Origin of the sequence: Affinundibacterium seohonense (genome assembly GCF_014284305.1) — a bacterium.
GTDB classification, from domain to species: Bacteria; Pseudomonadota; Gammaproteobacteria; order Burkholderiales; family Burkholderiaceae_D; genus Undibacterium; species Undibacterium seohonense.
In genome coordinates, this window is sequence record NZ_JACOFW010000018.1 from 1 (window position 1) to 104891 (window position 104891).

Genomic DNA, 104891 nt, shown 5'->3' on the forward strand with positions numbered 1-104891 from the left:
GATATCCTTGGCAAGCTCTTTTGCCAAAGCTTTCAGTTTTTCTCTATCCATTAAAATGTCCATCGGTAATTCCTCGCTCGAGAGGTTAATAGACCGTGGACATTTACACAAATTTATTCACAGGCTCAACAGTCGGGATTAAATATTTTTATAGGTCCTGTTTTTGTACTACATCATTGGTGTTTTTTATCTTGTTTTGATGCAAATCAAAGGTGTAGTGTATTGTCGCTTTTTTATGTCACATGGAAATGTTGTTGTTCAATAAAACAGAAAAACAGTTCATACTCGCCGGATTTAAATTGTTGTGAACTCTTGATTATGTTAATTAGTCGATTTCGATTTTTGTGCACTTGCTTGACGATTATTATGTTCACAACTTCGATTCATGTGTCGAAGGCTGAGACAGTTAAACACGTTGATCTCTACTACCCGGAAAATTTAGATGCTAAAGGCAGGCAAGTTCCGTTAACCTCGGAATTACAAAATGTCTTTGCTAATATTGAACGCCAATCGGGGTTGAAGTTTACGATCGTGATATTGCCGTGGAAGCGCGCGCAAATAGAGGTGGCACGGGGTAGAGGAATTATTTATGGATTATCGAAGTCAATCGAGCGCTTGGAAATTTATCGATTTTCTGCGCCTGTCTTGACGTTGCCGGTATGGGCGATTTCCTATGGACCAGAAAATGCGAATATCGCCGAATTGATGGATCTAAAAGGAAAGATCGTCGCGACAAGCGTTGGTGTTACACATGGCGTCGAATTTGAACGAGCTAGAAAAAATTTTTTTGTGGTCGAAGAAGATTATTTGCCTTTTCAAGAGCGGCTTAAGAAGTTGATTACAAAACGTAGCGATGTGATTTTCGTTCCCTTCAGTTTTCAATTAAAGCGCGAGGAGATTGAGTACCGATTTCATCGCATATTGGTTGATGGTTTTAACGATCCAGAGCTCAATGGTCGTCGTTTTAATGTTTCCTTGAATCCCATTTTTTTAGACTCGATACATTTCGCAAGTTCGAAGCGCAATTTGCAGGATGTCATCGATAGAATTGATATTGCTCTTGCACGCGGATCAAAAGATGGTAGTTTATTAAAATTGCTAAACAATTACTAAGCGATGTAAATTTGCTCAAGTTTTTTTGAAATTGTTTGCCAATAGATAGATCGGGCGTTGAGTGAGTTTTTTGTTATGCTAAAGAAATTGCCCACTTCTTCACGTATAATCAAAGGTTAAATTCACTTTTTGCATGGCCTTTGCCTCTATATAAACTATGAACTCGTCAGAAATTCGCGAAAAATTCCTCAAATTCTTTGAATCTAAAGGACATAGCATCGTCCGTTCTTCCAGTCTGATTCCGGGCAATGACCCAACTTTGTTGTTCACCAACTCAGGCATGGTGCAATTCAAAGACGTGTTTTTAGGTCAAGATAAGCGCAATTACACGCGTGCAACTACAGCACAACGTAGCGTACGCGCAGGTGGCAAACATAATGATTTGGAAAACGTCGGCTACACAGCACGTCACCATACTTTCTTTGAAATGCTGGGTAACTTCTCGTTTGGCGATTATTTCAAACGCGATGCAATTAACTATGCTTGGGAATTGCTGACAGTCACTTATGGCTTGCCAAAAGAGAAGCTGACTGTGACCGTCTATCAGGAAGATGACGAAGCCTACAATATTTGGAAAGATGAAATCGGTGTACCTGCTGAGCGCATCATCCGTATCGGCGACAATAAGGGCGCACGTTACGCATCAGATAATTTCTGGCAGATGGCAGATACTGGCCCTTGCGGTCCTTGCAGTGAAATTTTCTATGATCACGGCGCTGAAATTTTTGGTGGTCCTCCAGGTTCGCCTGACGAAAATGGCGACCGCTTTATTGAAGTATGGAACTTGGTCTTCATGCAATTCAATAAAGATGAGCAAGGTGTCTTGCACCCATTGCCAAAACCATGCGTTGATACCGGCATGGGCTTGGAGCGTATTGCGGCGGTTTTGCAGCACGTGCACTCCAACTACGAAATTGATACTTTCCAAGCTTTGATCAAAGCAGCAGCGCGCGAAACTGGCTGTGCAGATTTGAACAACAACTCGCTGAAAGTCATCGCCGACCATATTCGTTGCGCAGGCTTTCTGATTGTCGATGGCATCATCCCAGGTAATGAAGGTCGCGGTTATGTATTGCGTCGTATTACGCGCCGTGCTTTGCGTCATGGTCATAAACTCGGACAAACCAAACCATTCTTCTTCAAATTGGTCGCTGATCTGGTGAAAGAGATGGGCGTTGCTTATCCAGAATTGGCTGAGGCAGGTGAGCGCGTTGCACAAGTCTTGAAGCAAGAAGAAGAACGATTCGGCGAAACGCTGGAACACGGCATGAAGATTCTCGAAGCAGCGCTGGCCAAAGATAGCAAAAATCTGGATGGCAATACTGCCTTCACTTTGTACGATACCTATGGCTTCCCACTCGATTTAACAGCGGATATTTGCCGCGAACGCAATGTGGTCTTGGACGAAGCCGGTTTTGATGCAGCGATGGCGAATCAAAAACAAATGGCGCGTGCTGCTGGTAAGTTCAAAATGAACACCGCGATTGAATATAACGGTGAGAAATCGAAATTCGTCGGATACGAGCAGTTGAGCTACGATAGTAAAGTCATCGCTTTGTATGTCGATGGTGCAGCGGTGCAAAAAGTTGAAGCAGGTCAGGCAGCGATTGTGGTGTTAGATGTAACACCGTTCTACGCTGAGTCAGGTGGTCAATGCGGTGATGCTGGTGTGTTGCAAGCCGCTAATGGCGTCGCTTTTGACGTTACCGATACACAGAAAATTCAAGCAGATGTATTCGGTCATCACGGCGTATTGAGCGCTGGTAGTTTGGCTGTGGGCGATGCTGTCAGTGCCCAGGTCGATAAAGTCTTGCGTGGACACACGATCCGCAATCACTCTGCAACCCACTTGATGCACAAAGCATTGCGCGAAGTCCTAGGCGCACACGTTGCGCAAAAAGGTTCTTTGGTCGATGCGGAAAAAACGCGTTTCGATTTCAGTCACAATGCACCGATGACCGCCGAAGAAATTCGTCAGGTAGAAATCATCGTCAACCGTGAAATTTTAGCGAACGTCGCGACACAAGCGCAATTGATGTCATTCGACGATGCAGTGAAGCATGGCGCAATGGCCTTGTTCGGTGAAAAGTATGGCGATGAAGTTCGCGTCTTAGACATCGGTACGTCACGTGAATTATGCGGTGGTGTACACGTTCATCGTACCGGCGACATTGGTTTGTTCAAGATTGTGGGCGAGGGCGGTATTGCTGCTGGTATTCGTCGTGTTGAAGCGGTGACTGGCGAAGTGGCGTTTAGTTTGGTGCAAGATATGGATGCGCGTATCAGTCAAGTTGCTGCGACCATGAAAGTGCAGCCAGAAGATATCGGTGCTCGTCTAAATCAATGGCAAGATCAAATGAAGTCATTGGAAAAAGAAGTTGCTGCCTTGAAATCCAAATTAGCTGCGAATCAAGCGGACGCGATGTTGTCACAAGCGACAGAGATCAATGGTGTGAAAGTCTTGGTTGCGAGCTTGGATGGTGCTGATGCGAATGCACTTCGTGATTCAGTCACGCGTCTAAAAGATCAGTTAAAAACAGCGGTGGTTGTATTGGCTTCTGTGATTGATGGCAAGGTGAGTTTGACAGCTGGCGTGAGTGCGGACTGCACAAGCAAAGTTAAAGCCGGTGATCTGGTGAATTTTGTGGCGCAACAAGTTGGCGGTAAAGGTGGCGGTCGTCCAGACATGGCCCAAGCGGGTGGTACGAATCCAGAAGGCTTGCCAGCGGCATTGGCGGCAGTTCCTGCTTGGCTGGCGGCGAAACTGTAATTGAACGAGTAAAAGTGAAAATCAACGAAGGATTGCGCTTAGAAAAGCGAGCTCCTTCGTTGCAGTATGGTAAGTGTTGATTTTTCCTTGTATAAAATTCTTTTGAACCGTTAATCGACGAAAGAAAAAGTGATTTTGCGTGTTGCGTTGCACAAAATCTTTGAATATACGGTAAAATCCTTTGCACAATGTTTCAGCAGGCCGAGTCGATTCTGTTTGTTGGTTTTAGAGTTTTAAATCATTTTCTTGCTTCAAGGAAAATCATGCAATTCAATAAAGAACTGGATGCCCGTGGATTAAGTTGCCCGCTTCCTATCTTAAAAGCAAAAAAAGCTTTAGCCGAAATGATCACGGGCGAAGTCTTGCGCGTGATTGCGACCGATCCCGGTTCTGTGCGTGATTTCAAAGCTTTTTCTAAGCAAACTGGCAATGAGCTTTTGTCGCATATCGAAGTCAGCAATGAATTCGAATATTTTTTGAAGCGCAAATAGATATCGCAAGCCGCGCAAATTAGATGTTTAACATCGAGTTTGATATAAGCTCATAATGACAAGATCTTAAAAAACCACAAATATTTTTGTGGTTTTTTTTTATCAAAATCGTGAAATTTCATAGAGTAATTCATCGGTTTTCATAAAAAAGAACGAACGTACTAAAAATACAGACTCGTTTCCTGTTAACATCTATAATCATCTGCTTTACGTTTACGTCAATTAGAAACGGTTAATTCCACTTTAGCGTAAGCTTGCAACAGAATTCTTTGGTTTTATTATTCGTTTTTTATCTTACTTATTTTTATCTTAGTACCGCACAGTAAAGGCAAAACTATGAAAGTCTTAGTACCAGTTAAGCGCGTGGTTGACTATAACGTTAAAGTCCGCGTCAAATCCGATGGTTCTGGCGTTGATGTTGCAAACGTCAAAATGTCGATGAACCCATTTGATGAAATCGCTGTAGAAGAAGCAACCCGCCTTAAAGAAGCAGGAGTTGTAACTGAAGTGGTTGCAGTTTCTTGTGGCGTATTGCAGTGTCAGGAAACCTTGCGTACTGCGATGGCAATTGGTGCTGATCGCGGTATTCTGGTTGAAACTGACGAAGAGTTACAACCATTGGCTGTTGCGAAACTATTGAAAGCTTTGGCTGACAAAGAGCAACCACAATTGATCATCTTGGGTAAGCAAGCGATTGATGATGATTGCAATCAAACAGGTCAAATGTTGGCTGCCTTGTTGGGCTGGCCACAAGCGACATTCGCTTCTAAGGTTGTGGTCGCGGATGGCAAAGCAATGGTCACACGTGAAGTAGACGGCGGCTTGGAAACCTTGAGCCTGACTTTGCCAGCAATCATCACGACTGACTTGCGTTTGAACGAACCACGTTATGTGACGCTGCCTAACATCATGAAAGCGAAGAAAAAGACTTTGGATAACGTCAAGCCAGCTGATTTGGGTGTGGATGTGACTTCTCGCATTAAGACTTTGAAAGTCGCGGAACCAGCAAAACGCTCTGCCGGTATTATCGTTCCTGACGTCGCGACTCTGGTCAGTAAGTTGAAAAACGAAGCCAAAGTGATTGGCTAATTTCTCGTTTTTGATCTTTTTCGAAATTCATTTCAATCAAATTTTTAAGCAAATTCATTTTTGAATTTGCGGAAACAAGTGGAAAACATCATGACTACACTCGTCATCGCTGAACACGATAATACTTCCTTGAAGGGAAGTACATTGAACACTGTTACTGCCGCTGCTAAATGCGGTGGTGACGTACACCTATTGGTTGCTGGTCACAATGCTGGTGCTGTAGCTCAAGCCGCAGCACAAATCGCTGGCGTTAGCAAAGTCTTGCACGTAGATGCAGCTTACTTCGCCGAAGGCTTGGCGGAAAACGTCGCGGAACAAGTCTTGACGATCGCTTCTGGCTACACACATATCTTGGCACCAGCAACCGCATACGGCAAAAACATTTTGCCACGCGTTGCAGCCAAACTCGACGTCGCGCAAATTTCAGAAATCACCAAAGTGGAATCTGCTGATACATTCGAACGTCCAATCTACGCTGGTAACGCCATCGCGACTGTACAATCAACCGACTCCATTAAAGTCATCACCGTTCGTACAACGGGTTTTGATGCAGCTGCAACTGGTGGTTCTGCAGCAGTCGAATCTGTTTCTGCGGTCGCTGATAGCGGCAAGTCTGCATTCGTTTCTCGCGAAGTAGCGAAATCTGATCGCCCAGAATTGACAGCAGCGAAGGTCATCGTTTCCGGTGGCCGTGGTATGGGCTCTGCGGAAGCATTCAAAGTATTGGAACCATTGGCAGACAAACTCGGTGCGGCGATGGGTGCATCTCGTGCTGCGGTGGATGCAGGTTATGTTCCAAACGATTGGCAAGTCGGTCAAACAGGTAAGATCGTTGCGCCAACTTTGTACATCGCGGTAGGTATCTCCGGCGCGATCCAACATTTGGCTGGTATGAAAGATTCCAAAACCATCGTAGCGATCAATAAAGATCCAGAAGCGCCGATTTTCTCTGTAGCAGATTACGGTATCGTTGGTGATTTGTTTGAAATCGTGCCACAGTTGGTGACAGAGTTAGGCTAAGCGCTAGCTACAATTAGATGTTGTGATTTTCGACTAACGAGAATCATCGATCGTAGAGGGCGTAGAGAAATCATCAGAATTCTCTGCGCCCTTTGGTTATCTGAGCACAAGAATGAATTGAGACATTGGGAGACTGTATGAGTTATGTAGCGCCGATCAAAGATATGCTATTCGTCATGAACGAATTGGCTGGCCTGACTGAAGTAAATGGATTGCCAGGCTGCGAAGATGCTACGCCTGAAACCGTAGAAGCAGTGCTCGAAGAAAACGCACGCTTCACGAGTGAAGTGATTGCGCCTTTGAACTGGGCTGGCGATCAAGAGCCAAGTTATTGGAAAGACGGCCAAGTCTTCACCACCAAAGGCTTTAAAGAAGCCTTCAAGATGTTCGCCGAAGCAGGCTGGCAGGGTGTGCAACACCCAACAGAATTCGGTGGTCAAGGCCTGCCAAAATTAGTGGCAACGCCTTGTATCGAAATGCTGCACGCAGCGAATTTGTCTTTTGCATTGTGCCCATTATTGAGCGATGGCGCGATCGAAGCCTTGTTGACCGCAGGTAGCGATGCTGACAAAGCGACTTACCTTGAGAATTTGGTGTCAGGTAAGTGGACAGGTACGATGAATTTGACTGAGCCACAGGCTGGTTCGGATTTGGCGATGGTGCGTACTCGCGCTGTGCCGCAAGATGATGGTACATACAAAGTGTTTGGCACTAAGATTTTCATCACTTATGGTGAGCATGATATGGCGGAAAATATCGTGCATCTGGTGTTGGCGCGCACGCCTGATGCACCAGAAGGTGTAAAGGGTATTTCCCTGTTTATCGTGCCTAAATTCCTTGTGAATGCCGATGGTAGTCTAGGTGCTCGCAATGATGCACATTGCGTGTCGATTGAGCATAAACTCGGTATCAAAGCGAGTCCAACTTGTGTATTGCAATTCGGTGATAACGGTGGCGCGATTGGTACTTTGGTCGGCGAAGAAAACCGTGGTTTGGAATACATGTTCATTATGATGAACGCCGCACGATTTGGTGTTGGTATGCAAGGTGTAGCTGTTGCTGAACGCGCGTATCAAAAAGCGGTTCAGTATGCGAAAGATCGCTTGCAGTCTCGTGATCTGGCTGGCTCACCAGGTCCGGTAAGCATTATTCATCATCCTGACGTGCGTCGCATGTTGATGTCTATGCGCGCGCAGATTGAAGGTTCACGTGCTTTGGCGTATGTGGCTGCTGCGATGAGCGATAAGGCGCATCATCACGCAGATGCAGAAGTGCGCAAACAAAATCAGGCAGCGTATGAATTTTTAGTACCGATCGTTAAAGGCTGGTCTACTGAGTTGTCTTTAGACGTCACTTCAACTGGCGTGCAAGTGCATGGCGGTATGGGTTTTATCGAAGAAACTGGTGCGGCTCAGTATTATCGTGATGCGCAAATTTTGACGATCTATGAAGGTACTACAGCGATTCAGGCAAATGATCTGGTGGGACGTAAAACCTATCGTGATGCTGGCGCTGTCGCGAAACATTTCATCGCGCAAGTGCGCGCGACAGAAGCGGAATTGCTCGCGACTGGCGATGCGAATTTGAAGGCGATTGCGGTGCAATTGGCAATCGGTGCGCAGGCGATGGAAGAGGTGGTTGACTTTGTTGTTGCAAACTTCAAGGCTGATATCAAAGCCGTATTCTCTGGTAGCGTGCCGTATTTGAAGTTATCCGGTGTGGTGTTGGGTGGCTGGCAAATGGCGCGTGCAGCGCTGATCGCGCAGGCGAAATTGCAATCAGGTGAGGGCGATGCTAGTTTCAATCAAGCGAAAGTCGCGACCGCGCGTTTCTTTGCTGATCACGTTTTGAGTGCTGCCCAGGGATTGCGTACCTCGATTGTGGATGGCAGTGCTGGTGTCATGGCTTTGGCGGAAGAGCAATTTTAAGATTTAGCTTTAATATTGCATTTAAGAAAATGGCGCGAAGTTTTTGACTTCGCGCCATTTTCATTTTTAACGATAGTCTTTTGTTTAGCCGTACGCGCCACCTGTGTAAAGCAAATCAAATCCGCGAGCCATCACGAACAATAACGAGATCGCGCCAAGGCCAACACTGAAAACTAGCATGATTGCTAATGGCCAAGACGAGGAACTCTGTTTTCCCGAGTTCGCATTAAATTGGGCATCCCAATGTTCATCTGATTTGAGACCTAGTACCAAGCACATTAATATGCTGATTAAAAACGACAGCATCCAAGGCGCAAAAGTTACAAAAAAATTCAAATTGAAGTACAGCTTTGAAAGCATAAAAGATAGCGGTAGGCTGATGAAGTGCAACCACGCGAAATTGTCGCGTTTGCCGTATAGATAAAAACGGTGTCCACCAAGGCTGCCAAAAAGCAAGCAAATTAGAACGGCGAGAGTCTTATTCTTATGTGAGTTTGTTGTCATAATGAAATTTTTAATGCCTTTAGGTAAATTGTGATTTTATCGGATTTGCCGTCATACGTCGTAACTCATTCTTGTCGGCGCTGGAAATGCGCTGGCATTGAAAATTCTTTGTTCGAAGCTATAAACAGTCAGTAAAAATCAGGTAAAATGCTTGGTTTTACAAAGCCACCATTGAATAGTCCTTGCGAAGTTACTGCTTTGCAGGCTATAATTTGCGGCTTTTTCCGTCCTTTGACAATTTTTTGGAAATATTATGGTCGTTATTCGTTTAGCTCGTGGTGGTGCAAAAAAGCGCCCTTTCTACAATATCGTTGCAGCTGATTCACGCAATCGTCGTGATGGTCGTTTCATCGAACGTATCGGTTTTTACAATCCAGTAGCAACTGGCAATGCTGAAGAAGTTCGCGTTGCTGCAGATCGTTTGGCTTACTGGCAAGGCGTAGGTGCACAATTGTCACCAGCTGTTGCTCGTTTGGTTGCTCAAGTAGCAAAAAAAGCAGCTTAATTGTCTGCTTTAACTGAAGTAGGGCAGGCAGTGCAAGTATCTGCAAATCAATCTGCTCCTGATGATTTAGTTATAGTTGGCTATGTCTCAGGGGCATTTGGTCTTCAAGGGTGGGTGAAAATTCGTCCTTATTCGACTACCGCGGATGCCTTGTTGGAAGCGCCCCTGTTCTGGTTGGAAAGTGCAGCGCAAGCTGGTGTTGCTCCGAATCTGCGTGAAGTGAAGCGTCTAAGCTCTAAGATACATGGCGAAGATGTGGTCGCGAGATTGGATGAAGTACCAGATCGCACGGCGGCAGAAGCCTTAAAGGGCACTGTAGTCAAAGTCTCGCGTCAGGCCTTTCCTGCGCTTGAACAAGACGAGTTTTACTGGGTCGACTTAATCGGCTTAGCAGTACAGAATCTACAAGGTGAAGACCTTGGCGTTGTCCGCGCTATGATGGACAACGGTGCGCAGTCAATTTTGCGGGTCGCGGCTAGCGATGTGCCTGAAACAGAATTGATGAAGCATGAACGCTTAATTCCTTTTGTCGATCATTTCGTTAAAGAAGTCGATCGTGAAGCGAAAAAGATCGTGGTTGACTGGGGCAGTGATTATTAAGTCCCAGTTTGTAAAGAATCGTGGTTGTTTGCATTGTGGAGCGTGATGGATGCAATTTGACGTCATTACGCTGTTCCCAGAAATGTTTGCTGCGATTACTGAATCTGGTGTGACGCGACGGGCATTTGAGCAAAAAAAATGCGCATTGCAGTTTTGGAATCCACGTGATTTCACGACAGATAAGCATCGCACTGTGGACGACAGGCCTTATGGCGGTGGTCCTGGTATGGTGATGATGGGCAAACCTTTACAGCTGGCCTTGCATGCAGCGAAAGCGCGACAGCAAGATCTAGGATTTGCAAAGCCTAAAGTGCTGTATCTCTCGCCACAAGGCAAACCTATGAATCACACCCGTGTGATGGAGTGGGCAAAGCAAGATGGTTTGGTTTTGTTGTGTGGTCGTTACGAAGCAGTTGATCAGCGATTGCTTGATCGAGAAGTCGATGAAGAAATCAGCCTCGGTGATTTTGTGTTATCCGGTGGTGAGTTGCCGGCTATGGCTTTGATGGATGCAGTGATTCGTCAATTGCCTGGCGTCTTGCATGATGAAGCATCGGCAGTCGAAGATAGTTTCGTGAATGGTTTGCTGGATTGTCCGCATTTCACCAGACCAGAAGTTTTTGAAGATCAATCTGTGCCGACGGTCTTGATGGGTGGCAATCACGCAGAGATCGCAAAATGGCGACGTCAGCAATCCTTGTTGGTGAGTTGGCAGAAACGCCCAGAATTAATTGAGCAAGCACGCAAGTCGGGTTTGCTAACTAAAGCGGATGAACAATTTTTAAAATCGCTGAATCCGATCTGATCGATTTCTTCGATTTTGTCGCTTAGGCCTTAGTAAAGAATTCGTTACTTTTGTACGAATAGAACATGCAAAATTTTTGCATGTGTTTAGAGTGAACTCAAAGTAGCAATGAGCTCACATGTTTAACCCCATCCTCTACTGAGCAAAGTTTTATAGGCGTCAGCAAGATGGTATTTGGAGTGATAAAAATGGATTTGATCCAAACATTAGAGCAAGAAGAAATTGCTCGCTTAGGTAAGAATATCCCTGCGTTCGCGCCTGGTGATACAGTCGTTGTTAACGTTAATGTCGTTGAAGGCACACGTAAGCGTGCACAGGCGTACGAAGGCGTTGTTATTTCCCGTCGTAACCGTGGCTTGAATTCGAACTTCATCGTTCGTAAAATTTCCTCCGGTGAAGGCGTTGAGCGTACATTCCAATTGTACTCACCATTGATCGCTTCTATCGAAGTGAAACGTCGTGGTGATGTACGTCGCGCTAAGTTGTACTACTTGCGTGAACGTTCAGGTAAATCTGCTCGTATTAAAGAGAAATTACCAAACCGCAAAGCAGCTGCTGTTTAATCATAGCAATGTCTGTTTTGTGAGTCTTAAAGAAGGGGTGCCAGTGGCATCCCTTTTTTGTTTTTATTCACCTTGAATATTTGAAATTATCGTGACCACTAGCTTTGATCCACAGTCGTTAGCGATTCATTCCTACGCCGATGAGCCGGCTTTGCCATTGACTAGTATCTCCTTGGATTTTTTGCGGCATCGTTTTCTTCAAGATATTCTCTGGTCGCCTGAAAATACTGAAGAATCAAGTTTATTTAAAGGCGGTGAATTCAGGCCTGCGTCGGTGCTCATGCCTATCATCGCGCGCGAGCATGGGTTGCAAGTCTTGCTGACGCAAAGGGCGGCACATTTGCATCACCATGGCGGTCAGATCAGCTTTCCTGGTGGTCGGGTTGATGCGACAGATACTTCTGCGGAGCACACAGCTTTGCGTGAGGCGCAAGAGGAGATCGGCTTGGCTGAGAGTCAGGTCGAAGTGTTGGGGCGTTTGCCGCAATACTATACAGGTACCGGATTTTCGGTGACGCCGGTGGTGGCGCTGGTGCATCCGCCTTACGAGTTTATTTCTGATCCTTTTGAAGTCGCATCAATTTTTGAGGTACCTTTGAGTTTTCTGATGGATCCGCGTAATCACCAGCGTCGCCAGATTGATTTTCCAGATGGGAGTGGATCGCGCAGCTTTTACGCGATGCCTTACCAGGATTATTTTATATGGGGAGCTACCGCAGGCATGCTGCGTAACTTATTCCATTTTTTACGTGTTGATCTGCCTGAATGAGGGCTTGATCTACTTCATAAACAGCGCAAATCAGTTTACACTGGTGTTCTTTTCTAAGTCAGCCCTCAACCGGGAAGTTTGAAGACCCAATATGACATTTCTCTCCATACTCTTCGCGCTCTTGATTGAGCAACTCAAGCCACTGAGAGTGGATAATCCTGTATATACCCAAGTTCAACAATTCGCCGCCAAAGTAGAAGCCTGGTGTAATGCTGGTAAGGCACATCATGGACGTACTGGTTGGTTTGTCGTGGTTGGTGCACTAACACTGCCGACTGCATTGGTATATTGGTTGTGTTTGCGATTGAATCCGTTTGCGGCCTTTATATGGAATGTCATCATCGTTTATTTGACTTTGGGCTTTCGTCGCTACAGCCATTACTTTACCTCGATACAAGTTGCATTAAATTCTGGTGACGACGATGCTGCTCGCAAATATTTGTCAGATTGGACGAATAAAGATTGTTCGGCTATGGATGCGACCGACGTTGCCCGAGGTGCTGTTGAGCGTTCTTTGATTGCTTCGCATCGTAACGTATTCGGAGTGTTTTTCTGGTTTTTGATGCCAGTCGGCCCAGCTTGTGCGGTGATGTATCGTATGTCGGAATTCTTATCGCGTGAATGGTGTGAGCCAGAGCATATGCAGAATGAAGAGTTTGGGCAATTCGCGAAAAAAGTGTTTTACTGGATTGACTGGGTGCCAGCACATTTGACGGCAATCGCATTTGCGGTCGTCGGTAATTTTGAAGATGCCATTTATTCTTGGCGAAATTATGCGAGTCGCTGGACTGATGAATTGCTTGGAATTATTTTATCTGCAGGTGGTGGCGCGATCGGTGTGCGTTTAGGTGAGCCTGAAACTAAAGCATTAGTGGTTTTGAATGCCGATTCTAGTGCTGTTGATGTAGATAGTTTGGAGCTTGAAAGTCAGCCAGGAGTGGAAGCGAGTCCGCGTGCTTTGCAAAGTGCGGTCGGTCTAGTCTGGCGTGCTTTATTGCTATGGATGCTATTGCTCTTGTTGTTGTCGTTCGCAGTCTGGCTGTAAATGTCTTGAATTCTATAAAAAACCCACTCCTTACTTGAGTGGGTTTTTTTTGTATTTTAGATACTTGATTTATGCACTGGTGTTGATTGTTCCGCCAGTGACTTCACCGCGTGTATTGACTACAGGAGCCGGTTTAGCTTCTTGCACAGGTTTTGCTGCTTGCTTGGATTCTTGTGCATCGCGCGCCGCTTTGGTTTCTACTGTTCTATTGACATCATCTTTTGCTTTGACGGTTTCCGTGTCACTGACTTTGTTTTTTGGGGCAAATGATTTTAATTCTTCGTTTCTGTTTGCGAAGACTTGGTCTCTAGCGGCTGTCGAGGTGATGGGAGCTGTTGCCATGATATTTCCTGTTGAAAATGGATTTCTTAGTTGATGACTGTAATCAAGAATAGGTGAGATTGCCGAATTCTTCAAGACGGATTTTAAATACCTGCTGCTCTCGCAAAGCTATCGTTAAACTTAGTGCAAGTTATGTTTTGGACGAAAAAAAACGCTGTTCGGTTAAACAGCGTTCTTTATGAAACTTAGTGCAATTAGTTACGAACTACGCGCTTATATTCATTTGTGCGTGTATCGATTTCGATAACGTCATCTTGGCTAACGAATAATGGAACTTGCACAGTATGGCAATGTGCTTCAATTGCATTCTCGATTTTCGCTTCTTTCAAAACGTTACCGGAAGTATTGCCCTTAACAGCCGGCTCAGAGTAGATCACCAAGCGAGCGATTGTTGTTGGCAATTCTACAGAGATTGCTTTGCCATCATAGAAAACGGCTTCGCATTCCATGCCGTCTTTGAGGTAATACAAGGCATCGCCCAAGTTCTCTTCTTCGATTTCGTATTGGTTGTATTCTGTGTCCATGAATACATATAAAGGATCTGCGAAGTAAGAGTAAGTTACTGGCTTTTTATCCAATACAACTACGTCAAACTTGTCGTCGCCACGGAATACGTTTTCCAATGGGCTGTTTGTTAACAAGTTTTTCATTTTCCACTTGTAAGTGAAGCCAGTGCGGCTGGAACCGTTAACGTCAGAGCGCAGAACGATCATTGGCTTGCTGTCGACCATAATAATGTTGCCGACGCGAATTTCTTTTGCAGGTTTCATAGTAATTGATATAAAAAGTAGGTTGCTTAAAAATCATCTGTTGCCTACTGGAATATTAAAAATATTGCCCTGCAAGCTCAGCATTGATTGAATCGAAAAATACATTAAAAATTAACCGCACATTTTAACCTATTTTTCTGGGGCTTTTATCGTTTCCCGTTGATGAAGCGTAATAAATTCGATGTCATGTCGCCTATATCTTGCATTTGGCGCTGCCAGAGAATGCTTTGGATGTGTGTCTCTGGCAATTCATGACGCAAGTCTTTCCATAAGTTAAGCCAATCTGGTGCACCTGATGCATCGTTCCACGCAAGAGAGAACGCTTGGTTGGCTCTGCTTGACGCGGTATGACGCCCCAAAAATGCACGCAATTTTTTATGATGCAAGTTTTCATCTTGAGGGTAAATGTGCCAGATGAATTCTTTTTGTGCCCATTGTGCACGTACAAAAGAATCCTCACCCCTGACAAAATTTAGATCGCAGCTCCATAGTAATTTGTCGTAGTCCTGTTGCGGCACGAATGGAATGACACGTACATTTAAATTACCTCGTTTCACTTGTGTACCCGGCGTCGCTTCCTTTTGCAAAAAATTTTCTACGGCTTTTTTTGCTACGCCAACAGGTACCAAGCAACTAATCGCTTCTGTACCATTTTCCCACACATGAAATAGCTGTTCGACGGGTGCATGGGGATAGCAGAATAGCGAAATAGTGAGTGCTTCTGACTCCTCCACACTTACGCCTAAACTGCCTAAGAACGCACTTCGATTTTGTGTTGCTTGATTAAATTGTTCGTATTCGTGAATTAAATTTTTTTCGAGCAAAAGTCCACCTGTTTTTTGCGTAAATCCAGGAAAGAAAAAATATTTCGTCAGGGAGTACTGAGGATGTGAGGAGGGTAAGGTGTGGCAACCTTCAACCCATTCTTCTGCGCTCAAACCTTCAAGATTGATCCAAACCGGAGGCGGTTGGCATAGCGCCATACTAGCAATGTAGGCAGGTGGAATATCACAGCCAAAAAATTCAATAACGATATTCGCTATGTCGCTAGCCGCAAATTGATTATCTTGGTTGCGCCAGTGGCGAATGGCAATATTCTGGATGTATTGTTGCCCAGCGTTGGTGTCTAATTCAGGACAGAGTTTCTTGAAGCTGATTAAATCATCGACCCATAAGGTGACTGCTATCTGATGTTCTTGTTCGAGTTGTCGCGCAAGGCGCCAGCAAATGCCAATATCGCCGAAATTATCAACAACTTTACAAAAAAGTGCGAGGCTCGTTGGTTTGTGTAGATGACTCATAGAGGAGAAAAGCCGATTGAAAAACCGACTGTCAATTCAGTCGGCAAATAAGAGGAAAAATAGACTGATATGATTAACGGAAATTATTCTTCCATTCGCGCAAAGCCCCAAAGTTTGCTGCTTCGTCTTGTCCGGCTGCGACCTTATTTGTGCTCACCAATCGTTCTATCACTGCGGAGACTCTTGTACGCAAGAAAGGATTAGTTTGAACCTCTAATCCTACAGTCGTGGGTACAGTAGGGATATTGCTGGATCGTTTTTCTTGCTCACGCAATACACGTTCTTGCAGTGCCGTGTTTTCAGGTTCGACTTCGAGTGCAAATTTCAAATTGGATAGCGTATATTCATGGGCGCAGTAAACGGCTGTAGTTTCAGGTAAAGCTGCTAAGCGATCGAGTGAGTCGAGCATTTGCGCTGGCGTGCCTTCAAATAGGCGTCCGCACCCGCCTGCAAAAAGCGTATCACCACAAAAGACCGCAGCCATTGTTTCTGAATAATAGGCAATATGTCCAAACGTGTGGCCAGGTACGGCGATAACAGAGAAGCCTAAGTTTAGGTTATCAATGCGTATGTTGTCGCCATCATCCAGCGGGATGGTCACCGCCTCAATGCCATCATGTGCCGGCCCATATACAGGAATTGGGTAGTGCGTGAGCAGTTCCGCAACACCGCCTATATGATCACTGTGGTGGTGGGTCAATAAGATCGCGGTCAGACGCAAGCCGTGTTGCTCAAGAGCCTGTAAAATGACTGTGGCATCGCCAGGATCAACGACGATGGCATCGCTGCCATTGTGAATCAGCCATAGATAGTTGTCGTCAAAGGCTGGCACAGTCAATATACTGAGAGTTTGCTTAGTGACCTGGTTAATCATAGTGGGCTTGTCCTGATTTTAGAGAAGTGAATGAAGTGAACGCATCAAATTCTACGCAAGCTGCCATTATAGACTTAGGTGATTGGCTGATGCAGCCAGCCGGTAGTTATATCTGCGCATGGGAGCAAGCACAGTTTGATTTGTTGACGGCGGATATCTTTGGTTTCCACGCTTTGCAAATTGGTTTGCCACAATTGCCTGCTTTGACGGCCAGCCGCATGCCACATCAATGGCAGACCGCGCAGCAAGTGCCGCAGATGAATGCAATGCTGCGTCAACAAGTGGTATTAGTGCATGATTTTGCTGAATTACCTTTCGATTCCCAGAGCATCGATTTGGTTATCTTGCCGCACGTGCTTGAGTTTGCTAAAGAACCGCATCAGATTTTGCGCGAAGTCGATAGGATTTTAATTCCTGAAGGTCGGGTTATCATCAGTGGTTTAAATCGACGTAGTTTGTGGGGCGCGCGGCAAATGGTGGGGAAATTGGCACGCAGACCATTTTTGCCCGAGGAAGGTGAATTTATTAGTGCGCATCGGTTGAAGGATTGGTTGAAATTGCTGAGTATGGAAGTGAGTGAAACGTATTTTGGTTGTTATGCTCTGCCTGTGGATAATACGCAGTGGCTAGAAAATTCTAGCTTGATGGAAAATTTGGGACAGCGATGGTGGCCGCGCTTTGGTGCGGTTTACATGATTGAAGCTGTTAAAAGGGTGAGAGGAATGCATTTAGTTGGGCCGGCCCTAACCCAAAAAAGAGTAAGGCGAACGAGTGCCGTTCCCGTAGCAAATAAGATGAAAGAACATGGATAAAATTAAGATTTACACTGATGGTGCCTGTAAAGGAAATCCTGGTAAAGGTGGCTGGGGGGCACTACTGATTGCGGGACATCGGGAGAAAGAGTTATTCGGCGGAGAAGCTGAAACGACAAATAACCGCATGGAATTAATGGCAGTTATTCAGGCCTTAGGCGCACTGAAACGCCCCTGTGAAATTGCGATGCATACTGATAGTCAGTATGTTTTAAAGGGGATCACAGAATGGATTGACGGGTGGAAAGCAAAAGGCTGGAAAACTGCTTCGAAATCCCCCGTAAAAAATGTCGATTTGTGGCAGCAATTGGATCTAGCGCGCAATATGCACAAGATAGAATGGATCTGGGTTCGCGGACATGCCGGCGATGTAGGAAATGAACGAGCAGATCAGTTGGCAAATCGTGGTGTTGAGACCGTGATTTGACGGGTGTAAAAAAGTCCGTACTCCGCGCACTTTTGTTTTGATTAGTGATTATCTTTTTCTGAAATTTAACAAACGCGAGACAATAAGGAAACAGCATGTCATATGCGGATGTATCTCTAGAGACAGATTTATCAATGTCGAACAAACGTACCAGCAGGCTTGTTTGTTGATTCAGGGGATTGACGCAAAAAATGAATTTGTTTTGACCTCGTTAAAGTGCAACTTGATCTCTGCCACGTTCTTTCGCGCGATAAAGTGCGGCATCTGCAGCAGCGATGATCGCTAGTCCATCTTGACCACTGCATAGCGTGGCCAATCCTAAGGAGGCCGTGATATGCGGTAATGCTTTGATGTCGTTTTTGAAAATTTCTACATGGCGTATCCTGTCACACAAACGTTCCGCGACCACCAACGCTGATTCCCTACTGGTATTGGGAAGAATAATGATCATTTCTTCCCCGCCATAACGTGCGGCAAAATCACTCGGGCGCAGGCCAGAACTAATTATTTTTGCTGCAGCCTGCAGAGCTTCGTCACCCATCACATGACCGTAATTGTCATTGAATTTTTTAAAGTGATCGAGATCCAACATGATAATACCGAGCTCGGTTTGAGTCGCATGAGCATTGTCAATTAAGCCGGGCAATTGGGTGTTGAGCCAAGAGCGATTGTGTAAGCCCGTTAGTCCATCGACCATCGACAACTGTCGATAAAATTCTCCGACTTTTTGGCGATTGCGTAATTGTGCATTGGCGGCACGAATGCGAAACGAGAGTAGCTGTAAGAGATTGCGCGCTACACCGTTGGACTCATCAATCAGGTGCCACATGATTGGCGCATCAATCAACAATAGTTCGGCATCGGTCATCGCTGCTATGGTTGCGGTACTTGCCTCTTCATCTAATACTGAAATTTCGCCCACACATTCACCGGCAAAATATTGGGTGCTGGCGTTCTCTAATTGACGACGTGAAGTATTGGAAGCCTGTGCCAATATTCCTGATAAGACGACGTAGAGACATGCGCCTGAGCTCTGGCTGTCAAGAATGATGTCGCCCGACTTAGCCTGTACAACAGGGCAGGAGTCCAACTTATTTTTTACAATTATCAAGTCATCTTTATTGATGTTCTTGAAAAGTTGGATGTCACTTACTTTGAAATCTGTATCCCGAAAATGCTTCAAATGTTCCAAAGTATCCTCAAATTTAATGTAGGCAAATTATTGACAAGTTTATGATGCTATTTTATTCGTAAATTTGCGTAGTTAGTGAAGGAATCTGAGGTCTTGTCTTTAACTTAGAGCTTCAAATTACATCTATGCTGGTGGTGTGACCCACCTAATGCAGAATCTGATTCATGGCTTCAAAGCGTAATTCCGTTTCATGAAAAATCGAAATATAGGCTTCTTCGTTAAGCCCTAAATTATCCCAAGCAAATTGTGAAATGGGTGGAACTAGTTCATCTTCAACTTCACTTAAATCAAGTGCATGTACGATGGAATTTGCAACATGTACGATGGATGCTAGAGAGTTGAGATCTTTGTCCTCGGGAGAGTGATGACCGCGAATGGCATCTTGAATGGCATCGGAAAAATTCCATTGCAAAGCCAAAATTAGTCCTACTGCGACATGATCAACACCAAGTACGGCACGTTCTGCATCAAGCAAGGAGCAGTCGCTTTCCTTCGCACATGTAATAACTTGTTCGTATTTTTTGGGGAATTTCATGACCAAAACCAAGCGACCAATGTCATGCAATAGGCCAGCGGTAAACGCGAAATCGTGCTTCATATGAAGCGTACGCGAAATTAATTCAGCACAAATTGCTGTCGCGATATTGTGACGCCAGTAAGCTTTACTATCAAATCCACGGCATTGTGCATGCGGTAAGTGATTGGTGAATATCGTGGTACGAATCAAATTTTTCAAATGTTCAGTGCCGAGCAAAGACACTGCCTGTTGAATTGTGACGACTTTTGAATTGGCACCATAGTAGGAAGTATTCGCGAGTTTGAGGACTTTTGCTGCTAGCGCTTGATCCATTGACACTTTTTCTATCAAACTATCTAGGCTGATGTCCTCGTTGTTTAAATCGTTGAGCATCTCTGTGGTGATTTCAGGCAAGCTTGGTAGGTCATTAAGTTTGTTAATGACTTCCTCGAGCGAAATTTGATCGTCGTTGTGATCGGTGATTGACGGTATCATGATGTCTCGTTCCTTCGATAGCGTTCAATGTAAGTTCTCAGTGTTTCGGTCGGTTTTTCGTACGGTGCGTGACGGAAAATTTTTTCTAAACGTTGTAATTGATGTGCTTTATTCTCCGCATCGGCATGCACTTCATCTTCGCTTTGATCATGATCAATCGTGATCGAAAGGTGGTGTATGTTGTGGTTCGCAACCGCTTTGAGTATGGCTGGCGTGAGTGAAGTCCCGGCAGGGAGTAGCACATGGCCGAGTTTATCTAATAACTCGTCGGCCAAGACTGTTCCTGGAATAATTTGTTCTAGTGGAACATATCGGTGTTTCTTATTCATGGGGAAAATCTCCTGTTACGCTAGTGTAATGATTTTCTAGTTGAAATATGAAACATTGTTGTAATTTAGCGAGCATACTCGTTTGTTTGGTTTTCGGAGCAAAACAGGAAAACCTGAGTGGCGACTGACGAGGGATCGCCAGAGGACAACTCGTCGGTGTGCAATGTCACTTGGCGCGTATAGTAAGAAGAATATCAGTTTTTTCTTGATAGTTGCTTGCAGAGAACTTAAGTGTGAAAAATAAATTATGAAGAAATTTTTTCGAGATGTCATCGCGCATCGGTCACGATTCCTGTTCACATTTTTGTTAGGCGTGATGAGTTTTTTTATCCTTCCGGATGATTGGAGTGTGATTAGTCGTGCATTACTTTGCTGGAACTTAGCAACGTGGACTTATCTCATACTTTTAACTTCACTATTTTTCGGCTCAAGTCATCAGAGTGTTATCAAGGTAGCACAACGTGAAGATAGTAGTGCTTTAGCTGTTTTGTTGATTTTGGTGACATCAGCGACCGTTAGTTTGCTGGCCATCATTTTTGAGTTAAGCCACTTGCGTGAATTGACCGCAGAGATGAAGTTGCTGAAGTATTTGTTTGCCGGTATGACGGTGTTAGGAGCATGGTTTTTATTGGGAACGATTTTTACGTTTCATTATGCGGTCTTATATTATCGTTCACCAAAAGACCTGCGTGCACTCAGTTTTCCGAATCATGACGACACGCCGGACTATTGGGATTTTCTCTATTTCTCATTCACAATCTCAGTCGCGATGCAGACTTCGGATATTGTGGTGGTCACTCGTCAAATGCGCCGTACGGTACTGGCGCATTCGATCTTGAGCTTTATGTTTAATGCTGCAATTTTGGGCTTTTCGATCAATATCGCAGCAGGAATAGTAGGCAATTAATTATTCAAGCTCACCAAGCTTGGTACTCATGTCTGCCTTGGTGGTGTCGACGGTGATGCGGATGTCGATATTCACGAATGACATAGTTGGGGCGGGGATGACGAGCTTCTATATAACGGTGCTCATAGTAGGGCTCAGAATGTCTCAACAAAATCGGGATACCACCGATTTGTACATTGATCCCATGAGGTCTACGATAGCTAGATCGCCAATAAGATCCTTCTAGCCAAAACCAGGTTTTTGAGTGTGGCGCAAAGTAGGCACGATATTTGGGATAGTAAATGTGTTGTGAGCCGTGATATTGAGTTTCACGGTGACGAGGTTGATTCCATTCATCGCGGCTGTTTGCATGACCATACAAACTGATACTGGTAAGGCAGAGGCAAATAAGGCCAGACATTATTCGTTTGAAATTGAGAATATTCATTATTGGTCCCCCAAATTTAGTTCGTAGCTCAATAACGCCAGAGTCATGATTAGGTGCACAAGTTATTGTTCGTGAATTTGCAACAAGATGTATCACGCAAAGAACTGGCAAAACATTGTTCATGGCACGACTTCGCATTCGACGTGACCACGCCCTGGCTGAGTGCTTTACTTTGAGGTTTCAATACCTCTCGCGCAGCATCGTGCGGGAATTTTTTTATATTGGCCTGCCAGCATTAGTCTTTCAAATGCACCTGTGATCGATGCCGCACCCTATCTAATTTTGCGAAATTGGCACAAGTCTTGTTATGATGTTTGCTTTCTCCTTTTGCAGATATACAAGAATCTCTATGTTTGAATTTCTCTCTAAATTGGTTTCGCGTCGCTCATCCAACAAACTTGACGAACAAGTAATGGCACAAAGTTTGCAAAAAATACATAACGAGGAAGTCAAACAAAAAAACAAAGAACAAGAGCGACTAGAATACCGACAAAAAATCGACGCATGCGCCAAGAATGAAGAAGATACATTGGCGCTTTTGCTGAATTGTGATTTCGCAGATGGTCGCTACGCGGCGGCACAGAATCTTTATTCAGTTGCTTGTCTTGAGCAGGCTCTGCAAGCGACACGGAATACGGATAAACGTGTGGCCAAGTTAATGCAGACGCGTCTGGAAAAAATCGCGGAACATGCGCGAATCATCACGGCAGCGCAAGCCTGTTTGCAACAAGCAGACCAATTGTTGTCACAAGATATCGTGTTGGCAAATCAACTAATTGAATTAGACAAACAGGTAGCGCAGTTAACGCCATTTCCAGCCGAGTTCTCTCCACTTCTGGATGAGCGACGAGTTACTTTGCAATCGCGACTAAATTCGCAAATGGAATTGCAGAGAAAACTTTTGCAAGTGCAGCAAGAAGTGGCTCAAGCTCAGGATTTAGCTGAGGGCGATGTTGCCTCCCAACTGACGCAATGGAAAGAAGTCGTTTCTACATGTGCGAGTAGTTCACTTGTTGCGGCGTTGCCTAAAAATTTACTGAGCGATGTTCAGAACAAAATCGCGATGTTTGAGCGAGCTGGGCAAGACAAAACTGTGCAGACACAAGATCAAAGTCATGGTTTGAACACAGAAGTCAATTCGGCAGCAGAGCCGAAAGTTATCAAACCCACTGAAGTTGTCGTCAAACGACCAAAAAATTCTGAACTCGTTATCAATTTAAGCTTGGCCCAGATCGAAGAATTGGTATCGCAATTTGAGGAGGCTTTGGAGCAGGGCAGCATTCAATCCGCACGTCAAATCGAAAAGAAATTACAAGAGATCGACACCAAACAGAACTATCGTCAGTTTCAGATGAGTGCGGCGCTGAAAGAGCGTTTGAATAGTGCCCGCAAAGAGTTATCGAATTTGATGTCTTGGGCAAAGTGGAGCGGCAATGTATCGCGTGATGAACTCATCAGCACCGCAGAAAAATTGACGACACTGAGCTTGACGCCGAAAGAGATCGTCGAGACCGTTTCTGCTCTCCGTGAGCAATGGAAACAGATGGAAACGAAAGGCGGCGGTGCGCCGAAAGAGTTGTGGTTACGTTTTGACGCTGCTTGCAATCTGGTTTATGCACCTGCAGCCTTACATTTTCAAAACCAAGCAGATGTCCGCAAATCAAACTTACACAAAGCAGAGGAGTTACTTGCACGGCTTTCGGCAGAGGCGGTGCAGTATTTGAATGATTTTCAGGATTGGAAATTATTGCGTGCCAAAATATTGGAAATGCAGCAGGAGTGGAAGAAGCTCGGTCCTGTTGATCGTAAAGACAAAGCGCGTTTAGAAACAGCGTTTGAAGATTTATTGTCCTCCTTGGAGGCACCTTTAGAGCAAAGACAAAAAGAAGAAATTTTGTCGCGTGAGAAAATGATTGCCGAAGTTGAGTCACTCGATGCTACACAAAAATCATCGATCAATCAGTTAAGAAGTCTACAGCAGCGTTGGCAATTGCAGGCGGCAATGGTGCCTTTACAGCGTAGAGATGAACAGAAATTATGGGAGCGTTTCCGCGCGGCTTGTGATGGCGTTTTTGAAAAAAAGCGTAAAGTTGCAGAATCAGCGGATCAACAACGTCAGCAAAATTTGGAAGCTAAACTAGCCATTTGTCAGCAATTGGCATTAGAAGAAACGACAGACCAAGCAAGTATTCGTCGCGTGATCGAAAAAGCGAATACAGAATGGCGTGCAATCGGTCACGTACCTCGCGCCCAAGAGCAACAAATTGATAAAGACTTTCAGGGACAAATTCAGCGCTTGCAGGATGCGATTGAACAATTGCAGTCCCAGGTACGTCAGCAAAAATTGCAGCAATTTTTGGACGGACTCAGTTTCTGCCAACAACTGGAATCGGCTGTAGAGGCTGAACACAATTGGAGTGAGCAAGTCGCTTCAGTTGTGAAACAGTGGGAAGAATTAGCGCTTGGAAGCGCAAAATTGAATAATGTATTGAAGACACGCTTTCAGTTTGTCGCCAAGATCAGTACGGAAAGCATTGATCAATGTCGCCAGCAGTTGCAAGACAATGGAAAACAATGGGATGCGATGTGTCTGCATCTAGAAATCTTGCTTGGTGTTGATAGTCCGGCAGCTTTGAGTGAAGAGCGTTTGCAAAAGCAAATTGAGGTACTACAACAAGCACTGCGAAGCGGCGGGGATAAGCAACAAGTGCAGGAGCTAATCTTTAAATTAATTGGTTTGTCCGTAAGTCAAAATGACAGCCGTGTTCACCGTCTGCAAAGTCTCATCGCAAAACTGGATACCAGTTTATTCGCTTAGTACGCATGTAAATAATTAAAGGGAAGAATATGCAGTTATACGGTTATTTTCGTAGTTCCGCGTCCTATCGGGTACGTATTGCACTGAATTTGAAGGGTGTGAGTTACGAACAGATTCCTGTACATTTGGTGAGGAATGGTGGCGAGCAGTTTTCGGAATTGTTCAAAGCCGTGAATCCAGAGTCCTTGGTGCCAGCTTTGGTTGATGAGTATGAAGGGCGTCAATTGGCCTTAAGTCAGTCATTGGCAATCATCGAATACTTGGAGGAGAAATATCCAGAAACGCCTTTGTTACCGAAGGCAATTGATGATCGTGCCTATGTTCGTTCTTTGTCTTTAGCTGTGGCATGCGACATTCATCCCGTCAATAATCTGCGGATTTTGAAGTATTTGACGGCAAATTTTGGTGCTAGCGATGATCAAAAAAATGCCTGGTATCGCCATTGGTGCGAACTGGGTTTGCAAGCAATCGAGCAACGCTTGGCTAGTGATCCGCGACGTGGTTTGTTTTGTTTTGGTGATCAACCGGGGATGGCGGATTGTTGTTTGATTCCGCAAATTTTTAATGCGCAAAGATTTCAATCTGACTTAAGTAATATGCCGGTGATTCTGGAAATTAATGATCGCTGCTTAGCGCTAGATGCATTTAAAAACGCTGCTCCTGCAAATCAAGCAGACGCTGAATAAAGAAGAATTTGGTTTTGAAAAAGCCCCCGTAAGAAAATTTCACGGGGGCTTCTTTTATTTTCGAGTCTTACATTGCTATCGTTTTTTCTGCTTGGAAGACAAAATTAGCTGTATTAGCTGTATTAGCTGTATTAGCTGTATTAGCTGCATTAGCTGTATTAGCTGTATTAGCTGGATTAGCGCATCCCTGCAATGATCGCCTCTAATTTGATCGTATCGGCGCAAAACAGACGAATACCTTCTGCCAATTTTTCAGTCGCCATCGCATCTTCGTTGAGCATGAAACGGAAGGATTGTTCATTGATGTCGAGCTTTTCCAGATCCGATGCCAAAGCCGCTTCTGGATTCAATTTCGGCGCGACCTTTGTTTCGGTATCGTTGAGCTTCTGCAAAAGATCTGGGCTGATCGTAAGCAGGTCACAGCCCGCCAATTCTAAAATTTGTGAAGTGTTACGGAAGCTGGCACCCATGATCTCTGTTTTGTAGCCAAATTTACGATAGTAATTGTAGATACGCTTTACTGATAAAACGCCTGGATCTTCAGCACCAAAAATTTCCTGACCTGTTTGCTTTTTAAACCAATCGTAAATACGTCCAACGAAAGGGGAGATCAATTGTGCGCCAGCTTCGGCACAGGCCGCTGCTTGTGCCAAGGAGAACAGTAAGGTCATATTGCAGCGTATGCCTTCCTTCTCAAGAATTTCCGCCGCACGGATTCCTTCCCAAGTTGACGCTATCTTGATCAAAATACGCTCACGTGGAATACCTGCCGCTTCATATAAGGCGATCAATTGACGGCCTTTGGCGACTGTCGCTTGCGTATCGAATGAAAGACGAGCATCAGTTTCAGTGGAGACTCGACCTGGTACGATTTCTAGAATCTTGACACCGAAACTGATGAGCAATTGATCGATAATCGCATCGGTTGATTTAACAGCATTTTGGGTTACCGCTTGTGCTAGCAATGGTTGATATTCGGGCTTTTGCACTGCCTTCAAAATGAGTGAAGGATTGGTGGTGGCATCGCGCGGTGTGTAAGCCTGCATGGATTGAAAATCACCAGTGTCTGCGACGACGGTTGTGTATTGTTTGAGTTGTTCTAATTGATTCATGATAGAAGTCGATATTGGGTTCGGAAAATAAATTATTTGATGTGCACTTGTGGGGTACCAGCGACAATTTCGCCGATGACTGCGGCATCTTGAAAATCATTCTTATGAAATAATTCCAAGACTAATTCAACTGTTTCAGGGGAGCAGGCAACTAGTAAGCCGCCCGATGTTTGCGGGTCGCTCAATAATGCTTGCATGATCGCATCAGTTTCATTGAGGACGACATCTGCACCGTAAGCGGCAAAATTTCTTGCCGAGGCGCCAGTGATGCAACCTGCCATCGCCAAGTCTTTGACTTGCGGTAGGAGCGGAATGTCAGCTACGTTGATGTGCGCTGCCACTTGCGCGCCGCGACAAATTTCTAGTAAATGACCCAGTAAGCCAAAGCCTGTCACATCAGTCATCGCGTGCACGCCGTCTAACTGCGAAAGTCCTTGTCCAGGCTTATTGAGCTTGGTCGTGTTTGCGATCATGCTGATATAGCCTGCTTCATCCAGTTTTTGTTTTTTGAGTGCCGCAGACAGGATACCAACGCCTAGCGGTTTACTGAGAATGAGTTTGTCGCCGACCCGAGCGTTTGAATTACGTTTAACTTTAGAAGGGTGAATTAATCCCATGACCACTAAACCATAAATCGGCTCCACCGAATCGATGCTGTGACCGCCAGCAATAGGAATTCCAGCTTCACGACAAATGCTTTCACCACCTTGGATGATTTTACCAATGACATCAAGTGGTATCTGATTGATGGGCATGCCAACCAAGGCCAGCGCCATGATCGGTGTACCACCCATAGCGAAAACATCCGAAATCGCATTAGTGGCGGCGATGCGACCAAAATCATAAGGATCATCGACAATCGGCATGAAGAAATCGGTAGTAGCGATCAATGCTTGCTCGTCATTGAGTCGATAAACTGCAGCATCATCCGAGGTTTCGATGCCGACCATTAAGGCTTCTGGAAGGGGAAAGCCAGATGAATTTTTTAGAATTTCTGCCAAAACTCCGGGTGCAATTTTGCAACCACAGCCACCGCCATGTGAAAATGAAGTGAGACGTATCGGTTCTGTGCTCATGAATTTGACGCTGACATTAGAGAATGGAGTGTTGATTATAGGGGAGAGCACGAGCAAAGTCGAAAAAACTCAGCGTAGATTTGTTACATATAAAAAAAGCGACCTCGCAGAGATCGCTTTTTTCGTTTTGCTAAATTCGCCTACGCTATGTTTGTGCGTGGCTAATCGTCAATTAACGGTCGCCAAAAGTACGGCGGTTAGCATCGCCGAAACGTGATTTAGCGCCACCACCAAAACCGCCACCTTCACTACGTGGTGCTGCGTTTGGCTTGCTAAAACTACGTTGTGCTGGCTTAGCGCTATTGCCAAAACTATTGCCAGTTGTGCGCTTGTCACCTGGTTTCCATCCACTTGCTTTGCGTGCTGGTGCACGTGCTGCCATGGCAGCTTTTTTCGGTTCAAAACCTTCGATGACATCGACAGGAATCAATTGTTTAGTGAAACGCTCGATCCGTTTGACGTTCATGCTTTCTGCATGATTGACCAGAGAAATTGCCAAACCTTTACGTCCAGCGCGGCCAGTACGACCAATACGATGTACATAATCTTCTGGGAATTTAGGTAAATCGTAGTTGAATACGTGCGTAATGCCAGGAACGTCAATACCGCGTGCGGCAACATCAGTTGCTACCAGAACACGAACTTGGCCGCGACGCAAAGAATCTAATGTACGGTTACGCGCACCTTGGTGCATGTCGCCATGTAAAGCAGCAGCAGCGAAACCAGCGATATTCAAACGATCAGCAATCGTATCTGCATCACGTTTTGTTGCGGTAAATACGACGGCTTGATCCAAGGATTCATCACGTAACAAATGATCGAGCAAACGATTTTTGTGGGACAAGTCATCAACGAAATGCACTTTTTGTTGAATGTTTTCGTGCTTCGTTGCAGAGCCAGCGATTTGAATAATCATTGGATCTTTGGTAATGCGACGAGCCATATTGCCAACGACGCCATCTAAAGTTGCGGAGAACAACATGGTTTGACGTGTTTCTGGAGTTGCTGCAACGATTTTTTCGATATCGTCGATAAAGCCCATGTCCAACATGCGATCCGCTTCGTCTAGAACCAAAATTTCTAATTCTGAAAAATCAATCTTGCCTGATTCCATATGGTCGATCAAACGGCCAGGTGTCGCCACCAAAATTTCTGGATTACGTGACAAAAGTTGCATTTGTTTTGGGTAAGGCATGCCGCCCAGAATTGAAACAGCTTTCACACGACGTGAATACGCGCTGTATTTGTCTGTTGCCGTCGTGACTTGGAGAGCTAATTCACGTGTTGGTGTCAATACCAACATTTTTGGTTTAGCTGCTTGGAAACGTGGACGCTCGCCACGTGAACGTGCTGCTTGACGTTCTTGATTTGGTGTTTTGTTCGCAGATGGCGTTAAATCATCCGCTGCGGCTGCAAATTTATGCAAAGCTGGCAGCATAAAGGCGGCAGTTTTGCCTGAGCCAGTTTGTGAGGATACCAATAAATCACGACCAGCAATCGCAGCAGGAACGGCTTGTTCTTGTACTGCTGTTGGCGTGGTATAGCCTGTATCAGCAATAGCGCGCAGGATGGACGTGTGGAGGCCTAGTGTTTCAAAAGTCATTGTGTTCTTCTTCCGTTATTAATCTGCGCAGGGCAAAAACCAAGCGCGCAAAAAAGCAGCGTCAACCAATCGAAATGAACAAAGAAAACCAGTACCGAAAACGGTACAAATAAGGAATACGATGAAATTTCGGCACAAAAGCTTTGCGCCGGGACGATGTCTATGTGTGAAACCAGACATACAGGGCGGGAGGGCTTTACATGGCAGTATCAATAATTCACGATACGCAAGGGCTACGGTGCTACCTACTACAAAGATCGCAAGGCAATTTATATTGCAGTGCAAAAACGAGACTATACAGCATTTTCAATCTTCACGCATCTAAAAACTTACGGCTCTTTAAATTGCTCAAGAAAAATCAATCTGGATTTGATTATTTAATTCGTTGTGTTTGTCACTCAAAGAAATGAGCGAAAATACGCGCTGCTTCGATTATTTAAGTGAAATCGCTAAGATTATGAAATGTAATATTCGTGTGAGTAATGTTTGTATGCGCGATGTGAAACTGCTATCTATCAGTTTCGCTTTGAGCTTTTTTAGTATGGGTTTTAGTAAAGCCGATACCTTGAGTGTGGCTGTTGCTGCCAATGTGCAATTTGCATTTGATGATTTAAAAGAGGAATTTAAAAAGCAAACTGGTCATGAATTAAAAGGTATTTTTAATTCTTCAGGTAAATTTGTAAGTCAAATTACGAATGGTGCGCCATTTGATGTGTTCATGTCGGCCGATATGGATTACCCAAATGTACTATATCAGCAAGGTTTTAGTAGCGCAGCACCGAAGATTTACGCTTATGGTTCTCTGGTGTTATGGACGAACAAGAATATAGATTTACAGTCATGGCAAGTCTTATTGGAAAACGAAAAAATTCAAAAGATCGCGATTGCGAATCCAAAGACTGCACCCTATGGAAGGGAGACCATGCGAGCACTGAAATTTTATAAATTAGACGCTGCAGTAGAATCGCGTCTTGTTTATGCAGAGAGCATTTCACAAACGAATCAGTACATTTACTCAGGCCTAGTTGATGTCGGTTTTACAGCCAAATCTGTCGTGGTGTCAGCGGAGATGCGCGGCAAGGGGCAATGGATAGAATTACCTGTAAATAGTTATACGCCGATAGCGCAGGGCGTGATTATTCTTAAACATGGGCGCGAAAATGCTCCTCAGATGAGTCAGCAGTTTTATGAATTTTTATCGAGCGCCAAGGCCAAAGCAATCTTGCAGAAAAATGGATATGCTGCACCGTGAATAAATTACCCGGAAAAATAATTGGTATCGAGTCCGAAGGCAGTATCGCTATGATTGAAGTCGCGGTCGGTGACTTGCATTTAAGTGCGAGCTTACTTGGTACTGCAGAAGAATTTTCATCTTGGAAATTGAATCAAGATGTCAACCTGATTTTTAATGAAATGGAAGTTGCGATTGCTAAAAATCTGCAAGGCCAAATCAGCCTCAGGAATCGTTTTCCAGGAAAAATTGTTGGCTTGGAAATTGGAAAGGTTCTGACACGTGTCGTCTTTGTCATCGCAGGCTCTTATCTGATCAATTCGGTGATTACCAGCCGATCTGCACATAAATTAGCGCTGAGTTTGGGAGATGATATTGAGGGTTTGGTGAAGTCGAACGAAATGAATCTGTTGCGGACGAACGCGCTATGAGTCTAGCGTCCTTTGATTGGCAACCGCTGTGGCTTAGCTTTCAACTTGCTTTGATGACGACTTCGATTCTATTTTTTATTGGATTGCCGATTGCCTATGTCTTGGCATTTTCTACGAGTCGTATGAAACCCGTCTGGGAATCGCTCATCAGCATGCCTTTGGTTTTGCCACCCTCGGTATTAGGGTTCTATTTGTTATTGGCTTTTAATCCTCAAGCTGGCGTTGGCGCATGGCTAGTTACCCATTTTGATTTGCGTTTGAGTTTTAGCTTTGCAGGGATTCTAATAGGATCAATCATCTTTAGTTTGCCATTTATGGTTCAGGCATTACAGGCGGGCTTGCAGAATTTGCCGCCAGACTTGCGCGATGCCGCATACACGCTAGGTCAAACGAAAACACAAACTTTGTGGAAGGTTTTATTGCCAAATATGAAGTCGTCGATTTTGAGTGGCGTAGTCTTAAGTTTTGCCCATACCATAGGTGAATTCGGTGTCGTGTTGATGATCGGTGGGAATATTCCAGGCGTCACCAAGGTCGCTTCCATCGCGATTTATGATGAGGTGGAAAGCTTGCAATATGCGTCCGCTCATTTCTATTCATCAGTGCTGGTCTTGTTGAGTTTCTTCATTCTACTAATTGTGTATGTGTCTAAGCGACGATTCCCGGAAAAATTCTAATGTCTACAAAGTCGTTTTTAAACGTCCAAATTCAAAAAAAATTGAGTGGTTCGCAAGGAAATTTTGAATTGGATCTGGCGTTCCAAACAGATAGAGCGGAAGCCTTAGCCTTGTATGGGCAATCTGGTGTAGGCAAGACAAGCGTACTGCGGATCTTAGCCGGGCTAGCAGCTCCAGACCATGGACGCATTGTATTTGATGATGAAGTCTGGTTTGATTCATTGCTCGGAGTTAATGTACCAACCCACGCACGTTCTATCGGCATGGTGTTTCAAAACTATGCCTTATTTCCCCATTTAAATGTACGAGACAATATCGCATTTGCTGCAGGTAAGGATGCTCGTGACTGGGTAGATCAATTGCTGGAAATGAGTGATTTACAAAATTTAGGATTTCAGTCGATCGACCAATTGTCTGGTGGGCAAAAACAACGGGTTGCCTTGGCACGGGCGCTTGCCCGTAAACCTAAGTTATTGTTATTGGATGAACCTTTGTCCGCGTTGGATCAGCATGTTCGCCTGCAAATGCAAGATCATTTATTCAAGATGCATCAAGAATTTGGATTCAATATGATTTTGGTTAGCCACGACATGGCCGAGGTGTTCAAGTTGACTCAAAAAGTCTTGCAGTTAAAAAATGGTCTTGTCGTACGTCGTGGTAGTCCGCATCAGGTTTTTTTGCTGCAAGCAGCTCATGGGAAGTTGCATTTACATGCGCAAGTATTGGCAATCCGTTCGGAAGAGATTGTCCATATTCTCTCGCTTTTAGTAGGGCAAGAAATTATCGAGATTATTGCTGCTTATGAAGATGTAAAAAGACTGAAAGTTGGTGACAAGATCGCAATCTCCACCAAAGCTTTCAGTCCACAAATTACACGACTACATTGAGCTGATTTGCTATTTGATTAGTCAGGAGTCAGACCCATGACGTGAGAGAATCCCCCGTCGACATAAGTGATTTCGCCAGTGATGCCGCTTGCTAACGGTGATAACAGAAAGGCTGCAGTATTGCCGACTTCTTCAATCGTCACGTTGCGTCGTAGTGGTGCATGTTCTGCAACAAAACCTAGTAAGGTGCCGAAATCTTTAATTCCACTCGCGGCCAACGTCTTGATTGGGCCGGCAGAAATACCATTTACGCGAATACCTTTTTTGCCTAAATTCTCAGCCAGATAACGGACACTTGCTTCCAAAGAGGCTTTTGCTAGGCCCATCGTATTGTAGTAAGGAATTGCGCGGATCGCGCCTAGGTAAGACAGGGTAAGCAGGGAGGAATTTTCATTCATCATAGGCAATGCGGCCTTTGCTAATGCTGGGAAGCTATAGGCAGAAATATCATGCGCAATGCGGAATGCCTCGCGTGAGAAGCCGTCTAGGAAATCGCCTGCAATGGCTTCGCGCGGGGCAAAACCAATAGCATGTACCACGCCATCCAATTTTTCCCAAGATTTCGCTAAGTCTGTAAATACAGCGTTTATCTGGTCGTCGCTGCTGACATCGCAATCGAAGACTAATTCACTATTGAATTCCTTCGCGAAATCAGTAATGCGATCTTTAAAGCGTTCTCCTACGTAGGTAAAGGCTAGCTCCGCGCCTTCGCGGTGGCAAGCCTGTGCGATGCCATAGGCGATAGAACGGTTTGATAATAAACCAGTAATGAGAATTTTCTTGCCTTGCAAAAATGCCATATCAACTCCAGGTGTTAGCGTATATTTAATGCTTTTCTTTTATGTAAAAGAAAGGGCGGGTATCTTGCCGCATCATGATTTCGCTAAGGTTTTTAGACGAATGTTACTGCGCTGATGAGCATGAACCTCTATCTTGAAATGGCATTGCATAGCATTGATTTTGAATACTTCAAAATTGCGTAACACATATGTAATCCAAGCAAACAATTCAAATCTTGTTCAGGCGCAGAATTTACTGACAGGTCGGAATTGTAGTTGCTCAGGAGAGTTAGGGCAAATAATAACGAAATCGAGAGTACACAAAATTTAATGACTGAACGCAAATTGCTTGAGTATTTGCTAGTATTATCCAGATGCATTCGCATTTGAAGTATGTGTGATTGTTTTTGCTGTGTTTCAGGATGGTTTGTTTTGCCCTGCAGCAGCATTAATTTACACATTTTAAGTATTTCCTATTAGAATCATCGCCTCAGTGGCCGAAGTTAATATATCGGTCGATGACTTGGCTATTGTTGTAATTGAAATCACTTTACAATTTATTGTTGTAGATTTGTTTCTAAACTGAGCCTAAATTAATGCTGCGAAAAAGAAGGTGTTTGTTTTTAAGGTAATTTAATGTTGCATAGCAGCATAGAAGCAACTTCCATTCACGGCTTCACTTGTGTCAAAATAGGCGCTGTTTTTCGCAAAGATTTTAAAAAAACAATGTTTTGTTGATAGTTATTTAAAGAAGTATGTTTGAATGACTTAGATAAAACAGCCGCTTCAATTTTTGGTATATCTTCTAGATATGTTTAAATTTGGCGATTGTAGTACTAGTAAGCAATGCAGTCGTCTCATGGTGACTAAACGATTTGTAAGTAAATAGTAATACCCACATGAGTATGTTAAAACCGAGGTTCTGACAGTTCAGCGTGTGTATGGGGGCGCAAACGGTGAGTCAATAGAAGTTTATTGATGAGCGAATTGCTTGTTGTTTAAATGGGTTGATGTTGATAGTTTTCAAGACTATCGAATAAATCAATTTGAAGCTAAAGTTTCGCGCGTTTGAACCTAATTGAAATTGTTGTGGTATTGGAGGAGTAGGTATGGATTTTTCAGGACGCCAACAGGAACCGGGAAAGAAATTTTTTGGTTTAGGTTTGGTAATTGTTTTTCACATTATTTTGGGCTGGGCGTTAATGAACGGCTTAGGTAGTAAGATCGCTAAGTTTATTCAGAAACCGATGGAAGCTGTGGTAGAACCACCGAAACCACCGCCACCGCCACCACCAGATACACCACCACCGCCGCCGCCAAAATTGATGACGCCGCCGCCGCCGTTTATTCCTCCTCCAGAGGTGCAGGTTGCGCAGCAAACGCCATCACCAAACGCGATTTCGACGGTATCTAACGTTAAGCCAGACACAAATACGTTGACAAAAACAGTAGCTCCTGTAGCTGAAGCACCGAAGCCGTCTGCAGGTCCAGTTGTTATTCCGGGTCGTGTTGATTTTAACCAGTCCGGTTGTACACCAGAATATCCTCGCGCTTCATTGCGTAACGAAGAGACTGGCGTAACAAGGTTGACAGTTACTATTGGTGCAGATGGAACAGTCACTGATGTAGCAATCGCAAAGTCTAGTGGTTTCAGGGGGCTAGATAATGCAGTACGCGCTCAATTGTTATCAGGCTCGTGCAAAAACAAACCTGGAACAGTGGACGGCAAGCCGCAGGCTACCACGACTCAAGTTGAATACGTTTGGAAGCTTGATTAAAACAGAGCCAACAAGTAACAAGAGTCATAAAAAAGTATCGTTTTACTCACAACCAACGTAAGTATTAAATTTTTTTAAAGGAAGTATCTACATGAAAACCCGCGCTAAAGTAAGCACATTCCTGGCGGCAATTTTGTTCGCATTGACAGCAACAATGGCAACCGCTCCTGTATTCGCTCAAGAAGCTTCTGCATCTGCTACAACAGAGGCTGCAGCATCTGCACCAGCTGAGGCAACTGCCGCACCAGCACCAGCTGCTGATGTTGCTGTACCTGCTGCTGAAGCGAAACCTGAAGTTGTTGATCAATATAGTTTGGCACACTTGATCAAAGAAGGTACTTTGGTCGATCAGGCAACATTAGCAATCATGTTGATCATGTCTATGTTCAGCTGGTACATCTTGATCACAAAGATCATTGATTTGTCAAAATTGAGCGGTCAAGCAAAAGAAGCACGCAAGTTCTGGAAAGCAGCGAACGTTGCGGCCGGTTTGTCGACTTTGAAAGAAGGCAGCCCATACCGTTTTATCGCGGATTCAGGTATCAGTGCTAGCGAACACCACGAAGGTGCTTTGTTGGAACAAATCGATTTGAATTCATGGGTAACAATGTCCATCCAACGCTCTGTAGATAAAGTACAAAGCCGTTTGGGCGAAGGTTTGACATTCTTGGCTACTGTAGGTTCTACAGCACCGTTTATTGGTTTGTTCGGTACAGTTATGGGTATTTACCACGCTCTGGTCGCGATCGGTTCTACAGGTAACTCTTCGATCGATAAAGTTGCGGGTCCAGTTGGTTCTGCTTTGATCATGACGGCGATTGGTTTGGGCGTTGCGGTTCCAGCTGTTTTGGGCTACAACTACTTGTTGCGTCGTAATAAGTCTGCAATGGAAGACATCAATGCATTCGGCGCTGATTTGCACTCTGTTGTATTGTCCGGCGCAATGAGCAAAGCTAACTCAAATAAGTAATCTGAGTAATAAGAAGCAAGTTGTTTTTATTACGAAAGTTCTTTCGCTTCAAATAGATTCAGATCGAATCTATTTGGAGTTAAGCGACAAGAATTCACTAAAGAGAAAATATTATGGGAATGCAAATCGGCGGTGACAGTGGTGAAGACCAAGTCAATAGCACCATCAATACCACGCCACTTGTGGATATTATGTTGGTTTTGTTGATCATCTTCATCATCACGTCACCAGTAGTTTTAGACTTGACCAAAGTTCAGCTTCCAGCTGAGAAAAACGAAGATTATCACCCTGATGCGAAAAACGTCATTATTACTGTAAGTAAAGACGGTGATATTTATTTTGGAGGTATGCGTACACCGGTAACTTCAGAAGATGCTTTGTTTGAACTGATGGCGAAGGAAGCGGTTAAAGTTCCACAGCCTGAAGTACATATTCGTGGCGATCAAAATGCGCGTTACGAAGCAATCGGTAAAACGATGTTGACTGTACAGCGTGCAGGTATTGCAAAAGTTGGTTTTGTACTTGAACCACCACCAAAAGGCTAAAAGGAGAATCGCATGGGCATGAATATGAGCTCCGGTTCTGGTGGTGATCCAGAACCAATGATGGAAATGAATATGACACCGATGATCGACGTTATGTTGGTGTTGATTATTATGTTTATTACGACGCTTCCAATTGCAAATCACGCGGTGAATTTAAATATGCCGCAGCAAAACAATGCGCCACCACCAGACGTTCCACCGACTGTGATCAAAATTGACGTGGATTTTGATGGTACTATGACTTGGAATGGCGAAGTAGTTAGTCGTCCTCAGTTAGAAGCTAAGTTGTCCGAAGCAGCAGCGATGAATCCGCAACCTGAGATTCATTTGCAGCCAAATCGTTTGGTTTCTTATAAATCTGTAGCTGCAGTTATGGCATCAGCGCAAAGCCGTGGCATCACGAAATTGGGCATGATCGGTAACGAGCAGTTTATGAAGTAAGTCCGTTGGTTTGAATTGATTTACGTAGTTGACATGAGTTCAAACAATTGTTAAACGAGAGAGGGCAGGGGTTTCCCTGCCTTTTTTTGTATAGTGAGTTATGCTTTGTCAGGCTAAGATAAACAGCGAAATGACACTGTTTCCTATAGTTTGTTAGGCTCAAAGTTTATTAATTTTATTGATTTTTATTGATTGAGAGATCAAATATGAAGCACCTACGCTTATCACAACTAGCTATTCTGATCGCCGCCATGGGTTGTGCGACTATCCCTGAATTAACCGGTGTTGCAGGTAATACAGCAATTGCACAAGAAGCGATGCGTGCTGAGGTCGGTAAAATTGTTCAGCAGGCTGGTGAACTATACAAATCGAAGAAATTCCGTGACGCCTTGGTCAAGTTACAAGAAACTGATCGCATTAGCAATAAATCCGTGAACGAGACGTTTACGATTGAGCGTATGCGCCTTTCAGTCGCTTCTGCGGCAGGTGATAATGATGCGGTGATTCGTTCCGGCGAGTTGATTGTCGCTGCAAATAAGTTACCAAGCAAAGATCAATTGCAATTAATTCAGGTTTTGGCAAATGCTTACTTTAAAGCGAATAATTACGCCAAAGCGACCAAAATGTATGAGCGTTATTTCAGTGAAGGTGGTACTGATAGCTCTTCCCGCCAATACATGATTCAAGCGAAATCAATGAGTGGTGATAGTGCTGGTGCTTTGAAGGAAACCCGTGCTGAAATTCAGGCCGCAGAAAAAGCTGGTCGCGTACCTAGTCAAACAACTCTCGAGAGCTACGCTTATGCCGTACAAAAGAGTGGTGATAAAGCAGCTTACTTAGCGACTTTGGAAAAACTTGTGATGCACTACGGCAAGAAAGAATATTGGGTTAACTTACTCAACAGCATAGAGCGTAAGCCAGATTTTTCTTCCCGTTTGTCTATGGATTTGTATCGTTTGAAATTGGCGGTCGGCCAGATTTCTAAGACTGGCGATTTCATGGAAATGTCGCAAATGGCGATTCAAGATGGAAATTCAATGGAAGCACTGAAGATTATTGATCAAGGATACAAATCAGGTGTTTTGGGGACAGGTCCTGAGGCAGCCCGTCACGGACGTTTAAAAGATTTGGCAACGAAACGTGCCGCTGAAGCGAAGTCAGGATTGGCGGCAGCAGAAGCGGAAGCACAGAAATCTGCTGATGGCACGGCTTTAGTTAATATTGGATTTTCATTGGCCACTGGTGGTGAATACGATAAAGGTATCAGCTTGATGGAGCAGGGCATCAAGAAGGATAGTTTAAAGCATCCAGATGACGCAAATTTACATCTGGGGATGGCGTATTTGTTGGCCGGTAAGAAATCTGCAGGTTTAAAAGTTTTGAAAACAGTACAAGGTAAAGACGGTACTGGGGATCTTGCCCGTTATTGGATAATTTACGCCAATCAGTCGAAATAACATGAATTGATTTTGTATGTAAAAAAGGCAGCTATGATGGCTGCCTTTTTTTACGCCCCTGCTTTTTGTTTCAGGCAGGAATTTCAACGTGATTTGTGAAGGTCTATGCTAGGTCAGCTACGGGTCTTTTTCTTGCTGTTACTTGCGAGAACTTTCTTTGATGTCTTTGTACTTAATTGACCTGATTTGCGTGCAGTTATGCGCTTTGCCAACTGACTTTTACTATTTACAGTTTTCTGTTTGACGATGCGTGTATTAGTTGATGCTTTGGGAATATGAAGAACCAGTTTCTGTCCAAATGTGAGCTGATCTTTGCGTAAATTATTCCAAGATTTAATATCGTCAGAAGTGAGCTTGTAGCGTTTGGCGATACTCGCCAAATTATCCTTCCGACTAACTTTGATTTGTATTTTTCGGGTGCTGCCGCCAGCTTTTTCAATACTTAATTGTGCTTGTTCGGCAATTTGTACGGGGATATTCTCATCCGGTGACTTCGCGGATTTAGGAACTAAAATAGTCGAGCCAGCCTTGACTATCATCTTGGCTGGAATCGCATTGACCTCTCTTAGTATTTCGGGTTTGTAGCCGAAGCGATTCGCCAGGGTTTCAACGCGCTCAGATTTGTTAATGCTTAAGGTTGTCCAGGAAGAATAAGAGCCTTTCCAACTCAGAAAATTACTTTCAAAAATGCTGGCATTTTCGACTGGCAATAAAATACTACTGCTATTGCCACCAGTTATGACAGGGCGATTAAACTGTGGGTTCAGTGCCTTGAATTCACTTAATGGCAGCTCAGCTAATTTGGCAGCAAGATGTACATCAATATCTTTACCATTTTTTATACTGGTGAAATAGGGCTCATTATCCAGTCTTGGCAAGACAATATTGTATTGTTCTGGGTGACCGATGATATTTTTTACTGCCTGTAATTTGGGGACATAATTTTTTGTCTCATTCGGCATCAGTGCAGACAGACTATCAAAGTCGATCGGCAGTCCCATTGCTTGCTGGCGTTTGATGGCGCGTTGCACAGATCCTTCGCCCCAATTATAGGCAGCCAGAGCCAATTGCCAGTCACCAAAAAGATTGTATAAACGTTGTAGATAATCGAGTGCGGCTTCGGTCGAGTCCAATACCCCACGCCGGTCATCTTTGAAAATGGTTTGGCGTAAATTGAAATCACGTCCAGTGGCTGGCATGAATTGCCACATGCCAGATGCCTTCGCCGTTGAAATCGCATTTGGATTAAATGCCGACTCTATAAATGGCAGTAAGGCCAAATCGGTTGGCATACCACGTTTATCTAAGGCATCGACGACGTGATACAAGTAACGTGAACCACGTTGAATTATCCTAAGCAAATAATCGATGCGGGAGCTGTACCAGTTTGTCTGATAAGTGACTAGTTGGTTTTCTAAATTGGGAATGGCATAACCATGACGAATCCGGTTCCAAAGATCAGATTCGGTAAATATTAGTACTTCATCTCCAGGGTTCTTTTCTATATCCGATGTTGTTTCAAATTCAGAATGTGACTCAATACGGGGATCACTTAATTTTTTACTGAGTTTTAGCGTATCTTCGGTGCTAGCATTTGCGTAATGCGGCATTGAGCAAATGAGGCTTACGCAAAAAAAATACAGACCGTGGTTAAATCGTTTCATGGGAACTTGAAGAAAATCGAAGAGATCGACTGCTAGATGGGTAACAGTGGAGTGTACGCAAATGCCTATTTCAAGGTCAAGAGAAATAGCAACCAAAAAGCTAGAAAATGCGCTAAAGTTTTCATTGGGCAAGTGGTTTGCATTTTGGTGCCAATTCTCTATTTAATTGAAGCACTTTGTAACTGCCAATTAAGGTCTGATCGTAAAATTAATCGCATTAATCTTTACTTGAATATTTAGGAGACAAGCATGACAAGAAAAAATAATTTACGTTTGACCGCATTGAATTTGATGCTACTAAGCGCGTTTAGCTGGCAGGCGCATGCAGATACCTTATTTGTGCATGCAAATGCATACACCTTAAATGCCAAACAGCAACTGCAAAAATTTGATGCCATGTTGGTCGACGACAAAGGAAGAGTCCTGGCGACTGGATTGCAAAAAAGTTTACAAAAGAAAAATCCACAGGCCAAGTTAGTTGATTTGGGAGGCAAGACGGTATTACCTGGCCTAATCGATGCCCACGGCCACGTGTTCGGTTTAGGGACAGCTGCGAGTCAACTTAGTTTAAGGGCAACCAATAATTTAACTGAGGCGCTAGCGGCGATTAGTCTTTACGCCAAACAGGCAACACAGCAACAATGGATCTTGGGTGGAGAATGGAATCAAGCGATCTGGAAACTGGATCGTTTTCCAAACGCAAAGGAGTTGGATTCCGTTGTCGCCGATAAACCAGTGTGGCTGCGTCGGGTCGATGGGCATGCGGGCTGGGCTAACTCTAAGGCGTTAGCCTTGGCGGGCATTACAAAATCTACGCCTGATCCTGCCGGTGGGAAGATCGAACGTGATGAACAAGGTGAGGCATCCGGCATCTTAGTCGATTCTGCAATGGATATACTTGAAAAAGTCATCCCGCCACAAAATGACGCAGAGTTGAGAGTCGCATTGGATGCTGCACTTAAACAATTGCGTAGCGTTGGTTTGACCACCGTACATGACGCTGGTGTTGATGCCCAATCCGATAAACTGTTCCGCGAATATGCTACACAGGGGAGATTAACAACGCGCGTTTATGGAATGATAGGTGGTGTCGACCAATTCTTTGATGTGGTTTCTGCCGCTGGCCCCTTAAAAAATTTGGCAGATGATCGTTACGCGTTGCGGGCTGTGAAATTGTATTCCGATGGAGCATTGGGAAGCCGCGGCGCAGCTTTGTTAGCGCCATACAGTGATGCGCCTCACACCAAAGGACTTTTGTTTGTGCAAGATAAACAGATGCAAAGTATGGTGCAAAAGGCTGCTGCGAAGGGATATCAGGTGAATGTCCATGCTATTGGCGATGCCGGCAATCGACAGGTGATTGATGCTTTAGCCTCAATCCCAAAGCAACATGACGCGAAAATTTTGCGCCATCGAATTGAACATGCACAGGTATTGGAACTAAGCGATATTCCGCGCGTGGCTAAGGCAAATATTATTCCATCGATGCAGCCGACACATGCAACATCAGATATGAATATGGCTGAAGACAGAGTTGGTAAAGACAGAATTAAAGGTGCCTATGCATGGCGGAGTTTCTTGAAGCAAGGATCGAAGATTCCTTGTGGTTCGGATTTTCCTATTGAAAATCCGAATCCATTTTGGGGCATCTACTCAGCAGTAACGCGCCAGGATCATCAGCAGATGCCTGTCAAAGGCTGGTATCCAGAACAAGCAATGACGGTGCAGGAAGCATTTCGATGCTTCACTTTAGATGCGGCTTACGCCGGACACCAAGAGAAAATTGTCGGTAGTTTGGAAAAGGGGAAGTGGGCTGATTTTATCGTGATTGATCAAGATATCTTTACCATCCCAAGTAAAGATATCTACAAAACAGTGGTTCTGCAGACCTGGCAGGCCGGTAAGCAAGTTTATACGAAGTAACCAAAGCGGATACTTTGTTTTGGAAAGTAAAAAGCACTTCGGAAAAAATTCTGAAGTGCTTTTCTATGTATCGAGCTAATACAAATGAACCGATTTTAATCAGGTCCAAACGAACAAAAAATCAGACTTGATGGAACTGTAGAGAGGCGAGATGCGCATAGACGCCACCATGTGCGATCAATTCAGCGTGGTTGCCAGTCTCCACGATGCGACCATGTTCCAGTACAATAATTTTATCGGCACGTTTCACGGTCGCTAAGCGATGGGCGATGATCAATGTCGTTCGTCCTTGCATTGCTGATTCTAATGCTTGTTGAACCAAACGCTCAGATTCCGCATCCAAGGCGCTCGTTGCCTCATCCAATAGCATCAGACGTGGATTTTTCAAGATAGCTCGAGCGATCGCTATTCTCTGTTTCTGTCCACCGGATAAGCGTACACCTCGTTCACCTAAAAAAGCTTGATAGCCTTCAGGTAGTCGTTCAATAAATTCATGTGCTGCTGCTAGCTTGGCAGCTTGAATGACTTCTTCGTCACTGGCGTCAACGCGTCCATAGCGTATATTTTCCAATGCGTTCGCTGAAAAAATCACCGTATCTTGCGGCACGATACCGATGGTGTCGCGCAAGGTATGTAAATCTAAGTCTTTGATATTCACGCCATCAATACAGACATGACCTTGCTGCGGATCATAAAAGCGCAATAGAAGTTGAAACAGCGTAGTCTTGCCTGCACCCGACGCGCCCACTAAAGCAATGGTCTCGCCAGCTTTAATCGATAACTCAATGTTGGAAAGTGCCGCAGCATCAGGTCGTGAAGGATAATGAAATACGACTTGGTGGAAGTCGACGGTCGCGCCATGCGTATCTTGTCCCTGTAATGAGGGGGGCATAGCAAGTGGCAGTGCTGGATTCGTGATGGATGATTGCACTGACATTAATTCTAATAGCCGTTCGGTCGCTCCCGCTGCTCGTTGTGCTTCGCCCATCACTTCAGATAAAGCACCAATAGCGCCAGCGACTATCGAGGCATATAAGATGAATTGCCCCAATTTGCCACCGCTCATTTCTCCTTGCATCACCGAATGTGCGCCTAGCCATAAGACGAACACAATGGCGCCGAAGATCAATAAAATGGCGATCATGGTCAACAGCGATCTGGCACGAATACGCCGCATGGCGGTGCTAAAAGCGTGTTCGACCGAAGCAGAAAAGCGTTTGGCCTCAATATATTCATGGGTATAGGCCTGCACCGTTGGCATGGCATTTAAGATTTCACCAGCAACGGCGGAGGCATCGGCGATACGATCTTGTGAATCACGTGATAACTGCCGCACGCGTCGGCCAAACATGATGATCGGTAAGATGACCAAGACCAACATGACTATGATGATAGAAGACAGCATGGGACTAGTGACAAATAACATCACTAAGCCGCCGGCAAATAACAATAAATTCCGTAAAGCCAAACTGATGCTGGTGCCAACCACCGCTTGAATAAGTGTCGTATCCGTGGTTAAGCGAGATAATACCTCACCTGTTTGTGTGGTTTCAAAAAACTCAGGGCTTTGCGTGACCACGTGGGCATACACCGCATTACGAATGTCGGCAGTCACGCGTTCACCTATCCACGACACCATATAAAAGCGCGCCGCAGTAGCGATGCCTAAAATGACTGCGACACCGAATAAGGCCAAAAAGGTCAGATTCACATGGTCGATACCTTGCGTGCCACCTTCGCCAATTTTGCTAAAACCCATGTCTATCATCTGACGGAAGGCATAGGGAATCGTGAGTGTCGCACCTGCTGCAATCACCAAGGCAATCGCAGCGAGGATGAATTGACGGCGGTAAGGTCGAAGAAAAGGTAGTAGGCCACTGAGGGTTGCAATGCTACTGCGGTTTTTGCTTGGGTCGGCGCTTGAGCTTGATGAAGTGTTTGACATGGTCGCTACTGTAAATGAGATGGGGTATATTGTGGCAGCTTTTTGTGAGGCACGTAGAACAGACGATTTACAATAGTTCACATTCTTGTCAACACGAGTGCCGCTCAGTCGTTATTGGTTTTACTTCATCTACGTTTAACTACATCATGTCGATATTACCCCTTCCTTTTTATATGAGAAATTTTCTTATCATTTGTATCCTTGCGATCGGCTTGAGTGGATGTCAGTCAACGATGCGGCAAATTAAAGATTGTAAGCAAGGTGATTGGAGTGTGATCGGCAATAAAGATGGTGCCAAAGGTTTGCCCGCTAATTTTGAAGAGCGACGTTCATTTTGTGCTGGTGTTGACGGAGACAAAATTAAAGCAGAATCGGCAGGTTTTTACCAAACCGGATGGGCTAGCGGTAATACGCAATTCTGGCAAAAACTAGGCGAAGCGGATGGGCGTTTTCCAAGACCAGCTAGTTATTATCAAACGCAAACGCGGTCTGAAAGCGTGATCGACAATAAAACCCCGCTCAATTCGACCGCCTATGACCTAGGCTGGCGACAAGGTAACGCCGATTATTGGAGTGCGATAGGCGATCAGGATGGTGTTGCCGGCTTGGCGGCGTCGATAGAGACTCAGAGAGCGGCAAATGCAGCAGACATCCCGTTTAATGCGATTGCTTTTCAAACGGGTTGGCAGCGAGGTAATCAAGCTTATTGGACACGTCTAGGCTACGAAGACGCGCGTCAAGGTGTGTCCGACAAGATGCTGCAGCAGCATGTAAAGTCCGCCAAGGAGCGTCAGGTCTTAGTTCGTAATGATGCTTATCAGATCGCCTGGGACACCGAAATTGTTGAGTATTGGAAACGTACTGCGTGGGACGATGCGACCAATGGCTGGGATCGATATATGCGTCGAGTGGATGCAAAAAAGCGTGATTTGAAATTTGTCGAAGAAGCGTATCAGGCGATGTGGGAAAATCGTTTACAAGCGTATTGGCGCGATGCGGGCAAAGATGACGGCTTTGGTAGGCCACAAAGAATCGAAGAGCGTATTGCCAATGCACGTAAAGACAAAGTATTTGTCATCGAGCAGAGCAAAGATATTTACTTGCAAGCTTGGCATGCTGAAAACATGCGTTATTGCAGTCCCGAAAACGCGTTTGGTTTTGGCCGTCAATCAGCGTATTTTGAACTGAGTGTTTGTCACTTGACAGTGCAAGCGAGGGTAAAGCATGCCTATGATAATGGACAAAAATATGAAATAACTTGGCGTGAAAAAGAGCGAGTAGAGCGAGATATCCGCTATGCAATTGACCGTCGCAGCGACGCGGATTATCGAATCCGTCAATTAGATAAAGATTCTCGCAAGGATCAGGACATTATCAAAAATAGTAAAGATCAGAACGCGGTAAAAGAAGCGAGCGATCGCGAAAAACGTCGCGATCAGCAAATGCATGACATTCGTCGCACTATTCGTGATCTCAATCGTAGTTTGGATGATTTAGACGCCTGGCGCTTACGTCATGAAGAGCGTATGGAGCAACTGCAACGAAGTATTTAATCGAAGAGACCTTTACTTAATCTACTACGCGGCCGAATGTTGAATTTCCGGTGCTCGTTTTTCTCTAGCACAGGTCTGCTCCTCAATTCAAACTTCGATCGCTCGCTACGGTTGTGCAGAGGTCTCGCGAAGTGAATACCGTTAAGTAAAAAAGGACGCGAGTTATTTGCGTCCTTTTTTACTCTAGTTTGGAAAATTACTTTGCCCTACCTAAGTGCTGCAAGAAAAAGCTTTCATATTTTTTGTGCCAGGCTTTTGGCTTGACGGCACCACCCATACCGTGCTCGCCATCTGGATCAAGGAATAAATCCACTAGACTTTCTTTGCCGTTTTCCAATAAAGCACGATAGACATTGACAGTATCTTGATACAGGACATTCGGGTCTTGCATGCCATGGACCAGCATCAATGGCTTTTTAAGGCCAGCAGTCAGCGGCAACAGTGAGTAGCGGCGTAAGTTTGGCTTGCTACGATCCACTTTGCCGATCGTGCGGCCGCTATACCAGCTGTTATAGTTTTCCCATTCGGTCGGACCTGCACCTGCGATACCTGCAGCGAAGACATCTGGACTGGTGTACATCGTATATTGCGTTTGAAATCCGCCAAAACTCCAACCGTTTAATCCTATACGTTTACCATCGACACCCAGTTTCTTTTGCATGTATTTGGCAAGGTCTTCGAGATCCTCGGTTTGCGGTTTACCAACCTGTTCCCAATTGGCGTCGCTGAATTTTCGTCCATAATTTGAGTGTCCGCGTGGGTCTACCGCAACTGTCACGTAACCATGTTTCGCAGCCATATACATGCCAAATAAATAGGCAGTTGGTTGGAAGCTATCGGTCTCGATGATGTGACGATCACCTAGTGGACCGCCATAGGTGTAGACGATAGCAGGGCGATTATCGCTACTGCTCCAGTTTTGCGGTTTGAAAACATAGGCTTCTATCGTATCGCCGTGACGATTGCGAAAATTGAAGCGTTCAGCTTGTAGTAAATGGATAGCATTCCATTGCGGGTCATGGCTATCTGTCAGCGTTTTGACGGCAGTTTTATTACTCGTTAAATCGAATAACTTTAATTCTGGACGGCTAGACCATTGTCCTGCCATTGAGGCTAGTCGTTGACCATTTTCGGCGACTTCCGTGGCACGATGGAAATCGCCAGCCTGACCTACTGCGGTCATTTCACCAGTTACTAGCTTGACTTTGAACACATTCATCGCGGCGAAGTCATCCTTATTGGCGAGTACGAACATGTCTTGACTATCAGCGGTAAAACCGAGGATACGATGGGCTTCAAAATTTCCTTTTAGTATCGGTGTCGCACTAGCATTATTCGTCTGAATCACATAGGGTTGGCGGTAGCCGAGTTCATCGAGAACAGCGATTAACTGCTTGCCGTCAGGGGTGAACTGCGGTGACACGACATCAACCACTTCATGACCGACATTGCCACGGCGTTCAAGCACGATTTTTGGTTTGCTATTGTCATTCGTCGTGCCCAGATAAATACGCAGCAATTCTTTTTCTCGCTCCCATGTTGAGAAACTATATTGGCTGCCATCTTTCGAGAAAGCGACTTTACTCATTTCAAACCACACATCGCCACCTTCGTTCGTAAAAACAGGGGTGGGTCGACGCATTGATTCGTCAGTGACTTTACGTATATAAAGGGCGGTCGCAGGGACTGTCCGTTTGTCATCTGAGACTTCACGGTTGACCTTCTTTGCAGTTGCGAATCGCTCGTTGTAATTCATGATCTCCACCTGGCGACCGGGCGGGGTTTTACCTGGTTCGCCGACAGTCGCACTAGCACTGATGGCCATCCATTGTTTGTCTTCGCTTAGGATTGTGCTATTGAGACTGTATTTTTTTTCTACGTCGTCTGCATGAATCAATTCGGGATTGAGTTGACGTAACTTACCATGGCTAAAACTTGCCGCATAAATACGCTTATCATCCATGTACAAATAGCCGCTATCGTCTGCGGTATATGCAAGGATACGTTCCACTTTATCAGTTTTAGTCAGTCTCTCGATATGCCCGGTTTTGGCTTGCAAACGGAATAGATCACCACGGTATTGGAAGATTAATTCTTGTGCTGCATTTGCCCAAATGAGGTTTTCTACACCAGGATAGAGGTCGGTGTTTTTGAGCTTTTCTTTGGCGAGTTTCTTTTTGAGTTCATCGCGCAGCTCCCATAGTTCTTTATCGACGTCACTCTTTTTTGCGTTGTCGAGTTGCGCGGACTTGTTGTCAGCCTTATTGTCGGTCTTGTTGTTGGCTTGATCGTCGGACTGATTGTCAGTCTTAGCATCGTTGCCGTTGGCTTTGCTGACTTTGGTCGCTGCGACGGCGGCTTTTTCTTTCGCTGCTTCTGCATCTTTTTCTGATTTCTTTACCGCATCGCGGGTTTTCTTCTCAGCTAGTTCTCGCTTGATGTCTTCAATTGCCGCACGTTCCCACTGCAATAAATCCACTTTTTCACCACGTAAGTAGGCCGCCTGTGCTTCGGCTTTGGCTTGACGCTCATTCAGTTCTTTTTCTTTTTGTAGTAGTTTCTTTTCGAAGCGATCCCAATCTTCAGGAGCATCATAGGTTTTCATCAGCGTTGGTGATGTGATGCGTGTTGTTTGACCACTCTCGGTATCATGAAGATACAGGTCATTGCCTTCTTCTCCATAGGGATTCCAAGCATAAGCAAGGAAGCGTGCATCTTCACTAAACTTTAATTGACTAGCGGCTTTACCCGCATAAGATTTACTGCGATAAAGTTGTTCCAGTGTGAGTTCCGAGGCTCTAATTTTTTGGATTTTAACGTCATTGGATTTGCTGTCGGCATGTGCCAACGGACTACTTAGACAGCTCAAACTTGTATATATCAAGCTAATACTGAGGGCGATGGCCTTCTTTTTCATATTGACTCCCTTGAGGTGTTCATTTGTTATTTTGTGAAATGTACTTTAATAGCGTATTTCAACTATTTGCCAGTATATTTTTAAGTGTGGATAGACTGGCTTTTGAAGTGAAAGTTCATACATTTCTTCGTGATGGTGATTGTTGTTTCATTTCACCAGACAGATTTGCTAGAAGAGTGCTGCTTTGTACAGTAGAATTTTGCTTTCGTTTCGCGATTGCCTTGTTCTAACGCTTTAGCGATTTCCTTTTTTAATCTACAGAAAGTTTTTATGCCAGGTGCTAGCCTTTTAACCCTACTCGACGATATTGCGACAGTTTTGGATGACGTAGCTTTGATGACTAAAGTCGCAGCCAAAAAAACGGCAGGTGTGTTAGGCGACGATTTGGCTTTGAATGCTGAACAAGTTAGTGGTGTACGGGCTGAACGTGAATTGCCCGTGGTGTGGGCTGTGGCGAAAGGATCCTTGATGAATAAAGTGATTCTTGTGCCATTAGCTTTATTGTTGAGTGCTATTGCGCCATGGGCGATCATGCCATTGTTGATGGTTGGTGGAGCCTATTTGTGCTTTGAAGGATTTGAAAAATTAGCCCATAAGTTTTTGCATAATGAAGCCGAGGATGAAGCGCATCACCGGGAATTAGTTGAAGCGATTTCGCATGAAGACGTCGATATGGTGCAGTTTGAAAAGGATAAGATCAAAGGAGCGATACGTACAGATTTCGTGCTCAGTGGTGAGATCATCATTATTACTTTAGGTACCGTGGCGGAATCGTTGTTTGCTACGCGTGTCGCTGTTCTGGTTGGTGTTAGTTTGATTATGACGGTGGGTGTTTACGGTTTTGTTGCCTTGATTGTGAAACTGGATGATATGGGATTTTATCTGCAGAGAAATCAGGAGCAATCTTGGTTGAGAAATATGCAGCGACGCTTGGGTGACGGCTTAGTGGCGTTCGCGCCGCGTTTAATGAAGGCATTAACCGTGATCGGCACCGCAGCGATGTTCTTGGTTGGTGGTGGGATTTTGTCTCACGGTATTCATGCCGTCAGCGAGTTTTCAAATCAGCTTGCGCATAGTGTGAGTGCAATGGCTTGGATTGGTGGCGTTTTGCAATTTGTTATCCCTAGTTTGATTGATGCCGCGTTTGGTATTCTCGCTGGCGCGTTGGTGTTGTTAGGTGTGACTGGCTTTCAAAAAGTCCTTAAGAAGTAGGCTTTAACATTATTTAGTTTGGTAAAGGCGAAGGGTGCGGGCATCTTTCGCCTTTTTCATTGTTAAAAACGGGTATGTCATAACAAGTTATTCGTACTTCGTCGCTTTCCGTTTTTCGTACTTCATTCTTATCTTTATATTGTGCAGGTATGACAGTTTTTCATAAAAACGAGTATGAATATGAGATTGAGAATTCAGTTAATTGAAGACACAAAGTTTTAAGAGAGGTTAGCAATGATAAGTATAGAAGTTGATCGGGTTGAGAAAACATATAGCACCGTACAGGCGGTACAAGCGCTCAGTTTTAAGGTCGAGGCTGGAACTATTTTTGCTTTGTTAGGGCCAAATGGTGCGGGTAAATCGTCCTTGATTCGGATGTTGGTTGGCTTGACGATGGCCGATGCGGGAGAAATCCGAATTTTTGAAAATGGCGAAAGGATAGGCAAAATTCCGGAAACGAGTTTTGCTTACCTACCGGAAGATCGTGGTTTATACCCTGATAAAACGGTCACCGACAATCTCACTTACATTGGTAAATTGCGTGGCTTAAGTCAAACGCAAATCAGTGAGCAGCTTGCGATCTGGCTGCCGCGTTTTGATCTGATGGATAAAGTTAAAGATAATCTGAGCAAGTTATCCAAGGGCAATCAGCAAAAAGTGCAATTGATTAGTTGCTTGATACATCGGCCGCAATTATTGATTTTGGATGAGCCGTTTTCAGGATTGGATCCGATTAATCAAGAGCATGTGTTGAGCATACTGAATGAGCTCAAGCAAAGCGGCACCACTATCATCCTGAGTGCACATCAAATGGCATTGGTCGAGCGTCTGGCCGATGGCATGCTACTACTGAACAAAGGCCAACAAGTTGCGCTTGGTAGTTTGTCAGAAGTGATCGCGCAATTAAGCCCGGAAAAGTATTACCAACTGAATTTTGCACAAGCGATCGCGGGCGACGCGATTGCCGCCTGTGCCGCTGTGAAAACAGTCGAGATTACGAGCTCCACGCAATTCATTGTGCAAATGCATGAAGGCGCCAGCGTCAATCAGCTCCTGCAACAGGTGATGGCGCTTGGTGAATTGTTAGATTTTGGTCGAATTCAAGCCAACCTTCACGAACTATATTTAACCGCGGTGCAAGCACATAATGCGCAGCATCCTTTGCAGGGGCTCAGTAACAAAGGAGACCTGACATGACGACATGGAATATCGCGGTGTTTGAATTCAAACGCTATTTCAAATGGAAGCAAGAAATTATTTCTATTGTCCTGATGCTCGTAGGTATGGGCTTTTCATTTGTCTGGCCGCATGTCAAAGGATTCTTAGACAAAGACTATCAAGTCGCTGTGATCGGCGTGAGCCATTTACCTAAACTGGAGGGTTTTCAATTCAGTGAAATTAGTCCCGACACGAAAAGCCAGGTAATGAAAAATATAGGAGACAGCTGGCATGCCGTGATTGAAATCGATAACGGACAAGTACAACTTACCTTAAAGGAAAAAGCCAGTTGGCAAGCCAAGTTAAAAGCCAACTTACAAAGCTGGCAGCAAGAACGCCAAATTGCGCAGTTGCCTTTGACTGCACAACAACGGCAGCAAATCACTCAGCTTCCAGAGATCAAAACGGTAATGTTGACGCCAGAAAAGGATGATAAGGATGAGAAAGGTCGTGCTTTATTGAGTGGCGCTCTGCTTTTTCTTTTGATCATGGGAATTTTTTCTGGGTTCGGCTATCTTTTTACTGGTATCACCAGCGAAAAGCAAAATCGCGTGACCGAACAATTGTTAACCTTGATTACACCTTCACAATGGATACAGGGAAAAATTCTGGGCATTTCTTTGTTCTGTTTAAAGACCATGCTGACCTACGGCATTTTGTTTTTTGCCGTGATTCAAGGCGCAGCCGTGATCGCTGGTAAGCCAGATGTCAGTATTCCTGTGACGGCTTTTCAGCTGTTGAGTACGCTCTTATTTGTCATTTTAGGATTGTTGTTGGTGAATAGTTTTATGGCAGCTTTTGCTGCGACGATCGATGATCCTAACCACTCTAGTCGTAGCATCATGATGTTTTTGCCCGCATTGCCGGTTGGGCTCGCTTACAGCGGCATTGATAATGCAGAAGGCATGATGATGCAAGTCTTGAGTGTGTTTCCGTTGACTTCGTTTGCCGCGATGCCGTTACGGATGGCGCACACTGAAGTACCGATGTGGCAGTGGTTGTTAGCAGTTAGCTTGTTGCTCGCCTGTTTGTGGTGGTTCAAGTCTGCGGCAACGCGGGTCTTTACATTGGGAATACGTATGTATGGTAAAGAGCCTAGTTGGAAACAACTGTTGGAGACTTTCTTGTTCCCGGTAAAGCACTAGTGTTTTACTTTTTCTAGAACAAACGGCACCTGATTTGTCCGGTGCCATTCTTTTTAGAGCTGCCTATGTTCGATTTTTGCTCTTAGTCTTTGCGTGTAAATTGCTGATCAATTTGCATAACCGCTTTCTGTAAAAAAGCGATGCAGGCATCAAAGAACTTGGGATTGATTTTGTCAAAAGTATCGGTCGGCTTGTGATAATCGGCATGATCTTCGACACCAAAGTATAAATGTGGGATTCCGGCTTGAAAAAAGGCGTAGTGATCGGATTGCGGTGTCCAGTCATTGCTGCCTTGCTCTGGGCGGTCGTGGTCAAACAATACCTTGATGTCATCGCTCGTATTCAGGGTTTGCAGTATAGGTTTGAGGGTCGGGTTTTGATAGGTTCCACTGACAAATAATTCTTTTTTATCGCCGCGCGCGATCATGTCGAAATTCAAATTCGCTGCGATGTCTTTGCGTGGAATGATGCCTTCCTTCACGAAGGCATGCGCGCCTAAAAGTCCACGTTCTTCACCATCAAAAAATGCGTAAACGATATGATGTTTGGTTGATGAATCTTTCAAATTTTGTGCGACTGCCAGCACCCCAGCTACGCCAGAAGCATTGTCGTCTGCACCGTAATAGATCTTGTTATTATTGACTCCGATATGGTCATAATGCGCAGACACGACTAGATATTTGGCTGCCGGATTTTGTTTTGCGTACTGGCAGGCTAAGATATTTTTTCCTTGTGTCGCTTGTTTCAGCTTATTGACTTTGAATTCGTGGACATAGTTTCCACCGCAAGGCTTAAGCCCTAATTCTGTGATTCGCTTAATGATGTACTCACGCGCCAAGGCATTGCCTGCGCTGCCAATTTCTCGACCTTGCATCGCTTCGCTAGCCAAGTACTGTACGTCTTGCATGGCTTGCGAAGAGTTTGATTGTGCCAAACTAGTAGCGCTTACCAGTAATGCGCACAAACTGAAGATAAATCGAACTGAGAGATGGTTACGCATAATGAACTGGAGAGTGAATGGAATAGAGCTTAGTGGCGACGATACAGATTAAGTTCCCGACGAATAAAAAAGCCTGCGAGGCTGTTTGACCTCGCAGGCTTTGATGAAGCGAATTTTATTATGCGAAATTAGCTGCAGCAAAATCCCAGTTCACTAAGGCCCAGAATGCTTCCAAATACTTTGGACGTGCATTGCGGTAATCGATGTAGTAAGCATGTTCCCACAAATCACAAGTAACCAAAGGCTTGTCTGTCGTTGTCAGTGGTGTTGCAGCATTCGATGTGTTGACGATGTCTAAGCTACCGTCAGCTTTTTTTACTAACCATGTCCAGCTGGAACCGAAGTTGCCGACGCAGGATTTGGTGAAGGCGTCTTTGAATGCGTCAAAAGAACCCCATTTTGCATTGATGGCATCTGCTAATGCGCCACTTGGTGTGCCGCCGCCGTTTGGTTTTAAACCATTCCAGTAGAAAGTGTGATTCCAAATTTGCGCAGCATTATTGAAAACACCGCCAGAAGATTTCTGGACGATTTCTTCCAATGTGGAATTTTCAAACTCGGTACCTTTGATCAGATTGTTCAAATTGGTTACATAAGTTTGGTGATGCTTACCATAATGGTATTCCAATGTTTCTTGAGAAATGTGTGGAGCCAAAGCGTCGATGGCGTATGGTAAAGCTGGCAAAGTATGTTCCATGGCAGATCCTTTTAGATTGTCGAAATGATGCAAAAGAGTAGTGCAAAAGCCTCATCCTGTTTTGAAAAAACAGTAGCGAGAAAAGCAGCATTGTAAGCTTTTGTCTGAATGCTTGCAGCTAATCTACAGATTTCTGCTTTTTTACAGTTGCAATTTTTAGTTCGCCCACATCCTGTGCTGTGCGTAAGTGCAGGACATCACCAGTATCAATTTGTTCGACACTGCGGATAAATTGACCGTCGGCTTGTTGCAAAATTACGTAACCCCGCTCTAAGGTGCGCTGCGGATTGAGCATGTCGAGTTTGTCTTGCAGACTAGCCAAACTGGCCTGATGCAGCTGTAATCGATGCCGCATGCCGGTGCGCAATTGCATCTGTTTATACTCAAGTTGTCTTTGACGATCTTGGATATTTGGTCGTTTCTGGGTTAGCCTTGTCTCTAACTGCAACAGCCGATTTTGCGCTGCCTGCAACGGCCTGAGTACGGCAAAGCGCAAACTTTGCGCACATTGATTTATTTGCTGGCGCTTCGATGTTAATGCGGAACTTGGGCTTTGCAGGCGATGGCTTAGCCAGTCTAGATTTTGCGCTTGGCTATCAAGCTGACGACGCATCTGCCGTTGCATTACATTTTGCCATTGGTTTAGGTTGGCGATCCAGTCTGTGCGTGGTGTTGCCGCCATTTCTGCCGCTGCAGTTGGCGTTGGCGCGCGTAAATCTGCAACAAAGTCTGCGATAGTGAAATCCGTCTCATGCCCGACGCCACTGATGATCGGCAATTCGCAATGGGCAATGGTGCGCGCCAGAATCTCTTCATTGAACGCCCACAAATCTTCGATGCTGCCACCACCACGGCAAACGATCAGCAATTCACATCGGTTGTCAGCATCCGCCTGCGCGACCATTTGTGCAATTTTTGCAGCCGCACCTTCACCCTGTACTGGGCAAGGATAAATGATCAACTCAATGTGTGGTGCACGTCTTTGTAAAGCTGTGATGACATCGCGTAAAGCTGCCGCATTCGGACTGGTGATGATGCCTATGCGTCTGACAAAACTTGGAATTGGCTTTTTTCGTTCTTGGTCAAATAAACCTTCTGCGGCGAGTTTGGCTTTTAGTTGTAAAAAAGCCTCGTATAAATTCCCAACGCCAGCACGCCTGATCGCTTCTACGTTAATTTGATAGTCGCCACGTGGCGCATACAGACCAACTAGCGCACGCACTTCAACTTTGTCGCCTTCGCGTGGCGTGAAGCTAGCGTATTGCGCTCGACCACGAAACATGACAGCCCTTACTTGTGCAGCGCTATCTTTGAGCGTGAAGTACCAATGTCCAGATGCGGCGCGGGTGAAATTGGAAATTTCACCAGAAACCCACGTCAATGGGAAGTTTCGTTCCAATAATTGCGCGACAGCTTGGTTTAGGGCCGAAACTGGTATGACAGACTCGGATTTTTGCGGGATTTGAGGTGGAAAAGTTGATGCCATAAGCCTAGTAACAAGAAAGCTGTCCACAGATCGTGAAAAGTAGGCGCAAGCATGTCATGCGCCTTGCCTCCTGTCAAAAATAATTTAGAAGGTCTTTGTAAGTAATTGATTTTTAAGTGTTTAATTACATTAAGTTTTATCTTTAAATCTTTAGTTAGCAGATTTTGCTACGAAAAATGAAGGCGAGAATAGGAAATTTTTGTGCTTATGCACAAAGTTATCCACAGGAAATTAGATGCCTCGATGAAAAAGTGCTTGAGTGAAATAAAGTAGGGCCCTGCCTTTTTTTGTGGCAGGGTAACAATATTCTTTAAAATCATGGGCTTAGCATCATGTGCCCGGTTTGTTCACAAAGATATCCACATTTTGTGTGCAGAACTACGGCTTTATTCACAGCGATTGGTAAATTTGTAGGATATAACTAGGCAAAAATATCATTAAATAGCAATTAGTTGCTTTTGGTAATGCTTTGCTTAAAATTCTTGCAGGGGTATTTTTTCTATAGTAATCAAAGACTTAAGATGATGTGAAGAGTTTGTTCACAAAGTTCTCCACAGTTTGTGTGCAGAACTTTTGGACTTATTCACAGTCGTGAAATTTTCAATGATTCGTCTCCAAAATTCGCATTTTTAGGGCCTGCTCAATTTAACAGCTTGCCTATCATTGTATTTAAAATCAAACACTTAGAATTTAGCCCCAAGGATATCCACAATCTTGCGCACAGATTCTGTGCACAACTTTGACCATATGTTTTTACCTAGTATTAGTCTTACCTCTATTCATGTGAGCCGACCTGATGAAAAATATTCCTGTGCATCTACTTGCCCAGTGCTTAACAACACGATACATTGCGGGCTGAGTGTTTATTCGTAGTCGCTACGACTTATTAAGATTTTTCTGGCAAGGAGTTTCATTTGTTCGCAATTATTCAGGCGGCTGGTTGGCCGATTTATTTTTTGTTGGTGGCATCGATTGTCGCTTTGGCCTTGATTATCGAACGGACGTTGTCATTGAGACGGCAAAGGATCTTGCCTAGGACTCTGCTCGAAGAAGTGATCAGGGTCTATCAAAGCGGCAAGATCAAACAAGAGGTGATCGATCAGTTGGCGATTAACTCACCTCTTGGTCGCGTGTTGGCAGCTGGCTTGCGCAACGTCAATGCGCCACGTGAAGTCATGAAAGAATCGATTGAAGAAGCGGGTAGTGCGGTCGCTCACGAATTAGAAAAATTTCTCACGACGCTGGGGACGATCGCGTCTTTAGCGCCGTTGATGGGTTTGTTTGGTACGGTCGTCGGTATGATAGAAATTTTCGGTTCGCAAAATGCAGCGGGTGCGAATCCGGCGCAACTAGCGCATGGTATTTCGGTTGCACTGTATAACACTGGTTTTGGTTTGCTAATTGCAATGCCAGCGATGATTTTCTATCGACATTTTCGTGCCCTCGCTGATGGCTTCGTGGTTGAGATGGAGCAGCAAGCGGTGAAGTTTGTCGATATCGTTCACAGCACGAGAAAGTAGTCGTATGAATTTTCGTAAAGGACGGGGCAAAGAAGATCCAGAGATCAATTTGATACCCTTTATTGACGTCTTATTGGTCATTTTGATTTTCTTGATGGTAACAACGACGTATAGCCGATTCACCGAGTTGCAAATTACCTTGCCAACCGCAGACGCAGAAAAGGCGCAAGACAAACCAAGTCAGATTGAGATTGGTATCGATGCGCAGGGGCGCTATAAAATTAATAGCGAGGCGGTTAGTTTTCTTGACGCAGCGACGCTGGCGAATGATTTGAAGAAAGCCGCAGAAAGCCTAAGTGCTGGCAAAGCTGGTAATGCTGATCCAGTCGTTATTATCAATGCTGATCGGGCGACGAGCCATCAGTCGGTAATCGATGTGTTAGAGGCTGCACGTCTAGCCGGATTAGCGAAAGTGACGTTTGCGGCTCAAGCAACTTCTAACGCGAAATAGCGATTATTCATTTGTATTGCCTGTTTCAAAAAGAGAGTGGCAGCACTCTCTTTTTTCTTGCTAACGATCTTTAAATCAATTCGCAGATCGCCTTTTTTGCTGAGGAGTAGTCGTTGCGCACCAGTCTCGAATCCTTTTTTATTCAAGCATGGTCAAAGCGTGGCATTGTCGCTGGCTTGTTATGGCCGATCTCCAAATTATTTGGGTTGCTACTGAATTTTCGCTTTGGCCTGTTAGTACTCGGCTATCGTCCGCAAACGCAGCTCAAAGTGCCCGTGATCATCGTTGGAAATATTTACATCGGAGGCACCGGAAAAACGCCGATGGTAATTTGGTTGGTGGAGGCCCTGCGTCAGGCAGGTTGGAATCCAGGTGTTATTTCACGCGGCTATGGCGCGCATGTTGAACGTATTCAAGAAGTTGGTGAGGATTCTCTAGCGGTTGAAGTCGGTGACGAGCCATTGTTGATCGTGCAGCGTACAGGCTGTGCTATGACAGTTGGGCGTAATCGCGTTGCTAGTGCCCAACAATTGTTAGCTCAACATCCAACAATCGATGTGATCATTTCGGATGATGGCTTGCAGCACTATGCCTTAGGACGTGATATCGAAATTTTGATGTTCGATCAACGAGGTGTTGGCAATGGTTGGTTATTGCCAGCCGGGCCATTACGTGAACCGTCAAGTCGCCGCCGCGATTTTACGATTTTAAATTCCGCGAAACCTGAGCAATTAACTGGTTTGGGTACTGACTTGGGTACTGACGTCTTTTCTATGCGTTTGCAAATGACTGAATTAATCAGTTTGAGTCAGCCTGCATTGCGCCAGCCACTATCCACCGTGCGCGATAAGAAAATACTCGCAGCTGCTGGCATCGGAAATCCTCAGCGGTTTTTTACGATGCTAAGTTCCCAAGAGCTGATTTTCAAAGCCATGCCACTCCCTGATCATTTCGCTTTCTCAGCACAATTATTTCAGCAAGAAGATGCGGAAATCATCCTTATCACAGAGAAGGATGCAGTAAAATGTCGGCAAATTGCGGGTCTCTGTGACGATCCGCGTATCTGGGTGGTACCGGTTGCTGCAGAGCTCGACGCAGAGTTTACGAACCAGCTATTCCAGTTGCTCAAGTTAACCTCGGAGAAAAAACATGGATGCTCGTCTACTTGACGTTCTGGTTTGCCCTTTATGTAAAGGGCCATTGGTCTACGATAAAGCTGCGCAAGAATTGATTTGCAAAGCAGATCGTTTAGCATTTCCGATTCGTGATGGCATTCCAATTATGTGGGAAGACCAAGCGCGTTCCATCCCTGTTGATCATCCTTAAATAAGTCCATCATGAGCTTTATCGCGATAGTGCCAGCGCGTCTGGCCTCGACTCGTTTGCCCAATAAACCTTTGGCCGACATTGGTGGCAAGCCCATGGTGGTTCGTACTGCAGAGCGTGCAATGTTGTCTGGCGCCGCGCAGGTCGTAGTCGCTACTGATCATGCAGATATCTTTTCAGCTTGCCGTGAACATGGTGTTGAAGTGCAGATGACGCGCTCTGATCATCCTTCTGGCACGGACAGAATCGCTGAAGTTGCTGCCGCGATGGGTTTGTCCGCAAATGCGGTAGTGGTAAATGTACAAGGTGATGAACCTTTGATTGATCCGGCATTAATTGCTGCCACGGCCGCTTTGGTTAACTCCCAGACGCCGATGGCAACAGCAGCACACGCGATCCACGAGGTACGAGATTTGTTCAATCCTAATGTGGTCAAAGTCGTGCTGGATAAAATGAGTCGTGCTTTGTATTTTTCACGTGCAACGATGCCTTGGGCGCGTGACGCTTTCGCGCAAGATCAACAAACGATACCGAGTGGATATCAAGCCTTACGCCACATTGGTTTGTATGCATATCAAAATCAATTCTTGCAAGCCTATCCGAATTTACCAATGTCGCCGCTTGAGCAAATTGAGGCACTTGAGCAATTACGTGTGTTATGGAATGGCATTGCCATCGCAGTACATGTAACAGACCAGAGTCCGGCAGCCGGGGTTGATACACAGGAGGATTTGCAACGCGTCAGAACATTTTTTTGAACTTCTGATAAAAATCCATGGGCTAGCTCGTGGAAAGCGTTTCAAGCGGAAAAAACTGTGGTAAATTTCGTAAAGAACAAAATAAATGATGGTGACTTCTCGTCGTCCTCAATAAAAATAATCAGTCTTATCTCAAGAATTACCAGGTCTTGCCGAGCGTGAAATGCAAGACTTACAGAATATTAAACTCGTCTAGGAAATAAAAATGCGTCTTATTTTGTTGGGAGCCCCCGGAGCTGGCAAGGGCACGCAAGCCAATTACATTAAGGAAAAATTTGGTATTCCACAAATCTCTACTGGAGACATGTTGCGTGCGGCGGTGAAAGCAGGAACACCGTTAGGCGTGGAAGCAAAAAAAGTGATGGATGCTGGTGGATTGGTATCCGATGACATCATCATTGGCTTGGTCAAAGAGCGATTGAAACAGGATGACTGTGCGAATGGTTATTTGTTCGATGGGTTTCCAAGAACGACGCCGCAAGCTGATGCGATGAAAGACGCAGGGGTTACTATTGATTATGTTTTAGAGATTGATGTCCCAGACAGCGCAATCATCGAGCGTATGAGTGGCCGCCGTGTACATCCAGGTTCAGGTCGTACTTATCATGTAAAATTTAACCCTCCCAAAGTCGACGGCAAAGACGATGAAACGGGTGAAGATTTAGTACAACGTGATGACGATAAAGAAGAGACTGTGCAGAAGCGTTTGTCTGTCTACCATAATCAAACTGAAGTCTTAGTGAGCTACTATGGCGATTGGGCAAAATCTGGAAAGCCAGGCGCGCCTAAGTACCGCAAGATAGCAGGTGTCGGGGCGGTTGATACCATACGTGACGCGGCATTCGCGGCATTGTCAGAATAAAGGAAGCGGACTTTGTGTCCGCTTTTTTTTCGCCTACGGAGTTTACTTTTAAATTCCAATCGGTAAATAGGTTTTTTCTTATTTTCTATTTCTTTACTTTTTGTAGGAGGTTCTTGATTCGTTAATGTCAGTAAATTTCTGTGTAGTTTTTTTGTGTCCCAATACCAGATTCAGTTTTAAAAACAAAAATGTCTGTTGTTCTATTTCGCTTATTTCTATAAACGGTTTGATGCGTAACAAGTCAAAAGCTGAACGCAATCAACACCAACAAAAATTGGAGGCGTCAACATGGTATTAAGTCTTTGGATTGTCGTAGCGTGTGGAGTACTCGCAGTACTTTACGGTCTCGTCACAAGAAGTTGGATTTTGAAACAGGATGCGGGAAACGCCCGTATGCAGGAAATTGCGACAGCGATTCAACAAGGTGCAGCAGCTTATCTGGCACGTCAATACAAAACGATCGCGATGGTCGGTGTGGTCTTGTTTATCGCCATTGCCGTTTTACCCGGATTGGGCCCGATTACCGCTTTCGGTTTTTTAATCGGTGCGGTGTTGTCAGGGGCCTGTGGTTTTATTGGAATGAATGTCTCAGTGCGCGCTAACGTACGTACAGCACAGGCAGCGACTAAAGGTATGAATCAAGCTTTAGATGTGGCATTTAAAGGTGGTGCCATTACCGGTATGTTGGTCGCTGGTTTGGGCTTACTCGGCGTCGCCTTGTTCTATATTTACTTGAGCAGTGGTTCTGCCAGCGGCCTGTCTCAGCACGATGTGATTAAGCCTTTAATCGGCTTGGCTTTCGGTGCATCTTTGATTTCTATTTTTGCCCGTCTTGGTGGCGGTATTTTTACCAAAGGTGCAGATGTCGGTGCTGATTTGGTCGGTAAAGTCGAGGCTGGTATTCCTGAGGATGACCCACGTAACCCGGCCGTTATTGCTGATAATGTTGGCGACAACGTTGGTGATTGCGCTGGTATGGCGGCCGATTTATTTGAGACCTATGTTGTGACTTTGATTGCGACCATGTTGCTCGGCGCTTTGATGGTGACGACTGCTGTGACAGAGGCGATTGTGTATCCGCTGATGTTGGGTGCAGTATCGATTCCAGCCTCTATCGTTGGCTGTTCGCTCGTAAAGCACACTCCCGGTAAAAAAATTATGTCAGCCTTGTATAAAGGCTTGTGGTGGGCGGCTGGATTGTCTTTGATTGGTTTTGTGGCTGTCACGTATATGTTATTCAAAGACGATGTGATGCGTCAGCAAATGCTAGTTTCTGCAGTCGTCGGTATCGTATTGACTGGCTTAATGGTCTACATCACTGAGTATTACACTGGTACCGATTTCAAGCCAGTACGTCATATTGCTGAAGCTTCGACCACGGGCCACGGCACAAATATTATCGCTGGCCTCGGTGTGTCGATGAAGTCGACGGCGTATCCCGTACTGGCAGTTTGTGTGGCGATTTTAGTGTCTTACAAATTTGGTGGTGGCTTGTACGGTATCGCGGTGGCTGCGACATCGATGTTGTCAATGGCCGGTATCATCGTCGCGCTCGATGCCTACGGCCCGATTACCGATAACGCTGGTGGTATTGCGGAAATGTCCGGCATGGATGAATCTGTACGTGCGATTACTGACCCACTTGATGCTGTCGGCAATACGACCAAAGCGGTGACGAAAGGTTACGCAATCGGTTCGGCTGGTTTGGCTGCCTTGGTATTGTTCGCCGACTACACGCATGCCTTGAGTTCAGTTGGCTTAGATGTGAAATTTGATTTATCTGACCCACAAGTGATCGTTGGTTTATTTATCGGTGGTTTGATCCCCTATTTGTTCGGTGCGATGGCGATGGAAGCCGTAGGGCGTGCCGCTGGTGCTGTCGTGGTGGAAGTCCGTCGTCAATTCCGTGATATCAAAGGCATCATGGATGGCACCGGTAAACCTGAATACGACAAAGCTGTCGATATGCTGACGGCTTCTGCGATTAAAGAAATGATTTTGCCATCATTGCTGCCAGTCGCCGTGCCGATTTTAGTTGGCCTGACTTTAGGCCCAGCAGCCTTAGGTGGTATGCTGATGGGGACGATTATTACAGGTTTGTTTGTGGCAATTTCTATGACCACCGGTGGTGGTGCTTGGGACAATGCGAAGAAATATATTGAAGACGGTCATTTCGGTGGTAAAGGTTCTGAAGCGCATAAAGCCGCAGTAACTGGCGACACTGTTGGTGATCCTTACAAGGATACAGCAGGTCCTGCGGTGAATCCTTTAATCAAAATTATCAATATCGTCGCCTTGTTATTGGTGCCCCTGTTTCCTTTAGTGCCATGGCTGAAAGCGCCAGCACAACCTGCACCAGTGATTTCACATAAAGCAGACGTGTTACCTCAGATCGAAGCGCCTGTTGGTTTAGATGTTGTTAAAGTGAAAGCGGCTTCAGCGAGTGATACAGCAACCAAATGAGGTTCGCTTACCCATTAGCTCTTAGCTGATTGTTGAAAAAAGTGTTTTTTTGTGGAGGCAGTGATTGTGATGCAATCGCTGCCTTTTTTATTGTTTGTGTATTTTTTACTTTCTACAAATAGCGAAAAGCGAGATAATTGACGTTTACGTTAACGTCATAGCGCCAGTATTTATAAAGAGCTTTTGGCGAATTTCTTATTCAACTTATTTATTCCAATTTAGAGCAGAGGGAAGTATGCAAATTCAAAACAATGTATTCATCATCACTGGCGGCGCTTCGGGTTTGGGCGAAGCAACGGCACGCATGATTACTGCCAATGGCGGTAAAGTGGTGATCGCGGACGTGCAGGTCGAGGCCGGTCAAAAATTGGCCGCAGAATTGAATGCGACTTTCGTGAAGTGCGATGTGACACAAGAAGCTGATGGTCAAGCAGTTGTTGCTGCTGCGACCACGGCTGGCACGCTGCGTGGTTTGATCAATTGCGCTGGTGTGGCGCCAGCTGTTAAAACAGTCGGCAAAGAGGGGGCACATCCTTTAGAACTATTCCAACGCGTCGTGAATATTAATTTGGTCGGTACTTTTAACATGGCGCGTCTGGCAGCAGAAGCGATGAGTAAAACAGAAGCAATCCAAGACGAACGCGGCATTATTATTAACACCGCATCTGTCGCCGCCTTCGATGGTCAAATGGGACAGGCTGCATATGCTTCCTCAAAAGCTGCGGTAGTTGGTTTGACTTTGCCAATGGCACGCGATTTATCGCGTAATGGCATTCGCGTGATGACCATTGCGCCAGGTATTTTTGAAACGCCGATGCTGTTGGGTATGCCGCAAGAAGTGCAAGATGCTTTGGGTAAAATGGTACCGTTCCCATCTCGCTTGGGTAAGCCAAATGAATATGCGCAATTGGCAAAATCGATCATTGAAAACATGATGTTGAATGGTGAAACGATCCGTTTGGATGGCGCGATTCGTATGCAACCAAAATAAGTTCCCATTTTTTGCTCCAAAAATCACACTTTCTTGCTTTCTTACAGACATTTATCTTGTACGCGAATACACTAGATGGATAAGAAAAGTTTGCTTTTTGGAGTCGAATAGGAATGAATAGTAATGCCACAACTGGCTTAATTCTGACCGGAGGCGGTGCACGCGCTGCCTACCAGGTTGGCGTGCTTAAAGCAATCTCTGATATCTTGCTGGAGCAAGGTTGGGACGCCAAAAAAAATCCCTTTGGCATCATTTGTGGCACATCCGCTGGTGCAATTAATGCCACTGCATTGGCCTCTCGCGCCGATCACTTCCAAGAATCTGTGAATAGTATTTTGCATGTCTGGAGCCATTTCGAAGCGGCTCAAGTTTATCGTGCCGATTCTCTGGGTGTCATTCGTTCGGGTGCGCGCTGGTTGTCAATCATGTCTTTTGGTTGGTTGTTGAACAAATGGCGTAAGTCGCCACCAACCTCTTTGCTAGATAATTCTCCTTTGGCTGGTTTGTTACACCGTATGCTGGACATGGAGCGCCTTGATCAATCTTTCGCGACAGGTGATCTGCAAGCTTTGGCGGTGACTGCGTCGTCTTATACCACGGGACATCACTTAACTTTTTATCAGACTTTGAATGATATTCAGCCGTGGGTTCGCAGTCAGCGATTGGCGCAGCGGGATTTTATCGGCGTTCAGCATTTATTGGCTTCATCGGCAATTCCCTTTATTTTTCCTTCTATACCCTTAAATTGGGGCGGGCATCTTGAATATTGCGGTGACGGATCCATGCGTCAGTTAGCGCCGATTTCTCCTGCGATTCATTTAGGTGCAAACAAGGTGTTGATCGTCGGTGCAGGACGATTGTCTGAGCCGCCACGGCAAAATTTTGAATTGGCGACTTACCCTAGTCTGGCGCAGATTGCAGGCCATGCGATGTCGAGTATTTTTTTGGATAGCTTAGCGGTAGACATTGAGCGCTTAACACGTATCAATAAAACTTTATCGATGTTGCCGCCGGATTTGTTAGAGAAAACACCCTTGAAGCCAGTTGACTTATTGGTGATCGCACCATCTGAGCGCTTGGATGAGATTGCCAGTCGACACACCCAAAGTTTACCGCTGCCAGTGAGAACCATGCTTGGAGGTATCGGCGCAACTGATGTGCGTGGCGCAGCCTTAGCTTCTTATTTGCTATTTGAGTCAAGTTACACGCAGGAGTTGATCGCTCTCGGGGTAAAGGATACGCTGGCGATGAAAGAAGAGGTCATTCACTTTTTTCAGCCGCAATCAGTCGCAAAACATCATGCTTCAATCATGGAGGCGGTTCCAGCGTAAGCCACAATTGATTGCCAAATTGTTTGTGGACTATTATGCTACTTCATCTTAAATTTAATTTGTCTTTCATAATGAAATTGTATCTACGACAGTTTTTCGTCATATTGTTGTTTAGCCTTGGCTTAGCGTCCAATGTTGTCGCGCAAGAGTTAGGTTCAATCAGCATTCAGGAATTGCCGCGAGAAGCACAGCAAACTTTGAAGTTGATTCAACAAGGTGGCCCATTTCCTTACGATAAAGATGGATCTGTCTTTGGAAATTACGAACGTCAATTGCCTAAGCGAGCTCGTGGTTATTACCATGAATACACTGTAAAGACACCGTACGCTAGAAACCGTGGAGCCAGACGAATAGTTGCAGGTGGTGTGCGCTTGTCTTACTCCGAGTTTTATTACACGGCAGATCATTACAAAAGCTTTATGCGGATTAAAAATTAAAAATTAAAAATTAGAAAAATATCGTTGCATGAACCAAAAATGAGGGTGAAATGAGTTTGTTAAGTACAGTTAGTCCAAATGCAGTGCAATCTATTCGTGCCTTTAGAAGTCTTGAGTTGCAGGCAGAGGCAACTTTGACAGGGCAGCATTTTTTATATGTGCATTGTGGTGAAGCGAAGGATAAGCAAGACGTGCTCAGCATGATTGCAAATAGTTTCGGTTTTCCTGATTACTTTGGACATAATTTTGATGCTTTATATGATTGCCTGACAGATTTGGTACATAAAGCAGGACAGCAAAATGGATTCGTCATTGTGATAGAGCATTTACCAAATACAGAACATTTCGATAAGGAATTGCGAGAAACTTTGTTAGATGTGTTTCGTGATGCGGCGGAATATTGGGCAAAAAAGAAAATTCCATTTAGAGTCTTCTATTCCTTCGAATAATTAGTTTAAATGCATTGAAAAAGCCTGAATTGATGCAAATTCAGGCTTTTTACTTGGGCTTAGACCACGACAGAGGTACAATGCCGCAATGAAAAAAATCGTCATCCTTATTTCTGGACGTGGTAGCAATATGCAAGCGATCGTCCAAGCCTCACAATCCCAACAATGGCCAGCACAAATCGCAGCAGTAATCAGTAATAAACCTGATGCTGCCGGTTTGGCGTATGCTGCAAGTCAAGGCATTCCTACTTTGGTGGTAGAAAGTAAAACTTTTCCAAATCGAGAGAGTTTTGATGCGGCTTTGCAGCAAGCAATCGATGGCTTTCAAGCAGATTTGGTTGTACTCGCTGGCTTTATGCGAATCTTGACGCCGCAATTCGTGCAGCATTATGAAAACCGGATTATGAATATCCACCCATCTTTGCTGCCTAGTTTTGTTGGCTTGCATACGCATCAGCAGGCTTTGGATGCAGGAGTGAAGTTCCATGGTGCGACTGTTCATTTTGTAACGGCAGAGTTAGACCATGGTCCTATCATTGATCAGGCTTGTGTGCGCATTGAACATGGCGATACAGAAGACACACTGGCGCAGAAATTACTGGTCAAAGAACATCAAATTTATCCACGCGCCGTGCGTTTATTCGTTGAGGGCAAATTAGTGGTTGAAGGCAATCGCGTGATTGTTAATGGATCAGAAGCAGACACCTGCCCGATCTAAGCAAATTTACAGAGGAAAAACATGAGATTACCACCAGCCATAATTGGTCATACTGAAGCCGTTTTGCGTGAGGTTTTGCGCTTTACCGGTCCTGCTGACGGCACTTTATCGCGCTATTTCAGAGAGAATCCACGACTGGGCGGGCGTGAGCGCGGTGTGATCGCTGAAGCGATTTACGGTTTGTTGAGGAATAAAAGTGTGTACACCAGTTTCTCTGAGTCAGGCACTGGTTCCGCGATGCGTCGTATTACGCTTTTGGGCTTAGCGGATGCGGTCGGTATTGATTCCCTCGGTGGATTGAGCGAAGAGGAAGATGTTTGGCTGCGTCGCGTGATGGAAATTGATCGCAGCCATTTGCCGCTGGCATTGAAATCGAATATGCCAGAGTGGTTGTGGCAAAAATTATCGACTAAATTCGGTGACGAAGAAGCGATGAAGTTGGCGAGTGCATTAAACACACCTGCCTCATTGGATTTGCGTGTGAACGCATTGAAATCGAATCGTGAAGATGTGATTGCTTCTTTGGCGCAAGCGCCGATTCTGGCAGAAGCGACACCATTCTCTGCACTGGGTTTGCGCATCATTAAAAAACCATCGATACAAAATCTGCCTTTATTTAAAGATGGAACGATAGAAGTGCAAGACGAAGGTAGCCAGGTTTTGGCGCAATTGTTAGGTGCGAAACGTGGTGAGATGGTCGCCGATTTCTGTGCTGGGGCAGGTGGTAAAACCCTGGCGCTGGGTGCTTCAATGCGTAACACGGGTCGTTTATATGCGTTTGATATTTCTGAAAAACGATTGGCAAAATTGAAGCCACGCTTGGCACGTAGTGGTTTGTCGAACGTACATCCGGTCGTGATTGCACATGAACGTGACGCCAAGATTAAACGCTTGGCTGGCAAATTAGATCGCGTTTTAGTTGATGCGCCATGTAGTGGATTGGGAACCTTGCGTCGTAATCCTGATGTGAAATGGCGTCAGACTCAGGTTGGTGTCGCAGAATTAAACGTTAAACAAGCATCGATCCTTGATAGCGCCGCACGTCTTGTTAAAGGTGGTGGTCGATTAGTGTACGCGACTTGTAGTATTCTCGATGAAGAAAATGAAGGCATCGTTGAGCAATTTTTAACGACGCATCCAGACTTTACTTTACTGCCAGTTTCTCAAGTGTTGGAAGAGCAGAAAATCGAATTAGAGATGGGTGACTATTTGAAGCTCTATCCACACATACACAATACGGATGGCTTCTTTGCTGCGGTATTTCAGCGCAATAAAGTTGTCGCGAAAATCGCTGTGAAAGACTCTTCGGAAGCAGATGAAGTTGCGGAATGAGTTGCAGAATAATTGATTGAATTTGGGTTTGAGTTTTGTTTAAAGATTTCCCCGCAGTTACCTCCATATCCATGATGGAAACACATTCATTGTCACGATTGATCACTGAAATATCGGCAGACTTGGGCAACCCAAGTCTGCTATTTCAATTGGTCGCTTTAATGAGCTGTTTTTTGCTGGCATGGCTTTTATCACGCACTATCCAGCGATACTTTGCAACTGTTGATCAAAGCTCAGGTGTATTTAAGATCGGTGTTGAGAGTTTTTCACGCGTCTTGTGGCCTTTGTTAGCGTTGGTCTTTTTGTTTTTCGCTAAATTAATTCTTGGGAAATTTCAGCATACGGGTTTGCTAAAATTATTTTTCCCTATTCTGAGTTCTTTTGCCCTAATTCGGTTTAGCTTCTACGTATTTCGCCGTGCTTTTGTGCGCGACGGGACGGTTGGCAACACCTTACTTTTATTTGAAAAAGTCTTTGCAAGCTTGGTTTGGCTTGCGTTGGTGTTGCATTTCACGGGTATGTGGGAAACCATTTTTGAGGCATTGGAAGAAATCATTCTGCCTGTTGGGAAAAGTAAAGTTTCGCTATTGGCGGTATTGCAGGGAATCGCATCGGTTGCGTTAACCGTGGTGCTCGCATTATGGATAAGTGCTTTGCTTGAAGCACGCTTGTTGTTAATTCCGAATATGCATTCGTCTCTACGAGTCGTATTATCGCGTTTGGGGCGAGCGATTTTTATTTTGCTCGCGATATTGATGAGTTTGTCTCTGGTTGGTATTGATTTGACAGTCTTATCGGTATTTGGTGGTGCCTTGGGTGTAGGCTTGGGCTTGGGCCTGCAGCGTATTACGAGTAGTTATGTTTCTGGGTTTATTATTCTATTTGATCGTAGTTTGTCTATTGGTGACATGATTACCGTCGATAAATTTAGTGGAGCTGTTACGCAGATAAATACACGTTATACGGTATTGAAAGGCTCTGATGGTATTGAATCGATTATTCCAAATGAGATGCTGGTTTCTAATCCAGTCCAAAATTTATCACTGACGGATCGCGCGGTGGTGTTGGTGACCGATTTCACGGTTGCCTATGATACGGATCTTGATTCGTTGTTTCCTGCTTTAATTGATGTCGTTGCCCAAGTGCCACGGGTTTCGATGGCTACTGCACCTTCGGCCTATTTGTTGCGATTCGGTGCGGATGGATTTGAGTTGCGAGTCGGATTTTGGATCGAAGATCCGGAGAATGGCCGAACCAATGTGATCTCAGATGTGAATCGGGCTATTCTGGTATTAATTCGCGAACGCGGTATTGAGTTACCGTTTCCGCAACGTGAAATTACGGTATTTCAGGCGCCGACGAAAACGGCGGCTTGAATCAGCGTAGAATAATGATGTTTTCAGGAAATTTTTGTTGATAATCTTTTGGTCGAGATTGTCTGAGTTTGATGGAATTTGACGCATAGTGCATTAGGAGTTGTTATATCTTGAGTAATTTTATAGATTTGACCATTGATTTTTTAAGTAATGGTTTTACGCGCGCCACTGCTTGGGAAGTATTTATTTTCACCATGGTGGTTACCCACATTACGATCGCCAGCGTTACGATCTTTTTGCATCGTTGCCAGGCGCACCGTGCTTTAGAATTGCATGCGATCCCTAGTCATTTTTTCCGTTTCTGGTTGTGGCTCACGACCGGTCAGGTGACTAAAGAGTGGGCTGCTGTTCATCGTAAACATCATGCTAAATGCGAAACTGAAGAAGATCCGCACAGCCCTGTCACGCGTGGCATCAAAAAAGTGTTGTTGGAAGGTGCTGAGTTATATCGCATTGAGTCTAAAAATTTAGAAACTATCAGTAAGTACGGGCACGGAACGCCTGATGATTGGATAGAACGTAATCTTTACACCCGCTTTAGTTGGCAAGGTGTTGCATTGATGTTGATCATTAACTTTATGTTATTTGGTGTCATTGGTGTGACGGTATGGGCAGTGCAAATGATGTGGATTCCAGTGACAGCTGCTGGAATTATCAATGGCATTGGTCACTATTGGGGGTATCGTAATTATGAGTGCGCAGATGCAGCGACGAATATTGTGCCTTGGGGTATTTTGATCGGCGGTGAAGAGCTGCACAATAATCATCATACATTTGGCACATCCGCTAAGTTGTCATCGAAGTGGTATGAATTTGACATTGGCTGGCTCTATATCCGCGTCTTGGAAACTGTTAAATTAGCTAAGGTCAAAAAAGTTGCACCGCAACCGAAGTTTGACGCGGCTAAGATGGTGGTGGATGTAGAAACTTTGCAGGCAGTGATCGCAAATCGCTATGACGTAATGGCGAAATATGCAAAGTCTCTAAAAAAGACTTGGCGTGCAGAGTTGCAGCAATTGCGTGAGAAAGCACAGTTAGAAAAGAGTTTCTTGAAAGCAGCGAAGGAAAGTTTACAACGTGAGCCGACTAAATTAGAAGCGCCGCAGCAACAGCAGTTGTTGGAATTGTTCGCGCATAGCGCCGCCTTGAAGACCATGCACGATATGCGTTTGGAATTGAACGCGATTTGGGAGCGCTCGAATGCGAGTCGTGAGCAATTGGTCGTCCAATTGCAAGATTGGTGTCAACGTGCGGAAACGTCGGGTATTAAGACTTTACAGGAGTTCTCATTGCGTTTAAGAAGTTACGCTTGATTGCTACCTTTGCTTATGAAAAATGGCGCGTCATGCGCCATTTTTTATGCTTGGAATTTTGTTTATTAGACTATATGAATTAGTATAAAAACTTAACGCTGGGATATAGAGCAAAAGCTGCGTAACTTGAATTAGATTAACTTAGTTGCTTTTGGCAGCGATGTGGTTCTGAGGCTTTTGCCCTTTAACGCAAGCGAAAAAAAACCCGCGAAATTTCGCAGGTTTTTTAGACATTCTACAGAAGCGAGAATCAGGTAAAGATTACTTGATTTTTGTTTCTTTGTAGATAACGTGCTTACGTGCCTTTGGATCAAACTTCATGATCTCCATTTTTTCAGGCATCGTACGTTTGTTTTTTGATGTCGTGTAGAAGTGACCTGTACCAGCAGTCGATTCTAATTTGATTTTGTCGCGACCAGATTTAGCCATGATATTTTCCTAAAAATAGTTTCTGCTTAAACTTTTTCGCCGCGAGCACGCATGTCAACTAAAACGGCATCGATACCGATTTTGTCAACAACACGCAAACCTGCGTTAGACAAACGCAGGGAAACCCAGCGATTTTCTGATTCTACGAAAAAGCGACGATTTTGCAGGTTAGGCAAAAAGCGACGTTTAGTTTTGTTGTTCGCATGGGAAACGTTGTTGCCAACCATTGGCCCCTTCCCAGTAACTTGGCATACACGCGCCATGTTTAGCTCCTTAATGATTTCCGAAATTGGAAAAAATGAGAGTATAGCCAAAAAACTTTGAAATATCAACGACTTGTGAAAAACAATTGTGTCTTTTGTGTATTTTAAGATTTAACAATTTAATTTCTGTCTATGAGCGACTCAAATTTGGCCATTTTCAGCGAATGAATACACTGTGTTGTTAGCGACTATAAAATGATCTAATACACGGATATCAACCAGAGATAAGGCAGATTTCAGCGTTTGTGTCAGACTTAAATCCGCTTGACTTGGTTCTGCTGAGCCAGATGGATGATTGTGCGCAAGGATGATACTTGCAGCGTTATGCGCCAGTGCACTTTTGACGACTTCGCGTGGATAGACGCTGGCGTGGCTTAAACTGCCTCTAGATAGTTCTTGCGCGGTGAGCAGGCGGTTTTTAACGTCTAAGAATAAAACAGTAAAAGATTCATACTGCTTGTTGCCGATTTGCAGTTGGAGATATTGTTTTACGGCTTGGGGAGAAGAAAGTGATGAATTCGTTTGTAGTTCTTCTGAGATGGAGCGCTTTGCAAGCTCCAAGACTGCTTGGAGCTGTGCATACTTCGCGCTTCCTAAGCCATGTACTTTGGCGAAATCGGTGAGATTGGCGCCAAACAGCGCTCGTAATGATCCAAATTGGGTCAGCATATCTCGACCAAGATCGACCGCACTCTTTCCTTTGACACCGACACGTAAAAAGACCGAGAGTAATTCGGCATCGGATAAAGCGGGTGCGCCATGTTTGATCAGGCGCTCGCGCGGGCGTTGTTCCTCTGGCCAGTGATTGATTCCCATTTCTTTTCTCAGCCTCCTTGGTTGCGGGCAAAGCATTTCTATCTGGACTGCCTTACAATAGCGCTCTGCATGAATCTGCATTCGATTAAAAAATCAGTTTGAATTAAGTTAAAAATATATTATGTCTGAAAAGTCTATACTTGTCGTTAATAATGGTGCGTATTTAACCTTGCACTACCGTCTTGCAACACTTGATGGTGAAGATATCATTTCGACTTTTCACGAAAGTCCAGCGACTTTGTTGCTGGGGCAAGGGCAGTTAGCGCCTAGTCTTGAAGACGCCTTGTTGGGGCTAGAAGAGGGCTCGCATACCACGCAGGAATTGGCGCCTGAACAAGCATTCGGTTTGCGCAATCCTGATTTAATTCAGCGTGTGTCGCTAAAAACCTTGCGAGAAAATTCGGCATTTGGAGAAGAATTTAAAGTCGGTGATTTGATCGATTTCTCCGCACCGTCTGGTGGCAAGTTCGCCGGTGTTATTCAAGAGTTAGATGCAGAATCGGCTTTATTCGATTTTAATCATCCGCTGGCAGGGCAACGTGTGCTCTTCGAAACTAAAATTATTGGCATTTTGTGAGTGACTCATGAGTGAATTGAATCAAGAAATCTTATTGGCGCAACCGCGCGGTTTTTGCGCTGGGGTTGATCGTGCTATTGATATTGTAGAACTCGCTTTAGCGCAGTTTGGTGCGCCGATTTATGTGCGGCATGAGATCGTCCATAACGCTTATGTGGTCAATGATTTGCGTGAAAAGGGGGCGATTTTCATTGAGGAATTGGACGATGTTCCAGCGGGAAATACCCTCATTTTCTCTGCGCATGGGGTATCACAAGCGATTCGCGAAGATGCGGAAAAACGTGGCTTAAAGATTTTCGATGCAACTTGTCCTTTGGTCACGAAGGTGCATATAGAAGTGTCGAAAATGCGCAAAGAAGGGCGCGAAATTATCATGATCGGCCATCAAGGACACCCAGAAGTCGAGGGAACGATGGGGCAAAGTGAAGGCGGCATGTACTTGGTCGAAACTGTGGAAGATGTCGCTAATCTCGATGTCGCTGATCCATCATTGCTCGCCTATGTATCACAGACCACATTGTCGGTGGACGATACGGCGGATATTATCGCTGCGCTAAAAGCAAAGTTTCCTTTGATTGCTGAGCCAAAAAAAGGCGATATCTGTTATGCCACCACGAATCGCCAGGCGGCAGTCAAATTTATGGCACCGCAAGTGGATTTGGTGATTGTGGTTGGTAGTAAAAATAGTTCCAACTCCAATCGTTTGCGCGAAGTCGCTCAGAAAATGGGAACTACCGCTTACATGGTCGATAAGGCAGAAGATATTGACCCACAATGGTTGGAGAACTGTGTGCGGGTAGGCGTGACTGCTGGGGCTTCAGCGCCTGAAATTCTGGTCACTCAAGTGATTGATCAGCTCAAAGTGTTTGGTGTGAAAAGCGTGCGCGCTTTAGAAGGTGAGGAGGAAAACGTCACGTTCCCTTTACCTAAAGGATTGAATCAAGTCGCGAAGGTGTAAGGTAAAAAGCCCGCTCTAATTTGACGAAATTAGAGCGGCTGAGTTAGTACTTAGTTTGAAACCCGCCAACTAGCTCAAAGTGCCAGTGACAAGATTATTCCAATGCAAGTTGCAACGCTGCTTTCAAGTCCAGTTGATCGCAGCGTTTAATTTGCACCTGTGGTGTTTTATGCCAATCAGCGAACGCCTGTAAGGCCTTCGCTAAATCTTTAGCAATGGCATCGCTTACTGAAACATCGTCTTCAAGATGCAGTGCTTTCACTTCCATCACGCCGATTTTTCGGTGGGCCTTCGCATCGATACGACCGATGAGTTTTCCGCGACGTAAAATCGGTAAGGTAAAGTAGCCAAATTGGCGTTTTGCCTCCGGTGTGTAACATTCCAGTCGGTAATCAAAATCGAATAATTCCGATGCACGTTTTCTGTCCCATACAACGGGATCGAATGGCGATAAGAAACAAGTGTGCGTCGCACGTAATTGGCCAGCGAACGCTTGCTCAATAAGGCCTTGATGCTGTGGATGAAAGTAGGCAACTTCATCCCAGCCCTTGACTGCAATTTTTTGCAGTAAGCCTTGCTGATACAAGTTTTCTGCTTGTATTTCCGGTGCCAGTTTCTTCATGCGAAAGTAATCGGCAATCCAACTTGCTTTGCATATCCCTAAAGCCTTAACCGCATCAAGAACTTGCTGGCGTTGATCGTCTAGTAGATTGCCAAGATCACGTTGGTCATTCCAGTGAGGATGAACGCGTTCGGTTAAATCGTAAACCCGATGAAACTTTTGACGGCGTGCCACCATCACTTTGCCGGTTGTGAATAAAACTTCGAGCGATCGTTTTTCTGGTTTCCATTCCCACCAACCGCCAGATTTACCATCGGTACGCTCAAAATCAGCGGAGCGGCAAGCGCCGAATTCTTTGATGTGCTTGAGAATTTGTCGAACGTGACTTGCGTTTTCTCTCAGCCAAGTCTGATTAAATTTCCAGCCCATCGATTCTGGGTTAAGCATTTGGTGCCGATAACGACCAAAGCTTTCGATCGGCAGAAAACACGCTTCGTGCGACCAATATTCAAAAAGTTTACCTTCTTCTAAATGTTGCTCTAGCCATTCCGATTGGTAGTCGCCAAGGCGGCTCCACAGCACCAAATACGGACTCCGTGCGACCACGCTGATGGTGTCAATTTGCAGAACACCCATATTCTGAATCGTCTTCAGAACCGCGTCTTTATCCGCGCGTTGTTTGGGGGGATTTAATAATCCTTGGGCGGCTAGATGAATGTTTCTGGCGGCGGTTATGCTCAGTTGCATGACTTCTTAAATGAAAAAAGTAAAAGAGCAAAGCATAACCGCAGAGGCGCAGAGAGCGCGGAGATTTTTATCAATTTAAATTTGTGTGACTCTACATCCCACAGCAATTTATTTTGTACACAGCATTAAAAATGCTTTAAGCCAATCGCCGCTTTGACTTCATCATTCGTTCTGGCTGCCACTTCACGCGCACGATAAGTGCCTTCTTTGAGTAATTGCAAAACATGGCCGCGATCTTTCTCGTATTCCTGACGACGTTCACGAATCGGTCGCAGCAAATCTTGCAAAACACCTTCAAGCCGCGCTTTGACTTTACTATCGCCTAGACCACCACGCACATAGTGATCTTTCATGGCTTGTAGTGTTTCTTTGTCGGTGTCGAAGGCGTCAAGATAGGTGAAGGCGACGTTACCTTCTAAGTGGCCTGGATCTTCAACTTTTAAATGCAGCGGATCTGTATAGACGTTGCGTACTGCTTGTTTAATTTCGGCTTCAGTCGCACCTAGATTAATTGCGTTGCCTAGCGATTTACTCATCTTGGCTTTGCCGTCGATGCCAGGCAAACGACCGATTTCTGGTACTAGAGCTTCGCACTCAACTAAGATATCTTTTTTCGCTAAACGATTGAAGCGGCGCACGATTTCGTTGGTTTGTTCAATCATAGGAATCTGATCGTCGCCAACTGGCACCAAGGTCGCTTTGAAGGCGGTAATGTCTGCTGCTTGGCTGACAGGGTAGGTGAAGAAACCCGCTGGAATGTCGCGTTCAAAATTACGCAAGATGATTTCTTGTTTGATCGTCGGATTGCGCTCCAGACGCGAAATGGTGACCAGATTCATGTAGTAAAAGGTCAGTTCGGTCAACTCAGGGATTTGCGATTGAATAAAAATCGTTGATTTACTCGGGTCGATACCAACTGCTAAATAATCTAATGCAACTTCAATCACATTATTGTGAACTTTGGCTGGATCATCCATGTTATCGGTCAATGCTTGGGCATCAGCGATCATGATGTATTGCTTGTATTGATCTTGATAGGTGACGCGATTGCGCAAGCTGCCAACGAAGTGGCCGAGATGTAAGGGGCCAGTTGGGCGGTCACCAGTTAAGATTAAATGCTGCTTATTGGCCGATGGTTGGTGGGAAGCCTTGGATTCTGAATTGGCTTCTACTGGAATTGCTGCTTGCTCGCTCATGAGTGATCCGAAAAATGTTGGGAGTGAAAATTTGTATTTGAAAATAAAAATGCCGCGCTTACTCAGAAGGGCGGCATCAGGAATTTTGTGTTTGCTACAGTCGAAATCGGGTGCCACCCTCAGTTGAAGGTGCTCCGCCAATGGCCATTGCTAATAGTGAATCTTGATTTCATGCAGGCATAATGCCGTTTTTCACTGTTTTTTGTCAAGAATTGTCTACCTGCGCATGGTAAAATCGCGCGCTTAGACTAGTGATGCCATGATTAGTGTCTTGTCTTTTTGAATAATAGAATAGAAAGCTTTTGAAGTGAATCCTGCTCCGACCAAACTCATTATCGCTTCCCGCGAAAGCCGCCTTGCAATGTGGCAGGCAGAAAATGTCCGTGATCGATTGCGCGCCTTGTATCCAGCATGCGATGTTCAGATTTTGGGGATGACAACACGCGGTGATCAGATTTTAGATAGAGCCTTGTCCAAGGTCGGTGGTAAAGGTTTATTCGTCAAAGAGCTAGAAGTGGCGATGGAAGAAGGGCGCGCTGATTTGGCCGTACACTCTTTGAAAGACGTGCCTATGGAATTGCCAGAGGGTTTTTCTTTAGCAGCCATTTTGGAGCGTGAAGATCCGCGTGATGCCTTTGTCTCTAATCATTTCAACACTTTAGCTGAACTTCCATCGGGCGCGATCGTCGGCACCAGTAGTTTGCGTCGCCAAGCCTTGATCTCAGCGCGTTTTCCTCATTTAGTGATCAAACCTTTACGCGGCAATTTAGATACGCGTTTGCGTAAGCTTGATGAAGGTGAATATGCAGCAATTATTTTGGCCGCAGCCGGTTTGAAGCGTCTCGGCTTACCTGAACGCATTAAGGCCTTTTTGGAGCCAGCCGAAAGCTTACCTGCGGCAGGGCAAGGTGCAATGGCGATTGAAATTTTATCCTCGCGCTACGACTTGATTAGCGCACTAGCGCCGCTAAATGATGTGCTCAGTTCGCAAGCAGTTTTGGCAGAGCGCACCGTATCGAAAGCGTTTGGTGGCAGCTGTCAGATTCCGCTCGCTGCATTTGCACAGATCGACAATGGCAATATGTATTTGCGCGCAATGGTGGCGACGCCTGATGGTAGTCAATCTTGCAAAGCGGAAGTCCATGGTAAAGCAACAGACTTTGAAGACTTGGGGATGCAAGTTGTCGCTAGTTTGCGTACGCAAAATGCTGATGCGATTTTGGCAGTTTGTCGTGAGTCTGAGCAAGCTTGAGCCTCGTTGGAAGCCATTCACGACAACTGAGAAGAATTGAGATAGCGATGCAAGCTCCGGCAGTCATCATCACGCGTCCGCCACATCAGGCGCAGAATTTGGCGCAAGGACTTGCTCAATTGGGACGGCAAGCGATTATTTTTCCGCTATTTGAGATCGAGGCAATTTCTGAGAATCCTGTACTAGATTTAGCGATGCGGGATTTAACTAGTTATGCCCTAGTGATTTTTGTAAGTCCAAATGCAGTTGACGCCTTGTTTCAGCGTATGAGTGCAATAGGCCAGCAATGGCCGTCAACAGTGGCAATTGGTGTTGTTGGCGCAGCTAGTCGCCAGGCTTTAGCGAAGTATGGTGTCGATGCCCAGCATGTTCGAATTTTTAGTCCTGCCAACACCGAACGCACTGATTCTGAAACTTTGTTGGTAGAGCTGGACCTTAAGGCGTTGAAGCATCAGAAAGTGTTATTGATTCGCGCCAATTCTGGGCGTGATTTTTTGGCTGATGCTTTACGCAATGCGCAGATCCAAGTTGAGGCGATTACAGCTTACCGACGTGTTACACCAGTTTTTGACGACAAAAAGAAGCAAGACTTACAGGCATATTTGAATGCAAATTGCGATTGGGTGATTACCAGTTCGGCGGTGCTGAAAACTTTACTAGATTGGTGTTCTCAGCTAGACCAGCCAGACGCAGTCGCCAAAATGCAACAGCAACATTTGTTTGCCCCTCATTTTCGTATCGCTGAGGTGGCAAGAGAATTAGGATTTAATCACATCAGCCTGACCGCTTCAGGCGACGAAAAGCTCTTACTCGCGTTACAATCACCATTATGACTGAACAAACTCCCTCTATCGACGCCATGTCAACAACGAATAATGTGACTGAAGGAACTGCGGCAACTGCTACACCAGCGGCAAGTAGCTCCGCGGACAATACGCAAGCTGCGCCAAGTGTGAGCTCTATTGCCAATGGAATTACCTCTGCAGGAAGTGCCAATAACATACCTTATATCGTGTCAGGTGTCTTAGCGCTCTTGTTGGCGGGACAATGGTATAGCTCGCAAAATCAGATGACCGCTTTGCGCGAAGAAGTCGCTAGGCGTTTGCAAACTGCAGACATTAATAACAACGAGATTAAAGGGATTGCAAAGAACGTGCAGGAGTCTTCGCGTGATATGCAAGCCAAAGTCAGTGTGCTAGAAGCGAAGCAAACGGAAGCGCAAGGCCAGCAAGTGGCGCTTGAACAGTTGTATCAGGATTTATCGAAGAGCCGTGATGAGTGGGCTCTGGCTGAAATCGAACAAGTATTAGCAACCGCCAGTCAGCAATTACAATTGGCTGGAAATGTACAGGGCGCTTTGATTGCTCTACAAAATTCAGATGGGCGTTTAGCAAAAGCAGAAAAAACGCAATTTATCGCAGTGCGCAGGGCGATTGCGAAAGATATTGAAATGCTCAAAGCCTTGCCACAGTTAGATATGACTGGTTTGGTATTGCGACTCGATAGCGTGATCGCGCAAGTTGATAATATTCCTCTGTGGGCGGATGAAAAGCCACCTGTTGTTTCTACGCCGCCTAAAGCGCCATTGCGTGTATTGCCAAGAACTTCGAAGGCAAAAAATGAAAAAGTGGAAGAAACCACAGAGAATACTTTTGCCGCACAGCTGCAAGACCGCTGGCAGAGTTTTTCTAGCGAAATGTGGAGCGAGATGAAGCAACTGATTCGTGTGCGTAACGTCGAATCGCCAGATGCCTTATTGCTCAATCCTTCACAAGCCTACTTTGCTAAAGAGAATTTGAAATTACGTTTGCTCAATGCGCGTTTGGCATTGTTGTCTCGTAACGAGGGGGCTTTCCGTAGCGATATGATTTCAGCGCAAGATTTGATTTCAAAATACTTCGATGTGCGTTCAAAACAAGCGCAAACAGCGCAAGCTTTGTTAAAACAGATTCAAAGCAATAACTTATCGATCGAAATGCCAGCATTAACAGAAAGCCTCAATTCTGTTCGTAATTTCAAGGTAAAACCTTAATCTCACCATAAGCCCATGCGTATCTTTATTCGTATTCTCATCTTATTTGCCTTGGCTGTCGGTATCGCGATTGGCGGACGTTTTAACGCTGGAAATGTGGTGTTGTTTTATCCACCAACCCGAATTGATGTCTCTTTAAATTTCTTCTTGTTGATTTTGGCGGCGGTGTTTTTTGTAGTGTATGTGATCGTACGTACAATCGTTGTTACTACTGAGATGCCAAAAAAAGTAGCGGAATATCGGCAAAGCAAGCGCGAACGTGAAAGCAATCGTGCGCTACGAGATGCCTTGAAGGCTTTATTCGAAGGACGTTTTGGGCATGCCGAAAAGTCCGCAGTGAAGGCCTTAGACTTGCCTGAAAATAAGGCTCTCGCAAGTTTAGTCGGCGCGAAAGCAGCTCATCATATGAGTCAGTTTGAGCGTCGTAATGCTTGGTTTGCAGGAATTGAAGACGATGCGGCATACAAAACAGCGCGTTTAGTCACGATGACAGAGTTGTATGTGGATGAACATAAGGCTGAGCAAGCATTAGATGCAGTCAAAGAATTGAATGCACGCGGCAAGCGACATATTCAGGTATTGCGCTGGGCCTTAAAAGCAAATCAACAAGCGAAGAATTGGTCAGAAGTGGTGAAATTGGTTCGTACCTTGGAAAAGAATCATGCGATTCATCCCGCTTTGGCAGGTCGTTTGCGTGAAATGGCATACGAAGCGCTATTGAAGGAAAATGGACACGATGCGGAGTCATTGCGCCGCATTTGGAGTGAAGTACCGACAACTGAACGAAAAAATCGCTACATCGCAGTCATTGCGGCAACGGCATTTACTCAATGCCAACTACTCGAAGAGGCGAGAAATATTGTCGAGCGAGCGTTGGCGGAAGAGTGGGATAACCGTTTGTTACGTAGTTATCGTGAAGCAGCTGGTTCTGAGGGTTCCGCCGCTTTACGATCACAAATTGAGTACTGTGAGGATTGGCTCAAAAAGCAAGTAAGAAATGCCGAGCTCGAATTAACTTTAGGTGTGCTGTGTTTTCATCAAAAGTTATGGGGTAAGGCGCAGGTTCACTTGGAAGATGCATTGAATCATGCACAAGAAACGCGCATCTTGCGGGAAGTGAATCTGAGTTTAGCTCAATTGCATGACAAGTTGGGACAAACAGCAGAAGCGACGAAATATTATCGTCAGTGTGCTCTTGTCGTTGATTGATTTTCTTGCAAGATCTTTTGCAGTATTCGTTTCAATTACTGCTGCATTGCACCAACGTCACCTAAAAATCGCTATAATTCCATCATAGTCTAGTGATTGTGTTGGAATTAACCTGAAAGTGTCTTATGAGTTTAAATAAAGTATCCGCCGGCCGTGATTTGCCAAACGATTTTAATGTGATCATCGAGATTCCTATGAATGCGGATCCGATTAAATATGAAGTAGATAAAGAAAGCGGCGCGATTTTTGTTGATCGCTTTATGGGTACGGCGATGCACTATCCATGCAACTACGGCTATGTACCAAATACAATTTCTGGCGATGGTGATCCAGTTGACGTATTGGTCATTACACCATTTCCATTGATCCCAGGCGTCGTTGTACGTTGCCGTCCTATCGGCATTTTGAATATGCATGACGAAGCAGGTGCAGACGGTAAAGTTTTAGCAGTACCTATCGACAAAATTTTACCTATCTACCAACACTGGCAAAAACCAGAAGATTTGAACATTCTGCGTTTGAATCAGATCCAGCATTTCTTTGAACATTACAAAGATTTAGAGCCAGGTAAGTGGGTCAAGATCGATGGTTGGGGTGGTACAGATGACGCCCGTGCAGAGATTTTGAATGGTGTCGAAAACTACAAAAAATCTTTGCTTAGTTAGTATTTAATTGTCGAAAAATTAATGCAAAAAGAACTGTAGATGTTGTTTAACCTAAAGAAATTTAGTATGTGACCGTGAAGGCTGATCCTACTACATCATCTAAACGATAGTAGTTAAAAACGACCCACTTGCGTTTGCAGCTGGGTCGTTTTTGATTGTGTTTTTTGAATATTTAAAATCTCAATATGCATATTTTCCATTGTTGCCTTGTTGGTGTATAGTTAATGCATTTGTGTTTGCGTTGGTACTATTTAAAGATTGAAAGCGTCATTGAGTGTTTAGAGTTTTTATCGAGATGCCGTGACAATTAATTATTTTAATGGGATTGAGTTGTTGTGAAAAAAACAAAAAAAGATGCCGTAATTTATACATTTCTTGTTTTATTGATTACGATTTCGGTATATTTTTTAGTTTCTTTTATTTTAAAGCCTGTGCCAGCCACTGTATTTGATAGGGGGGATTTTAGTAATTATTTTAATGGTAAAAAAGCAAGAGTTATTATTTATGGAACTAGTTGGTGTAGATCATGTGCGGCTGCACGTGATTATTTGAAAAGTAAGCATGTCGATTTTATTGATTACGATATTGATTACTCCGACGATGCGAAAAGTCAATATTTAGAATTGGGAGGCAAGACTGTCCCATTGTTGTTGATCGGAAATCGGCGCCTAAGAGGCTTTAATCCAAAAATGGTTAAAGATGCTCTTGCTCAACTGCCTCAGGATGATCAAGTTGGTACATCCAACTAATCACTTACTAAGACGATTTGTATATCGCACTGAACGTACTCAATAAAATATTTCAATTCACTATGTAAAACTCTAGTTTAAACTGCTGCATGGATTGCTGGGGCAAATATGCTTCCCGCACAAATTTTGATTGTGTATTTTAAATTCCAATATTTACATGCTAATTTAGTAGTTTTATAGTAAAATAATTTATTGGTAAGTTTTTTGTTGCCAATAATAGAGCTAATTTCAATATTATATTTCTCGTTGATTGCTAATTTTTGGCGATTTATTGCAATTAATAGTTAATTGTTAATGAGTTGTATCATTATTTTTCAAATGGAAATTCTAAAAGTATTGATTAGTGCTAATTTTAACTTTTGTTAATTGGAGTGGAATATGGAAAAGACATCTATAAAGAAAAAAGCATTGGCAGCGATAGCTGTATTGTCGTTTTTGAGTGCAGGTATGGCGATTGCACAGCCAAAATCTCAGGAAGAGTGTGTAGCTGCTGCAGAGAATTGTTATGATACTTGGTATATGCCGAATTGGGGATGTGATGCCTTGTACCGTGAATGCAGGAAAACTTGGTACTAGTAAAAAATGGGAGGTTCACGTAACCTCCTTTTCGTTGCGTCATACTTTAACATTAAATCAATGAATAATATAAAGACTAGGAATGCCAAACAAATTTTTTTTGAAATGTCGACATCATCATGGGGCTTTTTCTTGGTAATTGGCTTTCCAATTTTAAATGCGTTTATTTACTGTATTTATATTAATATTGTGGATATTGAATGGGTCAATTATTCGATACTTATACAAAGTTATGATCCACAAACAGCAAAGAGAATATTGGCGAGAGTTTTAGATCACAGTAATCTCTTTCACTTTGGTAAGATGGCGTTTTGGCCAGTAGTATTGTGTCAATTGAAGATATTGTTGATAGCGATATTTACTGTTGCAATTGCTCAATTTTTCAACTCCAGAATTGAAGCAAAAAGGCTTTTTTTAATGAGTTTATGGTCGCACATCACGCTCTTGGTGGGTATGTTGTTGAGTCTTGCCGTTCTTGTGACTGCAAATTCTCCAGTCAGAATCTATTTGAAAGATTTGGATCCAATTTCATGGAATAGCCTCCTTAAATTAAAGGGTGACGGTGCCCTGCAGTTCTTTACTTCGTTTGAAGGGCCTATTGTATTTGTAAATATTTTTATATTGGCTTATTTATTTAAGCGTCAATCAAACTTAGAAGATATAAATGTAACTGCTCATATTGGGTGGATAAGGAGTATTCTGTTTGCAGCTATTCCATATTTTATTTTCATGAGTATGGAATATTATCTTTTTGGTGTTGCGTTTTCAGGATGAAAGTTTTAGGTAGAGAATGAAGAAGCTTGCGATTGTGCTAGTTTTATTTTTGATTGTTAGCATCACTACTTTTTTTGTTAAAAATAAGTCGATAACAGGCGTTAAACATCAAACCAATAAAGTAGAGCAAGGTGCTATTAGCAGCTCTTTTTATACTGCGGGTACTTTAGCCTATCGCAATCAAGCGCGCCTTTCTGCCGAGCTGGTTGCTAAAGTCACGCATATTTATGTGCAAGAAGGGCAGGCGGTAGAGCAAGGGCAGGAGTTGATTAAGTTAGATGACTCCACTGTCAAGGCTGAGATTTCGCAAATGGAAGCTCAGGTTGCGCGCGGTGATATTGAGATACGTCGCGCCAAGAACGACGTGGAACAAAGGCAAACTGAGTGGCAGCGCCAAAATGAGTTAACTGCGCGGGGGATGGTTAGTAAACAAGCGCTTGACATAGCTTTGAATGCTTTGGATAACGCGAGATTTCAACTCGAATCGAATGAAAAAAATGCGCTACAAAATGTCGCCGCATTATTGCAAAAACAAAAGCTCTTAGAAAAAACCATTATCCGATCTCCGATTCAGGGCGTGGTGATTGCGATACCGATTAAGGTTGGCGAGACGGCGGTCGCTAGCGCTGTGAGTTTGGCAGGCTCTAGTTTAATGACGATAGCCGATCCAAGTAGCATGGTGGTCGAAGCGCAAATCGCGGAATTTGATATAGCGCGTATTAAATTGGGGCAACTTGCTGCGATGACGACCAGAGCTGTACCAAATGAAACTTTCAAGGGAAAAGTGACGCGTATCGCACGTAGTGTCAATAACGACAGCAAAACGGCCAGCGACAATAAAACGGTACGAACGGTCGCTGTGCAAATTGAATTAGCGAATAGTCATCCGCAATTTGTGTCGGGCATGAGTTGTGATCTCTCATTGATTGAGGGCGCGCAAGCGAAGACTTTGTTGATTCCACTCACCGCGCTGCGAGTCGATGAAATCAATACCGATAGTTTTTCGGGCGCTAAACGACGAGATTATTATGTATGGCAAGTTAAAAATGGTCGCGTGGTAAAACAGATGCTAGAGATTGGCTACGCCGATGAGCATAGGCAAGAAGTGCGCAAAGGCTTAGCCTTGGGCGATGAAATCATTAGTGGACCCGCCGCCCTCTTGGAGAAGTTGCGTGACGGTCAAGCATTGCCAGAAGTCGATGTTCGATGAAAGTATCATCGCACGGTTTTACACTCGGAAACTAGACCATGCTGGTTAGTGTATGGGATATGTTTGTGCAGGCATGGACACAGATTCGCGCCCATCTGGGGCGTAGTTTGCTGACCGCCTTGGGCATTATTATTTCTATCACCGGCGTTATTGCCATTACGGGCGTGATGCTGGGATTGGAGTTGATGGTTAATCGTCAATTGACATCGCTGGGCTCTGAGTTAGTGATGGTGCAAGCGAGTGGTGGTGCGAAATTGGGGCGGCGCGAATGGGATGCGCTAAGCTCTCAAGTAGCTGGCATAAAGTCCTTAGTAGCGAGTCAGCAGATTGCTTCACGTCATAATGTCACCGGTGACGAGATCGCTGTACGTTATGGGAAACTGAGAAAAAATGTCAGCGTCGCTTCGGCCTCGATGTTGCTTCCACAACTGTATCAAGTTCTTCCGCTACAAGGTCGTTTTATCCAGGCAAGTGATGAAGGCGCGCACCACCGCGTTTGTGTGATTAGTGAAGATTTGATTGTGGCATTAGGATTGCCCCAAAGCCCCATAGGAGTAAAACTCGGTTTTGCGCATTTTTCTTTGGAGATTGTGGGCGTACTGCCGCCTGTTAAAAAAGGAGGCCCACGGCAGTTGGTGCAGATGTACATCCCTTTTGGCCTTGCTCAAGAATTAGAAAGTAACACAAGGACATTGAGCTTCGCTTTCACTTTGAAAGATCCAAATCAACATCAATCTGTTATCCGACAGGTGAGACAAGTCTTGAGGATATCCTTAGCACGCGCACCGAATGAACAAGATGGTTTTACTATACAAGATGCAGGACAATTACGCGCTGCGAATGATGAAATCATACAAATGATTTCGATCGTTTTGATCTTGTTAGTGTCGATTTCTATGTTGGTCGGTGCTATTGGCATTATGAATGTGATGCTGGTGGCGGTGACGCAGCGGACTCGCGAGATCGGTGTTTTACGTGCGCTGGGTGCGACTAAATGGCATATACGGCTACAATTTTTGATCGAGGCTAGTAGTATTTCTGGTCTGGGAGCCATGGTCGGTCTGGTGTTGGGGGTCTCGCTCGCTAATATTTTTGTCAAACTCACTTTTGAAGATGTTAACCGTATCGTGCTGCCGCTTTGGCCTATGTTGTCTGGGGTTGGTATCGCACTCTTGGTGGGTGTACTGGCGGGTGCGTGGCCTGCCATGCGTGCCGCACAACTTGATCCGATTGAGGCGCTTGCGGCGGAATAATGAATGAAATTTCAAATGAATCAGGCGCAAAAATGGCGTGTTTTTTAGCGTGTTTCTCTCTCGAAATTTAAGGTGAATAGGTAATGTTCGCTTTTTTTGATTTATTTCAGCAAGCGATGACGCAGATTCGCGTTTATGCTCTGCGTAGCGCACTAACTGCATTGGGCATCGTGATTGCCGTGACGGGCTTGGTGACGATCGCGGCGGTGGTGCAAGGTCTGGATAAAGGCGTCAATCAGGTCTTATCGCAATTGGGTTCGGATTTGGTGCTGATTGACGGTAATTATATGAAAGACCGTGTCTTGCAGCGCCCAATGTCAAAGCAGGAATGGCAGAAGCTGAGTGCGCAACTGGTTAATGTTAGCCCGGTAGTCGCTACCAGTAAACTGGATGTATCCGACCTGGCTTATCGTGGCAAAAAATCAGAAGTTACAGTGTTGGCCGCCTCTTATTTTCATCCGCAGTTGTATCAGCAATTTCCCACGCAAGGTCGATTCTTGATGGAGAGCGATGAGACCTCCAGGCTCAGAGTCTGTGTAATCAGTGAGCACCTGATTGCAGAATTGGGTTTGCCGCAGATGGCCTTGGGCAGCGTGATTATTTTGGGGACTTTTTCACTCAAAGTGATCGGTGTGGTACCAGGAAATGGCGACGCTGGACAAGGTCTGCGACAAATTGGTGATGTGTATGTGCCATTCTCGGTCGCAGAAGAATTGATGGGACAAGAGCGTCGTTACGCTTTTGGATTTCGGGTATCCGATCAATCACAAATGACCTCTGTCCTCTCGGAGGTCAAGCGCATCTTGCACCAGTCTTTAAAAACACCCGATGGTGAGGCGGAAGATTTTTTGATTGAGAGTAGTGATCAAATTCGAGATTCGGCCTTGCTATTGGAAAAAGCGATTTCAAAAGTCTTTTTTGCGATTGTTGCGATCTCTTTGGTGGTGGGTGGTGTAGGAGTGATGAATGTGATGCTGGTATCGGTTACCGAGCGCACACGTGAAATTGGTATCTTGATGGCTTTAGGTGCGAGCAAACAAACTATACGCTGGCAGTTTCTATTGGAAGCGATTCTGTTATCGGTGATGGGCGCCATCGTTGGTGTCTTATTGGGTAGCGCTCTAGCGCATGTTGTGGTGCGCTATATTCCTAAGGCAAGTACGCCTTCAGTGCCATTGTGGGCGATTGTATCAGCCGTCGGCGTATCAGTCTTAGTTGCATTAGTTTCCGGCGCCCTTCCCGCCGCTCGCGCTGCCGAACTTGACCCCGTCGTCGCTTTATCGAAAGAATAAAATGAGTTTTTCTGATGTTGCAAATCTGGGTGATCAGCCTTTGATTCAATTTCAAGCCATCTCGCGCCACTATCAAATGGGTGGTGAAGTGATTCATGCGCTTGATAAAATTGATTTGTCGGTCAAACGCAATGAATACATGGCTTTTATCGGCGCCTCTGGCTCAGGTAAGTCCACCATGATGAATATTTTGGGGTGCTTGGATACACCTAGTAGTGGTCAGTATTTATTGAACGGTAAAGACGTAGCGCATCTCTCGGACGTGGAGCTGGCACGCACACGCAATCAAGAAATCGGCTTCATTTTTCAAAGTTTCAATTTATTGACGAGAGCCAGCGCGTTACAAAATGTGATGCAACCTCTGGTTTATCGTGGTATCCGCCCAGCGGAACGTAAACGTCGGGCGTTATTGGCGCTGGAGCGTGTTGGTTTGGCTAATCGGGTTGATCATTTGCCTAATCAACTCTCGGGTGGGCAGAGGCAAAGAGTCGCAATCGCTAGGGCCTTGTGTGGCGAACCCTCTATTTTGTTGGCGGATGAACCGACTGGTAATTTGGACAGCACGACCACGACAGATATTATGAGTTTATTTGATGCTTTACACGCTGAAGGTCATACTTTGATTCTAGTTACGCATGAGGCGGAAATTGCCGCGCACTGTCAGCGGACTGTACGACTAAGTGATGGGCGTATTCTTAGTGATATGTCGAAATAAATCGTTCAATTCAACGCGACTTAAAAGCTAACACTGCCAAGATTGCCGCAATAATAAAACTACCCCAACCCAACCAAAATAAATTGCTCTTATGTGCAAAAGGGCTTGCTGTGGATGTAGTGCTGCTTTCTCTGCTTGCTGAAGATTGACGTCGTGCACGTTTTTCTGCTGCCAAAAACTTATTCAATGCTAGCGCCATTTCGGCGGCGTTTTTATAGCGGCGATGCGTTTTCTTTTGCATTGCCTTCATAACGATGTGTGCCAGTTTTTCTGGTACGTCTGGATTGAGTAAGGCAGGTGATTTTGGAGTTTTGTGTGTGATGTTGTAAAGCAATTTATCGAAATCAGACGCCGAAAAAGGCTTTTGTCCGGTCAGCATCTCGTACATCACTGCGCCAAGAGAATAAACGTCTGTTAATGCTGTTACTGGTTGACTCAAGGCCTGTTCAGGGGACATATAGTTAGGTGTACCCATAATCGTACCTTTGAATAGGGTCTGCGGTTGACCGCTATCATCTAATACGCGATTGGGTACGCGTGCGATGCCAAAATCCACAACCTTTGGCTGATTGTTTTCGACAATAAAAATATTCGCTGGCTTGATATCTCGGTGAATTACCCCTTGATTGTGGGCAAATGCTAAAGCGTTCGCGATCTTATAGACGATGCTAGCAGTTTCAATTACATCAAAGCGTTTGCCGCTTGCCATCAATTCCCGCAGATCTTTGCCTTGTAAAAACTCCATCGCAATAAAAGTCGTTCCACCTTCGGTGGATGCGTCATAAATCGTGACGATATTGGGATGAGAAAGGCGTCCGGCAGCACGAGCTTCATTGATAAACTGTTGTTCACGTTGTTTTTTGTCAGTCGCACCAACCGGATTGTTCAAAATTTTAATGGCGACTGCGCGATCGATAATCGGATCGTGCCCGAGTAAGACATTGCCATTGGAACCACTGCCCAGCTTATCAGTCACAGTGAAGCGACCGATTCTACGCATCGATGTTTTGCCAGAATTGGCAGCGTTATTGGCTGGTGCATTTTGAATCATACTGAGGACAACCTTGAATTAGATAAATCTCACCATCGGCTTGAGATGGTTTTTTTGCATTTGCACATTCTAATGGATTTGTTTGAGACGCATGTGAATCTGCCCATGCTTTCCTCGAATTTGTTGCAAATTGTCTCGCTTGGCATCAAGAGGTGCGCTGATACCACGTAGTTATTTTGCGATTTTTTCTTGCGATTTGTAAGGCGTGTGCTCCTCTAATTCGTCAATATAGTTTTCGATTCCGCCTTGTTCACGTTGCAGAAAGTGTGCAACGGCGTCAGCAAAGGCGGTTTCATTTAGTAAGTGCGTTGAATAGGTTTTGTGCGGCAAAAAGCCTCGTGCCATTTTATGTTCGCCTTGAGCACCACCTTCAAATGTTTGGATTTTGTTGGCAATACAAAATTCTAGGGCTTGGTAATAGGCTGTTTCAAAATGCAGGCAGGGCAGACTACGTAGGCATCCCCAATAACGTCCGTAAAGTGTATGGTCATCGTGGACAAAAAGGGCGGCAGCAATTCTCTCGCCTTGTAAGTTGGCAATAATTAGATATAAATTATTTGGCATGCCCTTGCCAATACGAAGAAAAAAATCGTGATTGAGGTAGGGCGTCGAATGGTGTTCGGCATACGTTTGATCGTAGCATTGTTTAAAGAATGCCCAATCGGATTCCGTGATTTCATTACCTCGCAAATGGATGAATGTCACGCCCGCTTCTTGAACTTTGCGCCTTTCGGCACGAATGTTTTTACGTTTCTTTGCTTCTAGAGTACTTAGGAAATGGTCAAAATCGGTAAAATTTCGATTGGTCCAATGAAATTGCACACCTTGGCGTAACAAAAAACCAGCGTCCTGCAATACGCTGATTTCTTTGTCGTTGGGGAATAGGATATGGCAAGAGGAATGCAGGCCAGTTCTCGTTAAATCTATTAAATGTCTTAATAAAACTTGTCGTGTATCATTGCTTCGGCTGAGCAGGCGTTGACCTTGAACTGGGGTGAATGGAATGGCCGACAAGAGTTTTGGATAATACGCCAAGCCATGCTGATGATAGGCATTGGCCCACGCCCAGTCGAACACATATTCTCCGTAAGAATGAGTTTTCTCATACAAGGGCATCGCCGCGACCAGTGATTCACCTTCCCACACACTTATGAAGCGTGGCGTCCAGCCCGTCGTCGGCGATGCAGATCCAGATTCATGCAATGCGTTCAGGAAAGCATAGGATAAGAATGGATTGGCTTGTTCTTGCACGCTGAGTAAATCGTCCCAGTTTTCTTGTCCAATTTCCGATAGAGAATCGACTAGACGCATGCGATAATGTGGGACTTCAGAATTCATAGCTCATGGCCTTAAATCTTATGACTGTAAAAGTTGCTATTGCTCAGATGAACAGCATCGTCGGTGATCTCGCTGGCAATTCTCGACAAATTCTTGACTATGTATCTCGCGCTGCGTCGCAAGCGGCCGATATCGTCGTGACGCCGGAGCTGTCCTTGGTTGGCTATCCACCCGAGGATTTGCTACTGCGAGCTGCGTTTTATCAGCAAACTGCCATTGCCCTACAAGATCTAGCGCAAGATCTCCAGCAATTTAAGGATGTTCATGTCTTGGTCGGACATCCGCTATTACAGGAACAGCGGCACTATAACGCGATTTCGGTTTTGTTGAACGGCAGCATCACGCACACGTATTTAAAACATGCTTTACCGAACGATGCAGTGTTTGATGAGAAGCGCTATTTCGCGACTGGCGATGATGCGGTCGTGTTTGAGGTTAAAGGCACAAAATTTGGTATCAATATTTGTGAGGATGTTTGGAATGGTGACGCCCCACAAATGGCGAGAGCCGCTGGTGCACAAGTTTTGTTAGTACCAAATGCATCGCCGTTTCACATGAATAAAAGCGATTTTCGCATTGAAGTCATGCGCCAAAACATCAGCGCGCTCGGCATGAGTCTTGTCTATGCAAATTTGTTGGGCGGTCAGGATGAATTGATTTTTGATGGTAATTCTTTCGTGTTAGATCAAGAAGGACAAGTTTGCGCGCAATTAAAGCACTGCGAAGCCGATTTACAGATTGTTGATTTTATCGATGGCGTGCCACAAGCCGCTGTTGTGGCACAGACTTTACCTGTCGAAACACAGATTTATCGTGCTCTGGTGTTGGGCGTGCGTGACTACGTGACGAAAAACGGTTTTCCTAGTGTTTTAATTGGTTTTTCGGGCGGGGTTGATTCTGCTTTGACCTTGGCGATTGCCGTTGATGCATTGGGCGCAGAAAAAGTGCGTGCCGTGATGATGCCTTCACCGTACACGGCAGATATTTCTTGGTTAGATTCTCGTGAGATGGTTAAACGTATCGGTGTACATTACGACGAGATTTCTATTAACGAGTGTTTTAGTGCATTCAAAAATACCTTGAGTCAGGAGTTTGCGGGCTTAAAAGAGGATACGACAGAGGAAAATATTCAGGCACGCATACGCGGCACGATGTTGATGGCGATGTCGAATAAATATGGCTCTATCGTTTTGACAACTGGCAATAAGAGTGAAATGGCAGTCGGGTACTGCACATTGTATGGCGATATGGCGGGCGGTTTTGCCGTCATTAAAGACGTTGCCAAAACCATGGTGTATCGTCTTTGTGCGTATAGAAATTCGATTGGTGATGTGATCCCTGAACGCATTATTACGCGTCCACCATCAGCAGAATTACGTCCGGATCAAAAGGATCAAGATTCCTTACCGCCGTATGATATTCTCGATGGCATTATGCAACGCTACATGGAAGAAAATCAGTCACGAGCTGAAATTATTGCAGCCGGTTACAGCGAAGCCGATGTAGAGCGCATCACGCGTTTGATTAAAATTAATGAATATAAACGACGTCAGGCTCCAGTCGGTATTCGGATTACACACCGGGCTTTTGGACGTGATTGGCGCTATCCGATAACGTCGAAATTCCGAGATTAAAATATCAGTAAATCAGTGAGGAAAACATGAAACAAATTACAGCAATAATCAAACCATTTAAACTCGACGAAGTCCGTGAAGGCTTGGCCGATGTGGGTGTAACCGGATTGACGGTCACCGAAGTTAAAGGTTTTGGTCGCCAAAAAGGGCACACGGAGTTGTACCGTGGCGCTGAATATGTGGTTGATTTTTTACCTAAAATTAAGGTGGAAGTGGTGGTCGACGACAAGGTCTGTGATGATGTGGTCGATGCGATCATTAAGGCCGCCCACACTGGCAAAATTGGTGATGGCAAGATTTTTGTGCAGAATGTGGAACAAGTGATTCGTATTCGCACTGGCGAAACGGGACCGGAAGCCGTATAACTTTTTAATTTGGTTGTTTGAAAAAGCACGCATCAAGAAGTTGATGCGTGCTTTTTTTGATTTCAGGATGCACGCAATAAGACGATCAAGGCACCAGAGCCACCATCAGCGGCGGTCGCCTGGCTAAAGGCGATGACTTCGTCTTTTTGAATTAACCAATTGCGAACTTTGTTCTTTAATACTGGTTCTTTATTAATTGAACCTAAGCCTTTACCGTGGATGATTCGTACACAGCGAAAACCACTGCGAATGCACTTTCGCAAAAATTCACCGAGACTATCGCGGGCTTGGTCGCGGCGCATGCCGTGTAAATCAAGTTGGGCTTGAATCACCCATTCGCCTTTACGCAATTTTTTCGCTACATCAATGCCGACACCAATGCGCGTGTAGCTAAGATTGTCGTCTGATTCGAGTAAGGTTCCAGCATCAAACTCGTCTGATAAAGATTCTTGCAAGGCCTTTTGCTCGTCTTCAATGTGCTTGAAGGGCAGCGGCTGTGGCTTCTTTGGAATGGGATGAAATTTTTCTGGTTGCTTTAAGACTTGAACGTCGCCGATGCTGCTGCGAAAAATATTCGCTTCAATAGCGGCCTGTTTTTCCCGCGCTAGACGTTCTGCTTCCGCTTTTGCACGCTGCTCTTGTTGCGCTTTGAGCTGCTTACCAACTTGTTGTAGGTCAGCAAAAGATTTCATTGATGAGGCCATGATGATGTTTGCTGAAAAAAGATTTAAAAACTTTTACCGCAGAGGGGCAGGGGGCAAAGCGTTTTCTCAATACGTCTTTGCGCCCTCTGCAATTCGATTCTTATTCTTCCAAGAAGCGCTGCGCATCTAGCGCTGCCATACAGCCAGTACCCGCACTGGTAATTGCTTGGCGATAGATATGATCTTGTACGTCGCCAGCAGCAAATACGCCAGGAATGTTTGTGGCGGTCGCCATCCCTTCATTGCCCATCTTGGTGATGATGTAACCGTTTTTCATTTCCAGTTGGCCTTCAAAGATGCTGGTGTTTGGCTTGTGACCAATAGCGATGAACACACCATGTAAAGGCACCGCCGTAACGGCACCTTCAGCCGATTTAATATTAATGCCAGTCACGCCAGATGCATCGCCTGTGACTTCATCCAAAGTGTGATTCCATTTGACTTCAATTTTGCCTTCGGCGACTTTCGCCATCAAGCGGTCAATTAAAATTGCCTCCGCACGGAATTTGTCGCGGCGATGAATAACAGTCACTTTGCTAGCAATATTTGATAAATACAAAGCCTCTTCCACAGCAGTGTTACCGCCTCCAACGACAGCGACTTCTTTGCCTCGATAGAAGAAACCATCGCAGGTAGCGCATGCGGAGACACCTTTGCCCATGAAGGCTTCTTCGGAAGGCAAGCCCAGATACTGCGCGGAAGCACCAGTGGCGATAATCAATGAATCGCAAGTGTATTCAGCTTGATCACCGATTAAGCGGATCGGCTTTTCTGTCAGCTTGGCCGTGTGGATGTAGTCAAAAATAATTTCAGTATTAAAGCGCTCTGCATGCTCTAAAAAGCGTTGCATCAACTCTGGACCTTGCACGCCGTTTGGGTCGGCCGGCCAGTTTTCCACATCGGTAGTGGTCATCAATTGACCACCTTGTTCTACGCCGGTAATCAAGACTGGATTTAAATTGGCGCGTGCTGCGTAAACCGCGGCGGAGTATCCCGCAGGGCCCGAGCCGAGAATCAAAACATGAGCGTGCTTGGTTGATTTAGGAGTAGACATAGTGGTTCCGATGAGTGTGGTCGTAAGTAAACAAGTTCGATGTGTTCAATCCTTGATTGGATCGACTAAGATGCGCATTATCCCAGATTTGTGCCGAATTGACTTTGTTCAAGTCAAGGAGTGTCATTTATGCAAATCTATTGATTTTGTCCCTTGTTAAATTTTGTACCTGTCGATTCAGTCCATCTTTGCTGATTCTTTTCCCGTAAAATGCAGACTCTACTTTTTAGAAATTATAAATCACCATGCAAATTTCAAAATTTCGTCGTTTTTCACTTGCGCTCTTAGTCTCGATGCTGTGTTTTTCCGGCGTAACGGCAAGTGCTCAGCAGGTTTTGCGTGTTTCTGCAATTCCAGATGAAGCACCGACCGAATTACAACGCAAGTTTAAGCCCTTGGGTGAATACTTAGAGAAGAAGTTGGGAATGAAAGTGGAATTCACACCTGTCACTGACTATGCTGCATCGGTCGAAGGCCTCACTAAAGGCAAACTTGATATGGTGTGGTTTGGTGGTTTTACTTTTGTGCAGGCAAAGATTCGCAGTAAAGACCAAGTGATTCCTTTGGTGCAGCGTGAAGAGGACGAGAAATTTAAATCCGTATTTATTACGACGAATCCCGCAATCAATAAATTAGAAGACTTAAAAGGTAAAACGTTTAGTTTTGGCTCGGAATCGTCGACTTCAGGACACTTAATGCCGCGCTCATTTTTGCTTAATGCCAAAGTCAATCCAGATACCGACATGAAACGCATTGCTTTTTCTGGTGCGCACGATGCAACCGTAGCCGCGGTTTCGGGCGGTAAAGTCGATGCTGGTGCACTGAATATCTCAGTGTGGGAAAAGTTAGTGAGTCAAAATAAAGTCGATCCTAAGCAAGTGCGCGTGTTCTATACAACGCCAGGCTACTTTGATTACAACTGGACGGTGCGCAGTGATATGCCCGCTGAGTTGCGTAAGAAAATCAGCGATGCTTTTTTAAGTTTGGATAGCACTAATCCGAAGGACAAAGAGATTTTGGATTTGCAAAGAACTTTGCGTTTTATTCCAACCAAGGCCGACAACTATAAAGCGATTGAAGTCGCTGCGCAGCAGGCAGGGTTGTTGAAATAATGTCAGAGTTGGTTTTACCAAATGGCGTGCCTTACTTACTGCAATTAGATCAGGTGTCGGTGCGTCATTTGGCGTCAGCGCCTGATGCCGAGCCAGCCTTGAATTCGATTCATCTGCGGGTAAGCGTGGGTGAACAGATCGCGATTATCGGCCCATCTGGTGCAGGTAAAACGACTTTGCTACACACCATGGCAGCTGCGATACAGCCATGTGGTGGTGTGCTCCATTTCATGGGGAAGTCGATGTGGAGTTTGGCACATCGCGAACGCCATGCGCTGCGTCGGCACCTATTTTTGGCACCACAGACGCCACCTTTGCCAAGCCGTCAGCGAGTTGTTACTTCCGTGTTAGCGGGGCGTTTGCCTGCTTGGAGTTTGTGGCAAGCGATTCGTAATCTGATTAAGCCTGTCGATCCCGCTTTAGCATGGCAGGCTTTATCGCGTTTTCAATTACAAGATAAATTGTATGCGCGGGTGGATCGCTTATCCGGTGGTGAGCGCCAGCGTTGTGCTTTGGCACGCTTATTGGTGTCTGATGCTAGTTTGTTGATCGTTGATGAACCCTTGTCGGCTTTAGATCCTAGCTTGGCGCTACAGACTTTGCAGGTCCTACAGCAAGAGGCGCAGCAAGCGAACGCGACCTTGATTTGTAGCCTGCATCAAGTGGAACTGGCACGCGCAAACTTTCAGCGCATTATCGGCCTACGTGATGGACAAGTGATGTTTGATTCGGGCGATGGCAAGTCAGTCACCGACGTGATGATTGCGGCTTTGTATGAAAATGCAGTCAGTGCTGAATCTGGTAATAATGCTATCGATATCACGAACACGGATGCGACCATCATTGAGCATGTACGGTGTTTTTGATGCCGCTGCTTTCTTCATCTACCCAACTTTCTCAATCGACTTCATCCACAAACGATGTAGCTCGACATGTCATGCCAAGTGACCCAGCTTGGCGAAGCCGTGTCACATTGACGATGCTTGGTTTGGTCTTGCTATGGCCGATGTTGGTGTATTCAGAATTTGAACCTTGGATTTTGCTTGATCAACAAAGTTTGCAAGCAAGTTGGCGTTTTGTTTTAAATTTTTTTCCTCCCGAGCTTTCGGCTGATTTTTTAAAGATCGTGCTAGTTGCGACTTGGCAGACGATCGCGATTGCCACCGCTGGCCTCGTCTTGGCATTGTTACTCGCGATACCTGCGGCCTTCATTATTTCTGAACATTTATCGATTTCGCGCATTGGGCGTTCGCAGACGCGTGTGTCATCTCGACTGATTCGGCAAATCGTGCGTTGGATTTTGGTGATTTTACGTAGCGTGCCCGAGTTGGTTTGGGCCTTGCTATTTGTTCGCATTGTCGGCTTAGGAGCAACTGCGGGCGTACTCGCGATAGCCCTGACCTACGCTGGCATGCTGGGCAAGGTTTATGCAGAAATTTTGGAAAGCAGCGATGCCCATGCGAGCGATACTTTATTGCGTAATGGGAGCAGCCGCTTGTCCGCTTTCTTATTTGGTTCTTTGCCGAATGCCTTGCCGGAACTAACGTCGTACACAATTTATCGATGGGAATGTGCGATTCGTGGTTCCGTGGTGATGGGTTTTGTCGGTGCTGGCGGTTTGGGGCAGCGTATGGATGAATCCTTAAAAATGTTGGCCGGTGCAGAAGTCTCGACTATTTTATGTGTTTTCGTTGTATTGGTTGCTGCAGCTGATTTACTTAGCCATGTCGCTCGAAAGAGTTTGAATCGATGAGATTACGATCAACGCATTCAACAACCACCATGCCAGTAGCACCTCCCGTGTGGACGGCGACGCGTGCACTGGTTCTTACCGGTGTATTGTTGTTGGTCGTCACCAGCTTTTGGAGTTTGCAATTGGAATGGCGCGCTCTGTTTACGCAGGATGCGCTTAGTAATGCTGGTGAATTCTTAAGCGGATTCGCATCGCCAGATTTGAGTGCATCGATGTTAGCCAAAGTTGGGCATGCGGCAATAGAGACTTTGTCGATGTCAGCTTTAGGTACATTGATCGCGGCAGTGCTGGGTTTGTTGCTCGCGTTGCCGGCGAGTGGGCGTTTTGGGAAGACCCTCAAATTAGTTACAGGATTATTCTTGAATGTGGCACGTTCTATTCCTGAGTTAGTGTGGGCGTCAATGATGTTGATTGCCGCTGGCTTGGGACCGTTTGCCGGTACCATCGCTTTGGCTGCGCATACCACGGGTGTATTTGGACGTTTGTTCGCTGAAAGTTTAGACAATAGCCCTCCAGAAATCGAAGCGAGCCTGCGAATCAATGGCGCATCTGCCACACAAGCATTTCTTTACAGTCGCTTACCACAAGCTTTACCGCAGATGTTGTCTTATACCTTGTATCGTTGGGAAAATAACATCCGTGCTGCTGCTATTTTGGGCGTGGTTGGTGCGGGTGGCATTGGGCAAATGATGAAATATCATTTGTCATTATTTCAGATGTCGAGTGCGGCTACGGTGATATTGGCAATGTTGTTGTTGGTCGCCGCTGTTGATGCCTTGAGCTTTTCATTACGTCGTTGGCTAGTCCGTTAATTGAATTTATTCTTATATTTGACGCGAGTTTCGTCATTGTCTTTGTTCGTTTTGTCGAAAAAAACTATTCGGCGCTAGGGAGACGACGTACTTTCCCGCTAAGGACGCTCGCGCTTTGTTACAATGCTGAGCAATTATTCGTATTTCTATTGAATCTAAAGTGAAAATCATGAAAAGCTCATTGACCTTATTGACTAGTTTAGCCACGACGATAGTGACTACTTGTTTTGCAATTTCGGCATCCACTGCGGCTATCGCTCAAGAAAAGACGGCACCACCGCCACCAAAACTGGAAAAGCTAGAAGAAGGTCCAGAGTCTGATATTAAATTAATTAAGCCAGAGAGCAATAAGTTAAAAACCGTTGAACGTAAAGACAACGGCAAAGTCACTGAAGTCCAGGTTCGTACTGGCAAAAGCACCTACACGGTGAAACCAAATAATGCGCCGAAAGGCACCCCAGAAGGTGATGCTAATCGCGCAGCGCAATGGAAAGTGATGGAGTTTGGCGGTAAGAAAGAGACAAAAGAAGTCGAATCTTTGCCAGTGTTGTCACCAGGTCCGTATTCCACCTCAAAGACTGGTTCTACCAAATCAGTCGCGCCTCCAGCAGCGAAAGCTGCATCGACACCTGCTTCTGCAACAGCAGCAAGCGCAGCGTCGGCATCGATGCCGGCAGAGAAAAAATAAGGGAAACTCGAATAATCGAAACTTCTTCACTATGCCTTGTTGCGGGAAAACTGTGATACCAGCTTCGCTTAGTTTAGTGCTTTGAATTATTCGAGACACCTATCATTCATAGTGGATAGACATGGCTGTATTTACATCGGTAACTCTGGAAGACCTGACTCCTTGGATGAAGCAATTTCCGCTCGGTAAGGCATTAAACATTCGAGGGATTGCATCAGGAATAGAAAACAGTAACTTTTTTATTGATACAGAACAGGGTGAATATGTTCTGACGATTTTCGAAAATTTAAATTTCGAACAATTGCCGTTTTATTTGAAACTGATGCGCCATTTAGCTGATCGAGGTGTTTTAGTACCAGCACCGATCGCTAATGTGGACGGTGAATTATGCGTTGCATTGCACGGCAAACCAGCCGCTATCGTGAGTAAGTTAAACGGTAGTTCGCAAATGGAACCACAGGCGGTGCATTGCGCTGAAGTCGGTGCGATGCTGGCCCGTATGCATTTGATTGGTCGAGATTTCACGATTCATCAGGCTAACTTGCGTTCGTTGGATTGGTGGCAAACGACCGTGCCTAAGGTTTTGTCATTTTTGTCGGATACGAATCGACAGTTGATGCAGGATGAGATTGCTTTTCAATCCGCATTTGCATTGACACCCACTTACAAAGCATTAGCAACAGGTCCGGTACATGCAGATTTGTTTCGTAATAATGTGATGTTTGATGGCGAGCAGTTGACGGGTTTTTTTGATTTTTACTTTGCTGGTTGCGACACTTGGTTGTTTGATGTTGCGGTGACGATCAATGATTGGTGTATTGATCTGGCTAGTGGTGAACTAGACTTGACACGTGTGAATGCCATGTTAAACGCCTATCATGCCGTGCGTCCTTTCACCTTAGAGGAATCGCAAGCGTGGCAGCCAATGTTGCGTGCTGCGGCTTTCCGTTTTTGGTTATCGCGTGTTTATGACTTTTATCAACCGCGAGATGCCGAAATGTTAACGCCGCATGATCCTACGCATTTCGAACGGATTTTACGTTTGCGCGTTTCGCAGCCGACCCCAGCTTTACCGCAGATGTAAAAATATAGATTTGACATCCAAATATCGATTTAACAGAAAAGACCGATGAATACACCGATGCCCAAAGCGGGCTTGCAATGGATACAGTTAGGTTTTCAGACATTTAGAAAACATCCATTCGAATTACTGTTTATGTTTTTTGGTTTGATCTTTTTTAATCTTGGTTTGAGTCTCGTGCCTTACTTGGGTAGTTTTTTGCCTTTTATATTTGGACCTGTATTGGGCATGGGTATCATGCACGCATGCAGAGATATCGATCAATCCAAGCCGATCACAACTGGCTCGCTATTAATCGCATTTCGCTCTCCAGCGCTTAAGCCGCTATTGGTTTTAGGTTGTTTGTACACGATGGCTTTAGTTGGCTCGCTCGCTTGCTCGATACCTGTCGATGATGGCGCACTTTGGAATTACCTTACGGATCCATCGAAAGCAGATCAAAAAGCCTTAGTGAAATCCAATATTGGATGGGGCATGTTGACCTTTTTCACTGTTTACACGCCAGCAGCAATGGGTTTTTGGTTTGGCGCACCATTGGTTATGTGGCATGGAATGGGCGTGGCGAAGGCTATTTTCTATAGCTTCTTTGCGGTCTGGCGCGCACGTAAAGCATTTATGGTCTACTTATTGGCGTGGTGCGGTATTTTGAGTTTTGTTGCTTTATTGGTGGCTTTGAGTGGCGGTGTGCTTGGTGTGCTGATGCTGCCTGTGATGTTAACGATTTCTTTGGTGATGTATTGCACTTTTTACTTTAGTTATACGGCTGTGTTTAGTCGTGACGAGCTTGTGTAAGAAATAGCAATGTTTGGTTTATGCGTACGAAAATGCCGGAGATAATCCGGCATTTTTTAGCGGTATGGCGTTCGTTTGCTCATTAATTTACCAGAACTTATTCTGTTACTTCTATTTTTTCGTGCTCAGATGCGAGTGTCAGATCTTCAATAATTTCATAGCTGTGTGACATCTCTGCAGTTTTGCCAAGCATGATCGACGCTGAACAATATTTGTCATGCGAGAGCGCAATTGCACGTTCAACCAAGTTGGGTTTGAGATTGCGACCAGTCACAACGAAGTGAAAATGAATTTTTGTGAATACTTTAGGCTCGGTTTCAGCGCGATCCGCGCTTAGCTTCACTTCACAGCCACGCACATCTTGTTTGCCTTTGCGCAAAATTAAGACGACATCATAGGCTGAGCAGCCACCAGCTCCGAGCAACACCATTTCCATCGGGCGTGGTGCTAGATTATGCCCGCCGCCTTCGACTGCGCCATCCATCAATACGGCATGACCCGATCCAGTCGTTGCTAAAAAACTCATGCCGGAAGTCCCGGTCCAAGCTACATTAACTTCCATGTTGTTCTCCTTTACTTTGGCATTTATACAAACTTGCTTATTGTAACTGAGTAAAGACGACTCTTGTTTCTACGTCAAACTTATGGACTGTTTTTAGTTTCTTGCCCGTAAAATTGAGAAATAGTACGAAATATGCTACTTGCAGTAGCGAATTTCAGTACTTTCTAGATAGCACTAAGTTTCTCTGGCATAAGACGAATCATTCACCTACTATGCAATTTCGATTTCGTGTAAGTTCGGTTTTGATCTCTTCACGCATCTCCTCCGTCACTCCAAGTGACTTATTCCCGAAGCCAAGTCTTCGGGTTTTTTTTGTCTTAAAACGCAGATTAGCGAAAAGTAGATGTTGATTTTGAAGCGATATTCACAGAATTATCTGCCTAGTTTTGCCTAAAACTTAAACAGTGCTTGCACTAAGTCTTTGAAAATACTATAATTTCTGACTCTCTGTTCGCCCAAGAGAGAATTTAACAAGGGAGCGTCTGCTAGAAGTGATTGGCAGAACCACCGAAATCAGGGTGTTTTTAATATTTTTATTTAGGATTCAACATGAAAACCTTTTCCGCTAAGGGCCATGAGGTTCAGCGCGACTGGTTCGTGATTGACGCGACAGACAAAGTTCTCGGACGTGTTGCCAGCGAAGTGGCACTCCGTTTACGCGGCAAGCATAAACCAGAATTTACTCCACACGTCGACACGGGCGATTTCATCGTCGTAGTTAATGCAGCTAAACTGCGCGTGACTGGTACTAAAGCTCTGAACAAGATTTACTATCGTCATACTGGATACCCAGGTGGTATCTACGAAACGAACTTCCAAAAAATGCAAGCTCGCTTCCCAGGCCGTGCGTTAGAGAAGGCTGTTAAAGGCATGTTGCCTAAAGGCCCACTCGGTTACGCAATGATCAAGAAGTTGAAAGTGTACGCAGATGCAACGCATCCGCATGCAGCTCAGCAACCACAAGTACTCGACATCTAAGGAATAGCCATGATCGGTAATTACAACTACGGAACTGGCCGTCGCAAGAGCGCAGTTGCTCGCGTATTCCTGAAAACAGGTAGCGGCAAGATTGTTGTCAACGGCAAACCAGCTGACGAATATTTCTCTCGTAAAACTGGCTTGATGGTTATCCGTCAACCACTCGAGTTGACTAATCACCTCGAAACATTCGACATCATGATCAATGTACACGGTGGTGGTGAATCTGGCCAATACGGCGCGGTTCGTCACGGTATCACACGTGCTTTGATCGACTACGATGCAACTTTGAAATCTGAATTGTCCAAAGCTGGCTTCGTTACTCGTGATGCTCGTGAAGTTGAACGTAAAAAAGTTGGTTTGCGCAAAGCACGTCGCGCAAAGCAATTCTCCAAGCGTTAATTTGCTTTTTGCAAATTTTTTTGCTGGAACAAAAAACCGCCAAATGTTGGCGGTTTTTTTTCGCCCTGAATTTATCCTGATAGCGTTAATGCAGTTCAGCTATGCTCGAAAGGCGGGGATGTCATCTTTGCGCAGACAGAGTTCCGGTGTCTTTAGGCTTTTGTGCCTCTGCGGCAAAAGACTTTAAATCCCTTTTGATGATGTCAACAGAAACAATTGTCTATTGGGAAATCTAGCTTCGACTGCTAGAATGCACGCATAATTTTTTAATGGCACCAGCTTTCGTTTAGGACAGTCAAAATGATTAAAATCGGTATCGTAGGTGGAACAGGTTATACAGGCGTCGAGTTGTTGAGAATTCTCGCCACCCATCCGCAAGCAAAATTGACCGCCATTACTTCGCGTAAAGAAGATGGTGTGCCTGTGGCGCAGATGTATCCCTCCCTACGTGGTCGTGTTGATTTGGCATTCTCTTCGCCAGATAAAGCTAACTTGAACGAATGTGATGTGGTGTTCTTCGCGACGCCGCACGGCGTAGCAATGGCGCAGGCACCAGAACTTTTAGCCAATGGTGTGAAGGTGATTGATCTGGCAGCGGACTTCCGTATGCAAGATGTGGCGCAGTTTGAAAAATGGTATGGCATGGAACATAGCTGCAAAGACTTATTGTCTGAAGCTGTGTACGGCTTGCCAGAGCTAAATCGCGACAAAATTAAGAGCGCCCGTTTGATCGGTAATCCTGGTTGCTATCCAACTACCATGCAACTTGGTTTCGCACCATTGTTGAAGGCTGGTGTGATTGACGCAGGTAATTTGATTGCTGATTGTAAATCCGGTGTTTCCGGTGCGGGTCGTAAGGCAGAAATTGGAATTTTGTTTTCAGAAACGAGTGACAGTTTCAAAGCATACGGTGTGGCTGGACATCGCCATACTCCCGAGACTATTGAGCAATTGCAAGGTCTGACACAAGATAAAGTCGAACTTCTATTTACCCCCCATTTGGTGCCTATGATTCGTGGTATGCATTCCACCTTATATGCGCAATTGACACAAGATATCAGCAATGAGGCATTACAAGCTCTGTTTGAAGATGCCTACAAAGACGAGCAATTTGTTGATGTGATGCCTTTTGGTTCGCATCCAGAAACGCGTTCGACTCGCGCTTCGAATATGCTACGTATCGCTTTGCATCGCCCGGGAAATGGAAAGCATGTTGTGATTTTGGTAGTGCAGGATAATTTGGTAAAAGGGGCTTCCGGTCAAGCAGTGCAGTGTATGAATATTATGTTTGGTTTGGATGAGTCGACTGGCTTACAGCATGTGCCAGTGAACCCATAAGCTAACTATGCCAATTTCTAAATTTTTTCGTCGGCGTATTACGGCGTCAAAGATGACCATCAGTCAGCATTTGCCGTGGCCGATTAAATTTGCTTTGTTTGCGGTGGTGATTGGTGTTGGTGGTGCGATCGCGATGTGGACTTATGATATGGGACGTAGTTTTGCCTTTGGTCCTAAATTTTCGCCTGAGCAGATGACAGCTCTTCAAGATAAAGTCGCGAGCTTAACCGCAGAGCGCGATAAGTTGCTGGCGACTGCCGCAACCATCGAAAGTCAACAAAATATAGAAAAATCCATCCAAAAACAGTTAACTGATCAAGTCAATATTTTGACGGCAGAAAATAATAAGATCAAAGACGACTTAGCTTTTTTTGAAAGTTTGATGCCTTCAGCAAATCGTCCGCAAGGGATTACTTTGCAAAAGTCAAAAATTGAAATGGCAGCACCGAATCAGTTACGTTACCGTAGTCTGGTGATGCAAGGTGGCAAGGCAATTCGTGAATTTTCGGGTGAAATGCATATCAGCTTGACACTAGTTCAAGACGGTAAACCTGTTATGATGGAATTCCCTGATCCTAAATCAGGAGAGGCGGCAAAGTTAAAACTCTCGTTTAAGCACTATCAAAGACTTGAGGGGCAAATCACTTTGCCAGAAGGCGCAATAGTAAAATCAGCACAAATGACAGTTCTCGAAAAAGGCGAACTACGGGCTAAGCAATCGCTTAGTCTGTCGGCGCAGTAGTCTTACTTCTGACCTGTAGTCAAGTAAGAGTATGATTTTATTAAACACTGTCAATATTCTAAAAAGATAGAGGAGTTTGCATGTTTAATCGTAAGAATAAGAGCACCATCGATAGTTTGATTGGTTCTAGTACCAGCATAGAAGGCGATGTCCACTTTAAAGGTGGATTAAGAATTGATGGTCATGTCAAAGGGAATGTCATTGCCGAGGCAGGTACTGCCAGTATTTTGGTAATTTCTGAGCAAGCCGTCATAGACGGAGAAGTACGTGCTGGACATGTCGTGGTTAATGGTGTGATTAATGGCCCTGTGTTCTCTACTGAATTGATTGAGTTGCAGAGTCGGGCCAGAATTTCAGGTGATGTAGTCTATAAGGCATTAGAAATGATGAATGGTGCCTTAGTTTCTGGAAAACTTGCGCACGATCAAAATGTTGAGCCAGTTTTGAAGTTGGCTGCGTCCAACTAGGATTATGATTAAGGTCTATAATAGCAGTCTGATTTGAACTAACCAGCAGGAGTCGATTATGAACGCTGTTACCGATATGCCATCCCCAATTATTTTCACTGATAGTGCTGCAGAAAAAGTAGCACAATTGATTGAAGAAGAAGGCAACCCAGATTTGAAATTACGTGTGTTCGTACAGGGCGGTGGATGCTCTGGTTTTCAATACGGATTTACGTTTGATGAAGTGACGAATGAAGATGACACTATTATGCATAAGAATGGTGTGCAGTTATTAGTCGACGCGATGAGCTATCAGTATTTGGTGGGCGCAGAAATCGATTATAAAGATGATTTGGAAGGCGCACAGTTTGTGATTAAGAATCCGAACGCACAATCGACCTGTGGTTGTGGATCATCCTTTTCTGCATAAAGTCGTTCTCGACTGCATAAAAAAAGACGCTGCGGCGTCTCAGACTGCTGACAAACCCCAAAAGGCCTCGCCAAGTGCGAGGCCTTTTGGTTTAATAGCGGCATGCTAAAAACACCGACACCTTTCCAACACGAATTAGAAATGGTCACCTTGGAACAACT

The 104891-nt window shown here is 44.9% G+C and carries 102 protein-coding genes and 1 pseudogene; 75 read left to right on the top strand and 28 right to left on the bottom strand.

Features of this window, described 5'->3' with window-relative positions:
- Positions 1-366 precede the first annotated feature (366 nt).
- From H8K52_RS14535 to H8K52_RS14560, 6 genes are all read left to right on the top strand, one after another.
- Positions 367-1113, top strand: a complete 747-nt coding sequence (locus H8K52_RS14535) for a substrate-binding periplasmic protein (protein WP_186923643.1) — start codon at positions 367-369, stop codon at positions 1111-1113.
- Positions 1114-1270: 157 nt separating this feature from the next.
- On the top strand, positions 1271-3883 hold the full coding sequence (alaS, locus tag H8K52_RS14540; RefSeq protein WP_186923644.1) for an alanine--tRNA ligase: 2613 nt from the start codon (positions 1271-1273) through the stop codon (positions 3881-3883).
- A gap of 263 nt (positions 3884-4146) precedes the next feature.
- Positions 4147-4374: a sulfurtransferase TusA family protein gene (locus tag H8K52_RS14545; protein ID WP_186890300.1), complete on the top strand. Its 228-nt coding sequence runs from the start codon at positions 4147-4149 to the stop codon at positions 4372-4374.
- 336 nt (positions 4375-4710) lie between these two features.
- Positions 4711-5463, top strand: coding sequence for an electron transfer flavoprotein subunit beta/FixA family protein (locus tag H8K52_RS14550; protein ID WP_186923645.1), 753 nt, complete (start codon positions 4711-4713; stop codon positions 5461-5463).
- A 90-nt stretch (positions 5464-5553) separates the two neighbouring features.
- Entirely contained in the window at positions 5554-6483 is a 930-nt protein-coding gene (locus H8K52_RS14555; RefSeq protein WP_186923646.1) for an electron transfer flavoprotein subunit alpha/FixB family protein, read from the top strand.
- Positions 6484-6620: 137 nt separating this feature from the next.
- Entirely contained in the window at positions 6621-8411 is a 1791-nt protein-coding gene (locus H8K52_RS14560; protein WP_186923647.1) for an acyl-CoA dehydrogenase, read from the top strand.
- Positions 8412-8495: 84 nt separating this feature from the next.
- On the opposite strand, the gene H8K52_RS14565 is transcribed toward H8K52_RS14560, so the two are convergent.
- Positions 8496-8915 (bottom strand): NINE protein, encoded by a 420-nt coding sequence (locus tag H8K52_RS14565; RefSeq protein ID WP_186923648.1) that lies wholly within the window; start codon positions 8913-8915, stop codon positions 8496-8498.
- A gap of 253 nt (positions 8916-9168) precedes the next feature.
- Here H8K52_RS14565 and rpsP point away from each other — a divergent pair, with 253 nt between their 5' ends.
- The 6 genes from rpsP to H8K52_RS14595 all read left to right on the top strand — a co-directional run bounded on the left by rpsP (position 9169) and on the right by H8K52_RS14595 (position 13202).
- On the top strand, positions 9169-9420 hold the full coding sequence (gene rpsP, locus H8K52_RS14570) for a 30S ribosomal protein S16 (RefSeq protein ID WP_186890295.1): 252 nt from the start codon (positions 9169-9171) through the stop codon (positions 9418-9420).
- Entirely contained in the window at positions 9421-10020 is a 600-nt protein-coding gene (gene rimM, locus H8K52_RS14575; protein WP_222613795.1) for a ribosome maturation factor RimM, read from the top strand.
- Positions 10021-10069: 49 nt separating this feature from the next.
- A complete protein-coding gene (gene trmD / locus H8K52_RS14580; RefSeq protein ID WP_186923649.1) occupies positions 10070-10825 on the top strand; it encodes a tRNA (guanosine(37)-N1)-methyltransferase TrmD in 756 nt (251 codons plus the stop codon).
- Between the two features lie 188 nt (positions 10826-11013).
- The gene (gene rplS / locus H8K52_RS14585; protein WP_186923650.1) at positions 11014-11388 is read left to right on the top strand and encodes a 50S ribosomal protein L19; all 375 of its coding nucleotides are present in this window, start codon (positions 11014-11016) and stop codon (positions 11386-11388) included.
- A gap of 88 nt (positions 11389-11476) precedes the next feature.
- Positions 11477-12157 carry a CoA pyrophosphatase gene (locus H8K52_RS14590; protein ID WP_186923731.1) on the top strand — a complete coding sequence of 227 codons (681 nt, stop codon included), beginning with the start codon at positions 11477-11479 and terminating at the stop codon, positions 12155-12157.
- A gap of 91 nt (positions 12158-12248) precedes the next feature.
- The gene (locus H8K52_RS14595) at positions 12249-13202 is read left to right on the top strand and encodes a CobD/CbiB family protein (protein ID WP_186923651.1); all 954 of its coding nucleotides are present in this window, start codon (positions 12249-12251) and stop codon (positions 13200-13202) included.
- 69 nt (positions 13203-13271) lie between these two features.
- Here the strand turns inward: H8K52_RS14595 and H8K52_RS14600 are convergent, their stop codons facing one another.
- From H8K52_RS14600 to gloB, 4 genes are all read right to left on the bottom strand, one after another.
- On the bottom strand, positions 13272-13544 hold the full coding sequence (locus H8K52_RS14600; RefSeq protein WP_186923652.1) for a hypothetical protein: 273 nt from the start codon (positions 13542-13544) through the stop codon (positions 13272-13274).
- 194 nt (positions 13545-13738) lie between these two features.
- Positions 13739-14314, bottom strand: a complete 576-nt coding sequence (locus H8K52_RS14605) for an elongation factor P (protein ID WP_186923653.1) — start codon at positions 14312-14314, stop codon at positions 13739-13741.
- 146 nt (positions 14315-14460) lie between these two features.
- The gene (gene earP, locus H8K52_RS14610; RefSeq protein ID WP_186923654.1) at positions 14461-15615 is read right to left on the bottom strand and encodes an elongation factor P maturation arginine rhamnosyltransferase EarP; all 1155 of its coding nucleotides are present in this window, start codon (positions 15613-15615) and stop codon (positions 14461-14463) included.
- Positions 15616-15688: 73 nt separating this feature from the next.
- Positions 15689-16489, bottom strand: a complete 801-nt coding sequence (gene gloB, locus H8K52_RS14615; RefSeq protein WP_186923655.1) for a hydroxyacylglutathione hydrolase — start codon at positions 16487-16489, stop codon at positions 15689-15691.
- 89 nt (positions 16490-16578) lie between these two features.
- Between gloB and H8K52_RS14620 the strand changes: the two genes are divergently transcribed.
- Together H8K52_RS14620 and rnhA are read left to right on the top strand one after the other, a co-directional pair.
- On the top strand, positions 16579-17301 hold the full coding sequence (locus tag H8K52_RS14620; RefSeq protein WP_186923732.1) for a class I SAM-dependent methyltransferase: 723 nt from the start codon (positions 16579-16581) through the stop codon (positions 17299-17301).
- The gene (gene rnhA, locus H8K52_RS14625) at positions 17294-17728 is read left to right on the top strand and encodes a ribonuclease HI (protein ID WP_186923656.1); all 435 of its coding nucleotides are present in this window, start codon (positions 17294-17296) and stop codon (positions 17726-17728) included. Before H8K52_RS14620 ends, rnhA begins: the two co-directional genes overlap by 8 nt.
- A gap of 211 nt (positions 17729-17939) precedes the next feature.
- Here rnhA and H8K52_RS14630 read toward each other — a convergent pair whose 3' ends face one another.
- From H8K52_RS14630 to H8K52_RS14640, 3 genes are all read right to left on the bottom strand, one after another.
- On the bottom strand, positions 17940-18839 hold the full coding sequence (locus H8K52_RS14630; protein WP_246464558.1) for a GGDEF domain-containing protein: 900 nt from the start codon (positions 18837-18839) through the stop codon (positions 17940-17942).
- Between the two features lie 226 nt (positions 18840-19065).
- Complete coding sequence (locus tag H8K52_RS14635) at positions 19066-19932, bottom strand: HDOD domain-containing protein (RefSeq protein WP_186923658.1); 867 nt, start codon at positions 19930-19932, stop codon at positions 19066-19068.
- Positions 19929-20261, bottom strand: a complete 333-nt coding sequence (locus H8K52_RS14640) for a hypothetical protein (protein WP_186923659.1) — start codon at positions 20259-20261, stop codon at positions 19929-19931. Before H8K52_RS14640 ends, H8K52_RS14635 begins: the two co-directional genes overlap by 4 nt.
- Positions 20262-20508: 247 nt before the next feature.
- Between H8K52_RS14640 and H8K52_RS14645 the strand changes: the two genes are divergently transcribed.
- The 3 genes from H8K52_RS14645 (at position 20509) to maiA (ending at position 25099) form a co-directional block, all read left to right on the top strand.
- Entirely contained in the window at positions 20509-21168 is a 660-nt protein-coding gene (locus H8K52_RS14645) for a DUF1345 domain-containing protein (RefSeq protein WP_186923660.1), read from the top strand.
- 776 nt (positions 21169-21944) lie between these two features.
- Positions 21945-24413: a DUF349 domain-containing protein gene (locus H8K52_RS14650; RefSeq protein ID WP_186923661.1), complete on the top strand. Its 2469-nt coding sequence runs from the start codon at positions 21945-21947 to the stop codon at positions 24411-24413.
- A 29-nt stretch (positions 24414-24442) separates the two neighbouring features.
- Positions 24443-25099: a maleylacetoacetate isomerase gene (maiA, locus tag H8K52_RS14655; RefSeq protein ID WP_186923662.1), complete on the top strand. Its 657-nt coding sequence runs from the start codon at positions 24443-24445 to the stop codon at positions 25097-25099.
- Positions 25100-25275: 176 nt separating this feature from the next.
- On the opposite strand, the gene tal is transcribed toward maiA, so the two are convergent.
- The 3 genes from tal to H8K52_RS14670 form a co-directional block, all read right to left on the bottom strand.
- The gene (gene tal, locus H8K52_RS14660; protein ID WP_222613796.1) at positions 25276-26211 is read right to left on the bottom strand and encodes a transaldolase; all 936 of its coding nucleotides are present in this window, start codon (positions 26209-26211) and stop codon (positions 25276-25278) included.
- 32 nt (positions 26212-26243) lie between these two features.
- Positions 26244-27287 (bottom strand): selenide, water dikinase SelD, encoded by a 1044-nt coding sequence (selD, locus tag H8K52_RS14665; RefSeq protein ID WP_186923663.1) that lies wholly within the window; start codon positions 27285-27287, stop codon positions 26244-26246.
- A 172-nt stretch (positions 27288-27459) separates the two neighbouring features.
- Positions 27460-28890: a DEAD/DEAH box helicase gene (locus H8K52_RS14670; protein WP_186923664.1), complete on the bottom strand. Its 1431-nt coding sequence runs from the start codon at positions 28888-28890 to the stop codon at positions 27460-27462.
- Between the two features lie 457 nt (positions 28891-29347).
- Between H8K52_RS14670 and modA the strand changes: the two genes are divergently transcribed.
- From modA to H8K52_RS14690, 4 genes are read left to right on the top strand one after another with little or no spacing between them, the layout of a single operon-like run.
- Entirely contained in the window at positions 29348-30142 is a 795-nt protein-coding gene (gene modA / locus H8K52_RS14675) for a molybdate ABC transporter substrate-binding protein (RefSeq protein ID WP_246464560.1), read from the top strand.
- The gene (locus H8K52_RS21820; protein WP_186923665.1) at positions 30139-30552 is read left to right on the top strand and encodes a TOBE domain-containing protein; all 414 of its coding nucleotides are present in this window, start codon (positions 30139-30141) and stop codon (positions 30550-30552) included. Before modA ends, H8K52_RS21820 begins: the two co-directional genes overlap by 4 nt.
- Positions 30549-31229, top strand: coding sequence for a molybdate ABC transporter permease subunit (modB, locus tag H8K52_RS14685; RefSeq protein ID WP_186923666.1), 681 nt, complete (start codon positions 30549-30551; stop codon positions 31227-31229). Before H8K52_RS21820 ends, modB begins: the two co-directional genes overlap by 4 nt.
- Positions 31229-32116 carry an ATP-binding cassette domain-containing protein gene (locus H8K52_RS14690; protein WP_186923667.1) on the top strand — a complete coding sequence of 296 codons (888 nt, stop codon included), beginning with the start codon at positions 31229-31231 and terminating at the stop codon, positions 32114-32116. The genes modB and H8K52_RS14690 overlap by 1 nt, the downstream gene beginning before the upstream one ends.
- Positions 32117-32133: 17 nt before the next feature.
- Here H8K52_RS14690 and fabI read toward each other — a convergent pair whose 3' ends face one another.
- A complete protein-coding gene (gene fabI / locus H8K52_RS14695) occupies positions 32134-32916 on the bottom strand; it encodes an enoyl-ACP reductase FabI (protein ID WP_186923668.1) in 783 nt (260 codons plus the stop codon).
- Between the two features lie 1088 nt (positions 32917-34004).
- On the opposite strand from fabI, the gene H8K52_RS14700 reads away from it, so the two are divergent.
- The 5 genes from H8K52_RS14700 to H8K52_RS14720 all read left to right on the top strand — a co-directional run bounded on the left by H8K52_RS14700 (position 34005) and on the right by H8K52_RS14720 (position 38086).
- On the top strand, positions 34005-34673 hold the full coding sequence (locus H8K52_RS14700; RefSeq protein ID WP_186923669.1) for an energy transducer TonB: 669 nt from the start codon (positions 34005-34007) through the stop codon (positions 34671-34673).
- 91 nt (positions 34674-34764) lie between these two features.
- Positions 34765-35643 carry a MotA/TolQ/ExbB proton channel family protein gene (locus H8K52_RS14705; RefSeq protein ID WP_186923670.1) on the top strand — a complete coding sequence of 293 codons (879 nt, stop codon included), beginning with the start codon at positions 34765-34767 and terminating at the stop codon, positions 35641-35643.
- Between the two features lie 113 nt (positions 35644-35756).
- Positions 35757-36188 (top strand): ExbD/TolR family protein, encoded by a 432-nt coding sequence (locus H8K52_RS14710; RefSeq protein WP_186923671.1) that lies wholly within the window; start codon positions 35757-35759, stop codon positions 36186-36188.
- Positions 36189-36200: 12 nt separating this feature from the next.
- Complete coding sequence (locus tag H8K52_RS14715; RefSeq protein WP_186923672.1) at positions 36201-36629, top strand: ExbD/TolR family protein; 429 nt, start codon at positions 36201-36203, stop codon at positions 36627-36629.
- Between the two features lie 206 nt (positions 36630-36835).
- Positions 36836-38086, top strand: coding sequence for a hypothetical protein (locus H8K52_RS14720; RefSeq protein ID WP_186923673.1), 1251 nt, complete (start codon positions 36836-36838; stop codon positions 38084-38086).
- Between the two features lie 113 nt (positions 38087-38199).
- Here H8K52_RS14720 and H8K52_RS14725 read toward each other — a convergent pair whose 3' ends face one another.
- Complete coding sequence (locus H8K52_RS14725; RefSeq protein WP_246464562.1) at positions 38200-39696, bottom strand: transglycosylase SLT domain-containing protein; 1497 nt, start codon at positions 39694-39696, stop codon at positions 38200-38202.
- A 303-nt stretch (positions 39697-39999) separates the two neighbouring features.
- Here H8K52_RS14725 and H8K52_RS14730 point away from each other — a divergent pair, with 303 nt between their 5' ends.
- Positions 40000-41673: an amidohydrolase gene (locus H8K52_RS14730; RefSeq protein WP_186923675.1), complete on the top strand. Its 1674-nt coding sequence runs from the start codon at positions 40000-40002 to the stop codon at positions 41671-41673.
- A gap of 121 nt (positions 41674-41794) precedes the next feature.
- Here the strand turns inward: H8K52_RS14730 and H8K52_RS14735 are convergent, their stop codons facing one another.
- A complete protein-coding gene (locus H8K52_RS14735) occupies positions 41795-43618 on the bottom strand; it encodes an ABC transporter transmembrane domain-containing protein (RefSeq protein ID WP_186923676.1) in 1824 nt (607 codons plus the stop codon).
- A gap of 233 nt (positions 43619-43851) precedes the next feature.
- Here H8K52_RS14735 and H8K52_RS14740 point away from each other — a divergent pair, with 233 nt between their 5' ends.
- Positions 43852-45171, top strand: coding sequence for a DUF2799 domain-containing protein (locus H8K52_RS14740; RefSeq protein WP_186923677.1), 1320 nt, complete (start codon positions 43852-43854; stop codon positions 45169-45171).
- A gap of 196 nt (positions 45172-45367) precedes the next feature.
- Here the strand turns inward: H8K52_RS14740 and H8K52_RS14745 are convergent, their stop codons facing one another.
- Positions 45368-48088, bottom strand: a complete 2721-nt coding sequence (locus H8K52_RS14745) for a S9 family peptidase (protein ID WP_186923678.1) — start codon at positions 48086-48088, stop codon at positions 45368-45370.
- Positions 48089-48358: 270 nt separating this feature from the next.
- On the opposite strand from H8K52_RS14745, the gene H8K52_RS14750 reads away from it, so the two are divergent.
- The 3 genes from H8K52_RS14750 to H8K52_RS14760 all read left to right on the top strand — a co-directional run bounded on the left by H8K52_RS14750 (position 48359) and on the right by H8K52_RS14760 (position 51663).
- Positions 48359-49300 carry a DUF808 domain-containing protein gene (locus H8K52_RS14750; RefSeq protein ID WP_186923679.1) on the top strand — a complete coding sequence of 314 codons (942 nt, stop codon included), beginning with the start codon at positions 48359-48361 and terminating at the stop codon, positions 49298-49300.
- Between the two features lie 234 nt (positions 49301-49534).
- Positions 49535-50497: an ABC transporter ATP-binding protein gene (locus H8K52_RS14755; protein WP_186923680.1), complete on the top strand. Its 963-nt coding sequence runs from the start codon at positions 49535-49537 to the stop codon at positions 50495-50497.
- A complete protein-coding gene (locus tag H8K52_RS14760; RefSeq protein ID WP_186923681.1) occupies positions 50494-51663 on the top strand; it encodes an ABC transporter permease in 1170 nt (389 codons plus the stop codon). The genes H8K52_RS14755 and H8K52_RS14760 overlap by 4 nt, the downstream gene beginning before the upstream one ends.
- An 82-nt stretch (positions 51664-51745) precedes the next feature.
- Here the strand turns inward: H8K52_RS14760 and H8K52_RS14765 are convergent, their stop codons facing one another.
- The 3 genes from H8K52_RS14765 to xseA all read right to left on the bottom strand — a co-directional run bounded on the left by H8K52_RS14765 (position 51746) and on the right by xseA (position 54846).
- Positions 51746-52663: a M20/M25/M40 family metallo-hydrolase gene (locus H8K52_RS14765; RefSeq protein ID WP_186923682.1), complete on the bottom strand. Its 918-nt coding sequence runs from the start codon at positions 52661-52663 to the stop codon at positions 51746-51748.
- A 118-nt stretch (positions 52664-52781) separates the two neighbouring features.
- Positions 52782-53360, bottom strand: a complete 579-nt coding sequence (gene sodB, locus H8K52_RS14770; protein WP_186923683.1) for a superoxide dismutase [Fe] — start codon at positions 53358-53360, stop codon at positions 52782-52784.
- A gap of 118 nt (positions 53361-53478) precedes the next feature.
- Positions 53479-54846: an exodeoxyribonuclease VII large subunit gene (gene xseA, locus H8K52_RS14775; RefSeq protein WP_186923684.1), complete on the bottom strand. Its 1368-nt coding sequence runs from the start codon at positions 54844-54846 to the stop codon at positions 53479-53481.
- Between the two features lie 914 nt (positions 54847-55760).
- Here xseA and H8K52_RS14780 point away from each other — a divergent pair.
- The 15 genes and pseudogenes from H8K52_RS14780 (at position 55761) to H8K52_RS14850 (ending at position 70173) form a co-directional block, all read left to right on the top strand.
- On the top strand, positions 55761-56366 hold the full coding sequence (locus tag H8K52_RS14780) for a MotA/TolQ/ExbB proton channel family protein (RefSeq protein WP_186923685.1): 606 nt from the start codon (positions 55761-55763) through the stop codon (positions 56364-56366).
- Between the two features lie 4 nt (positions 56367-56370).
- Positions 56371-56817 (top strand): ExbD/TolR family protein, encoded by a 447-nt coding sequence (locus H8K52_RS14785; protein WP_186923686.1) that lies wholly within the window; start codon positions 56371-56373, stop codon positions 56815-56817.
- 113 nt (positions 56818-56930) lie between these two features.
- On the top strand, positions 56931-57986 hold the full coding sequence (gene lpxK, locus H8K52_RS14790) for a tetraacyldisaccharide 4'-kinase (RefSeq protein WP_186923687.1): 1056 nt from the start codon (positions 56931-56933) through the stop codon (positions 57984-57986).
- Entirely contained in the window at positions 57967-58143 is a 177-nt protein-coding gene (locus tag H8K52_RS14795; RefSeq protein WP_186923688.1) for a Trm112 family protein, read from the top strand. Before lpxK ends, H8K52_RS14795 begins: the two co-directional genes overlap by 20 nt.
- An 11-nt stretch (positions 58144-58154) precedes the next feature.
- Positions 58155-58901 carry a 3-deoxy-manno-octulosonate cytidylyltransferase gene (gene kdsB, locus H8K52_RS14800; protein WP_186923689.1) on the top strand — a complete coding sequence of 249 codons (747 nt, stop codon included), beginning with the start codon at positions 58155-58157 and terminating at the stop codon, positions 58899-58901.
- A 205-nt stretch (positions 58902-59106) separates the two neighbouring features.
- Positions 59107-59763, top strand: a complete 657-nt coding sequence (gene adk, locus H8K52_RS14805; RefSeq protein WP_186923690.1) for an adenylate kinase — start codon at positions 59107-59109, stop codon at positions 59761-59763.
- A gap of 288 nt (positions 59764-60051) precedes the next feature.
- A complete protein-coding gene (locus H8K52_RS14810; RefSeq protein WP_186923691.1) occupies positions 60052-62226 on the top strand; it encodes a sodium-translocating pyrophosphatase in 2175 nt (724 codons plus the stop codon).
- Positions 62227-62461: 235 nt separating this feature from the next.
- Complete coding sequence (locus tag H8K52_RS14815) at positions 62462-63217, top strand: 3-hydroxyacyl-CoA dehydrogenase (RefSeq protein ID WP_186923692.1); 756 nt, start codon at positions 62462-62464, stop codon at positions 63215-63217.
- Positions 63218-63330: 113 nt separating this feature from the next.
- The gene (locus H8K52_RS14820) at positions 63331-64548 is read left to right on the top strand and encodes a patatin-like phospholipase family protein (RefSeq protein ID WP_186923693.1); all 1218 of its coding nucleotides are present in this window, start codon (positions 63331-63333) and stop codon (positions 64546-64548) included.
- A gap of 71 nt (positions 64549-64619) precedes the next feature.
- Entirely contained in the window at positions 64620-64985 is a 366-nt protein-coding gene (locus tag H8K52_RS14825) for a guanyl-specific ribonuclease (RefSeq protein ID WP_186923694.1), read from the top strand.
- Positions 64986-65026: 41 nt separating this feature from the next.
- Positions 65027-65434: pseudogene (locus H8K52_RS14830) on the top strand (barstar family protein); the annotation flags it as partial.
- An 88-nt stretch (positions 65435-65522) separates the two neighbouring features.
- Positions 65523-66152: a phosphoribosylglycinamide formyltransferase gene (gene purN, locus H8K52_RS14835; RefSeq protein WP_186923696.1), complete on the top strand. Its 630-nt coding sequence runs from the start codon at positions 65523-65525 to the stop codon at positions 66150-66152.
- A 21-nt stretch (positions 66153-66173) separates the two neighbouring features.
- Positions 66174-67484, top strand: coding sequence for an RsmB/NOP family class I SAM-dependent RNA methyltransferase (locus H8K52_RS14840; RefSeq protein WP_186923697.1), 1311 nt, complete (start codon positions 66174-66176; stop codon positions 67482-67484).
- Between the two features lie 74 nt (positions 67485-67558).
- On the top strand, positions 67559-68860 hold the full coding sequence (locus tag H8K52_RS14845) for a mechanosensitive ion channel family protein (RefSeq protein WP_246464565.1): 1302 nt from the start codon (positions 67559-67561) through the stop codon (positions 68858-68860).
- Between the two features lie 110 nt (positions 68861-68970).
- Complete coding sequence (locus H8K52_RS14850; protein ID WP_281387957.1) at positions 68971-70173, top strand: DesA family fatty acid desaturase; 1203 nt, start codon at positions 68971-68973, stop codon at positions 70171-70173.
- Between the two features lie 261 nt (positions 70174-70434).
- Here the strand turns inward: H8K52_RS14850 and rpmG are convergent, their stop codons facing one another.
- From rpmG to radC, 3 genes are all read right to left on the bottom strand, one after another.
- A complete protein-coding gene (rpmG, locus tag H8K52_RS14855) occupies positions 70435-70602 on the bottom strand; it encodes a 50S ribosomal protein L33 (RefSeq protein WP_110257750.1) in 168 nt (55 codons plus the stop codon).
- Between the two features lie 26 nt (positions 70603-70628).
- Positions 70629-70865: a 50S ribosomal protein L28 gene (gene rpmB / locus H8K52_RS14860; protein WP_186890252.1), complete on the bottom strand. Its 237-nt coding sequence runs from the start codon at positions 70863-70865 to the stop codon at positions 70629-70631.
- A 141-nt stretch (positions 70866-71006) separates the two neighbouring features.
- Complete coding sequence (radC, locus tag H8K52_RS14865) at positions 71007-71681, bottom strand: RadC family protein (RefSeq protein ID WP_186923698.1); 675 nt, start codon at positions 71679-71681, stop codon at positions 71007-71009.
- A gap of 121 nt (positions 71682-71802) precedes the next feature.
- Here radC and H8K52_RS14870 point away from each other — a divergent pair, with 121 nt between their 5' ends.
- Together H8K52_RS14870 and ispH are read left to right on the top strand one after the other, a co-directional pair.
- Positions 71803-72258, top strand: coding sequence for an FKBP-type peptidyl-prolyl cis-trans isomerase (locus tag H8K52_RS14870; protein WP_186923699.1), 456 nt, complete (start codon positions 71803-71805; stop codon positions 72256-72258).
- 7 nt (positions 72259-72265) lie between these two features.
- A complete protein-coding gene (ispH, locus tag H8K52_RS14875) occupies positions 72266-73216 on the top strand; it encodes a 4-hydroxy-3-methylbut-2-enyl diphosphate reductase (RefSeq protein WP_186923700.1) in 951 nt (316 codons plus the stop codon).
- 94 nt (positions 73217-73310) lie between these two features.
- On the opposite strand, the gene H8K52_RS14880 is transcribed toward ispH, so the two are convergent.
- Positions 73311-74525, bottom strand: a complete 1215-nt coding sequence (locus H8K52_RS14880; protein WP_186923701.1) for a winged helix-turn-helix domain-containing protein — start codon at positions 74523-74525, stop codon at positions 73311-73313.
- A gap of 125 nt (positions 74526-74650) precedes the next feature.
- A complete protein-coding gene (gene trpS, locus H8K52_RS14885) occupies positions 74651-75721 on the bottom strand; it encodes a tryptophan--tRNA ligase (RefSeq protein WP_186923702.1) in 1071 nt (356 codons plus the stop codon).
- Positions 75722-76028: 307 nt separating this feature from the next.
- On the opposite strand from trpS, the gene hemC reads away from it, so the two are divergent.
- The 12 genes from hemC (at position 76029) to H8K52_RS14945 (ending at position 87448) form a co-directional block, all read left to right on the top strand.
- A complete protein-coding gene (gene hemC / locus H8K52_RS14890; protein ID WP_186923703.1) occupies positions 76029-76973 on the top strand; it encodes a hydroxymethylbilane synthase in 945 nt (314 codons plus the stop codon).
- Between the two features lie 47 nt (positions 76974-77020).
- Positions 77021-77806, top strand: coding sequence for a uroporphyrinogen-III synthase (locus H8K52_RS14895; RefSeq protein ID WP_186923704.1), 786 nt, complete (start codon positions 77021-77023; stop codon positions 77804-77806).
- Complete coding sequence (locus H8K52_RS14900; protein ID WP_246464566.1) at positions 77803-79005, top strand: uroporphyrinogen-III C-methyltransferase; 1203 nt, start codon at positions 77803-77805, stop codon at positions 79003-79005. The genes H8K52_RS14895 and H8K52_RS14900 overlap by 4 nt, the downstream gene beginning before the upstream one ends.
- A gap of 15 nt (positions 79006-79020) precedes the next feature.
- Positions 79021-80214: a heme biosynthesis protein HemY gene (locus H8K52_RS14905; protein WP_186923705.1), complete on the top strand. Its 1194-nt coding sequence runs from the start codon at positions 79021-79023 to the stop codon at positions 80212-80214.
- A gap of 125 nt (positions 80215-80339) precedes the next feature.
- Entirely contained in the window at positions 80340-80879 is a 540-nt protein-coding gene (ppa, locus tag H8K52_RS14910) for an inorganic diphosphatase (RefSeq protein WP_186923706.1), read from the top strand.
- A 335-nt stretch (positions 80880-81214) separates the two neighbouring features.
- The gene (locus tag H8K52_RS21620) at positions 81215-81628 is read left to right on the top strand and encodes a glutaredoxin domain-containing protein (protein WP_186923707.1); all 414 of its coding nucleotides are present in this window, start codon (positions 81215-81217) and stop codon (positions 81626-81628) included.
- Between the two features lie 378 nt (positions 81629-82006).
- Entirely contained in the window at positions 82007-82204 is a 198-nt protein-coding gene (locus H8K52_RS14920) for a hypothetical protein (protein ID WP_186923708.1), read from the top strand.
- A gap of 60 nt (positions 82205-82264) precedes the next feature.
- Positions 82265-82978: a hypothetical protein gene (locus H8K52_RS14925; protein ID WP_186923709.1), complete on the top strand. Its 714-nt coding sequence runs from the start codon at positions 82265-82267 to the stop codon at positions 82976-82978.
- 16 nt (positions 82979-82994) lie between these two features.
- Positions 82995-84188, top strand: coding sequence for an efflux RND transporter periplasmic adaptor subunit (locus H8K52_RS14930; RefSeq protein WP_186923710.1), 1194 nt, complete (start codon positions 82995-82997; stop codon positions 84186-84188).
- A gap of 38 nt (positions 84189-84226) precedes the next feature.
- Positions 84227-85441, top strand: coding sequence for an ABC transporter permease (locus H8K52_RS14935; RefSeq protein WP_186923711.1), 1215 nt, complete (start codon positions 84227-84229; stop codon positions 85439-85441).
- An 83-nt stretch (positions 85442-85524) separates the two neighbouring features.
- A complete protein-coding gene (locus H8K52_RS14940) occupies positions 85525-86733 on the top strand; it encodes an ABC transporter permease (protein ID WP_186923712.1) in 1209 nt (402 codons plus the stop codon).
- Between the two features lies 1 nt (position 86734).
- Positions 86735-87448: an ABC transporter ATP-binding protein gene (locus H8K52_RS14945; RefSeq protein ID WP_186923713.1), complete on the top strand. Its 714-nt coding sequence runs from the start codon at positions 86735-86737 to the stop codon at positions 87446-87448.
- 10 nt (positions 87449-87458) lie between these two features.
- Here H8K52_RS14945 and H8K52_RS14950 read toward each other — a convergent pair whose 3' ends face one another.
- On the bottom strand, positions 87459-88499 hold the full coding sequence (locus H8K52_RS14950; protein ID WP_186923714.1) for a serine/threonine protein kinase: 1041 nt from the start codon (positions 88497-88499) through the stop codon (positions 87459-87461).
- A gap of 171 nt (positions 88500-88670) precedes the next feature.
- Entirely contained in the window at positions 88671-89837 is a 1167-nt protein-coding gene (locus H8K52_RS14955; RefSeq protein WP_186923715.1) for a GNAT family N-acetyltransferase, read from the bottom strand.
- A 20-nt stretch (positions 89838-89857) separates the two neighbouring features.
- Between H8K52_RS14955 and H8K52_RS14960 the strand changes: the two genes are divergently transcribed.
- The gene (locus H8K52_RS14960; RefSeq protein ID WP_186923738.1) at positions 89858-91471 is read left to right on the top strand and encodes an NAD+ synthase; all 1614 of its coding nucleotides are present in this window, start codon (positions 89858-89860) and stop codon (positions 91469-91471) included.
- A 26-nt stretch (positions 91472-91497) separates the two neighbouring features.
- The gene (locus H8K52_RS14965) at positions 91498-91836 is read left to right on the top strand and encodes a P-II family nitrogen regulator (RefSeq protein WP_186917665.1); all 339 of its coding nucleotides are present in this window, start codon (positions 91498-91500) and stop codon (positions 91834-91836) included.
- A 62-nt stretch (positions 91837-91898) separates the two neighbouring features.
- Here the strand turns inward: H8K52_RS14965 and H8K52_RS14970 are convergent, their stop codons facing one another.
- Together H8K52_RS14970 and trxB are read right to left on the bottom strand one after the other, a co-directional pair.
- Entirely contained in the window at positions 91899-92540 is a 642-nt protein-coding gene (locus tag H8K52_RS14970; protein ID WP_186923716.1) for a Smr/MutS family protein, read from the bottom strand.
- Positions 92541-92640: 100 nt separating this feature from the next.
- Positions 92641-93594 carry a thioredoxin-disulfide reductase gene (gene trxB / locus H8K52_RS14975; RefSeq protein WP_186923717.1) on the bottom strand — a complete coding sequence of 318 codons (954 nt, stop codon included), beginning with the start codon at positions 93592-93594 and terminating at the stop codon, positions 92641-92643.
- Between the two features lie 245 nt (positions 93595-93839).
- Here trxB and H8K52_RS14980 point away from each other — a divergent pair, with 245 nt between their 5' ends.
- From H8K52_RS14980 to H8K52_RS15010, 7 genes are all read left to right on the top strand, one after another.
- Entirely contained in the window at positions 93840-94706 is an 867-nt protein-coding gene (locus tag H8K52_RS14980) for a putative selenate ABC transporter substrate-binding protein (RefSeq protein ID WP_186923718.1), read from the top strand.
- Positions 94706-95572 (top strand): phosphonate ABC transporter ATP-binding protein, encoded by an 867-nt coding sequence (locus H8K52_RS14985; RefSeq protein WP_186923719.1) that lies wholly within the window; start codon positions 94706-94708, stop codon positions 95570-95572. Before H8K52_RS14980 ends, H8K52_RS14985 begins: the two co-directional genes overlap by 1 nt.
- A 71-nt stretch (positions 95573-95643) precedes the next feature.
- Positions 95644-96459, top strand: a complete 816-nt coding sequence (locus H8K52_RS14990; RefSeq protein ID WP_186923720.1) for a PhnE/PtxC family ABC transporter permease — start codon at positions 95644-95646, stop codon at positions 96457-96459.
- A 29-nt stretch (positions 96460-96488) separates the two neighbouring features.
- On the top strand, positions 96489-97271 hold the full coding sequence (phnE, locus tag H8K52_RS14995) for a phosphonate ABC transporter, permease protein PhnE (RefSeq protein ID WP_186923721.1): 783 nt from the start codon (positions 96489-96491) through the stop codon (positions 97269-97271).
- A 169-nt stretch (positions 97272-97440) separates the two neighbouring features.
- Complete coding sequence (locus tag H8K52_RS15000; RefSeq protein ID WP_186923722.1) at positions 97441-97959, top strand: hypothetical protein; 519 nt, start codon at positions 97441-97443, stop codon at positions 97957-97959.
- 121 nt (positions 97960-98080) lie between these two features.
- A complete protein-coding gene (locus H8K52_RS15005) occupies positions 98081-99043 on the top strand; it encodes a homoserine kinase (protein WP_186923723.1) in 963 nt (320 codons plus the stop codon).
- A gap of 45 nt (positions 99044-99088) precedes the next feature.
- A complete protein-coding gene (locus H8K52_RS15010; protein WP_186923724.1) occupies positions 99089-99832 on the top strand; it encodes a BPSS1780 family membrane protein in 744 nt (247 codons plus the stop codon).
- Positions 99833-99929: 97 nt separating this feature from the next.
- Here H8K52_RS15010 and H8K52_RS15015 read toward each other — a convergent pair whose 3' ends face one another.
- On the bottom strand, positions 99930-100394 hold the full coding sequence (locus H8K52_RS15015; protein WP_186923725.1) for an OsmC family protein: 465 nt from the start codon (positions 100392-100394) through the stop codon (positions 99930-99932).
- Between the two features lie 549 nt (positions 100395-100943).
- On the opposite strand from H8K52_RS15015, the gene rplM reads away from it, so the two are divergent.
- From rplM to erpA, 6 genes are all read left to right on the top strand, one after another.
- Positions 100944-101372: a 50S ribosomal protein L13 gene (gene rplM, locus H8K52_RS15020; RefSeq protein ID WP_186890749.1), complete on the top strand. Its 429-nt coding sequence runs from the start codon at positions 100944-100946 to the stop codon at positions 101370-101372.
- Positions 101373-101381: 9 nt separating this feature from the next.
- On the top strand, positions 101382-101774 hold the full coding sequence (gene rpsI, locus H8K52_RS15025) for a 30S ribosomal protein S9 (RefSeq protein WP_186890750.1): 393 nt from the start codon (positions 101382-101384) through the stop codon (positions 101772-101774).
- A gap of 300 nt (positions 101775-102074) precedes the next feature.
- On the top strand, positions 102075-103112 hold the full coding sequence (argC, locus tag H8K52_RS15030; RefSeq protein ID WP_186923726.1) for an N-acetyl-gamma-glutamyl-phosphate reductase: 1038 nt from the start codon (positions 102075-102077) through the stop codon (positions 103110-103112).
- A gap of 7 nt (positions 103113-103119) precedes the next feature.
- Positions 103120-103854 carry a DUF6776 family protein gene (locus H8K52_RS15035; RefSeq protein ID WP_186923727.1) on the top strand — a complete coding sequence of 245 codons (735 nt, stop codon included), beginning with the start codon at positions 103120-103122 and terminating at the stop codon, positions 103852-103854.
- 80 nt (positions 103855-103934) lie between these two features.
- Complete coding sequence (locus H8K52_RS15040; protein WP_186923728.1) at positions 103935-104321, top strand: bactofilin family protein; 387 nt, start codon at positions 103935-103937, stop codon at positions 104319-104321.
- Positions 104322-104379: 58 nt separating this feature from the next.
- Positions 104380-104730, top strand: a complete 351-nt coding sequence (gene erpA / locus H8K52_RS15045) for an iron-sulfur cluster insertion protein ErpA (protein ID WP_186923729.1) — start codon at positions 104380-104382, stop codon at positions 104728-104730.
- Positions 104731-104891 lie beyond the last annotated feature (161 nt).

Bases quoted from the DNA above. Each gene is read 5' to 3' on its own strand.
- H8K52_RS14535 (WP_186923643.1), top strand. From the start codon at position 367: ATGTTCACAACTTCGATTCATGTGTCGAAGGCTGAGACAGTTAAACAC.
- alaS (WP_186923644.1), top strand. From the start codon at position 1,271: ATGAACTCGTCAGAAATTCGCGAAAAATTCCTCAAATTCTTTGAATCT.
- H8K52_RS14545 (WP_186890300.1), top strand. From the start codon at position 4,147: ATGCAATTCAATAAAGAACTGGATGCCCGTGGATTAAGTTGCCCGCTT.
- H8K52_RS14550 (WP_186923645.1), top strand. From the start codon at position 4,711: ATGAAAGTCTTAGTACCAGTTAAGCGCGTGGTTGACTATAACGTTAAA.
- H8K52_RS14555 (WP_186923646.1), top strand. From the start codon at position 5,554: ATGACTACACTCGTCATCGCTGAACACGATAATACTTCCTTGAAGGGA.
- H8K52_RS14560 (WP_186923647.1), top strand. From the start codon at position 6,621: ATGAGTTATGTAGCGCCGATCAAAGATATGCTATTCGTCATGAACGAA.
- H8K52_RS14565 (WP_186923648.1), bottom strand. From the start codon at position 8,915: ATGACAACAAACTCACATAAGAATAAGACTCTCGCCGTTCTAATTTGC.
- rpsP (WP_186890295.1), top strand. From the start codon at position 9,169: ATGGTCGTTATTCGTTTAGCTCGTGGTGGTGCAAAAAAGCGCCCTTTC.
- trmD (WP_186923649.1), top strand. From the start codon at position 10,070: ATGCAATTTGACGTCATTACGCTGTTCCCAGAAATGTTTGCTGCGATT.
- rplS (WP_186923650.1), top strand. From the start codon at position 11,014: ATGGATTTGATCCAAACATTAGAGCAAGAAGAAATTGCTCGCTTAGGT.
- H8K52_RS14595 (WP_186923651.1), top strand. From the start codon at position 12,249: ATGACATTTCTCTCCATACTCTTCGCGCTCTTGATTGAGCAACTCAAG.
- H8K52_RS14600 (WP_186923652.1), bottom strand. From the start codon at position 13,544: ATGGCAACAGCTCCCATCACCTCGACAGCCGCTAGAGACCAAGTCTTC.
- H8K52_RS14605 (WP_186923653.1), bottom strand. From the start codon at position 14,314: ATGAAACCTGCAAAAGAAATTCGCGTCGGCAACATTATTATGGTCGAC.
- earP (WP_186923654.1), bottom strand. From the start codon at position 15,615: ATGAGTCATCTACACAAACCAACGAGCCTCGCACTTTTTTGTAAAGTT.
- gloB (WP_186923655.1), bottom strand. From the start codon at position 16,489: ATGATTAACCAGGTCACTAAGCAAACTCTCAGTATATTGACTGTGCCA.
- H8K52_RS14620 (WP_186923732.1), top strand. From the start codon at position 16,579: ATGCAGCCAGCCGGTAGTTATATCTGCGCATGGGAGCAAGCACAGTTT.
- rnhA (WP_186923656.1), top strand. From the start codon at position 17,294: ATGGATAAAATTAAGATTTACACTGATGGTGCCTGTAAAGGAAATCCT.
- H8K52_RS14635 (WP_186923658.1), bottom strand. From the start codon at position 19,932: ATGATACCGTCAATCACCGATCACAACGACGATCAAATTTCGCTCGAG.
- H8K52_RS14640 (WP_186923659.1), bottom strand. From the start codon at position 20,261: ATGAATAAGAAACACCGATATGTTCCACTAGAACAAATTATTCCAGGA.
- H8K52_RS14645 (WP_186923660.1), top strand. From the start codon at position 20,509: ATGAAGAAATTTTTTCGAGATGTCATCGCGCATCGGTCACGATTCCTG.
- H8K52_RS14650 (WP_186923661.1), top strand. From the start codon at position 21,945: ATGTTTGAATTTCTCTCTAAATTGGTTTCGCGTCGCTCATCCAACAAA.
- maiA (WP_186923662.1), top strand. From the start codon at position 24,443: ATGCAGTTATACGGTTATTTTCGTAGTTCCGCGTCCTATCGGGTACGT.
- tal (WP_222613796.1), bottom strand. From the start codon at position 26,211: ATGAATCAATTAGAACAACTCAAACAATACACAACCGTCGTCGCAGAC.
- selD (WP_186923663.1), bottom strand. From the start codon at position 27,287: ATGAGCACAGAACCGATACGTCTCACTTCATTTTCACATGGCGGTGGC.
- H8K52_RS14670 (WP_186923664.1), bottom strand. From the start codon at position 28,890: ATGACTTTTGAAACACTAGGCCTCCACACGTCCATCCTGCGCGCTATT.
- modA (WP_246464560.1), top strand. From the start codon at position 29,348: ATGAAATGTAATATTCGTGTGAGTAATGTTTGTATGCGCGATGTGAAA.
- modB (WP_186923666.1), top strand. From the start codon at position 30,549: ATGAGTCTAGCGTCCTTTGATTGGCAACCGCTGTGGCTTAGCTTTCAA.
- H8K52_RS14690 (WP_186923667.1), top strand. From the start codon at position 31,229: ATGTCTACAAAGTCGTTTTTAAACGTCCAAATTCAAAAAAAATTGAGT.
- fabI (WP_186923668.1), bottom strand. From the start codon at position 32,916: ATGGCATTTTTGCAAGGCAAGAAAATTCTCATTACTGGTTTATTATCA.
- H8K52_RS14700 (WP_186923669.1), top strand. From the start codon at position 34,005: ATGGATTTTTCAGGACGCCAACAGGAACCGGGAAAGAAATTTTTTGGT.
- H8K52_RS14705 (WP_186923670.1), top strand. From the start codon at position 34,765: ATGAAAACCCGCGCTAAAGTAAGCACATTCCTGGCGGCAATTTTGTTC.
- H8K52_RS14710 (WP_186923671.1), top strand. From the start codon at position 35,757: ATGGGAATGCAAATCGGCGGTGACAGTGGTGAAGACCAAGTCAATAGC.
- H8K52_RS14715 (WP_186923672.1), top strand. From the start codon at position 36,201: ATGGGCATGAATATGAGCTCCGGTTCTGGTGGTGATCCAGAACCAATG.
- H8K52_RS14720 (WP_186923673.1), top strand. From the start codon at position 36,836: ATGAAGCACCTACGCTTATCACAACTAGCTATTCTGATCGCCGCCATG.
- H8K52_RS14725 (WP_246464562.1), bottom strand. From the start codon at position 39,696: ATGCCGCATTACGCAAATGCTAGCACCGAAGATACGCTAAAACTCAGT.
- H8K52_RS14730 (WP_186923675.1), top strand. From the start codon at position 40,000: ATGACAAGAAAAAATAATTTACGTTTGACCGCATTGAATTTGATGCTA.
- H8K52_RS14735 (WP_186923676.1), bottom strand. From the start codon at position 43,618: ATGTCAAACACTTCATCAAGCTCAAGCGCCGACCCAAGCAAAAACCGC.
- H8K52_RS14740 (WP_186923677.1), top strand. From the start codon at position 43,852: ATGCGGCAAATTAAAGATTGTAAGCAAGGTGATTGGAGTGTGATCGGC.
- H8K52_RS14745 (WP_186923678.1), bottom strand. From the start codon at position 48,088: ATGAAAAAGAAGGCCATCGCCCTCAGTATTAGCTTGATATATACAAGT.
- H8K52_RS14750 (WP_186923679.1), top strand. From the start codon at position 48,359: ATGCCAGGTGCTAGCCTTTTAACCCTACTCGACGATATTGCGACAGTT.
- H8K52_RS14755 (WP_186923680.1), top strand. From the start codon at position 49,535: ATGATAAGTATAGAAGTTGATCGGGTTGAGAAAACATATAGCACCGTA.
- H8K52_RS14760 (WP_186923681.1), top strand. From the start codon at position 50,494: ATGACGACATGGAATATCGCGGTGTTTGAATTCAAACGCTATTTCAAA.
- H8K52_RS14765 (WP_186923682.1), bottom strand. From the start codon at position 52,663: ATGCGTAACCATCTCTCAGTTCGATTTATCTTCAGTTTGTGCGCATTA.
- sodB (WP_186923683.1), bottom strand. From the start codon at position 53,360: ATGGAACATACTTTGCCAGCTTTACCATACGCCATCGACGCTTTGGCT.
- xseA (WP_186923684.1), bottom strand. From the start codon at position 54,846: ATGGCATCAACTTTTCCACCTCAAATCCCGCAAAAATCCGAGTCTGTC.
- H8K52_RS14785 (WP_186923686.1), top strand. From the start codon at position 56,371: ATGAATTTTCGTAAAGGACGGGGCAAAGAAGATCCAGAGATCAATTTG.
- H8K52_RS14795 (WP_186923688.1), top strand. From the start codon at position 57,967: ATGGATGCTCGTCTACTTGACGTTCTGGTTTGCCCTTTATGTAAAGGG.
- kdsB (WP_186923689.1), top strand. From the start codon at position 58,155: ATGAGCTTTATCGCGATAGTGCCAGCGCGTCTGGCCTCGACTCGTTTG.
- adk (WP_186923690.1), top strand. From the start codon at position 59,107: ATGCGTCTTATTTTGTTGGGAGCCCCCGGAGCTGGCAAGGGCACGCAA.
- H8K52_RS14810 (WP_186923691.1), top strand. From the start codon at position 60,052: ATGGTATTAAGTCTTTGGATTGTCGTAGCGTGTGGAGTACTCGCAGTA.
- H8K52_RS14815 (WP_186923692.1), top strand. From the start codon at position 62,462: ATGCAAATTCAAAACAATGTATTCATCATCACTGGCGGCGCTTCGGGT.
- H8K52_RS14820 (WP_186923693.1), top strand. From the start codon at position 63,331: ATGAATAGTAATGCCACAACTGGCTTAATTCTGACCGGAGGCGGTGCA.
- H8K52_RS14825 (WP_186923694.1), top strand. From the start codon at position 64,620: ATGAAATTGTATCTACGACAGTTTTTCGTCATATTGTTGTTTAGCCTT.
- purN (WP_186923696.1), top strand. From the start codon at position 65,523: ATGAAAAAAATCGTCATCCTTATTTCTGGACGTGGTAGCAATATGCAA.
- H8K52_RS14840 (WP_186923697.1), top strand. From the start codon at position 66,174: ATGAGATTACCACCAGCCATAATTGGTCATACTGAAGCCGTTTTGCGT.
- H8K52_RS14845 (WP_246464565.1), top strand. From the start codon at position 67,559: ATGGAAACACATTCATTGTCACGATTGATCACTGAAATATCGGCAGAC.
- rpmG (WP_110257750.1), bottom strand. From the start codon at position 70,602: ATGGCTAAATCTGGTCGCGACAAAATCAAATTAGAATCGACTGCTGGT.
- rpmB (WP_186890252.1), bottom strand. From the start codon at position 70,865: ATGGCGCGTGTATGCCAAGTTACTGGGAAGGGGCCAATGGTTGGCAAC.
- radC (WP_186923698.1), bottom strand. From the start codon at position 71,681: ATGGGAATCAATCACTGGCCAGAGGAACAACGCCCGCGCGAGCGCCTG.
- H8K52_RS14870 (WP_186923699.1), top strand. From the start codon at position 71,803: ATGTCTGAAAAGTCTATACTTGTCGTTAATAATGGTGCGTATTTAACC.
- ispH (WP_186923700.1), top strand. From the start codon at position 72,266: ATGAGTGAATTGAATCAAGAAATCTTATTGGCGCAACCGCGCGGTTTT.
- H8K52_RS14880 (WP_186923701.1), bottom strand. From the start codon at position 74,525: ATGCAACTGAGCATAACCGCCGCCAGAAACATTCATCTAGCCGCCCAA.
- trpS (WP_186923702.1), bottom strand. From the start codon at position 75,721: ATGAGCGAGCAAGCAGCAATTCCAGTAGAAGCCAATTCAGAATCCAAG.
- H8K52_RS14895 (WP_186923704.1), top strand. From the start codon at position 77,021: ATGCAAGCTCCGGCAGTCATCATCACGCGTCCGCCACATCAGGCGCAG.
- H8K52_RS14900 (WP_246464566.1), top strand. From the start codon at position 77,803: ATGACTGAACAAACTCCCTCTATCGACGCCATGTCAACAACGAATAAT.
- H8K52_RS14905 (WP_186923705.1), top strand. From the start codon at position 79,021: ATGCGTATCTTTATTCGTATTCTCATCTTATTTGCCTTGGCTGTCGGT.
- ppa (WP_186923706.1), top strand. From the start codon at position 80,340: ATGAGTTTAAATAAAGTATCCGCCGGCCGTGATTTGCCAAACGATTTT.
- H8K52_RS14920 (WP_186923708.1), top strand. From the start codon at position 82,007: ATGGAAAAGACATCTATAAAGAAAAAAGCATTGGCAGCGATAGCTGTA.
- H8K52_RS14925 (WP_186923709.1), top strand. From the start codon at position 82,265: ATGAATAATATAAAGACTAGGAATGCCAAACAAATTTTTTTTGAAATG.
- H8K52_RS14930 (WP_186923710.1), top strand. From the start codon at position 82,995: ATGAAGAAGCTTGCGATTGTGCTAGTTTTATTTTTGATTGTTAGCATC.
- H8K52_RS14935 (WP_186923711.1), top strand. From the start codon at position 84,227: ATGCTGGTTAGTGTATGGGATATGTTTGTGCAGGCATGGACACAGATT.
- H8K52_RS14940 (WP_186923712.1), top strand. From the start codon at position 85,525: ATGTTCGCTTTTTTTGATTTATTTCAGCAAGCGATGACGCAGATTCGC.
- H8K52_RS14945 (WP_186923713.1), top strand. From the start codon at position 86,735: ATGAGTTTTTCTGATGTTGCAAATCTGGGTGATCAGCCTTTGATTCAA.
- H8K52_RS14950 (WP_186923714.1), bottom strand. From the start codon at position 88,499: ATGATTCAAAATGCACCAGCCAATAACGCTGCCAATTCTGGCAAAACA.
- H8K52_RS14955 (WP_186923715.1), bottom strand. From the start codon at position 89,837: ATGAATTCTGAAGTCCCACATTATCGCATGCGTCTAGTCGATTCTCTA.
- H8K52_RS14960 (WP_186923738.1), top strand. From the start codon at position 89,858: ATGACTGTAAAAGTTGCTATTGCTCAGATGAACAGCATCGTCGGTGAT.
- H8K52_RS14965 (WP_186917665.1), top strand. From the start codon at position 91,498: ATGAAACAAATTACAGCAATAATCAAACCATTTAAACTCGACGAAGTC.
- H8K52_RS14970 (WP_186923716.1), bottom strand. From the start codon at position 92,540: ATGGCCTCATCAATGAAATCTTTTGCTGACCTACAACAAGTTGGTAAG.
- trxB (WP_186923717.1), bottom strand. From the start codon at position 93,594: ATGTCTACTCCTAAATCAACCAAGCACGCTCATGTTTTGATTCTCGGC.
- H8K52_RS14980 (WP_186923718.1), top strand. From the start codon at position 93,840: ATGCAAATTTCAAAATTTCGTCGTTTTTCACTTGCGCTCTTAGTCTCG.
- H8K52_RS14985 (WP_186923719.1), top strand. From the start codon at position 94,706: ATGTCAGAGTTGGTTTTACCAAATGGCGTGCCTTACTTACTGCAATTA.
- H8K52_RS14990 (WP_186923720.1), top strand. From the start codon at position 95,644: ATGCCAAGTGACCCAGCTTGGCGAAGCCGTGTCACATTGACGATGCTT.
- phnE (WP_186923721.1), top strand. From the start codon at position 96,489: ATGCCAGTAGCACCTCCCGTGTGGACGGCGACGCGTGCACTGGTTCTT.
- H8K52_RS15000 (WP_186923722.1), top strand. From the start codon at position 97,441: ATGAAAAGCTCATTGACCTTATTGACTAGTTTAGCCACGACGATAGTG.
- H8K52_RS15005 (WP_186923723.1), top strand. From the start codon at position 98,081: ATGGCTGTATTTACATCGGTAACTCTGGAAGACCTGACTCCTTGGATG.
- H8K52_RS15010 (WP_186923724.1), top strand. From the start codon at position 99,089: ATGAATACACCGATGCCCAAAGCGGGCTTGCAATGGATACAGTTAGGT.
- H8K52_RS15015 (WP_186923725.1), bottom strand. From the start codon at position 100,394: ATGGAAGTTAATGTAGCTTGGACCGGGACTTCCGGCATGAGTTTTTTA.
- rplM (WP_186890749.1), top strand. From the start codon at position 100,944: ATGAAAACCTTTTCCGCTAAGGGCCATGAGGTTCAGCGCGACTGGTTC.
- rpsI (WP_186890750.1), top strand. From the start codon at position 101,382: ATGATCGGTAATTACAACTACGGAACTGGCCGTCGCAAGAGCGCAGTT.
- argC (WP_186923726.1), top strand. From the start codon at position 102,075: ATGATTAAAATCGGTATCGTAGGTGGAACAGGTTATACAGGCGTCGAG.
- H8K52_RS15035 (WP_186923727.1), top strand. From the start codon at position 103,120: ATGCCAATTTCTAAATTTTTTCGTCGGCGTATTACGGCGTCAAAGATG.
- H8K52_RS15040 (WP_186923728.1), top strand. From the start codon at position 103,935: ATGTTTAATCGTAAGAATAAGAGCACCATCGATAGTTTGATTGGTTCT.
- erpA (WP_186923729.1), top strand. From the start codon at position 104,380: ATGAACGCTGTTACCGATATGCCATCCCCAATTATTTTCACTGATAGT.